Consider the following 112,899-nt stretch of genomic DNA (forward strand, 5'->3'; position numbering starts at 1 on the left):
CCGGCCGCCTTGATGTCGCGACCGGCCGTCTTGCCTGCGTCGCCTGCCTCATGGCCGCCAACGCCCTCAACAATCCAGCCTGAGGTTTCGTCCTCAAACAGGCTCTAAGGTCCGGTGTAGCTGCTCGGCCATGGCGGAGAGCACGCCGTTGAGGTCGACGGGGTGTGCTTCCAGGCGCTGCTTGAGAGAGAAGGCGAGCAGTTGCTCAGTGAGCCTGGCACCGCGCTGCGCGGCCTGCATGGCATTGTGCAGGAGACGCAACGCGCGCTCGTCCGTGACCTTGCGCTCGGCAAGCTCCAAGGAGCCCATCACCGCGGCGAGCAGGTTGTTGAAGTCGTGCGCGACGCCTCCCGTCAGTTGCTCGATGGCGTCCATCTTGCGCGTTTGCACAGCCTGTTCCTGTGCCTCGGCACGGAGGCGCGACAGCTCCAGGTTGGCCCGGACGCGCGCCTGGAGCTCCCGCGCCGAGAACGGCTTCACGAGGTAGTCGTCCGCGCCGGCCTCCAATCCCTCGACGCCGGCCTCGGCGCCCGCGCGGGCGGAGAGCATGATCACCGGCACCGTGCGTAGGGCGGGATCGGCCCGGACTGCCCGGGTCAGCGCGATGCCGTCGAGCACCGGCATCATCACATCGGTGAGCAGCAGGTCCGCCGGCGCCTTGCGCAACGCTTCCAGGGCGGCGGCGCCGTCACCGACCGCGACCACTTGGTGGTCCCGCCCGAGCAGGCGCTCGGCGTAGGCACGCATGTCGGCGTTGTCATCGGCCAGGACGATGCGGGGCCGACCATCCCCGGAGGGTGCCTCTTCGAGCGAGCCCCGAAGGGATACGACGTTGGACGGCACTTGGGGCAGCCATCGCAAGGCTTCCTCGACGTAACCGCGGGCCTGGCCTTCGTCGGGTGCCGCCCCTGCCTCGACGACCCTGTCAGCGGGCAGGTGGGAGCGCCCGAAGGGAAGGGTCACCGTGAAGGTCGTGCCCTGACCAAGCGTGCTGCGAACCTCGACGTCCCCGCCGTGGAGGGAGACGAGGTCGCGCACGAGCGCGAGGCCGATCCCCGAGCCCTTGTGCGAGCGGCTGCGGGTGCCCTCGATGCGGTGGAAGCGGTCAAAGACGTGCGGCAACGCCTCGGCGGGAATTCCGACACCGGTGTCGGCCACCGTCAGGCATACGTCTGCCGGACCCGGCCCGAGCCGGACGTCGATGCTGCCGTGGAAGGTGAATTTGAAGGCGTTGGACAACAGGTTGAGGACGACCTTCTCCCACATGTCCCGGTCGACGAAGACGGTCTCTGGAAGCGGAAGGCAGTCGACGCGTAGGGCAAGGCCGCCCCGTTCGACCGCCGAGCGGAAGGTGCTCGCCAAGTCCGCCGTCAGGGCCGCGAGGTCGGCCGGCGCGAAGGTCGCCTCGACGCGTCCGGCCTCGACGCGCGAGAAGTCGAGCAAGGTGTTGACGAGCCTGAGTAGCCGGAGGGCGTTCCGGTGGGCCACCTCAAGCTCCTTGCGGCTCCCGGGCGCGATGCCGGGGTCCCGCAAGGCCTCCTCAAGGGGGCCGAGCATCAAGGTCAACGGGGTGCGGAACTCGTGGCTGACGTTGGAGAAGAACCGCGTCTTGGCGCGGTCAAGTTCGGCCAGGGCCTCGGCGCGTCGCCGCTCCTCCTCGTAGGCGCGCGCATTGCGGAGCGCCGTCGAGACCTGCCCCGCCACGAGATCGAGGAAGCCCCTGTAGCCTTCGTCGAGCGCGCGGCTCGGGCTCACGCCGAGGATCAGCACGCCCAGCGGCTCCGAGCCGGCCTCGCCCGCGAGCGGCACGACCAGCGCGTCCTCCACGGGGTCGCCCCACAACCCTCCCGCCATGCCGAGGGTCGTGCCGAGGCCGCCCACCCCTACGGTCTCGCCTGCGAGCGCCCGCTCAAAGGGCCAGGTCGCCCCTGCCTCCGCCGAGGCCAGGGGATGGGCGGCATCGATTCCGACAGCCGCGCCCTGACGCAGGCTGCCGTCGGGCTCGCGCAGGAAGACGAGCGCGAAGGGCACGTCGAGCCTCTCGCCGGACAGCGCGCGGGCTACGTCCGCGCAGGTCGCGTCGACGTTACGGGTCTCGCCCGCGTTGGCCGCCAGGTCGCGCAGCAGGCCGAGCCGACGCTCGCCCACGACCTGGGCGGTGACCTCGCTGCACACCGCCAGCATGCCGACGATGCGGCCGTCGTCGTCCTCGGCCGGCGCATGAGAGACGCTGAAGTAGGCTTCCTCCCGGTAGCCGGCCCGCTCCATCAAGAGCGGCAGGGCCGCCGTCCAGTTGGCCTCGCCGGTCTGCATCACGCGGGCGATCATCGGGCCAAGCGTGTCCCAGGACGCCGCCAGCGTGACACGGATGTCGCCGCCGAGCGCGTTGGGGTGCCCGGCGCCGATGAGCTTGGCGTAGGCGTCGTTGTAGACCTGGGTGAACTCGGGGCCCCACGTCAGGATCATCGGGTACTGCGAGGACAGGAGCGTGCGAACGGTCGAGCGCAGGCTCTGCGGCCAGGCGGCCACGGGACCAAGAGGCGTCGCCGACCAGTCGAGGCCGCGCGCGAGCGCCCGGACCTCCCCAGTACCCCGGAACAGCGTGGCCGCGGCTTCAGCAAGGGTCATTGTCCGCTACCCTTCTCCGCGTCGCACCTATCCCTCCATGCCTCGGCCATGGCCGCCACGCGTCCCCGCTCCCTCAAACCTCGTCGCAGCCGACAGATATGGGTCACGCCTCGATCATGTCCCGGATACGCGACGCCAAGGCCTCCATCACGAACGGCTTCGTGAGCACCTGCATGCCGGGCTCCAAGTAGCCGTTACCCACCGCCGCGTTCTCGGCGTAGCCGGTGATGAAGAGCACCTTCAGGCCGGGCCGTGTCACCCGGGCCGCGTCCGCCACCTGCCGACCGTTCATGCCGCCGGGCAGGCCCACGTCGGTGATCAGCAGGTCGACGCGCGCGTCCGACTGCAGCACCCGCAAGCCGGACGGGCCGTCCGCCGCCTCGATGGCCGCGTAGCCCAGGTCCTCCAGCACCTCGGCCACCAGCATGCGCACGGACGGCTCGTCGTCGACGACGAGCACCGTCTCCCCTGGCTCGGCCCTGGGCGCGTCGGCGAGGTCCGGAAGGTCCCCGGCGGCGGAGACGTCGCCGTGGTGGCGCGGCAGGTACAGGCACACGGTCGTGCCCTGCCCGATTTCCGAGTAGATGCGCACCTGCCCGCCGGACTGCTTGGCGAAGCCGTAGATCATGCTGAGACCAAGTCCGGTACCCTGGCCGATGGGCTTGGTGGTGAAGAACGGGTCGAACGCCTTGGCGACCACATCCGCGCTCATCCCCGTGCCGGTGTCGGTGACGCAGAGCGATAGGTATTGTCACGGTGGCAGGTCGCGTTCGCGGGCGGCATGGTGGTCGAGCCACCGGTTTGCAGTCTCGACCGTGATGCGTCCGCCCTCGGGCATGGCATCGCGGGCGTTGATGCACAGGTTCAGCAGCGCGTTCTCAAGCTGGCCCGGGTCCACCAGCGCCGGCCAGAGGCCGCCTGCGCCGACCACCTCGATGTGGACGGCCGGGCCCACGGTCCGGCGGATGAGTTCCTCCATGCCATGGATGAGGCCATTCACGTCGGTCGGTCTCGGTTCGAGGGTCTGCCGCCGCGAGAAGGCGAGCAGGCGATGCGTCAGCGCGGCGGCCCGCTTGGCCGCCCCTTGCGCGGCCGTCATGTACCGGTCGATCTCGGTCAGGCGGCCCTGGCTCATGCGCGTCTGCAGCAGTTCCAGGCTGCCGGATATGCCGGTGAGCAGGTTGTTGAAGTCGTGGGCGATGCCGCCGGTGAGCTGGCCCACCGCCTCCATCTTCTGCGATTGCCGCAGCGCCTCCTCGGTCTCGGCGAGCGCCTGCGCCGCCTCCTTCTCGGCCGTGACGTCCCGCCCGACCGCGTGGATGCGGTCCTCGGCTGGTACGGCTGTCCACGAGAGCCAGCGGTAGCTGCCGTCCTTGTGCCGGTAGCGGTTCTCGAAGCGCAGGGTGGTCCGGCCCTCGGACAACTCGCCGACCTCGGCTAGCGTGGGCGCGACGTCGTCCGGGTGAACGAGATCCATGAACGCGCCGCCGACGAGGTCGCGCTCGTCCCAGCCGAGCAGCGTCGTCCAGGCCGGATTCACCGCCTCGATGGTGGCGTCGTAGCGCGCGACGAGCATGATGTCGGTGGAGAGCCGCCACATGCGGTCGCGGTCGGCGGTGCGCTCGGTGACGAGGCCTTCGAGCTCCTCACGCGAGCGTGCGAGCACGTCCCGCGCCTCGACGATGTCCTGGATGTCGGTGCAGGTCCCGAACCAGCGGGTGACCTGCCCTGTGGCGTCGCGCATCGGCAGGGCGCGGCCGAGCGTCCATCGATGCTGCCCGGTATGGTGGCGTAGGCGGTACTCGATCCGGTAGGGCTCGCCGCTCGCGAGGGACGCGCTCCACACCTCCCAGGTCCGTTCCCGGTCGTCGGGATGGACGATGCCCTCCCACGCCGCGCCGTCCGTGGTGCCAGCCGGCACGCCGGTGAAGTCGTACCAACGCTGGTTGTAGTAGTCGTGGTAGCCGTCCGCCCTCGTCGACCAAACCATCTGGTCGATGGAGTTGGCGATGGTCTGGAACCGCGCCTCGGCCTCGCGCAGCGCGTCCTCGCGCTCCCGGCGCTCGGTCACGTCGCGGTAGAACAGCGCTAGCCCCTCCGGGTGCGGGTAGGCGCGCACCTCCAGCCAGACGGCGTGCCCATCCGGCCAGACATAGCGGTGCTCCAGCGTCCGTGAGACGCGCTCCCGCATCACGCGCAGGTACATCTGCCCGATGGGCATGGCCTCGGAGCCCGGGTAGACCTCCCAGTGCGAGCGGCCGACGACCTGATCCGGCGGCCTCTCCTCCAGCCGGAGGCCCTCGGCGTTCATCTGGAGGATGCGGAAGTCTTGGTCGAGGAGCATGAAGCCCTCGCCCATGCCCTCCAGCAAGCCCGAGGCCCGTGCCTCGCTGGCGCGCAGGGCCTCCTCGGCCCTGACCCTGGCTGTGGTCTCGGTGCAGGAGCAGAACATGCCGCCCACCGTGCCGTCCTCGTTCCGGATCGGCGAATAGGAGAAGGTGAAGGTGGTCTGCTCGTCGTAGCCGTGGCGGTTCATCGTGAACGGCAGGTTCTCGGCCCAGGTCGCCTCGCCGGCCATCGCGCTGTCGACGAAGGGCGTGATGGCCTCCCAGATCTCGGGCCAGATCTCGCGGAAGCGGCGACCGAGGGCAGCCGGGTGCTTGTCGCCCAGGATCTCCGCGTAGGCGTCGTTGTAGACGAAGGCGAGGTCCGGCCCCCAGGCGGCGAACATCGGGAACCTGGAGCCGAGCATCAGGCTCGCGACCGAGCGCAGCGCCTGCGGCCAGGTTTCCGGCCAACCGAGCGGCGAGGACGACCAGTCGTTGGCCCGCATGCGCTCCCCCATCTGCCCGCCTCCCGACAGAAAGGCGGCGGTCGTGGATGGGGAGGTCTCGGACATGCTCTGCGGTGGGGCCTGGATCGGGAAAGCGGCGGGCAGGGTTGTCTTCCCCCCGGCCAAGGATTCGGTGGGGGCCATGATACGTGGTGGTGGCGAGTTTGCGGCGCTCCGTGTGGCAGGGTCGTTGAGCTCGGGTCCTGCCGTCACGGGCCGCCGCGCCCCCCAGTCACGCGCTGCAGGATGTGCGAGAGCTGCCTGGCCGAGTAGGGCTTGTGCAGGAGCTCGAAGCCGTGGCCGCCCTCCTGCGCCAGCACGTGGCTGTAGCCGGACGCCAGGACCACCGGAAGGCTCGGGAAGCGGCGCCGGATCTCGCGCGCAAGCTCAACCCCGTTCATGCCCGGCATCACCACGTCCGAGAACACCGCGTCGAACCCCGCGCCGTCCGGGCCGAGATGCGCCAGGGCCTCTCCGGCGTTCGCCGCCCAGGTCGTCTCGTAGCCGAGGTCCTCCAGGATCTGGGTTGCGAAACGCCCCACCTCCACGTTGTCCTCGACGACAAGCACGCGCTGGCCCGTGCCGCCGTCCGCGGCGTCGGGCTCCACGGTCCGCAGCTCCTCGCCCCGGGCGGCGTCGACCTGCGGCAGGTACAGGGTAAAGGTCGAGCCGCGTCCGGGTGCGCTCGCGACGTCGACGTCACCGCCGGACTGCTTGGCGAAGCCGAACACCTGGCTCAAGCCCAACCCGGTCCCCTTGCCGACCTCCTTCGTGGTGAAGAACGGCTCGAAGATGCGCCCGACCACGTCGGCCGGGATGCCGGAGCCGGTGTCCGTCATGGACACGGCGGCGAAGGGCTCGGGCGCTGGGGCATGTCCGCGGATGGCGGGCTTGCCGACCCCGCAGGCCAGGCGCAGCGTCAAAGTGCCCTCTCCGTCCATCGCGTCGCGGGCGTTGACGGACATGTTCACCAGCGCGGTCTCGAACTGGCTGCGGTCGGCGCGCACGAAGCAGGGCGCATCCGGCAATTCGGTGACGACCCGGATGCGCGCGCCCGTGACCGTGTCGAGCATCTCGGCCACGCCGCGCAGAACGGCAACGAGGTCGAACGCCTCCGCCTTCAACGCCTGCCGTCGCGCGAAGGAGAGCAGCTGCCCGGTCAGCTTGGCGGCCCGGTCGACGGTGTCCGAGACCGCGTCGAGGTAGCGGGCCTTGCGGGCCTCGGCCAAGTCGGGCCGGCGCAGGAAGTCGACCGACGAGCGGATGATGGTCAGCAGGTTGTTGAAGTCGTGCGCCACGCCACCGGTCAATTGCCCGATGGCCTCCAGCTTCTGCGACTGGCGCAGCGCCTCCTCCGCCTCGTGCAGGGCGACCGCGCGCTCCTTCTCGGCGGTGACAGCGCGTCCGTAGGCGTAGACGATGTCGCCCTCGGTGGCGGTGTGCCACGAGATCCAGCGCGGCGTCCCGTCCTCGTGCCGGTAGCGGTTCTCGAAGGCGGTGAGGTCGTCGTCCGTGGCGGCGTAGGACAGCGCCGTGCGCGTCACGACGTCGTCTTCGGGCCAGACGAATTCTTGGAAGCTGCGGCCCACCACCTCCGCTGGGTCGTGGCCCAGGATCGTCCTCCAGGCCGGGTTGACCGCGCGGAAGACGCCGTCGACGCCGACCACGACGAGCAGGTCGCGCGAGTTGCGCCAGACCCGGTCGCGCTCGGCCGTGCGCTCGGCGATGCGCCGCTCCAGCGCCTCCTCGCGGGCGTGCTCCTCGGTGACGTCCTGCGCGATGCCGCCCAGATGCCGGAGGCAGCCCTCCGCGTCGCGGATCGGGAAGCCGGTGTCGCGGATGTGGCGCACGGCCCCGTCCTCGGGCCGCACGATGCGGTACTCGACCGTGTGTGTCTCGCCGGAAAGCAGGCGCGGCATGGCCGCGAAGGCGCGCGCACGGTCGTCAGGGTGCACCAGCGAGGCCCAGCGTCCGAGGTCGCCCATCACCAGCTCGCGCCGGTCGCCCCAGACCCGCTCGTAGGCCGGGCTCAGCCACTCCAGCCGGCCGCCCGCGGGGTCGGCGATCCAGAGCACCGTCGGCCGAGTTCTCCGCGAAGGAGCGGAAGCACTCCTCGCTCTCGATCAACCCGGCCGCGGCGCGCACCCGCGCGGTCGTCTCCTGCGCCACGTTGAGGATGCCCGCGGCGCGCCCGTCCGCACCCAGGACCGGGTTGAGGCTGTATGTGAAGAAGACCTCGTCGGGCGTGCCGTCCCGGTCGAGCACCAGCCGCTGGTCCTGCACCTCCACGGCGCCCTCGCCGGCGAGCACCCGGGCGAACATGGGTTCGAGCTCCTGCCATGCCTCCGGGAACACCTCCCGCGCCGGGCGGCCCAGCGCGCCGGGATGCTTGCCTCCGACGAGCGCGCCCCAGGCGTCGTTGTAGAGGATGGCGAGGTCGGGCCCCCAGTAGAGCGCCATCGGGGCCGCGGCCTGGAGCGCGACGCCCACCAGGGTGGCGAGCGCCGCCGGCCACGCCTCGGCGGGCCCGAGGACGGTGGCGGACCAGTCGTGCGCCCGCATCCGGGCGGCCATCCCGCCGCCGCCCGGAAACAGGTTCGTTGTTTTCGCCGGCTCGCCGTCCATCCCGGGGTTGTCGTCCCATGCAGTCAGGCCCCTCTTGTGGGAGAGATGCCGCACACGGCACAAGCCCGTTCTCGAATCGTACGCGTCCCTTGCGCGCCCGGCACCAACGGATCCCCAGCTACCCGCATCGGTCTGCCGCCGGACGGGCTTATCGGATGGGTCCCGGCGATGTGCGGGGCTCCAGGCTCCAAGGGGACCGAACCTCGTACACGATGCCGTCGTCGTCCCCGTACGGCGTGCCGGACGCCGCGGTCGACGCGATGGCCCGGAGCAAGGCGTCCGCGGGGACCCGGTCGGCCAGCACGAGCACGGGGCCGACCCCGACCTCGCCGCCGTCGGCGAACGCAAGGCGTCCGGCCACCAGGGCACCGGCCATGTCCGCGAGAAGCTGGCGGTCGGCGGGCCTGAAGGCCGCCAGCGCCAGGGCATCCTGGTCGTACGCCGTGACGAGGGCGTCGTCCGCCTGGATCGCGCCGTGGAAGGCCTCGCCGTCCCGAAGGTCGCGCAACCGGATGCCCCTCTGCTTCGCCCGCCAATCGGTGGCGAAGGGGTCGTTGAGGATCAGCAGGGTCGCGAGCTTGGGGTCGTCGTGCTGGACGAGGACCCATCGGGGCTTGGCCCTTTCGGGCGGCAGAGGCCGTCCTCGACCGTCGCCGCGTCGTCGGGCACCCCAAGCCAGTCGCGCAGCCCAACGCAATCGCCGACATGCTCGGCCGCAGCGTCATGCCCGAGCGCCACGCCCCAGGGCGCCTGGTCGAGGCCCAGAAGTACCACGCGGTTGTCGTTCCCGGCCTTCATCGATGCGGCTCCGGGCATGCCGCCCCAGCGGGGCCCTGCCGAACAGTGATCGCCCAAGTAGCCTCAAAGGCAAGGCTCGCGGGCGACGGAGCGCGCCGGCTCCGCCGTCCAAGTCATCGCCCGCGCGCAGACCGGCCACGTGATCCGCAGCGGCTCGGCCAGCGCTGCCGCAGGCATCTGCGTATACCTGTGTCGCCGGCTCGTCCGCCGTGCGTGCACGTTCATGCCGTGGCGGCAAGGCCCTCAGGAGGTGCAAACGCTAGCAAGCGCGGTTGAACGCATTCGGAGCGCTCCTCGTCTCGGACCGCGGCAAAGGCACGGGCCACGCGCGAGAACTCCGGCGTGCGGAGGTAACCGTAGGACTTGTGGTGGTTCGCCTCGCCGTTGGGCCGCAGGTAGCCGTTCACGACCCGCCGGTCGACGATGCTCACGCCGGTGTCGCTCGACCCGTAATCCGCGTCGAGCGCCCCCATGATGGCGACCACGTCCTCGCCGTCGGCAAGGTTGGTCCAGGCCGAGACGTTGTTCGGCACCCTGATCGCCCCATGCTCGGCCTCGAACTTGAGCTTCACCTTGGCGAGGCCCAATGGAGAGCCGGCCGTGACGAGGTGCTCGACCTTCAGGGAGGGATCCTCGCGCTCCAGCAGCCGCAGCGCATCGTAGGCGATCACCGATCCCATCGAGTGCGCCACGAGCAGGATGCGACGGTCGCGGTACGCCCGCAGCCTCTCGATGAGCCGGGCCCGCACGTCGCGGGCGAAACCCGCTTCCGAGTGGTAGTGCCAGAGGTCGTCGAAGCGGTGTTCCAGGATGACGTCGTCCACGAGCGTGACGCCGGTCGCCTCCTCGATGAGGTCGATGCCGGCGTAGACGGGTGCCAGTACATCCTTCGCCGTGACCGACGGTGCGTCCTCGCCTCCGGGAAGCGGACCGGCTCCGGCGTAGGGACGATACGGCTCGCGATTGTCGTCCTCCGGAAGCGGCGCGTCGTAGCGCAAGTCGGCCCAGTAGACGAACTCGAAGAGGAAGTCGGGATCGACCAGCCCTTCGTTGCGGGCCAAGCCTTCCGCGATGGCTGCCTTCCACCACCGCGTCTTCTCGTCGGCCGGCGGTTTGTTCGCGAGGCCGTGGATGCCGATGACGACGCGACCCGGCTCCATGACGGCTGGTGCCTCCTCGTTGTGTCGACGCGGCCCGGAGTGTTGCGACGCGTCCCGGAGCCGTGCAGTAACGCGGATGCCCAGGAATCCGATGCACGAGGCTCGTTTCCTGGATGATCGGGTCAGGAACGCTCCTCGGCGGCGAGGCGCTCGACCTCGCGCACGTAGCCGTCTGCGTCGAACTTCTTGAGCGTCGCCGCTCCCAGCGAGCGCACGTTCCCGTACACTGGCCGCGGGCCCCAGGGGCGGTCGTGCAGGCCGAAGAGCCAGGTCACGTTCGTGAACGAGTTCGCGTCGCGACCGTCGATGAAATACTTGTTGTTCAGCCGCAGCGCCGTCTCGAACGCCTCCTCGGGCGACGCCGACCACTCCAGGATCTTCTTGCCCCAATACATGCGCATGTGGTTGTGCATGTAGCCGGTCTCGCGCATCTCCATCATGGCCGCGTTCCAGTAGCGGTCGTGCGTCTCCCCGCGCTCGAACTGCTCGGGCGTGTAGAGGTAAGGCCGCGGATCGCCGCGATGCGCATCCAGCGTCTTGCGCGCCCAGGCCGGCGCGGCCTCGTAGGAATCGTAGTTCGGCTCGTAGTAGATGTGGTTCATCGCGAGCTCGCGCCGGACGATGAGCTCCTCCAGGTACGCCGCCTTGTCGTCCTCGCCGCCCGTCGCGGCAGCCTGGACCTTGAGCGCGATAGCGACCGGCGAGATCTGGCCGTAGTGCAGGTACGGGCTCATGTGCGAGGCCGCGCCTGCCTCCGGCCGCCCCCTGATCTGGGCATAGTGGTTGAAGCGGGCGTCCAGGTAGTGGCTCAGCGTCGCCTCGGCCTGCGTGGTGCCGCCCTTGAAGCGTCGCACCGGCCGCACGCTCTGGTCGGCCTTCAGGCTGGCAACGAGCCTCGGCACGTCCGAGAGGTCGAGCGTGCTCTCGAAGCTGAGATGGTCGGCCCGATGGGCGACCGACCGTTCCTCCAGCGGCACGAGGTATTCGGGCAGGAGCCGGCGAATCTTGGGCCGCAGGGTGCGGGCAGCGACCTCGTGCTTGGGCGAGGCGGTCTCGACGGGCACCACAACCTCGCCCTCGACCTGCACCACGCGGCAGGGCGCCCGGGCGGCGAAGTCGGCGTAGAAGCGACGCACCGGCTTCAGGTAGTTGCGGTCGCAGATCACGAGCGCCGCGTCCGCCGCGTAAAGGAGCGCGGTCTCGACCGGCGGCTGCCGGCGCGCGACGTAGGCGATGCCGCGCTTGGCGAGCTCAGGCCCGACCTCGGCCATGCCCTCCAGCAGGAAGGCCCAGTGGCGGGCGTTCGCCTCGGGAATGCCCTCGGCGAGCCCGTAGCAGACCAGCACCGGCAGCCCGCGCCCGTTGGCCTCCTCGACGGCGTATTCCAGGGCCGGGTTGAAGCGGGCGCGCTGGGACAGCCCCATCCAGTACAGGACGTAGGAAGCGCCATCCCGCGCGGGCAGGTCGTTGAGCGGCTTGATGCGGGTTGGCTGGATCATGCGCGACGGATTCCGTGTCGGCGTGGGCGAATGGCCGGCGGCCTCCTCCCACATAGGGCGGCTCGACCGAGAACGCGCCGCACGCGCGGCACGCCTCGGTAATCCACAGCGAAGACGAAACAGCGCATGTTGCCCACATGTTCTCGTGCGTTGATGGGCACGGCCAGGGGTGGTCCTTGTGTGCGTAGGTGGTGGGATGCCTGAGACCGGAAGCTACGGACCTGAGGAACGCGCCGCCGTGCTGGAGCGGCAGCGTACGCTGAAGATGGCGAAGTCGGCCCACGCCTACGTCCGCGGCAACACCCTGCAGTTCTACGACTGGCTCGATGGGCTCCCGCGCGGCACCCTGCCGGAGGGCCTCCGGTCTGGATCTGCGGCGACTGCCATCTCGGCAACCTGGGCCCGCTGGCCGACGCGGAGGGGCGTGTAGACATCCAGATCCGCGACATCGACCAGACCGTCGTCGGCAACCCGACCCACGACCTCGTTCGCCTCGGCTTGTCGCTGGCGAGCGCCGCGCGCGGCTCCGACCTGCCCGGCGTGGTCACCGCCCGGATGCTGGAGGAGATGGTCCGCGGCTACGCGCAGGGCCTCGCTGGCTTCAAGGCGGACGGGGCGCCGCCCGAGCCGGACGTGGTGCGCACCGTGCGCCGGCGCGCCCTCGGACGCGAGTGGAAGCACCTCGCCCGCGAGCGTCTGAAGGACGTCGAGCCCTCCATCCCGCTCGGTCGCAAGTTCTGAGCGCTCGACGATGTAGAGCGGGGCGCCTTGCAAGGCCTGTTCGAGGAGGAGCGGGTGCGCAGCCTCGTACCTGGCGCTGAACCGACGCGGCGGCCAGTCGATGGTCCGCCTGATCGACGCGGCGTACTGGATGAAGGGCTGCTCCTCACTCGGGTTCCTGCGCTACGCCGCGCTCGTGCGCATCGAGGACCAGGGCAAGCGGAGGCTCGCGCTCGTCGACCTCAAGGAGGCCGTCGAGCCCGCCGCACCGGCAACCCCGGGCGCGGAGATGCCCGCCGACCCGGCCGAGCGCGTCGTGGCCGGGGCGCGGGCGCTCTCGCCGAACCTGGGCGAGCGCATGCTGCCGGTGAGCCTCCTCGGCAAGCCGGTGGTGATGCGCGAGCTCGCGCCCCAGGACCTCAAACTCGACATCGACCAGTTCAGCCGCGAGGAGGCCGTGCGGGCGGCGCACTACCTCGCCCACGTCGTCGGCAATGCGCACGGCTGGCAGATGGACGAGGCCACCCGTTCGGGCTGGCGTGACGAGGTCCTGCGAGGCACGGACGGCGGGTCGCAGGCGCCGAGTTGGCTCTGGTCGAGCGTAGTCGAGCTCGCGGGCCGGCACGAGGTCGGCTACCTCCAGCACTGTCTCCGCTACGCGACCGCGGAGGCCGCTTGAGGCGTAGTGGCCTTCGGCGCTACGAGGCCGTCCGGGAGGGTCAGGTAGCCGAACCGGCCGCCCGCGCGCTTCCCGGGCCCCAGCAGCCCCAGGCCGTGCTCCGCGTCGCGGCGGCCTGCGGCCCAGCGGTCGCGGATGGAAGACGGCGAGAAGTCGAAGCTCTTGGCCGCGAGCTCGTCCGCGCCGGTCTGGTAGACGAGGTGAAGCAGCGTCACCGCCGGTCCCGCGGGATCGAGCCGCTCCCGCAGCGCGTACTCTCGCCTCAGCCCCGCAATCGCCCGACGCGGGGGGCTGGCGAAGATGAGGTCGTTGGCGCGCTCCAGAACCGCGTCGAGGGAGGCGGGTCGCGGCGCTCGCAGGGAGAACAGGTCGGAGGCGATGCAGAGAAGGTCCCGCTCCGGCTCGTTCTCGAAGAGCGGGTCGAGGGGCAGGTTGTTGGTGTAGCCCGCGTCGCATAGGACCCGGCCATCCACCTCGACGGGCGGAAAGGCGGGCAGGATGGCCGTGCTGGCGAGGATGTGCTCGGGCCGGACCTCCTGGCGTGCGGTATCGAAGTAGACCTCCTCGCCGGTCTCGATATCGACGCAGCCCACCGTTAGGCGCGTGCCGCCTCGGTTCAGCCGCTCGAAGTCGATGAGGCGCTCCAGGGTCCGCAGCAGGGGCTTGTTGTCGAACAGGGCCACGTCATTCGGCACCCATGGGAGGGCCGACCATAGGCCGGGTAACCGGTGGCCGAATATGCTCGGTCGCCCCCAGGCGAGCGCCAGGAGGGCGTGCAGGCCGTTGTAGACCTGGCGCGGCTTGAGCAGCCCGGTCGGGCTCGGGCCCGTGGCCAGGGTCGCCTCGTCCCAGAACGCCCGGAGCTTGGCGACCCTGTCCTCGGGGGCGTTGCCCGCGACGATGGCGGCAGTCACCGCGCCGATGGAGGCGCCCACGACCCAATCGGGCCGGAGCCCGTGGCCGTGCAGCGCCTCGTAGGTCCCGGCATGGTAGGCGCCGACGGCGTTGCCGCCGGCGAAGACCAGGGCCAGGTCGCGTGTGTCGTCCAACATCCGTGCCTTCGTGCGTTGAGGCCGTCGCCGGCCATGACCCGGGTGGCGTCAGCCGTGCGGCTTGAACACGACCTTGGTGCAGTTGTCCTTCTTGTCCCGGAACAGGTCGTACAGCGCCGGGCCCTCCTCAAGGTTCGTCGAGCGGTGGCTGATGATGAAGGAGGGGTCGATGTCGCCGTTCTGTATGCGCTCCAGCAGCGGCTTCATGTACCTCACCATGTGGGTCTGGCCGGTCTTCAGGGTCAGGCCCTTGTTCATCAGGATGCCGAGGGCGACGGGACCGACGGGACCCGCGAACACGCCCGGCATCGAGACGTTTCCGCCGGGCCTGCAGGCGAGGATGGCCTGGTTGAGCGCATAAGGCCGCTCAAGGCTGACCGTGTGCTCCATGATGGCCGAGGTGACCTTCTGCAGCGTGGTGTCCGCCCCGTGGGATTCCATGCCGACCGCCTCGATGACCGAGTCCGGGCCGAGGCCCTTGGTCATCTCCATCAGCGTGTCCTGCACGTTCTCCTTGGACAGGTCGATGGTCTCCGCGCCGGCCTCGCGGGCGAGCGCCAGGCGCTCGGGCACGCTGTCGATGGCGATGACGCGCTTGGCACCGAGCAGGTAGCAGCACTTCACCGCCAGCACGCCAACCGGGCCGCAGCCCCAGATGGCGACGGTGTCCTCAGGACCGATGTCGCAGTGCTCGGCGGCCTGGTAGGCGGTTGGGAAGATGTCGGACAGGAACAGCACCTGCTCGTCGGTGAGGCCCTCGGGCACCACGATGGGCCCGACGTCGGCGTAGGGCACCCGCAGGTACTCGGCCTGGCCGCCCGCGTAGCCGCCGGTGATGTGGGAGAACCCGAACAGGCCGGCGAGCGGGTAGCCGTAGGTCTCGGCCTGGAGCTTGCCGTTCGGGTTGGTGCGCTCGCAGCAGCTCCAGTTGCCCCACTTGCACTGCCGGCACTCGCCGCAGCAGATGGTGAAGGGCACCACGATGCGGTCGCCGACCTTGAGCTTCGCGTTGTCCTTTCCGACCTCGATGACCTCGCCCATGGTTTCGTGGCCGAGGACGTCGCCGCATTCCATGGTGGGCATGAACCCGCCCATGAGGTGCAGGTCCGAACCGCAGATTGCGCAGGCGGTCACCTTGATGATGACGTCGCGCCCGTGCTCGATCTTGGGGTCGGGCACGGTCTCGCAGGTGATCTTGCCCCGGCTCTGCCACGTGAGTGCTTTCATGGTCGGTCGCTTCCGTTCGTTGGGGGTTCGGTTTCGGTCAGTAATCCGGGCGCGTACCCGGTCAGCGACGGCGCTGCCTGGGTCGCGTGCCGAAGATCACGGCGGCCGTCGCGGCCAGGCCGGCGGCGACCACGCTGGCGGTCGCCAGCGGGTGCAAGGTCGCCCGAGTGTAGGCGCTGGTGCGCACGACGTAGACGGGCGGGTCGCCGCGAACCTCGCCGGCATGCCGCGGCGCATGGAGGGCGCCCTGCGGGTCCCGCGGCTCCTCGGCACGCTTTTGCAAGGCGATGATGGCCGGCGCCAGCTCGTCGTAGGCGCCCGGCGCGAACTCCTTGCCCATCACGAACATCTTGCCGCCGCCGCCCACGAAGATGTCCCGCTGCGGGTGCACGGCGGCGTGCAGGATGGCGTTGGCCACCTCCTCGGGCGGGTAGATCGGCGGCGGCAGCGTCGGCTCGCGGTCCATGTAGTTGCGGGCACGCTGCGGCAGCGGCGTGTCGATGGACGCCGGCTTCACGAGGGTGACCGAGACCGGCGCCCGGTCCGCGATGAGCTCCATGCGCAAGGTGTCGGTGAAACCCTTCACCGCGTGCTTCGAGGTCGCGTAAAGGCCCTGAAACGGGAAGGCGAGGTCGGATGCGATACTGCCGACATTGATCAGCGCGCCACCGCGTTTCCGCAGGTGCTCGACGGCCATCAGAGAGCCATTCACCGTACCCCAGAGGTTGGTCTGGATCAGGCGCTCGTGATCCTTGTAGGCGATCTCGCGCAACGGCCCGTAGACGGTCAGGCCGGCGACGTTGACCCAGGTGTCGAAGCCGCCGAACGTCGCGATTGCTTTGTCGGCGATGGCCTGGACGTCCTCGCGCCGGCCTACGTCGGCGACGACATAGGTTGCGTTCGGGCCGAGCTCGTCGGCGACCCGGGCGAGCACGTCCTGGCTGCGCGCGGCGAGCACCACCCGGGCGCCGCGCTTGGCGGCCATGTGGGCGGTGGCCAAGCCGATGCCGCTCGACGCGCCTGTGACGACGATGACCTGCTCGCGCAGCGCCTTATGCGCCATGTCCGGTTCGCTCCTTGTCGACCCTGAACGGTGCCCGGCATGTCTACGCGCCAGACGCCGAAGCGTTGCAGCCCCAGCGCGTTCCGTGCCTTCGGGTCTAGGCCGTGCCGGCCATGACCGGCTCGCGGACGTCGCCATGACGCGCCCCGTCTGAGGGAGCTGGCAGGAGCAGACGGTCGCCGTCCGCCGTCCGGGCCATCTCGTGGTCCGGCGAGGGGAAGTCGAGGCTCCCGTCCGACCGGATGACGAGCAGGCACCGCGCGTCGCGGACCTCTGAGCCGGCTAGCTCGATCACGAACCGCCAGCCGGCGGCGTGTCTCCCTGCCAGGGCCTCGAAGTCGAACCCGTTCGCCAGCACCTTCCCGCGCGAGTCCCGGCTCACGCCGGTCTCCGCGTGCAGGAGGTGGTCCGCGGACGGCGCGAGTTGGTAGACCCGCTCGCGGCCGAGTTCCGGCGCGAGGCGCGTGCAGACGAGCGCGTTGTAGAGCTCGTCCCGGGTCGCCGCGAGCAGCCGGTCCGGCGGTTGGTCGGCAAGCCCTTCCTCGGCCTCGCGCGACAGGAGCTCAGCCTGCAGCGTCGGCACCCCGCCAGCCCGGGCCGCGCGTAAGGCCCCGGGATAGGTGTCGACCAGCAGCACCGGCACGCCGGCGCGGTGCAGCGCCAGGGCGAGGTCGCTTGACCAGGGCGAGGCGCCGACGACGGCAAGCCGCTCCGCATCCGCGGCGACCGAGAGCCCGAACCGGCGTGCCAGCGGCGCGAGCGAGAACCCATGGGCGAGCACGGTCGCGACGATGACGGCGAACACCGTCGGCTGGATCAGGTGCCTCCCGCATAGCCCGCCTCGCTGAGCCTGGGGCCGGCGAGGCCGGCGACCGCGGCCGCCACGATGCCGCGCGGGCCGATCCACCCGACGAACAGGCGCTCGCGCCAGGTCAGGTCGCTGCGCCACGTGGCCAGCCAAAGCGCCGCCGGCCGCACCACGAACAGCGTCGTGGCCGTCAACGCGATGACCGGCAGGGAGAGCTTGCCCAGCACCGTGAGGTCGAGGTCGGCGGTGAGGACGACGAAGAGGCAGGAGACCAGGAGGACGACCAGCGCCTCCTTGAAGCGGCGCAATTCTGCGATGCCCGGGACGTGCAGGTTTGCGAGCGCGATGCCGAACACGGTCGCGCCGATCAGCCCGGCCTCGTGCATCAGGAGGTTCGGCACCGCGTAGGCGACGAGCGCCAGCGCCAGCAGGAGCGGCGTCTTCAGGGTCTCCGGGACAAGGTCGCGCCGGAACGCCCAGGCCACGAGGAAGGCCGAGCCGACCCCGAGGACCGCGGCGGCCCCGGCGCCTTCCGCGAGGTGCAGCGCGAGGTCCGTCACGGCCTCCTCGCCCGACCGATGCGGTAGGCCGACCAGGATCTCGATGACGATGGCGGTCAGGATGGCGCCGACCGGGTCGTTGACGATGGCTTCCCACCTCAGGAATGCGGCGGAGCGCCGCTCCAGGCGGGCGTGGCGCAGCAGCGGCAGGATGACGGTCGGGCCGGTCACCACAAGGATGGCCCCGAACACAGCCGACGGCCCCCAGAGCATGCCGCCGACGAGGTGGGCGGCGACCGTGCCCAACACGAAGTTGATGGGCAGGGCGATGGCGGTGAGCCGGAGCACGCCCTCGCCGGCGGCACGCAACTCGCGGAAGTCGAGCGCGAGGCCGCCCTCGAACACCACGATGGCCACGGCCAGGCCGATCAGGGGACGGAGGTTTGGCCCGAACGCCTGGGACGGATGGAGGAGGCCGAGCACCGGCCCGACGAGGAAGCCGAGCCCGAGGAGGAGGACGATGGCCGGAATGCGGAAACGGGAAGCGATGACCTGGGCTGCGATGCCGCCCGCGACGATGCAAAGCACCGCCGTCGCCACACCCTGTTCCATTCGCGAAGCTCCCTTGAGCGCGCCCCTGCCGGCTCGGGAAACGTCTCCCGGCGCCGGAGGTCCCTGCCAACGTCGCCTCAGGCCGTACCGGAGGCGGTGGTGTCCGTCGCACGCGGGCGGAACGGGCATCGCCACTCCTCGTCCACGACCCGGCCGCTGTACTGGCGCGCCTCGGACACCTCGCCGTGCCGGGCCAACATCGGGTTCACCGATCCGGCCAGCGCCTCGTCCCGCTGCAGGATGGAGGAGCGCAGCTTCTCGTAGCGCCCGGCCTCGCGCAGCTGCTCGAACTGGGCGTGCAGGTTAAAAACCAGGGCCGGCGACGAGAACCGCCGGGCGGGCCGGCTGGCGTTCGGGTGCAGGCCGACCACGAAGAACGCCTCGCCGGCGAAGCTCAGGGAGAAGTGTGGGCTGTCCGGCTCGGGGGCGACGCGCCCGTCCCAGGGGTGGCCGAGCCAGGCGTCCTTGTCGGCGAGGGACTGCACACGGTTCCAAAGGTGCCGCTCGAATCCTTCCTCGTCCAGGTCGCTCGGCCCCTCGAAGACGACGGCGAAGCTCTGGAACAGGTCCGGTTGTCGGCGGTAGCGCGCCGCGAAGGCCATCAAGGCCGGGTAGATGCGCATGTCGTCCCAGGCCGAGGTGATGTCGCGGGCGACCAGCACCCGCATCTGGCCCTTGGTCAGGGCCGACTTGGCGCCGACGCAGGGGAAGCCGGCGTCGCGGATGAAGGCCCGGAAGGCTTCCGCCTGCGGATGGTTGGTATCGTCTCGGGGCAGTTGCATCGGAACTCGGCACGCAGGTCGCAAAGATGCCCGCGGAACCGGCACGAGGCGCCGCGGCAACAGGCAACGGTCCCCCGCAGGCCGCGTTCCGCGCGGGCTGGGAGGTGTCCTGCCTATCCACAGATGTCAGCCCTCACCGCCCGGGCCGGACGAGCGCCCCGATGAAGTTGCGCATCTCGGCCAGCCTGAGCCGCTCGTCGGTGACCTGCTCGTCCAGGCCGAGGCGCCAGGCGAGGTCGCGCCGGTTTGGCTCGCGGTGCAAGGCATCGACCTGCAGCGCGTAGGCTTCCACGTCGTCCTCGCCCCGTGCGAGCCCGGCCTCGACCAAGCTATCCGCCTGTCGGCGCAGGGCACCGGCCACTTCGTCCAGGCCGGTCTCGGGATGGTACTGCACACCCCAGAACACGCCGCCGTCGAAGCGGATCTCGGCGGCCTGCACGGCAGTGAGGCGATTGCCGGCGAGCAGAGTGGCCCCCGGTGGCAACGCGTCGACCTCGTCGGTGTGGATAGCCGGCGCGTCGAAGGCCGCCGGCCGACCCGCCAGCAGTGGATGTGACCGCTCATCCGCCGTCGGCGTGATCCGCCGTCGGCGTGATCCGCCGCGCGAACCCTGCCTCCAACCTTCTCGCGTTCGGGCGCACGCTGTCGCCGGCGGCGACCTTCGCGACCTGCAGCCCGGCGCAGGAGCCGAAGGCCGGCGTGCCCGAAGCGAACACGCTCCGCATGAAGGCGACCGTTCGCCGGGTCTCCGGCGTCTCCTCGTAGAGATGCAGTGGCGAGCCCGTGAGGAACACCGCGTCGTATTCGGCCAAGCTGTCCCCGGGTGGGAGAGCCGCATCGGCGTCGGCCGGCTGGATGCGGTCGCAGGTGGCCCCGGGAGCGAGCCTGCGCAGGATGTCGAGGTAGGTCTCGCCAGAGGAGCGGCCGACGCTCTCGCGACGCTTCTTACGCGCCTCGGGCGTCTCGCTCTCGGCCACCAGGAAGCGCGACGACGATTGGGTTGAATTCACGGCAGCCCAGTTCTCAGTGGCCGCGTGGCAAGCCGAGCCACGGCCGCAGGTCTAGGCGTGCGGCCGCGATGGCGCTCAGGACCTCCCTGGGGGCGCCGGCCGCCTTGGCTTCCACCTCGAAAGCCTGCAACCGCTGGAACAGCGCGACCTCCAGGTTGGGAATGACGGGGATCGGACGGAAGGAGGTCATCACCTTCAGCTCCCGCAGGTAACGGCAACCCTCCTCGTGACCGACCGTCATGGCACCTCCTTGGAACCAAGTCCGCCCTCGTCGCGCGAGGTCATGTCGGACAACACCCGTGGCGGCGAAGGGTTTGCGGAGGCGCGTGCGTCACGCTGTATCTCCTAGGGGCCCAGGCCGGCTTGCCCTCCGCCGCCGAAGGGACATCGAGCCACCCATCCATGCCGGCGTCTCGCCCTTACGCGGGGGGAAGCCCATGCGGCGAGCTGGGGTGGTCGGCGTCGGTGCCATCTGCCGGGCCTGCGGCGGTCCGGCTAGCGCGGCCAGGCGTGCGGTGCACCGGCGACGCAGGTTGGCAACCTGAGGCGATGAATACGGTTCTACCGACAGCCTCTTGGGACGGGGCCGTTCGGGAGGGGGCGTTGGAGGTTCGGGACATCGCGACGGCGGGCAAGCCGGACCCAAGGCTCCTGCAGGCCGCCGTCGAAGCCTCCGGCGAGGCCATCGTGATCACCTCGGCCGACCTCGACGAACCGGGACCGCGCATCGAGTACGTGAACCCCGCCTTCACGCGCATGACCGGTTACGGGGCCGAGGAGGTCGTGGGTCTCACGCCGCGTCTTCTGCAGGGGCCCGGAACGGATCGGGCCGTCCTCGACCGCATGCGCGCCGCCCTTGCCGCTGGCGAGCCGTTCCAGGGCGAAGCGGTGAACTACCGCAAGGACGGCTCGACCTACGTCGTCGAGTGGCTGATCACGCCCGTGCGCGAGGGCGACGGGGGCATCTCGCACTGGGTCTCGGCCCAACGCGACATAACCGAGCGGCGCGGCGGCGAGGACCGTCAGGCGCTGATGGTGCGCGAGCTGCACCACCGAGTGAAGAACACCCTCGCCACGGTCCAGGCGGTGGTGGACGCGACCGCCCGCTCCTCGCTCTCCGTCGCCGAGTTCACCCGCGCGTTCTCGGGGCGGATCGGCTCGTTGGCCCGGACCCACGCGCTGATCACCGAGGACCTTGCCCAGGCCGCCTCGTTCGAGGGACTGCTGAGGGCGGAGCTCGACCCCTACGACGAAAGGCGGCGCCTCACCCTGGAGGGCCCCAAGGTCGTGCTGCCGTCCGAGCTCGCCGTGCCGGTCGGCATGGCGTTGCATGAGCTGACCACGAACGCGCTGCGGCACGGCTCGCTGGCCGACCCGAACGGCCGCCTCCAAGTGAACTGGTGGGTCGAGGATGGGCATGCCGGGCGTGCCCTGCGCTGGGACTGGAGCGAGCACGACGGCCCGCCCGACCCGCACCCCACGCGCGAAGGCTTCGGCCACCGGCTCCTCAACAAGGTCCTGGCCACCCAGACGGGTGCCGAGGTGGATGTGGACTTCGCTCCGGATGGCCTGCGGGTGTCCGTGCGCATGCCCCTGCCGCCGTCACACCCTTAGGGAGCGTCGGCCTAAACCGGGAGGCTCAACCCTTCCTGCCATCCTTCCCGCTCCGGTCGATCTCCGTGCGGCAGGCCGGCGAGAGGTTCGCCATGTTCTTCCGGAAGCAGGCTTGGACCTCGTCGCCGTCCGGCGGGAGGTCGCCGCAGTACGTGGCGTAGTCGCCGCTGCAGCGCGCCTTCAAGGCCTCCCGGTCCATGGTGAATGCGGACTGCGCCACGACGAGGCTGGAGGTCGCGAGCACGAGGGTTACGAAGGTCCTGTAGGGCATGGGCTCGCGGTCCTGCTGATGCGTGTCATGCTGGGCTCCCCCGACAGCTCAGGTGCCTGGGTGCCCGGCCGCCTCGTCAGGCTGTCCGGGCAACATACGGTTTTTGGGGGCGCCGAAAGGGGTATCCGGCGCCCCCCTGCCGTCAGGCGTGCCTGAGGTCGTCGGGAACCTTGCCGCCGTTCTCGGCGAGCTTCTGGATCACCTGCTTGTGCAGCCAGACGTTCATGGAGGCCGAATCCTCCTTGTCGCCCGTGTAGTGCAGCTCGTCCGCAAGCTGCTTGCGGGCCTGCAGGCTGCTGTCGAGGTCGAGCAGCTTCATGAGGTCGACGATGGAGCGCTTGTAATCGAGCTCCTGGCCCTTCTTCGAGGCAAGGCCGGCGAGCACCTGCCCGACATCGACGTTCGCCTGCCCGGCTCCCGATGGAGCGTCGGCGACCGGGGACGGCGCCCCGCTCATCGAGGGCGCGGCCGCGCTGCTGGCCGAGCCGGTCGGACCGCCCGAACCCTGCGCCGCGGCCGACACGCTCGGCGCCTCCGAGGCGTGCGGGGCCGCCGCCTGGGCGCTCGCGCTGCCGCCGAAGATCTTCGACATGATCGACCCAAAGATGCTCATCCAGTCCTCCAAGATCCTGGCCCCGACTAGGGCCGAGCGGACGACAACGGAACGCCAGTGACCGACGTTCCGCAACTCGTCGCCCGCATCGGAGCATGGTCGACGGGCGGTGGCATATACGCTCATGGTGCCGTCCGCCTCGCCTCGGTCGTGACGGCTCAGGCCGCGACCTGCTCCAGGCTCTCGGCGAGCTGGCTTGCGATCTCGTCGCCCTCGTAGATCTCCGCGACCGCCTGCTTCAGCTTCTGCTCGTCCTCGGAGCGGCCGAGGGCCTTGGCGTAGGCCGCCGCCGAGCCGAAGCCCGCCAAGCCGTAGTGCGACATGCGCTGGTACTGGGCGATGATCTCCACGTCGCGCAGCTTGCCGTCGGTCGGCGCCTCCTGGATGCCGTGCTTCTTCGCCTCGGTCACGAGACCCTCCATACCCTTGCAGTGCTCCGGCTCGGCCTCGCCGCCGTTCTGCCGGATCAGGTCCTTGAGGATGTCGGTGTGCTTCTGGATGCCGCCAACCGAGTGCTCAAGCATCTGCTTGAGCTTGGGGTCGGAGACGTGGCCACCCAACTCCTTGACTGTCCTGATCATCTGGTCGTTGGCGGACCAAAGGTCCTTCATCTCGTCGAGATAGACTTCCTTGAGGCTGCTCGGTGCTGACATCGGTGGCTCCCGTTGGCTGCTTCCCTTGCAACACGACCTTGCTCGCGATGTTCCTGGTCGGTTTGCCGCGTCGGGCCGTGCAGATGTGCCTTTCCGGCCGACTTCCGTCGGATGCGCTTGGCCGCGCTTTCCGACCCGGATGCGTGTAGGCTGGCTGGAGACAGAGGAAACCGAACTCGAAATGGCCTGACGGTTCAGGGACGCCATGCTGTCGGCAATAGAGGAGGTGCGTCGACGATGCCCGAACAAGATGCACGGCCTACCCGGCCAAGGATGTCCGGGGATCGCGCCGCAACGTCCGATGAAGCGGACGCGTCAGTCCCGCCGGAGGAAGCCCGAAAGCGGTCGTTGCCCGAGCCCGTTAGCCAGGAGGCGGCAGACCTTCTCGACCAGGTCATGGCCAACGCTCGCGCGACGTACCCAGCGCCATTCGGCATCTAATCCGCGACACCTTCGAGGTTCTTCAGCAGCAGCACGAGGCACATCTCACCAAGGCCGAGGGGAAGGCGGGTCAGCCGGGCTAGGTGGTTGCGGCCCGGGCGCCAACGCCCCTCGTCGACACCGCCGTTAGGCGTCGCGCCTCGGCCTGAGCTCCACAACCTTGCCGGGCCCCCTCGTCTCGGCGGGAGCGCCGAGCACCTCGGCGACCTTGCGGGCGAGCTGCTCGCGCTTGAAGGGCTTGCCGATGAGCTGCACCCCGTCGTCGAGCCGGCCGTGGTGCACGATGGAGTTCTCGGTGTACCCGGACATGAAGAGCACCCGTACCTCCGGCCGGACCGCCCTCACGCGCTCCGAGAGCTCTCGGCCACGCACCTTGCCCGGCAGCACCACGTCGGTGAGCAGCAGGTCGATGGCGGTCGTGTTCTGGCCGAACACCTGCAGCGCCTCCTCGCCGTCGGCCGCCTCCAGTACCCGGTAGCCGAGGTCGGCGAGGATGGCACAGGCGATCTCGCGCACCGCCGCCTCGTCCTCCACCACCAGCACCGTACCCGTGCCGCGCGGCAGGTCGATGGGCGCGCCCGTCCGTTGCGACGGTGTGGCCGCCCCGACCGCGCGCGGCAGGTAGAGCTTCACCGTGGTGCCCTCGCCGGGCTCCGAGTAGATCTTCACGTGGCCGCCCGACTGCTTGACGAAGCCGAACACCATCGCGAGGCCGAGCCCCGTGCCCTTGCCGTCGGGCTTGGTCGTGAAGAACGGCTCGAACACGCGCGCGACCACATCCGTCGTCATGCCGTGGCCGGTGTCGGACACCGCCACCATGGCGTAGTCGCCGGGCACAACCTCCGCATGGTGCCGCGCGTACTCCTCGTCGAGCACCTTGTTACCGAGCTCGATGGTGAGACGGCCGCCGCCCGGCATCGCGTCGCGCGCGTTGAGCGCCAGGTTCAGGACGGCGCTCTCCAGCTGCGCGGGGTCGGCCATGGCCGGCCATAGGCCGGCGGTCTCGACGTAGCGCACCTCGATGTGCTCGCCCAGGGTGCGGCGCAGGAGCGGCACCAGGTCCGGCATGGTCGCGGCCAGGTCGATGGCGGCGGGTGCCAGCGGTTGCTTGCGGGCGAAGGCAAGAAGCTGCGCGGTCAGCGTCGCCCCGCGCTGGGCCGCCCAGGCCGCTCGCTCGATCCGCTGCTGCAGCTTGGCGTCGCCTTCGAGCTTGGCTCGTACGAACTCCAGGTTCCCGAGGATGACCTGCAGCAGGTTGTTGAAGTCGTGCGCGATGCCTCCGGTGAGCTGCCCGATGGCCTGCATCTTTTGGGCCTCGCGCAGCACGCCCTCGGCCTGGGCGCGCTTGGTCATGTCTGAGATGGTCAGCACGAATCCGCCGTCCGGCATCGGCGTACGGCGGATCTCAAGGTGGTGGCCGTCCGCGCGTTCGCGCTCGTAGGTGACGGCCTCACGCGGGTTCCGGATGCCGTGCCGGATCTGGTCCTCGGTCTCAAGCGCTGGGCGGCCCGGCTCAGCCGAGTGCTCGACGAAGGCGGCGTAGGTCGTGCTTGGCCGGAGCATCGCCTTCGGCAGGTCGAGCAGCACCTGGAAGCACGCGTTCCAGCTCGCGAGCTTGCGGTCCGGGCCGAACACGGCGACGCCCTGGCTGAGGCTGTCCAGCGTGGTGCGCAGGCGGAGCGCCAGGTCGCGTTGCTCGGCCTCGGTCCTGAAGGAGCGCGACCATGCCTGGTTCAGGAGCCGCGCAGCCCAGAGCAGGGTCAGGACCGCGAGCGCCGAACCGCCGATGACGAGCCAGCGCACCCACCGGGCGCGGGCGTCGTTCTGGGCGAGGCGCACGTCGAGCAGCCGCTGCTCGTCGCCGAGCATGGCGGCGAGCACGTTCTCCGCCTCGCGCATGTCGTTGCGGCCGGTGTCGGTGTTGACGATGCGCAGGGCCGTCTCCAGCCCGGAATCCCGACGGGCCTGCACGGTCTGGGCGAGCTCCTCCAACTTGTGCTGCAGGAGCGGCGCCAGCGCACGCAGGCGCTCCTGCTGGGCGCCGTTGTCGGCGGTCAGCTTCTGGAGCTCGCCCTGGAGCAGGCTGATGCGGTCGCGCGCGGCGTTGTAGGGTCCGAGGTACTCGTCCCGGCCGGTGAGAAGGTAGCCGCGCTGGCCGCGCTCGGCGTCGCGCAGGGCGATGGCGAGGTCCTTGGTGGTTCCGAGCACGCGGTAACTGTGCTGGGACCACTCGCGGGCGACGCGCGACTCGTTCAGGCGCTCCCAGGTCAGCACGCCGACCAGGGCGAGGATGACAACGAGCACACCGAAGACCAGCAGGTTGGCGCGCGCGACGAGGTAGCGTGTCATCGTATCCAGCGCAGCAAGTGAAGGTGTCTCGTGGCTCGGTCGCCGGGAACGAAGGTCCCTTGCGCGCTCGCGTCCCGCCGGACGCGGCATGGCATGCGATTGCGGGATCGTTGAGGCTGCCCCCAGCTCCGGACCATCATGCCACGGCCTCGTCCCGCCGCTCCTGCATGGAGGCGAGCGGCGCCTCAAGGCGGCAGACGATACCGGTCGGCGCGTAGGTCAAACGGACCTCGCCGCCGACCTCGGCCGCAAAGCTGCGCTCGATCAGGCGCGAACCGAAGCCGCGGCGAACCGGCGGGCTCAGGATGGGTGGGCCGCCCTGCTCGGACCACGTCAGGCAGAAGCGGGGCCCGTCGCCCGCGTGCACCACGAGCCAGCGCAGGTCGACCATGCCGCCCTCGTTCGAGAGGGCTCCGTACTTGGCGGCGTTGGTCGCGAGCTCGTGCAGCGCCAGCGCCAGCGAGAGCGCGGTCTTGGCGGAGAGGAGCACGTTGGGCCCGCTGATGCGGATGCGCGAGGCTTCGGCCTGGCGGTGCACCGAGAGCGCGCCCTCGGCCACCTCGCCGATGGGCGCCTCGGTCCAGTTCGCCTGTGTCAGGATGTCGTGAGCGCGCCCGAGGGATATCAGGCGCGCGGCGAACGCTTCCCGCATCTCGTTGACGTCGTTGGCTCCTCGCAGGGTCTGGCTTGCGATGGCCTGCACCAGAGCGAGCGTGTTCTTGACCCGGTGCTGCAGCTCGCCGGCGAGAAGGCGCTGGCGCTCCTCGGCCCGCTTCCGCTCGGTGATGTCGAACATGGCGCCGATCATGCGCACCGCCCGACCGCCTTCGCCCCGGATGACGTAGCCGCGGTCCAGGATGTCGGCGTAGGAGCCGTCGGCACGCAGGAAGCGGTACTCGTCGGTCCAGACCGTGCCGGTGCCGTCGATGACGGCATGGATGGTGGCGTGGATGCGGGCGCGGTCCTCGGGATGGATATGGCCGATCCACCAGTCGCCGGTGGGTTCCACGTCCTCGGGCCGGTGGCCGTGGGCGGTCTGGAGCGCCTCGTTCCAGAGCAAGTGGTTGGCGGCGAGGTTCCAGTCCCAGATCGCATCGTTGGTCGCGCGCGAGACAAGCCGGTAGCGCTCCTCGGTCTCGCGCAGGACCTGCTCGGCCCGCCGGCCCTCGGTAACGTCGCGCGCGAAGCCGATGAGGCGCACCGGCCGACCGTCGTCGAACAGGGTCTGGCCCTTCGCGGACACCCAGCGCTCGGTCCCGTCCTCCGGGGCTACCGTGCGGTACGTGACGTCGTAGACGCCGTCGCCGTCCGGGTCGACTGCGGCGCGCACCGCCTCGTCCGCCCTTGCCAAGTCGTCCGGGTGCACGCGGGCCAAGTGCACGTTCAGGTCGACCGGGGCGTCCGGCGGCAAGCCATAGAAGGAGAGGATGCGGGCGTCCCACTTCAACTCGTCCGCGACCAAGTCGTAGTCGAACACGCCGGTGCCGGTCGCATCGACGGCGAGCCGCAGCTGCTCGCGTGCCTGCCGCAGGTCGTCCTCGGCCTGCCGGCGGTCATGGATGTCGATGGCGATGCCGATCCAGCTCTCGACCCGACCGCCCTCGCCGCGAACGGGTTTGCCGCGCGCGAGGAACCAGCGGTACGCACCGTCGGAGGCTCGGCGAAACGGGATCTCGACCTCGTAGGGTCCCTGCGTGGCGACCGCCTGCTTCCACACGCCGAGCACCTGCTCACGGTGCTCCGGATGGATCACGCCAGCCCAGCCGTCGCCGCCGGTGTCGCCCGGGGTGAGGCCGGTGTACGCGTACCAGGTCGGGTTGCAGTAGGTGATGTCGCCGGCGGCGTTGCCGAACCAGACCACCTGTGGGCTGACCTCGACGAGCGAGCGGAAGCGCAGCTCGCTCGCGCTGCGCTCCGCCGCTTCCGCGCGCTGCCTTGTGCGGTCACGCAGGATCTTGACGAAACCTTGGACCGTGCCGTCCGCGCCCTTCAGCGGCATGAGCTCTCCGTTGGCCCAGAACCGCTCGCCGCCCTTGCGCAGGTGCCAACGCTCGTCGGGCGCGAAGCCCTCCTTCAGCGCCAGCTCCATCTCGATCTCGGGTTGACCCGCCTCGCGGTCCTCGGGGGTGAAGAACACGTGAGCCGGGTCGCCCAGCATCTCCTCCTCGCGCCAGCCGAGGACGCGCTCGGCGCCGGCGCTCCAGCGGGTGACCCGCCCGCTCCGGTTCATGGCGATGATGGCGTAGTCCGTCGCGCTGTCGAGGATACGCTCCTGCAGCTCCTTCTGGATCTGCTGGGCGCGGGCGTTCCGGCGCGCCTCCAACAGTGCCATGGTCTGGCGGGCAAGGCGCCGCAGGCCGGCCTGCTGCCGCTCCGTAAGTTCGCGCGGCCGGGTGTCGAGCACGCAGACCGTACCGACCGGATGCCCGTCTTCAGTCTTGAGCAGGGCGCCGGCGTAGAAGCGCAGGCCGGGCTCGCCTGTCACCAGGGGGTTGCAGGCGAAGCGCGGGTCCCGGGCCGCGTCCGGCACGTAGAGGAAATCGCTCTGCAGGATGGCTTGCCGGCAGAACGAGGTCTCAAGCGGTGTCTCGCGCACCCCGAGTCCCACCTCGGCCTTGAAGAACTGCCGCCCGTCGCCGATGAAGTTCACCACCGCGATGGCCGTGCCGCAGATCTCGGCCGCCAGGTCGGCGACGTCGTCGAACTCCCGTTCGCGAGGCGTGTCGAGGATGTCGTAGCCGGCGAGCGCCTGCAGGCGCGCGAACTCGTTCGTCGTTTGGCTGGGCTGCCCCATGGCGTGGTCACGTCCGGGGACCGTATTCTGTTCCATCCGCGCGGCGCCCTCTCAGACGGCCTGGCACATCGGCTTCTCACCCACTGGCGCGGGTCTCAGGGACACCAGCGTACCGGAGGCGTTGTAGACGGCACCCAGCACGGTCTCGAAGTGGCGCTTGACCGCGCCGTGGCACTCGCAGGCGGTCTCCTCGACCGCTGGGCGGCTCAGGATGATGATGCGCCCGCGCCGGGCCTGGATCAGCCCTTGCTGCTGCAGGGTCCGCAGCGTCCGCGTCAGGTAGGAGCGTTGCACGCCCAGGAGTTCGGCCAGCACCTCGTGGGTGACCGGCAGGACGTCGCTGCCGAGACGGTCCTGCAAACCCAGCAACCACCGGGCGCAGCGCGCCTCGATGGTGTGGCTGGCGTTGCAGGCCACCGACTGGAGCACCTGGGCAAGCAGGCAGTCGGAGTAGCGGGTGATCAGGTTACGCAGGCCCGGGGACGTCTGCTTGATCTGCTGCAGCACCGGCGCCTCGATGCGCAGCACCGAGCCGGGAATCTGGACGACGGCCCGGCTAAAGGCCGGCAGGGAGCCCTGGCTGACGACGCCGCCGACCGCCCCCTCGCGCCCGACCGTGGCCGTCTCGACGGCGCGTCCGTCGCTGAGCCCGATGAGGAGGGCGGCCACGCACTGACCGAGCGGGAAGGTGATGTGGCCGACGTCATCGCCTGCGTCGAACAGCGCCTCGCCGCGTCGGTACTCCCTCAGTTCCAGGTGCGGCCGAAGCAGCGCCTGGTCGGGCAAGCGCAAGGCGCCGAGGAGGAGGTTGCCGCTGAGCAGGTCGTCGACGTCTGAGGGCATGGATCAGCGGCGGAGCGTCGTACCGGGTTGGCCTGGACCTATTCTTACAGCGACGCTCGATTCGCTGTCAGTTCACAAGTGCACAAAAGGGCGGAAGACCGGCATTTCTCATCGGCTTGGCGCGGGCCGTCGGATGCGCGCGTTAACACATGCAACCATCGGCGGCTGAAGGGTTTCTAGGTTCGTATTGACCGGTCTCTCAAGCCCCGCGACGCGATGCCCCGCTACTTCCTCGATTTCCAGGACGGTGAACTGTGGCTGCGGGACGATGAAGGCCAGGACTACGAGAGCCTGCAGGCCGCGCGCGACGCAGCGATTGCGGCGTTGCCGGACATCGGCCGGGAGGCGCCGCCCCCGGACGGCAAGCGCGCGTTCGTGGCCTACGTCCGTGACGAGGCGGGCGCGCAGCTCTGCACCATTCGGCTAAACCTTGCCGCCGAGTGCGATCCCAAGGGCCAGACCCGGGACCGATAAGGCGGGAGCCACGCACGGCCGGTCCCGCTTCGCGGACACGCTGTAGGTCACCCCTAAGGCCGAGCGACGGGTACGCAGACCACAAGACCTAGGGCAGTAAGCCCATCACGCTGGCCGCCCTTTGCCTGCGGGACCATCTGGACCGTTCGGGACCTCCACTCGGGGAACTGCCACGCGCTTTCGAGGACATCGTCGGCGTTTGCCTCAGGCCTGCCCGCGATGGGCCCCGACGAGACGAAGCACTGGAGCCCTCAGGTTGCCTTTCTCGCTGCCGGGGGCACAGCGGGTTTGGTTGCGGCCCGCCGCCTTCGCCTCGTACAACGCCGCGTCGGCCGCCCGGTACAGCGCCTCCGCCCGCTCGCTCGCTGAGCCATGGCCTGTCGTGAGGCCGATGCTCACCGTCACAGCGCCCGCCGCGATGCCTGCCGAGGGCACCGAGACCGTCGCGACCGCCTCGTGCACCTTGCTGGCGATGCGCATGGCGCCGTCCTGGTCGGTGTCGGGCAACAGGATCGCGAACTCCTCCCCGCCGACGCGCGCAACGAGGTCGTCCGGCCGGTGCACGCCGGCGGAAAGGCATTGGGCGAGCCCCTTCAGTACCTCGTCGCCCACCGCGTGGCCGTAGCGGTCGTTGTAGCGCTTGAAGTGGTCCGCATCGACGACGAGCAGCGAGAGCGGCTTGCCGGTGCGTCGCGCGCGGTCCCAGGCCGCCTCGAACGCCTCCTCGAAGCGGCGCCGGTTCGGCAGTCCCGTCAGCGCGTCGGTGAGCGACAACCGGGCAAGTTCGGCCTGCATGGCGGCACGGTGGCGGAGCTCGCGTCCGAACAGGAGGGACAGCACGACGGTGAGGCCGCACAGCAGGAGCACAACGGTCCCGATCGAGACGGCCTTCGCCCGCCACCCGGCCTCGACCTCGTCGACGGCGAGCGCCACGTTCAGGATCAGGGGGAGGTCGCCAACCTGGCTGAACGTGTAGAGGCGCCGGACGCCGTCGCGGACGGAGGTCTCGACGAACTTCCCGGCGCCCTCCCGTGCGAATCGGTCGAAGGTCCGGGACCCGGCGATGTTCACGCCGACGTCGGCCTCAAGGTAGGGGTGGCGGGTGATGCGCGTGCCGTCGCGCAGGTAGAGGTTGATCGCGCCCTCTTGCCCAAGGCCGATCTGGTCGAAGAGGCGGGCGAAGTAGGTGAGTTTTAGGCTGCCCAGGACCAACCCGCCGAATGAGCCGTCGGGCTTGTCGATGCGCCGGCTGAAGTTGACCATGCGCTCGCCGGTCAGGCGCGAGACGATGGGGCGGCCGACGTACAGGCCGAGATGCCCGTTGGCCTTGTGCGCCTGGAAGTAGTCGCGGTCGGCGTAGTTGCCCTTGCGCGGTGGCGAGGCCGCCGCGTCCTCGACGACGTCGCCGTTCTCGTCAAGGACGAACATGACCCCCAGGTCGCGCGCGCCCGTGGCCCGGTCGAACAGCACGAGCTGGCGCATGTCCGGGTCGAGCTTGGCGAGACCCGGCATCCGCATGTTGTCCTGCATGGCCCGGAGAGTGAGGTCGATGACCTCGACGTTCCGGGCGATGTCGCGCTCGATGACCTGGAGCAAGTTCCTCGATGTCTGCTCGGCCTTGTCCCAGGCGTCCTGGCGCAGGTCGAGCAGCATCAGTCCCGACACCATTAGCATGCCGAGCGGCGCGAGCACGCCCAACCCGATCCAGGTATGGGTGGAGCGGAGCAGGCGCGCGAGGCGTGAAGGCAGGACCATCAGCGGCTCTCCCGAGCTTCGTCGTCGTTGCTTGGTTGATAAGACGCGAGACGCTGACGGGTGCTTTCCGTCGAATCCGTTCCTGGCCCTTTAACTCCGTCGTGGCTAACGAAGGGTACCTGCGATGCGGAGGATCCTTCCGAGCGGACCGCGGCATTCCCGAGGGCCCTGCGTAGCCGTCCGACGGCACCGCACCCGCGCTTGGTGCGTTACAGGATCCGCCGACCATACCGGAGCCCTTATGTTGAACCCCTTCTGTGCCGCGTTCCTGCTCGCCGTCGAGGCGCAGCGGGTCATCGAGCTGCGGCTGGTCCGGATCGCCTGGGGCGGGGCGGAGGCCCAGGCCGAGATGGTCTCGATGGTCGGCGAGAAGGTCGTGGCCGCGATGGAGGCCGCCAACACGTTGCTGGCGGGCGGATCGCACGACGAGGTCGTCGCCCGTTACCGGGAGTTGGTCGCCGCCAACACCCGCCGCCTGACGACCTGAGCCGAGGAGCCGCGCGTCATGGCCAAGCCGGTCGAATGCCGCATCGTCGGCATGCCTGACGGCCGGTTCGCGGTCATCGCGGTGCTCGCCTCCGGCAAGGTCTTCCGCCACGCGGGCTTGACGTCGTTGGCCGAGGCCGAGGAGAGCGTCGGCATGCTGCGCGACCTCATGGCCGCCTGCGGCGCGCCCGTCGTCGTGGAGGTCTCCAACCGGCTCGGCACACAAGTCGGGGTGAGGGTGGACCAAGCCGTCGGGAGTGGTGGGACCTAAGGGCTGGGTCCGCCTTGGCTCTCGTGGAACGGGACCCCGAACAGGATCCGTCCCGCCTCGTTGGCCACGACGAAAGCGCACCCGCGCGGCTCGTCCCCGGCGCGCAGGAGCTCGGCCGTCAGCCCCGGGATGGCGGCGCACGCCTCAAGGTAGGCAGCCTCGGCGTTCGCGAGTTCGAGCCCGGCCTCGTCGGCTTCCAGGCGCCCGCGGGCGCACACGTCGAAGAAGAAGACCGGCATGGGGCACTCGCCTTTGCGGCTCCCCGGAAGGCAAACCCCATCCGCGAGCGTCGGGTCCCACCGCAGCGGGACCAGACGCTCGCGGATGGGGAGGCCACCTGGGCGCCGGCAGGCCTTGCCTGCCGGCGCGGGGTCCCCGAACCGTACCTCGACGCGTCCGGGGGCGCCTTGTTCGTCCCGGCTGGCGCGAACGTTCCCCACGTCTCGCCCGTTCTAGGCCCTGAGGCCTAGGGGCCTCAATTCGCGGGCGGAGGAAGCCGTAGATGCCAGCACCTGCCACGGCCGGGTTCCCGACGGAGCGGACGCCCCTGCCGGCCGATGCGGGCCATGGCGCGAAGACCGGCTTCTGGGCGCTGACCCTCGGCTCCGTGGGTATGGTCTACGGCGACATCGGGACCAGCCCGCTCTACGCGCTAAAGGAATCCCTGCACGCCGCCGCGGGCGGAGGGCACGCCCCGACGCGCGACATGATCTTCGGCGTCGTCTCGCTGATCCTATGGGCGCTCATCCTCATCGTGACGCTGAAGTACGTTCTCCTGGTCATGCGGGCAGACAACAAGGGCGAGGGCGGCACCCCGTCCCTGGTGGCGCTCGCCCAGCGGGCGCTGGGCCATGCCGGCGGGCCAGTCATCGTGCTCGGCATGGTCGGCGTCGCCCTGTTCTACGGTGATGCCATCATCACCCCGGCCATCTCGGTGCTGTCCGCCGTCGAGGGTCTCAAGCTCGTCACCCCGGCCTTCGAGCCGTACGTGCTGCCGCTCAGCCTTGCCATCCTCATCGGCCTGTTCGCGGTCCAGAGCCATGGCACGGCGCGGGTGGCGACGTTCTTCGGGCCGATCACGGCGTTCTGGTTCGTCGTCATGGCACTCGGCGGCCTGGGCCATCTCGCCGACGACCTAAGTATCCTGGCGGCCTTCAACCCGGCATACGGAATGAGCTTCCTGCTCAACCATGGCACGGCCGGCCTGCTGGCGCTCGGCGCCGTGTTCCTCGCCGTGACCGGGGCCGAGGCGCTCTACGCCGACATGGGCCATTTCGGCCGCTCGCCGATCCGGGCGGCCTGGTTCGGCCTCATCCTGCCGGCGCTCGCCCTGAACTATCTCGGCCAGGGCGCTATGCTGCTCGCCCACCCCGAGCGCATCGAGAACCCTTTCTTCCTACTCTACCCGTCCTGGGCCCTGCTACCGATGGTGCTGCTAGCCACCGTGGCGACCGTCATCGCGAGCCAGGCCGTCATCACCGGCACCTTCTCGATCACGCAGCAGGCCATGCAGCTCGGCCTGCTGCCGCGCATGCGGGTCCAGCGCACCTCCGAGACGGAGAAGGGACAGATCTACATCCCGCGAGTGAACTGGTGGTTGCTCGTGGCGGTCGTGTTTCTGGTGGTGCTGTTCAAGTCGTCAAGCGCACTGGCGGCGGCCTACGGAATCGCCGTGACCGGCGACATGGTCATCACGGCGGTTCTGCTCTTCGTCGTGGCCTGGAAGGCTTGGCGCTGGTCGCCCGTGCTGGCGGTCGCGGTCATCGCTCCGTTCCTGCTGATCGAGCTGGTGTTCCTGTCCGCCAACGCGCTGAAGCTGCTCCACGGCGGCTGGGTGCCCCTGACCATCGGGGCGGCCCTTGTCACGGCGATGTGGACGTGGCGGCGCGGCTCGGCCCTCGTCGCCGCGGAGATCCACCGGCGGCGAGTGCCCTTGTCCGACTTCGAGCGGATGGCCGAGGCCGGTTCGCTGCTGCGGGCGCCGGGCACGGCCCTGTTCCTGACCGGCTCGCCGGGGGACACGCCCGGGGCCCTGATGCACAACGTGAAGCACAACCACGTGCTGCATGCCCGCAACGTCATCCTGCACGTGGTCACCGACGACATGCCACGGGTGCCTGAGGGTGAGCGCGTCGCGGTGAAGCCGCTCTCGGATGTCTTCACCTGCGTGACCGTGCGCTTCGGCTTCATGGAACTGCCCGACCTGCCCCGCGCCCTGGCCGGCGCCGGCTTCGACGCAGGCAACCTCTCCTACTTCCTGACGCGGCGGGTCCTGGTGCCCTCGCCGGAGACGGGCATGCCGGTCTGGCAGGACCGCCTCTACATCGCCATGGCGCGCGCGGCGACCGATGCCTCACGCTACTTCCGCATCCCGGTGGACCGGGCCGTCGAGATCGGAGCGCGGATCGACATCTGACGGCGTGCGCGGCTCTTCGCGGCTTGGTCGCACGGCTCGTGCACGACCGCTGGGCCTCACGTTGAGCCGCATGCCCGAGCGGCTTTGCGGCAGGTCACTTGTGAGCGGTTCAGCGCGCCCACGGGCCGTGTTAGAGCCAGCCATTCCTGCGGAAGCGCCAGTACAGGATGTCACCCTCTTCCAGGGTTACATCGACGATGCGCCCGTCGGCCCCTTTGATGTGGCGCCCGTCCCCTCACCCTGTACTTCCTCGACTCAGCGGACTGCGAGGACACCGTCCGCCCCATCCGCCGGCGCTTGAAGCCGGGCGAACGGTTCGTGGCGGCTCATGCGAGCTTCCCGCAGGAGGGCAGCCGTTCGCCGTGGCTCGCGCGGTACGAGGCATTCGCGGTCGCCTCTGGCGCCGACCGCGACCAGGCGGCGAAGGCGCGGGTCGCCGTGGAGACTCACCTGCACCTACTCGCTCCCGAGGCGGACGCCGTCGTGCTGCAGGCGTCTTCCGGGACGTCGAACTCTTCTTCGCCGCCCTCACGTGGCGCGGCTGGATCGGGCGTGCCTGACCGACAGGCGCTCGGCTAGGCCGGCATCCGGCCGTCCGGCGTGTAGCGGTCGACGGCCTGGGGAAGCTCCCGGGACAGCCGTGACAGGAGCTCCTCGCGGGACAGGCCGGTGCGCTGGGTCAGGGTCGCGAGGACGTCCGGCCCGATGGCCTGCTCAAGGTGCTGCGGCGGAAGCTCCTGGTTCGGCCCCTGGGCGACCCAGGATTGCGCGGTCGGCCCGTGGCCAGCCTGGTGGAAGCGCTCAAGCATCTCGCCGAGGCCGCTGTGCAGGAAGCCGCCGGGGGCTTGGCCCCGCTGGTTGCCGAGCAGACCGCCGAGGATGCCGCCAAGCCCCGCGCCCGGGCCGCCAGGTGCCACGCCGGTGCCAGCCGGTGCCGGCGTAGCCTGGCCGGCTCCGCCCAGCATTTCCGCGAGCTTGTCCCGGTTCTGATAGCCGGCGACAGCAAGCAGGCCCAGGAGGGCCGTCATCGAGGGGTAGCCATCGCTCATGTTTCGTCTCCGGCTAACGGCGGCCTGATCGGGGCCGGTCGCCGTGGGATAGGCACCTGCAACGCGCAAGGCCACCAAGCCGATGCAGTCCGCCATCTGTTTGCTGGACGGATGCCGCACCGAAACCGGGAGCGTTCGCGCGGACCGAACCGTCCGTTCTCCCAAATGAGGACGTTGTGGTCGCCGCGACCTGCTATTCCATGCCAATGGCAGGTTTCGAAGGCTAAGCAGCCATTCCAGCGACTCTGTTGGAAGGGCCGCTTATGGCGCATAGCCGACCAGGCGGCATGCGAACATCCGCCCCGAATGCCGCACTGTCCGCTTCCCGGCATCCCGACGAACGACGCGGCCGGCCGATGATGGCCGACCTCGGCAGGACGACGGCGCCGAAAAACGGCGGCGGCTCCTTCAGGAACCCGAGCATCATGCGCCACCCTCCATTGGCGATGTCTTTACGCCTCGCCTGGGGGCGGGAGGAACTGCTGGAGGCGCTCTAGGACGCGGCGCCGGGCTGCGTCGTAGGCTACCTGCCCCGCGGACCGGCCGCCGCAGCGGATGTATGCGGCGACGGCGATGATGTCGGCGGTGGCGACCTGAGCATGGGCGATAGAGAGCGGGCCGGCAGCGGACCGGCGCAGCCCAGCCATCTTGACGACGGCCCGCGCCAGGTCCTCGTCAATTCCTGAGACGCCACTAGCGTGCCCGAGGGCCGCCAGCAGCCGGTCGCGCTCGGCCCGTAGGGAGGCGACCTCGGCCTTCAGGGTGTTGAGCTCTGCGACACGGGCAGCCTCGGTCTCACGCTGGCGCTCGCGCCATTCACGTGAACGGTCGGCGGCGGCGACGCGACGGCGGGCGGCGGACGTCTCACGGGAACGGACGATGTCGGTCATGGCGGAAGCGTGCCAGTCCGGCCAGCAAGCCGCCAGGGGTGGTTCGAGGATCGGACGGCCTTTCCCGCGCGCAACCGGTCCACACGGTTCGCAGAGGGAAACGCGCCCATTTCACACAATTCGTAACGGACAACGCCCCCCCCGGCCCCGCAGGGGCCATAGAGGGAGGTCGCAATCGATCAGCCCCGGGTTGGTGGCAAAACCCGATATGGGCCTGAAAGGCACAGCGAAGCCCGCCTGGCCAGGGTGTTCGCTTATCCCCTGTGGGACACGGGCGCTAATCGAGGCAACGCGTAGACCCCGTTTCCGCGCCACCTACGGGCAAGTATTAAATTCCGGTCCTGGCGTTAATCATGGACGTTCGAGGGCCGTTGACCTTCTCGTAGTCGAGGTCAATCCTTGTCGTGCCCGTAGTCGGGCTGTCGCTCCTGAACATCCCCTAAACCCGGTCCTTGTCGGTGCAGAGGTGCCCCCGACGAGGTCCCCCAACCGGAGACCACCGTGACCACTCTTAACGAGATCCGGGGCCATGCCGTGCCCCCGGAGGCATGGCCCGCCCGCGCCATGCCATCCGAGACCCGCGACTTCACTGCCCTCGACTACCTCCGCTTCATCCATTCCGTCGGTAGCCACGGCGTCATCCGCATCGCTGCCCGGGTGAACATCGGCATCGGCCGGAAGGCGAAGTACGTGTTCCGCGAGCGCCGGTTCAGCGTGAAGCGCATCCGCGACGGGCACGCCTCGGTCGTGAGCGCCCTCAAGGCGCTCAGCTTCCATACCTTCTGCACGTTCCCCTACCCGAAGCCGGGCGGGGCCGTCCCAGAAGCGTCGGACGCCAACGTCACCTCGATCTGCGCCAACTGGATCGACCTCGACTACTACGGCGTCCAGGGCCTCGCGGGGCTGTCCAAGGACGACGTGCTCGACATCGTCCTACGCCGCTGCGAGGAGAAGGGCTGGCCGGCTCCGAGCTACGTCATGTCGTCCGGAAGGGGCATGCTCATCGTGTGGCTCTACGAGGTGGCGCCCCGCGAGGTCCTGCCCCGGTGGCGCGCCGTCCAGCGCACCCTGAACCGCGCGTTCGCGGACCTCGGTCACGACGCCACCGGGATGTCGCCGACGCACCTCTATCGGTACTCGGGCAGCTACAATCCCAATGCCAAGGCCCCGGCCTTTATGATGTGGCCGTACTACACCGCCGACGTCCGCCGGGGGACGTTCGACGAGCTCGCCGCCGCCGTCATGCCGATCTCGCGCCGCAAGGCGAAGTTGTTCGTCGTCGAGAAGCTCGACGGCATCGCCAAGCGGGCCGCTAAGCAGGCCGGGCGTGACCGGGCCCGGCGGGAGGAGGAGGTGGCCCCGACGACCGCCCCTGCCGCGCCGGCACGCAAGAAGCGAGAGCGGGTGGGCGGCCACCTGACCGGCCGCTCGTACTGGGGGGCCATTGCCGCCGACGTCGAGCGCCTGCGTGTCCACCGGTTCGACGGGAAGCGGATGGTCGAGGACACGGGCCGGTCCACGATGGCCTATGCGGCGACGATGGTGCAGGCCTGGGTCATGCCGGCGTGCGACCTCGACGGTTGGGTCCGCGACCAGGCGCATGCCTGGGGGCTCGACGAGGAGCAGGCCCTGGCCTGCACCAGCGGCGTCCGCAAGGCCGCCCGGGACGCTGCAAACGGCGAGCGCAAGTTCTGGCTGGGGAAGGAGATCGACCCCCGCTACCGGCCGGGGCCGAAGCGTCTGATCGAGCTCCTCAAGATCCAGCCGGCCGAGATGGGCGCCGCCGACCTGCGCATTCTGGTCACCGCCGAGCGGAAGCGGGACGTCGTCGCTGACCGCCAAGCCACCCTGCGCCGATCCCGGGGGGCCAGGTCCCGCACGGACCAGCAGGGCGCCCGGCTCGCCGTCGGGGCCGAGGCCCTACGCCTTCGCCGCGACGAGGGGCTTGACCGCCCCGCCATCGCCGCCCGGCTCGGCGTCACCACTCGCTACCTCGACACCGCCCTGCGTGACGCCAAGGCCGTCGAGGCCATCGGCACGGTCACGGCCCCAGACAAGCCGGTCAAGCCGCGCCGTTCACATGGTTCGTCACGGGGTACTTCACGCGTGAGGGGCGGAAATACCTCCGGCGAGGCGACCGTCGCGCTTGTGGCGCCCGAGGCGGAGGTCTATACTGGTGGCGTCACGGTGAAGGGCACCTACCTCCCCGACAACGCCCGCTGCGCGCCTTATGGCCCGGCGGGCGTTTCTGTTCCCGAGAAGGTGTCGGCATGACCCGCGCCCTCGTCATCAACTACGTCAGCGACGACCTCCTTCGCCATCGCGCCCTCCAGGCTGCACGCAAGCGAGCCCTTGAGGCCTGGTACGGCGGCGCCCGTCCCGTGAACCCGCACGGTCGCCGTCCGTACCGCTACGGGCGCGTGGTCTACCTGACGGAGAACCACGCGCCGCTCCCGGCCCCGCCGGCTGCGGCCGCCGGCCAGGCTGCCCTTCGCGCGATCTTGAAAGGGTGGCGCGGCGACGGCGAGTACGCCGCCCTGGGGGCCTGGGACGACGAACGGGGTGGCGCCTCGCGTCGCGCCCTCGTCTCGGCCGGGCAACTGCTCGCTGGCGAGCCGGACGACGACGCCCGGGAGCGGGCGGACAGCCTCGTGATCCTTGCGCTCGGGCCGCCCGGCAAGGACCTTGACGGGGCGCGCGAGCGGCTGCTGGCCCTGCCGGCGCCCGCGCCATGGTCGTGGGAGGCCGCGGCCCGCTACTGGGGCTGACGCGCCCCGGGGACGGGCTACCAAGGTTAGGCGGTCCCGTCCTCTCGACGTCTGCATGGTTTCGACCGCGCAAAGCGACGCGGACGTGCACGATCCTGTTGCGCTCCCCTATGCGACTCCGGATCGCGCGCGCAGCGTTACTGCATGGAACAAACCGCCGCCCTGGGCGTTAGTTTGGACCTCAGTCTGGACGACCCGCGCAAGCGCCGCTCGCCGTCGAGCCTGAGCGCGTGAGCCGCGATGGCGAATGTCATCGCCATCGTCTAGCGCATGACCACCGAGCAGATCCGCGTGACCCTCGGCGGCAGCATGGGCAATGTCGGCCACAGCTCCGCCGGGACCTCAGCGACATCAAGAGCCGCTGCCCGGACCGCCTGCGCCGGTTGGGCTTCGAGTGCCTGTTCTGGTTCTGCGACTGCCTCGGGCAGGACCCGAGCCTCGCCATGCAGGGCCTCATCCTCCCCAAGGCTGGACGGCCGGAGTCGCGCCGCCCGAACCTAGTCCGGGGCGGGGGACGCATCCCCTCCAGCCCGGAGTGGCCGCGCCGGGTGCCTGTAGGCTGCCGAGTTCGGCGGTTCCTAAACCTCAGCGGGGGCCTCGCCCCCGCTGCTGGCGGCTGGGGCTGGGGCTGGGCTTAGTGCCGGCAACGCCACCGCCGTCGGACCCGCTGGCTTGGCCGCCGCGGCGGGCGCGGCCCCACCGCCCGTCAGGACGAAATCGATCTCGAACGCGTTGCGCCCGACGGATGCCAGGTAGTTCGAGAGGATGTCGGCCGCGAAGGGCTCGCGGATGCGGCCACAGCGGATCAGGCGCCACGTGACCCGCGCGGGAACGTGCGGCGGCCGTCCCTTCGCGGCCTTGGCAGGCTCGAAGCCGCCGACGGCGACGTTCTTGAAATCGTCCGGGGACGCGACGGCAAGTAGCAGGCGCCGCGCGACGGCGCCGTGCGTGGATGCCTGGTCCTTATAGGCATCGCGAAGCCGTTCGATGGCGGCTTCCATTTCGGCGCGCAGGTCCGCCGGCGGCTCGGCGGGGGACGCCTCGACCGAAGCGGGCCCGTCAAGGGCGGACGCCGCGTCCGGCGTCGCGGGCGGCGGTTCCACCGGCGGGGCGGCGGGAGCGCCCGGAACGGCATCCCCGGCGTTCGCGGCGAGAACCGCGAAGGCGGCCTCGGGCACGGGCGCGGCGACTGGCCTGGGGCGTGCCGCAGCCTTCGCCGCGGCGACCGCGGCCGCCGCCCGGGCCGCCTTGTCCTCGCAGGCCGCGACGTAGTCCGACAGCCAGCCGGTCCGCTCCCCGTAGATGCGGACCTGCCCCGGAAGGAGCCCGGCCGGGCAGGCCTGCCCCTTGTCGAAGCGAACCGCGCCGTCGCTGCGGAAGGAGGCGAGATCCATGATCGAGAGGTCCACGGTCGCCGGGTTACGCAGGTCGACGACCGGAGTGACCCCGTCCAGGGTGCACTGCAGGACGTATTGCTTGGCGCCGGTCTTCTCCTCGCCCGGCTTGGGCGGTGCCTTCAGCGGCAGCAGGATGCCGGTGCGCGCTCCGCGCTTCCCGTTCGGACGCAGCCCGATCTCGCAGGCCTGCCCGATCAGCACGAAGCGCTTCCTGGCCATTTGCTTGTTGGAGAACTCGGAGAGATCGAGCTCGAAGACGTCGCCCGACGCGATGGGCGCGAAGGAGGCATTGATGAGATCGGCCTCCTCCCACGTCTCGGCGTTGCGGAATGCGACCAGGTCTTCGTCGGGGGGAGCCTCTACGGGAGCGAGCTTGATGCCGCGCAGCGCGCGCAGGCGTTCGCTGCTCGCGCGGACAGTCTCGTCGGTCGCGAACATGCTGCGCATCTTCTGGGCCATGTGGGCCGTGAGGGTTCTCTCAAGCACGTGAAGCTCGGAGACGCCTTCCTCGTATCCCCGCTCGACGACGTGAGCGTCGAGCCTTTCCGGAGGGATGCGGAGCAACCTGCCGCGGGCGTCCTCGAACCATCTCGGCACCTGCGGTGCGGCCTTCGTCAGGACCTCGTGGACGCCGCGACGCAGGCCCGCCCGCTTGATGGCGACCCGGAACGCCTCCTCCATGACCTCCGTGTCTGGATCCCTGCCCGCGAGCCGCTGCTTGGAGATCACGCACAGGGGGATGTCCTCGTCGGGCTCCAGCCCCATCCTCAGCTCGACCTCGGTCTTGCCCTCGTTGGCGATGACGGTCTCGTGCGTGAGGATGAACGCCGTGCCCCGGGAGCCCTCGGTGGCCAGGACCTTGAGGATGTCCATGCCGCGCGTGACGAGCGAGCGCGTGCCCCGGCTTTCCTTGAGGTCGACGATATAGCTGACGTTCCCGTCGCCTTCTCTGACGGTGTCCCGGATCTTTTGCTCGACGCCGTCGAAGGTCCACCGGTCCTTGTCGGCGATGGCTAGGAGGGAGCAGGCGCGTTCCACGGCTGCGGTCGAGAGCTCGTCGACCGGGAATCCCTCGACCGCCTTCTCGACGTCGAAGAAGATGGCCTTCACCTCGTCCCGGCGGTCTTCGCGCATGTCCGTCAGCGCCTGCACCAAGCGCCCCTCGGTCGCCTCGGGCTCAAACTCGTCCCGTTCGAGCAGGTCAGCGAATTCCGGGACGCCGGAGACCTTAACCTTCTCAAGGTTGGCGATGAACATCGTCGCGAGCTGCGCCGGCGTGTCGTTGAAATGGTCATCGATCCAGATGACGCGGGTGCCGCCGAGGCAATGGAGTGCTGCTTCAAGCTTCATCGGTCGCTACGCGGGCTCATTGCGGCTGGGCGAGTACGGCGGTCAGGTCCACCTCGAACCGGTACCGGCGTCCGAGGTGGTTGAGGTCGTCCAGCAGGTCGACGGTGCACCCGTCGAGGGCGAGGAGCTGGCGGACGATGAAAAGCCCGATGCCCTGGCCGCCGGGCGATTGCCCCTCCGGCGCGGCGGGTCGCCCGGATACGAAGATCTCGAACAGACGCTCCTCGACGGCGGGATCGACCCCCGGTCCCGTATCTGACACGATGAACCCCCCGTCGGTGACGTCGATGCGGACCTCCTTGGCGGGCAGACCCTCGCCCGTGATGCCCCCGCGCCTCAACCAGTAAACGCTGTTGCGCACGAGATTATCGAGCACCTGCAGGAGGCGGGACCGGTTGGCGCGCACAATTGCGGCCCCGGGCATCTCGTCCACGACGGCGACGATCCCGGCGTGCTCGAAGGATATCGCCCGGTTCTCCACGTACTCCCGAACGAAATCCGCGACGGCGAAGGTTTCCCGAAGCGTCCGGGAGCGGGGCAGCATGGGGTCGATCAGGGAGGCCGCATTGGCGATGGCCCCGCACGAGCCGCGGATGGACCGCAGGTGCGGGAGCATGGCGGCCTCGTTGCCGGATTTCCGGGCGGCGTCCTGGATGGCCTTGGACCGTTGCTGGATCTCCGCCAAGTGCGTCCGGAGCTCATGCGCGAGACCGCGCGCGCTCAACCCGACGGCGGCGCTCTCGTATAGAGCCGTGACCTGGGCGTCCTTGTCGGAGATCTCGCGGCGCAGGAAGTCCACGGCGTCGGCGGGTTCGACCTGCGGGTCGAGCTTGCTCCGGACCGCGTCAACCGCGTCGCGTGCGGTCTTGGCCAGTTCGACGGCCCGCCAGGCGGTCCGGCCGGCGTCACCGCTGTCGATGACCTCCCGTTCGAGCGCCTCGATGTCGCTCCGCAGGTCCGTGACCGTCTTGTCGGCCAGGGACCTAGCGTCGCGTGCGGTCTGCATGCTGCGCTCGACGATGCGCATCGGGTTGCCGGGCCGTGCGAGTTCCTCGCGCCCGGTTTCCTGGAGCTTGCGGGCGTATTCGTCGAGCGAGCGCCGCACGTTGTCCATCGCGTCGCTGGAGAACTTGCGGCATTGGCGGGCGATCTGGAGGAACCCGCGGTAGGGCGCGTCCTCGACGAAGCCCTCGCGGTCGGACTTCTCGGTCAACCCCGCGTTGAACTCGCCGCTCAGCGCGAAATAGCCGATGGTGTTGTCCGTTCTGAGCCCGTAGGTGCTGCCGGAGGTCATTTCCGCAGACAGGCCGAGCCAATCGCCCGGCGAGCGGACGCGGAACCCGTCGCGAAGCACGGCGATGCCGGTCAATCCCTTGATCAGGTCGGAGGAGATGCCGATGCCGGCCGCGGCCGACTTGTCCGCCTCGTCCTGACGCTGGAGATGGAAGTAGTAGAACGAGCCGGTGAATGGGCCAGGGTCCTCGATCTTGCCCTCGTTGTCCATCAGCATGGCGGACCAGGGGAAGCGCCGTTCGAGCTCCACATACCAGGGGCCGGTGTCCGAGACGTCCTTGCGCGTATAGCCCTTGAGCTTCTTCGGCGAGAGCAGGAGGTCGCGGAATCCTTTGCCGCCGTCGCGGCCGAAGACTAGCGCAGTCTTCTCCCGTTGCTGTTTCGAGCGCTCGCCGGCGATCAGGCGCTTGCGCATGTAGGCGGTGGCAACGAGCTCCATGTCGCCCTGCCCGTCCGCCTCCCACCGGAAGTCGAACTTCGCGATGGCCCTGTCGAGGATCTCGTTCGTCACCGAGACCAGGGAGCGGTCGCGGCCGTCGAGCTGGATCGACACCGGGAACGTCGACGTGACCTCGAACGGCGAGACGAGCTTCGCAAGGCTCGCCGTGATCTCGTCGATCCGCCGCGGACGGCGCCATTCGGGCAGGTCCTTCAGCCCGAGGACGGTGACCTTCGTCCCCTTGAAACCCTCGGCGTTCGGCCTGCTGCCGAACTGGACGGGGATCTGGTCGACCGTGACGGACCGCTCGCAATCGGCCCAGCGGAACCGGGCGACGGCGATGTCGTCGCCCGTAGACTTGGCGGTCTCCACGAGAAGGATGTCGCCGATCTTCATGGTGCCGAGGCGCCCGAGCCCCTTGTCACCGAGCGGCGTACGGTTCTGGAGGGTCGTCTTCCGCTTGGGCTGGCCCGGCAGGCCTCGCTTGACCGACCCGCTGACGACCAGCCAGGAAGACCGGAGCTGGTCCTGCGTCATGCCCTCGCCGCGGTCGGTGATGGTCATGCGCCCAGTGTAGGACAGGCGGCGCTCGCACATCGGCTCGGGCGTCTCGTCCTCGGGCTCCTCGTCCCCGTCGCGTTCGTCGGCTGGCGGCAAGGGTACGATCTCGACCTGGACGCTTTCCGCCGCCGCATCGAAGCGAGCCAGCCTGGAAACGGGCCCGACCTCGACCAGCGTACCAGTTTCCTGCGTCGCCACCTCGATGCCGCAGCCCTTCGCGTCGGCGTCGTACGCGTTCTTGACGCATTCCAGGATCGCCTGCTCGACGTCCGTTACCAGCTCGCTGCCCAATTGGATCAGCACGTGCGCGCCGACTCGGAGCTGGGCCCCGCCTACGGGGTGCGCGACCTCGCCGGAACTGCCCGGTACCATCTGGTCGCTCACGCGAACTCCACGACCAGCGTCGTCTCCGTGTTAATCAGGCTTCCCATACTGTTGCGGGTCGGCATCCGTTTCCCGGGCAGGCGACGCCGCAGGCCGGCGACGGGCTTGCCCCCGAGATAGCACATGATGTCCCGGCAGATCTCGTCCAGCGCGACGGGCATTCCGTGGGCGGTGCGGTTCCCGGTGGTGATCACCCAATGGGCGGCGCCGGGAGTGGTCGCACGAACCTGCGCGAAGGCGTCGAAGAGGTCGGCGACAAAATTCGAGACCTTGCGCAGGCCGCGGCCCTTCCCAGCGGAATGGGCGCTGGCGACGAGGCGGTCGAGGGTGGGCGAGATGCCGACGATGCGCTCGCCGTTGGCCTTGGCGGTCTTGAGGGATCCGCCGAGGCTCGCGGTGTCGAGCGCGAATGTGTTGCTCCGAAGGGTGTCGCTTCCCTTGAGGTCCTCGGCCGGTATCCAACGGACCGCGAGGTAGGAGAACTGCCCGTAGGGAATCGTCGTCTGGTTGTCGCCGTAGGGCGGCGAGGTGACAAGGATACGGTGACGGTCGTCCTTCGTGCCGATGTCGGCCCGGCGTACGTCGTCGCACAGGATACGGATATCCGGGTCGCTCTCGGGGCGGCCGGCGATGAGGGCCTGATAGTCGCGCACTCGTTGCAAGGTTTGCCGGAGCGCGCCCTCGAAGTTCGCGACGATGCGCTCCGGGTCGACCCGGTCGCCCTCGGGCCGCATGTGCAGCTTGTAGGTGCTCGTCCGGCTATTCGAGGAGACCCTGATGGTCTCCGCGAAGACCGTCCACATTACCTTGCGCGCCGGCTGGTCGGGAACCGCGAGGATCGAGCGGCGCAGGCGCGAGAGGCACCGGGCCGCCGGCTCGTCGAACCACTTCGAGAGCCATGGGAAGTCGACGTCGACGGTCTCGACGATGTCGCTGCGCAGCGCCTGGATCGTAGTGACGGCCGCGCGCTCGACGTTGGCGCCGGCGTCGATGGCTGCCTTAGCCTCGCAGGTGAGGACGGCGAGAGGGTTGATGTCGACGCCGGTGAAGTCGAGCCCGCGCAGGAGGGCCTCGGTCATGATGGTCCCGGAGCCCACGAAGGGGTCCACGACCCGGGAGCCGCCGGTGCCGACCTCGTCGAGGATGGCGTCGATGATGTCACCTTGCATGCACGGGACCATCATCGCGGGATAGCGCAACATGCCGTGAAGGTTGGGACGGGCACTGCCGCCGACCGCGGCCCACGCCGCCGGCTGATTGTCCTCCATGGTCCGGAGGCGATCCCCCAACGTTGCCGCCACGATTCGGTGTCTTTCCACGCTGCCCCAGGGCGGGAATGCCAAGCATCCGCCCTGGAGCGCATTGTACGGTCAAGGTGGAAAAACACCAGGTGGTTTCGCAGCCTTTCCCTGCTGTTCACCCACGGCGGGAACTTTTCTACGTTCACCTCGTTGGCCGCTCCCCGATGAGGGCCGCGCGTGTGGCCTTTGTCCTTCATGTGTAAGAAATTTGATGACACCGGAGATGGTCGGCATCCTTGCGGCCCGCTTGAACGGCGGCCGAGAGCGGGGCGCACCCGCCGCGCTGGCGCGTGCGATGGGAGTGCCGGTCAAGACGGCGCGGGCCTAGATGGCCGGGGTCGATGACGAGGGGAACCATCGCCGGCTGTCGAGCACGGCCCGTCGGCTGTTGACCCTGCTCACCCTTCTGGAGGCGGGGGGCATGCTGACGGAGGACTTCCCGAAGTCGGTTGAGACCTTCAAGGAAATTCTCGAAGGACCGCCCGGGCGCCTGCGGGCTTTGCTGGACCAACTCGAAACCGTGGGTGACGAAGAGGAGGAGTGACGGGCGGGCGTCGAGCCGCCTTCGACGTGGAACGACCGATTTTCCGGCAGCAGCGAAGCCTTAAATGGAGGGCACATGGCCAAGGCAGTCAAGAAAGCGAAGCCCAAGGAAGAATTCCGGGATTACGGCGCTGAGTTCAACAGGGCCGTCGGCGACAATATCCGGGGCGTCATGCGCAAGTTGGAGAAAGCCGGCCTCTCCGTCCGCAAGCCGCCTCACCTGACCACCCTGTTCATCCGGCGTCCGCTATCCATCACCTGGGACGAGTTCAAGGACATCATCCGCTCCGTTCTCCAGCCCCGGATCAGTGGTGTCTTCCTGACCAGTTCCACCGGCCGCATGTTCGTCTGCAGCAACAAGGGCAACAGGCCCGGCCGCTTCGAGCGCTGGGCGTAGGCAATGCTCGCGTGGGTCGGTCCCGTCTATCCAAATGGGCCGAGGCCGGCCGCGCGCCGAAGCTGCCGAACCCATGGCGGAAGCCGGCTTGGTGGAGTCCCTAATCTTTTGTCCAGCACGAGACCTCGCGGTCGACGCATTTGCAGACATAAACGTCCACCGACCATTGCTTCCCGTCATTGGACGCCAAGGCTCAATCCGGGGCAGCGGCCAAGGTGTGAAAGCAATCAAGGAGGTTTGCGACCTCCTCTCTTGAAAGCTGACGCCAACCCTGCTGCCTGAACTCCTCGGGAGTTTTGGGCGTCACACTGTCGTCCATGATGTGGGATTGGGATTGCCCCGGTTCGGTGGACACTGAGAACGCTTTCGCGTGAGGTGTTTTCCCGATGCCCAAGACCCGTCCCGCATACCCCGCCGAGTTCCGCCGGCAGATGGTCGATCTGGTCCGTGCCGGCCGCGATCCCACCGACCTCGCTCGCGAGTTCGAGCCCGCACGCCAGACCATTCAGAACTGGGTCGCTGAAGCTGATCGCAGTGAAGGTCGACGGGAGGCCAAGCCGCCACCCGCCGATCCTGGCCTGACAGCGACCGAGCGTGACGAGCTCGCCCGGCTCCGGCGGGAGGTCCGGCAGTTGAAGCTTGAGCGCGATATCCTCTCTCGCGCGACGGCCTGGTTTGCGCGGGAGACCGGGGTTCTGCCATCGGGGTCTTCCGGTTCATGAGCGCCAACCGGGCCGACTTCCCCATCGCCGTCATGGCCCGCACGCTCGGCGTATCGAAGGCCGGATACTATGCTTGGATCGGTCGGCCCACCTCGATGCGGAAGGTGGCCGATGCCGCGCTGCTGAAGCGGATCCGCACCGTGCACCTCGGCTCGCATGAGACCTATGGCGCGCCGCGCGTCCAAGCCGATCTTCGGATGCAAGGTGAGCGGCACTCCCGCAAACGGATCGCTCGGTTGATGCGGGAAGCCGGCCTCGTCGGGGCATGCCACCGGCGCGGCGGCCCCGTCACGACGCGGCGGGATCGGGAGGTGAGGCCCGCCCCCGATCTCGTCGACCGCATGTTCTCGGCCGAGGCGCCGAACCGGCTCTGGGTAGCTGATATCACCTATGTGCCGACGGCTTCTGGTTTCCTCTACCTCGCCGTGGTGCTCGACGCCTTCAGCCGCCGGATCGTCGGGTGGGCCATGGCCCATCACCTCCGCTCGGAGCTGGTACTGGATGCCTTGGAGATGGCCGTCACGCAGCGACGACCGCACGAGGTGATCCACCACTCGGACCAGGGGTCGCAATACACCTCGCTGGCCTTCGGCAACCGCTGCCGGGAGGCGGGGGTGCGCCCCTCGATGGGCTCGGTCGGCGACGCCTATGACAACGCCATGGCCGAGAGCTTCTTCTCGACCCTCGAATGCGAGTTGCTCGCTCGCCGCCGCTTCCGCTCTCAGGCCGAGGCCCGGATGGCGGTGTTCAGCTACATCGAAGGCTTCTACAATCCGCTGCGCCACCACTCGGCGCTCGGCTATTGCTCACCCATTGCGTTCGAGCAGGAAACCAAAAAAGCCACGTCCAGCCCGACCTTGATCAAGCAAGCCCCCTAACCGTCCACCGAACCGGGGCAATCCCAGTGCGCGGGGCGTCGGCGTGCCTAAGCCGGCATGCGCAGGATGCCTTGGCTGCCGGCGTGGATCTCGGCGCCGGCACGTCCCAAGCCGCGACCTCGACCCTTTCGGACGGCTGCCTCGAAGGTGCGGTTGTTGGCCCGTCGGGGGCGGAGCTTGGCGGCGTGGGTTTCCCCGGTCTGGTGGGCGTGGCTCATCCCGGCGAGGGAGCCGGTCGCGTGAGCCAGTCCCGCCGCATGTCGCTGGCCGAGACCGTCGCGAACACGGGCAGCGGGATGCTGATCTCGTGGCTGATCGGCCTCGTCGTCTACCCCGCCTTCGGCTTCCCCGTCGGCGCCGGCCAGGCCCTCGCCCTGACCGCGATCTTCACCGTCGTCAGCGTGGCCCGGGGCTACGCCTGGCGCCGCGCCTTCGAGCGCTTCCGGAGGTCCTGATGTTCCTGCCCCGCCTGATCGGCGTCGTCGGCCTGGCCGGCGCCGGGAAGAGCACCCTCGCCGGCATCCTGCAGCGCGAGCACGGCTACGAGCGCCAACGCCTCGCCGCGCCCCTCAAGGGCATGACGGCGGCGTTCCTGCGCTCGGCCGGCCTGCCCGAGGCGGAGGTCCTCGACCGCGTCGACGGCGGCCGGAAGGAGGAGGAGATCCCCGGCTTCGGCTGCACCACCCGGCACGTCATGCAGACCATCGGGACCGAGTGGGGCCGCAAGTGCGTCGGCGGCGACGTCTGGCTCCGGCTCGCCCGGGCCCAGGTCGAGCGGGCCTGGGGCGAGGGCAAGCGCGTGGTCGTCGACGACGTCCGGTTCCTGAACGAGGCCGACGCCATCGAGGCGATGGGCGGGTTCCTCATCCGCGTCGACCGCCCCGGGCTCGTCGCCGGGTCGCACCCGTCCGAGCAGGAACAGGCCCGGATCGTGGCCCATTGGACCGTCCGAAACGAGGGCGACCTGATCGACCTGGAGACGGCGTTGACCTCGGCCTTCGTCTTCGCCCGGCACACGGCCGGCATCGCCGCTTAGCGAACCCCCAACGGCGGACGCCATTTCAACAACGCCTTCGCCCACGCCCTGTTGGTGAAATCGTTGGGGGCTACGGCGAAGTTGTCGCAGGCCGGCCGACGACGAATGTCACTGTCGGTGCGATTTCGCTGTTGTGGGTTTCCCCCCGCACACGCGGGATGCCGCCGTGATGCTCAGCGGTGCTCACCAGGGGCCGCGGCGTGCCCACGGCGGCCCATCCCGCGACCGCCAGGCCGATGGCGCACAGGGCCCATGTCGTCGCGCACGTCCGGTCCATGGCGAGGTCCTCCGCCGGGGATGATCGCGGAACTCGGCCGGGGCGCTAGTCCAGCGGGGACGGTAGGCGGGCATCCTCGTCGGCCTGCGGAACGGTCTCGGTCGGGTTTCGGGCGAGGCGTGACATGACCGACACGACATTGAGGCCGACCGCTTCCGCCACCAGGATGGCCACGCCGACGTCGACCGGCCGCCCCGCCTCCAGGTCATCGATGACGCGCTCGGGGATGCCGGTGACGACGGCTAGGCGCCTGAGGGGCATGCGCCGCGCGAGCCGGACGCCGCGCACCGCCTCGCCGACGTCGCGCCGGCGCCGGGCGGCCTCGGCGACAGCGTGTTCCTCGGCCGACGGCTCGGGGCCGTCCGTAGTCGGGTCTTCCCAGTGCGCGCGCATCGTCGGTCTCCTTCGGTTGAGGCTACGCCCCGCGCTGGCTAGTCACCAGAACTCAGCTCGCCGACGCCCGACGGGCACGGCGGCGCCATGTGGACGTCGGGCGTCAGGCCGTTCTCGCGCAGGAGACCGCCACCGCCCGTGACGCCCCCGCCGACGGGCGTCCAGGTCCAAGCCAGGTTGCCCCAGCGGTCCCGGCCGCCCTCGCCGATGGCCTGGAGCTCGATGCGCTCCTTGCCGGTCTTCGTGTCGACGGTCCCGCACGTGATTTGGACGGCCCAGGCGTCGCCCACCGGGTCGGCGTAGACCCGGGCGAATCCCGCGCGACCGCCGGCGGCCGGCCCGCGCACGGATAGGTAGAAGCGGTCGCCCGGCTGCGGGAAGGGCGGCGGCTCCGGCACGGGCTGGGCCTGGCGGGCCGCCTCGACCGGGACGGTGGCTGCGAGCAGGACGGCGGCGAGGGCGAGGAAGCGGGCGACGGTCATTGGCAGGTCTCCAGGGAGGGGGTGGGGTTGGCCGCCCAGGCGGTGCCGTCCGGCTCGAACCAGACGCGGCTGGCGGCGGTGACGACCTCGTTCGTGTCGCGGCGGCGGAAGCCGGGCTCGGTCGGGCGGTACCCGATGCGGATGGCGTCGTCGGGCCGGGCGCCGTCGGCGATGATGCCCTCGATGGTCGCCACGACCTCGCGGCGCGCCGCGGCCTGGCACCGGAGCCTGCCTGCCTCGCTGGCGCGCATGACGCACTCGGCGAGGACTAGGGAGGGCGCGTGTCCGATGACGCGGCGCTTGCGGAGGATGCTCCACGACAATGAATGCAAGTTCCAGTGGATGCGTACGGGGGCTTGATCTGGGGTCATGGGGGGCGCTCCGCACGAAGGGGGACGGCGGCGCGGGGGGACGCGCCGGGGACGGGCATGCCGGTCTGGCCGGCTCGGGCGCCGATGGGCGCCCGCGGGGTGGGCCGCGGTATTCGCGCGGCCGGGGTGGCTATGGCGTCAGGCGGCATCGGAGCCTCCGGGCGCGTCCACGGGCTCGGACCGAGGCTTCCGGACGACGTCGAACCAGCGCACGACAGGATCGATGCTGCGGTCCTCGGCCTGCAGCGGGGCCGTGGCGAACGCCTCGAACTCGGCCCGCGCGATGACTAGCGAGGCTTCCTCTGGCGACATCTGCCCGCGGATGGCCCGCTGGGCCGCGCGATCCGCACGTTGGCAGTAGGCGTCTGCCAGGAGCTCGCAGATCTCGCCGGCCTCCGCGGCGGCCTCGATGCGGAGCACGACGCCGGAGTGGGCGGCGAAGACCGCCCGCAGGACCTCGCGGGCATCGGCCCGGTTAGACGGGTGGACGTCGGTGCTGGCTGGTTCTGACATCGTGGTCTCTCCTTCGGGTGGGACGGGGGGTCAGTGGCAGGCCGGGTCGCGGCGCGATCCGGTCCGCAGCAGGGAGCGGGCGAGGCGGCCCGCGTCGGCGGCGGCCGCCTTTGCGTCGAGCTCGCCGGAGGCCACGCGGGCCATCATGTCGGCGACGACGCGGACGCCGTCGGCGAGGAGGGCGTCTTCGCCGGCGCGGGAGAGCGCCGAGACGAGTAGCAGGCTGCTGACGCGGAGCTGGCCCGCGTCGCTGGGAGGCTGGAGGAGCGTCACGACGATGGCCCCCCTAGCGGACCAGGGCCGCGGCGGGCTCGGCGACGAGCCGGGCCACCTCGTCGCCGTCGAGCCTGCGCCGCTCGACCAGGGCGTCGGCGACGCGGCGGACCGCGCCGGCGTGCCGGCGGACCGTGGCCAGGGTCTCGCCGTAGAGCCGGTCGAGGAGCTCCTGCACGTCCCGCCGCAGGAGGGGGTCCGTCGCCAGCGCCATCGACGGCTCCTGCTCGACCGCGACGAGGCCGCGGCCGCCCATCCCCCACTCGCCGATCAGGCCGACGGCCATGCGGGTCGCCGTCAGGAGGTCCTGGCGCGCCCCGGAGCTCGCGCTGTCGAGGAGCGTCTCCTCGGCCGCCCGCCCGCCCAGCATGATCCGGACGTGCTCCTCGACGGCGGCGCGCGTCCAGATGCCCTGGTGCGGGTCCTTGGCCGCCATCCATCCGCGCTCTTCGCCGCGCGTCTGCAGGGCCAGGACCATCTCCCGTCCGGGCTCCTCCAGGTAAGCCAGCAGGGCGTGACCGGCCTCGTGGACGGCGATCCGGTCGAGGACGGCGGCCGGGGTCGCCTCGTCGCCCGTGCCCGCCACCGCGAGCAGGTCGTCGAGGGCCAGCGGGCGCCCGGCATGCCTTGCCCGGCGGCGGGCGTCCTCGACGAGGGCCTCGATCATGGCCCCGGTGTAGCGCTCGGTCCGGTACGCGACCGGCATCAGGTCGGCGCCGGGCAGGTCGTCGCCGAGGCGCACGCGCAGCATCTCGACGCGCTCCCCGGCGTCCGGCAGCCCGATCTCGATGTGGCGCCCAAGCCGTCCCGGGCGACGGATGGCCGGGTCGATGCGGTTGGCGTCGTTGGTCGTCCCGACGACGATGACGCCTTCCCGGCCGCCCACGCCGTCCAGGCATTCGAGGAACGCGTTGATGATCTCCAGGACGTAGTCGGCGTGCGCGTGCCTAACGGTACGACGGTCGACGAAAACGTCGCACTCGTCGACAAGGACCAGGCATCCGCGCTTCCCGGCCGCCAGCGCCTTGGCCTCGGCGAAGAAGCGCCTCATCGCCCGCAGCGTCGTCCCGAGATGCGCCTGGTCCTCGGACTGCCACTGCGCCAGCGACGCGGCCAGGAGGGGAATCCCCGCGCTGGCGGCGATGGCCTGGGCGCCCAGGGTCTTGCCCGTCCCGGGTGGCCCGGACAGAAGCGCGCCGCTTGCGACCGAAGACCAGGGCGCACCGTCCCTCCACGCCTGGAGGTCGCGGATGACCTCGCGGCCGTACGCCACGACCTCGCGGCAGCCGTGGAGCTCGTCCAGCGTGATGTCCCGCCCGCGGCCCGTCGGCGCCGGCGGGGCCGCCAGGCGGACGAGATGCGCGACGCAGTCCGCCGGCGCCCGCCCGGGCCGGATGGACACCGCCAGGTGCTCCGCGGAGATGCGCAGCCCGTCGAGCGCGCGCCGGTCCTGGGGGGAGCAGGCGGCGCCCGTCGTCGAGCGGATCGCGGCGGCGACGTCGGACGTGTCGATGGGGGCCAGCGTCAGGCGGTGCTCCGCCGCCAGCAGCGCCGCAGCCGGCAGATGGGACGCCGCGTCAGGCGAAAGGCACAGGATCGCGCCTGGATGCCTAAGCAGGGCCAGGAACTCGCACGCCCGCCGGTCCCGGTCGCTCCCCTTGGGCGCGTCCTTGACGAGGTGCTTCCGCAGTCCAAGCGGCAGGCCGAGCGCGATGCTCGACCTGCCGTCCAGGGCGAGGATCGACAAGGCCTCCGGGACGTCGACTGTGACGACGACGTCCCGTTCCGCGAGCGCCTGCCGCAGCCCCGGGACCGCGTCGAGCGTGCGGGCGAGCTGGCGGAGGACGGCGAGTTCGACGGGGGAGAGTGCCTCGTCGGCCGCGTCCGGAGCCTCCTCTCGGTTCACGCCCGCACGGTCGTCGTCCATCTCCTCGGCGTGCGTCGGGCGCGCCGGCAGGGCCGCCGCGTTCGTCGACCTCAGGAACGTCTTGGCGTGGACCTCGGCGATGCCCAGCGGGTCAGTCGGGTCGTAGAAGGGGACGATCTCCGGCAACGCGTCGTCGCCCCCCTCGTCGAGCAGCGCCGTTCCGGACGCGCGCAGGACGAAGGCGGGGGCGTGCTCGCTCCCGCTCCGGGCGTAGGCCCACAGCGTGTCGACGAGGACCGGCGTCGCCGCGGCGTAGCCGAGCATGTGCAGATACAGCGTCAGGGCGTCATGCAGGACGGCGCGCGCCGGGGCGTTCACGCCGGGGATCTCCGGCGTCCAGAGCCCCATCGTACGCCACGTGGCCTCGGTGCGCCGGAGCGAGCCCCAGGCGAGGGACAGGGGCTCCAACATGGCCTCGTCGCCGGTCCCGGCAGGCGAGGCAAGCGTGTCCAGGCCGGACGCGTGCAGGGACAGGCAAAGGGCGGCGATAAACGCGTCGCCGCCGCATTCGCGCAGGACGGCCGCGCGGTTGCGGCGCGCCGTCGAGGGCGCGATGGCGAGGATGCGGGCTGAGAGGTCGCTGGGGATGCGGCCGCGGTGCAGTCCGGCCTGCCCGGCCAGGACGTGCTCAAGCGGCGCCGCACCCTTCGAGGGGGGCTGCTTCATCGGAAGACACCGTGTTGGCCTTGGCGCGACAGGATCGTCACCTAGGCTGAGGAGCCCCCCTCTTAGCAGCCCATCCGTTAAAGGATTATGAGTCCGATCCTTCGTCTGCGTTGCGCTTGAACGTTTTTCCCTTCCGGACGTCGAGGAGCAGGTCGAACGCGTTGGCGACGGCGCGCTTCGTGTTGCCCAGGGTCTCGAAGGGATTGTCGCCGCCCTCCGCGTAGCGGTCGGCGTAGAGGGCCAGGGCCGACAGCAGGGCGCCCATGCCGGGCGCATCGTATTCGTTCGCCGCGAAGGCCAGGGACCGCAGCACGACCGGGTTCAGCCCCTTCTTGGCGATCTTGTCCGGCTGGGTCGTGCGCCGGTTCAGGCCGAAGGCCAGCGGCAGCGCGTTCGTCCATCCCCCCGGCCAGACCTTCATGGCCGCGGCCGCGACGGCGTCGACGAGGGCCGCGTTGACCTCGGCGGGGTCGAGCGGCTCAGGACCGCCGTCCCCGAGGAGGAACGGCTGACGCTCCGGGTCGTAGGCGAGCGCCTGGTGGCCGACGCGCCCGACGACGGTCCATCCGGCGGGGCACGGCCACAGGTCGGCCGGCATGTAGTCGAGCACGATCTCCATGTCCCTCCGGATAGCACGGCCCCGGCGGCGCGCCACCGGCCTGGCGTGTCCGTTCCTATACCCATGTCGGTATAGGAGAGCCCGCATACCGACATCGGTATGGCCCGCAGGGCGAGGCCAGGCATTTGAGCGGACGCGGTTAACGGGGTCGCTTAAATGCCCAGCCCGATTGCGTTATATACGAGTCACCGATTTTTGGGCCGCTCTGCCGCCGAAAATCGGTGACTGATATACGCGTCAATCGCCGGCCGCCCGCGGACCCCGGCGTTAACCAGTCCCGGTCCGGAAACGTCTCCTGCAGGGGACGCCCCCTGAGCGAGGGCGGGATCGAACGTCTCCCCCGTAGGACGTCCCGGCGCGGCTTTCGGAGACCTCGTTAACCGCCCGGGCGCGTCCCTGTACGAATCCGGGGATCCCCGTACCCTCCCTGATGGGAAGGGACCGGGACATGCTGACGGACACCGAACTGGACGAGCTCGCGCGCGCCGTCGCCGGGCTCGGGGACGAGGATGCCGGGCGGCTCGACGGGGCGGTCCTGGAGCTCCGGCATCGACGCCGGGCCGAGGCCGAGGTGGAGCGCATCGCCGCGCTGCGGGCGATGTCGGACTTCGACGCCTTCGAGGCGGCATTGGATGTTGGGCAGGTTCTCGCCGCCGACGTGCACCCCATCGACAAGGCCCTGCAGGTCCTCCGTGACGCGGGCTTCGTGCGCGGCGACGGTCTCAAGGCCCTGTACCGGGCCGGCTGGAACGATGCCCTCAGGCGGTACCCGGACGACGGGGAGGCCGAGTTCCAGCAAGGCAGGGACCGCGCCATCGAGCGCCTCCTCATGATGGAGCGCATCTGACCATGGACGGGCAGACCCTGCGCGACCGGTTCGACCTGCGCCTGCAGGTCTCCGCGAGCGACGATTGCCTCGGCGACCGGGGCAGCCGCTACGTGGGCGTGAAGTCGTGCAAGCCCATGATTGAGGAAGCCGCCGCTGCGCTCGACCGAGAGCGGACCCTCCGTAAGGAGGCCGACGAGGCGTTGGAGCTCGCCTGGGAGGAACTCAACCGGGCGACCGAAGATCTCGACCGCGAGCACGCCCGGAGGGAAGCGGCGATATCCGCTGCCTTCGACGCAGCGGTGTCCGCATGCGTCGGGGCGTCCTACGGGCCGCCGTCGGGCTGGGGCGACGGCCGCCCGCGGGGCTGGCACCTGACGGAGCCGTGCTCGCCCCGGGACGCGTGCATGCACGACAACGGCTGCATGGACGCCGCCCGGCGCATCCGGCTGCGGCAGAACGCGGATGCCGAGAGGCGGGAGTCCCACGTCTAGGATTACTCCCGAGGGTGGATGACGACACCTTCAGCATCGTCCAGCATCTCCTGAAGCTCCTCCCAGCCCCGCTGCTCTTTGGCGCGTTCGGCATGGAGGGGATCGAGGATCGTCGGGTCGTCGGTATGGCTGTCGATGATCGGCGCCTGGTTCTTGTGGTGGACCCTGGCGGTGGCCAGGGCGCGCTTCAGTGCCTCGATCTGGTCGTCCGTCAACGGCTTAGGTGTCGTGGCCATAGACCTTGCTCCCCTCAATCAGGGTTACGGGCAACCGATGCCCTGTTTCTGTTGAGTAAACAGCATGACCATTCCCGTCATGTTCTCGACCGCCTGCTTCACTTGGGGCTCCCCAGAGCCAAGGCAGGCATAGAGATCATCATGCATTTCACGGTAGATCGAAATCTGGTCGTTCAGGAAGGGGCACGCAGGGCCTGGGCCGTTGAGGGAGATTTCGGGAGCGTTCTTGAGCTTCTCTCCAAGCTCCATCGACCGCTTCATCCGGCCGTCGTAGTAGGCGTTCTTGGCCTGCAAGGACGGGCATGCCTTGGCCATCCGCTCGTTCGCCAGCTTGGTTTCCTCGGCCTTCTCGGCAGCAAGTCGCGCTTCGCGCTCGACCTTGAGGCGTTCGTCCTCAGCCCTCTTGGCCTCGGCTTTGTCACGCTCTTCACGACGAAGCTTAGCCTCGACCTCGGCGCGCTGTGTGGCCTCCGCCTCGGCCTTCTCCCTCATGAACCGTTGGATGCGTGCGTCATCCGCCGCGCGTCGGGCTGCGTCAGCCCTATCCGCCTCAGCCTTCGCATCTCGGTCGGACTTGCCCTTCTCCCATGCCTCGGCCTCGGCAAGGCGGGACGAGCGGATCTTGTCCTCCAGCTTGAGTAGCGCCGCGTTGACCTCGTCGATGTCCGCCTGCGCAATGGGTGTGCCCCCGGCATTGGTGCCTCGGACACCGCCGCGCTTGGCGGATGCCGTTGACGGAGGAGCAGCCGCTAGCCGGCGCAGCCCGTCGAGCTTCGCCGATAGCTCCTCGGTCGTGCCACCTGCGTCAATGGCGTTTCTCGCTCCATTAAGGATTGAAAGCTTCCAGGATCGCAGCCCGTCACGTCCTTCCGCCGCCTGCTCTGCGAGAGCACCGTTTTCCCTATACGAAGACGAGATGAGGGCGGTGATCACGCTTCCCTCGATGGCCTGCTTGTCCTTGTTGCATTCGACGGCACGGTTTTGGAACGCTCTCCAGACATCCTTCGTCCACGCATAGACTGGAACGCCGAACGGAGCGTCGGGAGAGCCGTCCGGCGTTCCCCCCTGACGCCAAGCTCGTGAATCGACCGTTCTTCTGGTGAGGGCGGAGCAGGATAGCTGCGACGCCTGCGCGACGTAGTCTGGCTCGGCCCTCGCCTCCGTAGCGGCGACCGTGGCCACCAACGCCACCAGCATCAGACGTCCCATCATATCCCCCTTGCGTGCCCGTGCGAGGCGAGCCGACGCAATCCGCACGATAGGGATGGATGCAAACCCTGGGCGTTCGGTCAATCCTACGATGCGCTGGCGTCGGGCGGCAGCCTCGTCTGGGCGGATGACCCGGCTGACGTTGTCGCGGTCAGGCTTCGGCAATCGCTTCCTGCGACATCCTGTCCTGAATGCCGATTGCCGTTTCCGGTCCCGGGGCTTCGCTTCGATTGCAGGGACAAGGAGACATGCCATGACCGAAGCCAACCGCAGCGACATCATCTTCGAGCTCCACCTCGCCGAGGGCGAGGCCGACCGGAACGCCACTTTGGTGCGCCTCGTCCAGGCCTACCCGAGCCTGCGCGAGGACCTCCTCGACCACTGGTGCGAGATCGTCCTCATGGAGCTACGGGCGGCCGCATACCCGGAGCCGCCGTGCCCTCCGGTCGACGAGGCCGAGGCCGCGCGGGCCCTGGCGCGCTTCCGGGAGATGGAGGCGGAACTGGCCGCGGCGAACCCCTGAAACGAGAGCGCCCCTTTCGGGGGCCGTCCGGCCGGGATCGGCCTCGGGGCGAAGCTCTCGGGGGATACCCTGACCCCTGAAGGGGGACCGTGCCCGTAGGCCCGATGGCGCCGGCTCTCCCACGCCCGGGGTCCGGCGGTCTGGGTGGCCTGTGTCTTATGCCGGGTGCCCTAGCCCGTGGGCGTAGGCGGTCCCGGCAAGCCTTTCGGCGTTCGCTAGGGGCCTCGGCTCTCGCCTGCGCCCGCACCTGCCGGAAGCCAGGATCGACCTCGAATCGGCGCGCCGCAAGGGGCGATGGCGCCGGCGTCCGACGCGCTATCCCCACGAATCGTGAGCGCGCAGAAGCCTGGGCTGCGCGTTGTATCGATGTTGTATCGGGGGGGGGTCGGGCCCAAGCCGAAGCTGTGCAGGGACAGTGCCTAAGCGACTGTCCAGGCTTCAGGAAACGGCGATGAGAGGAGTGGAGCGGGTACCGGGAATCGAACCCGGGTATTCAGCTTGGAAGGCTGCTGCTCTACCATTGAGCTACACCCGCACAGCCTGTCGCATAGCATGGAGCGGGTCGCTTGAGAAGCGAACCGCAGAGCTGTCCGACAGTCCGTGTGATCGTTTGGTGGGGGAAGAAGGACTCGAACCTTCGAAGCTTACGCAGCGGATTTACAGTCCGCCCCCTTTGCCGCTCGGGACATTCCCCCAAACGAGCGGCCCGTCCGGGCCGCGCCGGGGTCTTATGGTTGGGGGCAGCCGCGGAGTCAACAGCCTCGTCGCGCCCCCGTTCAATCGGTGGGAGCGAGGTCGCAGATGCGCAGCTGCGCCCGCTCCGCGCCGCGCCAGCGATCGCACGAGAGGGTCCCGGCGACGTGGCACTCGCGGCCGATCCCGTTGAGGAGCGCGAGGCCGAGCGGACTCTGCGCGCTGCGGAAGCTGATCGCCCCGATGGCCTGCCCGTCGCGGCTGCGCAGGCGTGCCCGGACATGGCTCGCGCCCACCACGCCGGCATCGACGATGCGGTGATTGGCGAGCGCGAAGACGGGTTCGGGCGCGCCCTGGCCGAAGGGGCCGGCGCGCTGGATCAGCCGAACGGTCTCGGCAGTCGCGCCGCCCGCGCTGAGCGTCCCGTCGATGTGCAGCACGTCCGCCGCCCGCGCCTCGGCGACCGCGGCCGCGAGACACTCGGTCAGGCGCGCCTCGAAGCGGGTCAGGTCCTGACCTTTCAGCGTCACGCCCGCCGCCATGGCGTGGCCGCCGCCCTTCGCGGCGAGGCCCGCCTCGACGCAGCCGCGCACCGCAGCGCCGAGATCGGCCCCCGCGACCGAGCGGCCGGAGCCCGTGCTGGTCCCGTCCGGACGCAGCGCGAAGGCGAAGGCGGGCCGGCCGAAGCGCTCCTTCAGGCGCGAGGCGATCAGCCCGACCACGCCGGGGTGCCACTCGGCGCTGCCCGCGACGAGGACGGGACGATCCGGATCGAGGCTGAGCAACCGGTCCATCGCGGCCTCGGCATCGGCCACCGCCTGCGCCTCGATGAGCTGGCGCTCGCGGTTGAGCCGGTCGAGCTCGGCCGCGATCCGCACGGCCTCCAGGCTGTCGGCGGTCAGCAACAGGCGCGCGCCGAGGCTCGCGTCGCCGATGCGCCCGCCCGCGTTGATGCGGGGTCCGAGCAGGTAGCCGAGGTGCCAGGCCTCGGGCGGCCCATCGAGCGAGGCGGCGTCGAACAGGGCGGCGAGGCCGGTGCGGCCGCGCGCGCGCATCACGGCGAGGCCCTGGACCACGAAGGCGCGGTTGAGACCGGTCAGGGGCACCACGTCGGCGACGGTGGCGAGCGCCACGAGATCGAGGGCATCCGTGAGCTTCGGCTCGGTCAGGTCCCCGCCGAAGAAGCCCTCGCGCCGCAGGGCCCGGTTGACGGCCACCAGCGTCAGGAAGACCACGCCCGCCGCGCAGAGATGGCCGAGGCCCGAGAGGTCGTCGAGACGATTCGGGTTCACCAGGGCGCGCACCGGCGGCAGCACCTCGGAGGCGGCGTGATGGTCGAGCACCACGACGTCGAGGCCGAGCTTCTCCGCCTCCTCCAGGGGTCCGTGCCCGCTGGTGCCGCAATCGACGCAGACGAGAAGGCTCGCGCCCTCGGCGGCGAGCGCGCGCACGGCCGTGACGTTCGGACCGTACCCTTCCGTGATCCGGTCCGGGATATGGATGCGGGCGGTGACGCCGAGGCCCTGCAGGTAGCCGGCGAGCAGCGCCGCGCTCGCGGCGCCGTCCACGTCGTAGTCGCCGAACACCGCCACGATCTCGCCCCGGCGCACCGCACGGGCGATGCGCCGGGCGGCGATCTCCATGTCGAGCAGGGTGTCGGGGTCCGGCATCAGCGTGCGCAGGCGCGGGCTCAGATAGGCCTCCGCGCCGTCCGGGCGGATGCCCCTCCCCGCGAGGACGCGGGCGAGCAACTCCGGCAGGCCGTAGGCCTGGACCATGGTGGCGGCGTCGGCCTGCGCGACCGGGTCGGCGCAGCGCTCGCGCCACGCCCGCCCCTGGATCGAGGCGGAGACGCCGAGGAAGGGACGGGGCGGAGGGGTCACGGCGAGCACGCCGCGATCATAGCGCGGACCCGCCGCCGACGCTGCCGCCCGAAAACGACAGCGGGGCGGCCATCGCTGGCCGCCCCACCGGGAAAGAGCCCGCCCAAGGGCCCGAGGCCCTCGGGGATCCCCTGGATCAGAGGTTCTTCAGGATCGAGTCGACGACCTTCTTAGCATCGCCGAACAGCATCATGGTGTTGTCGCGGAAGAACACTTCGTTCTCGACGCCGGCGTAGCCGGAGCCCATGCCGCGCTTGATGAAGAGCACGGTCTTGGCCCGCTCCACGTCGAGGATCGGCATGCCGTAGATCGGCGAGGCCTTGTCGGTCTTGGCGGCCGGGTTGGTCACGTCGTTGGCGCCGATCACGAAGGCCACGTCCGCCTGGGGGAACTCGCCGTTGATGTCCTCCAGCTCGAACACCTCGTCGTAGGGCACGTTGGCCTCGGCCAGCAGCACGTTCATGTGGCCCGGCATGCGGCCCGCGACCGGGTGGATCGCGTACTTCACGTCCACGCCCTCCTTCTTGAGGAGGTCGGCCATCTCGCGGAGCGAGTGCTGGGCCTGCGCCACCGCCATGCCGTAGCCCGGCACGATGATCACGCGCTCGGCGTTCTTCATGATGTAGGCCGCGTCGTCCGCCGAGCCCTGCTTCACGGGGCGCGTCTCGACCTGGCCACCGCCGGCCGCCGCGGCGGCGTCGCCGCCGAAGCCGCCGAGGATGACCGAGATGAACGAGCGGTTCATCGCGTGGCACATGATGTAGGACAGGATCGCGCCCGAGGAGCCGACCAGCGCGCCCGTGATGATGAGCGCGAGGTTGCCCAGGGTGAAGCCGATGCCGGCTGCCGCCCAGCCCGAGTAGGAGTTCAGCATCGAGACGACGACGGGCATGTCGGCGCCGCCGATCGGGATGATGATCAGGCCGCCGAGCACCAGCGACAGGATCACGATCAGCCAGAACAGGAACTTCGACTCGGTGCCGATGAACACGGCCAGGAGCACCACCAGCGCGGCGGCGAGCAGCGCGTTGATGAGGTGGCGCTGCGGCAGCATGATCGGCTTGCCCGACATGCGGCCGTCGAGCTTGGCGAAGGCGATGACCGAACCCGTGAAGGTGATCGCGCCGATGGCGACGCCCAGGCCCATCTCGAACAGCGACTGCTTGTGGAAGTGGCCGTTCTCGATGATGCCGAAGGCCTGGGGCGCGTAGAGCGCGCCGGCCGCGACCGCCACGGCCGCGAGGCCGACCAGCGAGTGGAAGGCGGCCACGAGCTGCGGCATCGCCGTCATCGGCACGCGCTTGGCGATCACCGCGCCGGCGCCGCCGCCGATGCCGAGGCCGAGCAGCACGATCACCCAGGCGGCCGCGCCCGCGGGCGGGTGGCCGACCAGCGTGGTGAGCACGGCGAGCGCCATGCCGACCATGCCGTAGAGGTTGCCCTGTCGGGAGGTCGTCGGGTGCGAGAGCCCCCGCAGCGCCATGATGAACAGGACGCCGGCGACGATGTAGAGAAGGGAGGAGACGTTCTCGGACATCGGCTCAGGCCTTCTTCTTATACATGGCGAGCATGCGCTGTGTGACGAGGAAGCCGCCGAAGATGTTCACGGAGGCCAGCACGATGCCGATGAAGCCGAAGAAGCGGGCCCAGCCGCTGCCCTTCTCGATGTAGGGCACGCCCACCGCGAGCAGCGCGCCCACGATGATCACCGACGAGATGGCGTTGGTGACCGACATGAGGGGGGTGTGGAGGGCCGGGGTCACCGACCAGACCACGTAGTAGCCGACGAAGATCGCCAGCACGAAGATCGCGAGGCGGAACACGGTCGGATCGACGGCGCCGTGCGTCGCGGCGGCGACGCCATGGCCGAGGCCGTCGGCGATCGCCTGGGCCTGGTCGGCGGCGTTGCGGGCCGCCGCGGCGGCGGCGCGGGCGGTGTCGGCCAGGAGGCGGGTCTGATCCGCGGCCTGGTCAGGGGCGATGGTTGCCATGGGTGAGATCTCCTGGGGAGCCGGTTACGCCGCGCCCGCGCCCTTGGTGGCGCCCTGGGCCGCCTCGGACTTCGACAGGCCGACGGCCGAGGCCTCGGAGGCCGCGCCGTCGCCCTTCGGCTGGAACGAGGGATGCACGACCTGCCCGTCGCGGGTCAGGTTCGTGGCCTTGACCAGCTCGTCGTCCCACTTGATCGCCAGGGTCTTCGACTCCTTGTCGATCAGCGTCTCGAGGAAGGCGTAGAGGTTGCGCGCGTAGAGCGCCGAGGCAGTCGCCGCGAGGCGGCCCGGCACGTTGAGGTGCCCCACGATCTTCGCGCCGTTCGCCGTCGTCACGATCTCGCCGGCCTTGGCGCCGGCGACGTTGCCGCCGCGCTCGACCGCGAGGTCAACCAGCACGGAGCCCGGCTTCATCGAGGCGACCATCTCCTCGGAGACGAGCTTCGGGGCGGGTCGGCCCGGGATCAGCGCCGTCGTGATGACGATGTCCTGCTTGGCGATGTGGCCCTTGACCAGCTCGGCCTGCTTGCGCTGGTACTCGGCCGACATCTCCTTGGCGTAGCCGCCAGCCGTCTCGGCCTGCTTGAACTCGTCGTCCTCGACGGCGACGAACTTCGCGCCGAGCGATTCGACCTGCTCCTTCGTGGCCGGACGCACGTCGGTGGCGGTCACGACCGCGCCGAGGCGGCGGGCGGTGGCGATGGCCTGCAGGCCGGCGACGCCGACGCCCATGATGAAGACGCGGGCGGCCGGCACGGTGCCGGCGGCGGTCATCATCATCGGCATGGAGCGGCCGTACTCGGCGGCGCCGTCGATCACGGCGCGGTAGCCCGCGAGGTTCGCCTGGCTGGAGAGCACGTCCATCACCTGCGCGCGGGTGATGCGCGGCATGAACTCCATCGCGAAGGTGTCGAGGCCGGCCTCAGCCAGCGCCTTCAGCTCGGCCTCGCGGCCGTAGGGGTCCATGATGGCGACGACGGTGGTGCCGCGCTTCAGGAGCTTGGCCTCGTCGGCGCTGGGGCGGCGAACCTTCAGCACGAGGTCGGCGTCGCGGCCTGCATCCTCAGCGGAAGCCGCCACGGTGGCGCCGGCAGCCTCGTACTCGGCGTCGGGGACGCCGGCCGAGAGGCCCGCACCCGACTGGACCACGACGTCGGCCCCCAAGGCCTTGAATTTCTTAACCGTTTCCGGCACCGCCGCGACCCGCGGCTCCGCGGCGTCGGTTTCCGAAAGCACAGCGATGCGCATTCAGCTTACCCCTCAAATGGACCGCCACCGCATGCGCGAACCATGACGGTTTTACGAGGTGAGCGGGCGCTACTCGGTTGATGGAAACGGTGCGGATGTAACCGGGCTCGCGGTTCCGTCCCGGCTACGGCGCCTCAGGCGAAGAACAGGTACAGGAGCAGGAGGACGGCGACCGCGCAGGGGGCCTTCCAACCGACCGCCGGGGCCAGTGCACCGATCGTGCCGGCCGCGGACGAGGCCACCACGCCGGCGATCGCCGTCAGCCACGCCTCCCGGATACCGCCGACGGCGAGCGCCAGGACCCAGCAGATCACGACGCCGGTCGCGATCTCGATGAAGCGGATGAAGCCCTTGTAGGTCTGTTCGTGGGTCTTGGCGTCCATCGCCGGGCTGTAGGCTGCCCCGGACACGGTCTTGGTATCAGCCATCGTGCGCTCGTCCCCTGTGACGCCTGTTTGTTCTGTCGCAGGGGATTTAGCTCAAGCCCAAACGGGCGGCAATCGCGTTGCCGCCGTCATTAAGGCCAAGATCGCGCCGAAATGCCCACCTTCGCGCCGGTCCGGCTCCTCAGAGCGGCAGGTCGAGGCCGGCGGCTTTCAGGGCCTCGCCCTGACGGTGCGTCAGGGCGTCGAGGGAGAAGCTCTCGATCTCGGCCTCGAAGAGGCGGTGGTAGTTCAGCTCCGAGCGCAGGTGCAGGAACACCGCGCCGAGGCCGACCGCGGCCCGGTCCATGAACACGAATTCCTGGGGAACGGTGACCGGCCCGCGCTCCTTCAGGGCCTGATGGACCTGGAAAGCCTGCCGGCGACCGTACTCGCCGGGTTTCACGCCGTCAGCCACGGTGCGGGTGCGGTCCTCCAGCAAGGGACCGTAGATGAAGCGCGCCCAGATGTTCAGGATGTCGATGATCTCGCGGCTGAGATTCTTGAAGCCCCAGACCTCGTAGGCGTGGACGATGCGGGCCTCGTCCTCCTCCAAGAGACCGCGGTAGAGATCGACCACGCCGCCGACGAAGCGCGGGTGGAAGATGCGCACGCAGCCGTAATCGAGCAGGTTGATGCCCCCCGGCTCGCCGTCCTCCCGGAAGACCGTGTAATTGCCCAGATGCGGGTCGCCGTGGATCACCGCCGCGCGGCTGAACGGGTGCCACCACGCCTTGAACATCGCCTGGGCGAGCCGGTTGCGCACCTCGACCGGGCTCTCTGCGAAGTTCAGGATCCGTTCGCCGTCGAGCCAGCTGAGTGTCAACAGGCGCTTGGTCGAGAGGTCCTCATGGACCGTCGGCACCCGTACGGCGTCGATGTCCTTCAGCACCGCGCCGTAGAGGGCGGCGTGCTTCGCCTCACGGGTGTAGTCCAACTCCTCGCGCACCCGGGCGCCGATCTCCTTGGCGATCTCGCGAGTGTCGAGCCAGGAATTCATGCGCCGGTGCAGGGCGAAGGCGACCTCGAGCTGCTTGAGGTCGGCCTCAACGGCCGATTGCATGTCCGGATACTGCAGCTTGCAGGCGAGAGCCGCGCCGTCCCGCGCCGTGGCGCGATGCACCTGGCCGAGCGAGGCGGCGGCTGCGGGCTTCAGGTCGAAGCTGCCGAAGCGGCCCTGCCAGTCGGCCCCGAGCTCGGCCATCATCCGGCGCTTGACGAAGGCGGCCCCCATGGGCGGGGCGTCGGCCTGGAGCTTCTGCAACTCCGCGGCGTATTCGGGCGGCAGCAGGTCCGGAATGGTGGCCAGGAGCTGCGCCACCTTCATGATCGGCCCCTTGAGGCCGCCGAGCGCCTGGGCGAGCGCCGCAGCGTTGGTGGTGCCCTCGCCCCCGAACAGGCGGGCACCCGCCATCCGCGCCGCGACGCCGCCGACATTGACGCCGACGCGGGCGTAGCGGCTGGCGCGCGCGGAGAATCGGTTGGCTTCGCGGTCGGTCTCGGCCATCGGGCGGGTGCTCACCTCAGCTGTCGGGAGCGAGATAAGTGGCCCGTGCGCGAGTGCCAGGGCCGTGGGTCCCTGCGCCGCGGGTCAGGCCGGCCAGTTGTCGCGGATCCAGCGGGTGAGGCCGGATTCGTCGATCTCGCCCGCGGCGAGGCTCCGGATCATCACGACGGCCTCGGCCTCGTCGGCGAGGAAGTCGAGGTCGTTGAGTCCGAGGAACGTGACGAGCGCCAGCAGGGCGGCCCGCTTGTTGCCGTCGATGAAGGGGTGGTTCTTGGCGATGCCGAAGGCGTAGGCCGCCGCAAGCTCGGCCAGATCGACCTCCGCCTCCTCGGCATAGGCCACCCGGTTCACCGGACGTCCGAGCGCCGATTCGAGCGCGCCCTCGTCCCGGATGCCGGGCGGCCCGCCGAAGAGCTTCAGTTGCTGCGCGTGGAAGGCCTGGACGAGGTCGCTCGTGAGCCAGACGATCTCGCGATCCGTGCTCACTTCGCCAACTCCGAGAGGGCGTTGCGATAGGTCTTCATCGCCTTCTCGGCGATCTTCATGCCCTTCTCGAATGCCGGATCGTAGGGCGATAGGCGGACGGACCCATCCGCGTTCTCGGTCACGTAGAGCCAGTCGCCCTGGGCGATGTTGAGCTGTCCCAGAAGTTCTTTCGGCAGGATCAGGCCGGTCGAGTTGCCAACGCGCTTCACTTCCAGCTTCATGACCGTACTCCGATTCGTTGTACGGTCAGTATAACACTCGCGGCAGGGCTCGTACAGAGCCCTGCGGGAGGGCCTGTACGGCATCTGTATCGGAGAGACGGGTTCAGCGCTGCCCTTCCATCGACTCCAGCTCGGCGATCATCCCCTCGATCATGCCGAGCCCGATCTGCCAGAAGCCCGGATCGCTGGCATCGAGCCCGAAGGGCTTGAGCAGCTCGCCGTAGGGTTTCGAGCCGCCGGCCGAGAGCAGCGCGAAGTAGCGCTCCACGAAGCCCGATTCCGCCTTCGCGTAGACGCCGTAGAGCGAGTTCACGAGGCAATCGCCGAAGGCGTAGGCGTAGACGTAGAAGGGCGAGTGGATGAAGTGCGGGATGTAGGCCCAGTAGGGCTCGTAGCCCGCATCGAGCTGGATCGCCGGCCCGAGCGACTCGGCCTGCACGGAGAGCCAGAGCGCGTTGATCTGCTCGGTGGTCAGCTCGCCCTTGGCGCGGGCGAGATGCACCTTCCGCTCGAAGGCGTAGAAGGCGATCTGGCGCACCACCGTGTTGATCATGTCCTCGACCTTGGCGGCGAGCATGGCCCGGCGCTGCGTCGTGTCCCGCGTCTCGGCCAGGAGCTTGCGGAAGGTCAGCATCTCGCCGAACACGCTGGCGGTCTCGGCCAGCGTCAGCGGCGTCTGCGCCATCAGGGCGCCGTTCGGGGCGGCGAGCACCTGATGCACGCCGTGCCCGAGTTCGTGGGCGAGCGTCATCACGTCCCGCGGCTTGCCCTGGTAGTTCACCAGCACGTAGGGGTGGACCGAGGGCACGGTCGGGTGCGCGAAGGCGCCGGGCGCCTTGCCGGGCCGGGTCGGCGCGTCGATCCAGCGATCGTCGAAGAACCGGCGGGCGATGTTGGCAAGATCCGGCGAGAAGGCACCGTAGGCCGACAGAACGGTGTCGCGGGCCTCGGCCCAGGGGATCGTGCGCTGCTCGACCCGCGGCAACGGCGCGTTGCGGTCCCAGTAGGGCAGCGCCTCGACGCCGAACCACTTGGCCTTGAGGCGGTAGTAGCGGTGCGACAGCCGCGGGTAGGCCGCCTGCACGGCATCGACCAGGGCTGCCACCACCTCGGGCTCGACCCGGTTCGAGAGATGGCGGGCATCCGCCACGTCCTTGAAGCCGCGCCAGCGGTCCGAGATCTCCTTGTCCTTGGCGAGCGTGTTGGTGATGAGCGTGAAGATGCGCAGGTTGCCGCGCAGCACTTCGCTCACCGCGCCGGCGGCCTCGCGGCGCACCGCCCCGTCCGGGTCCTGCAGCTTGTTCAGCGTCGGCTCCAGCGGCAGCATCTCGCCCTGGACGGGGAAGCGCAGGCCCGCGATCGTCTCGTTGAACAGCCGGTCCCAGGCTGCGTTCGCGGTGACGGACTTCTCGAGGAACAGCTTCTCGACCCGATCCTCGAGCTGGTACGGCTTCTCCCGCCGCAGGTCCGCGATCCAGGGCGCGTAGTGGGCGAGCGGCCCGGAGGCCATCGCGGCGTCCAGCACCGCATCCTCGACCCGGTTGAGTTCGAGCGCGAAGAACAAGAGTTCACCGGAGGCGTCGGTGAGGCGCTCGCGGGTGTCGCCGTAGAACTTCGCGCGCGCCTCGTCGGTGGTGTCGCCCGAGTAGACGAGGCCCGCGTAGGACATCAGCTTGCCGAGCAGGTCCTCGATGCCCTCGTAGGCGCGCAACGCCTCGGCCAGCCGTTCGGAGGCGTCGGGGCCCGCTGCGAGGTCCGCGATCCGGCCCGCGTATGACGCCGAGAACGCCCGGCAATTCGCCTCCGCGCGCGCGAGGTCGTCGCGGAAGGCCGGATCGTCGAGGCCGGCGTAGAGATCGCCGAGGTCCCATTCGGGCAGGACCCCGAGATCGACCGCCCGGGCGGTCGCGCGGGCCGCCTGCGCGCTCTCGGCGCTCCGGCAGGGCTGCGCTTCGATGGCGGGAGCACGGTTGAGCATCGGCGGTCACATTCCTCAAAGGGCCCGTCCGCCCGGGGACGGACCCGAACCGGTCGGGCGAGCCGCTGATATCGAGCGGCACGGCCCCGCCTTCAACCGATTCGCGCGAGCCGTCGGTGACAACACCCTCGGCGCGCCGCCAGGGCGCCGTGCCCGAAATCCCGGCATCGTCGTTAAGCGCGGCTTTACGCATCTCGGCCAGGCTGCATCTCGAAACGGAACACGTTGCGGACCGCGACCGTCGCCGGGGGCCATCCTCCGGCGCGGCGGGATCGGCACGCCAGCACGAGGAAAGCCCGCATGACGACCACGGTGCTGATCGTCGACGACGACCCGGTGCAGCGCCGCCTCGCCGAGGCGAGCGTGCGGCGGTTCGGGTTCGAGGCGCGCACCGCGGAGAACGGCGCGGAGGCGTTGAGCCTGCTGCGCGGGGAACCCGATATCGATGTCGTCCTGCTCGACCTCGTCATGCCGGGCGGCCTCGACGGGCTCGGGGTGCTCGCCGAGATGCGCAAGAGCGATCTCGACACGCCCGTGATCGTGCAGACGGCGAACGGCTCGATCGACGCGGTCGTCAGCGCCATGCGGGCCGGCGCGGTCGATTTCGTGGTGAAGCCCGCCGGCGCCGAGCGGCTCCAGGTCTCGATCAAGAACGCGCTGCGGGTCGATCAGCTGGAGGAGGAGGTCCGGCGCATGCGCCGCCGCGCCTCCGGCGCGCTGACGTTCCGCGATCTCGCCTCGAAAAGCCCGGACATGGACCGGGTGATGCGCCTCGCCGAGCGCGCGGCCAAATCCACGATCCCGGTGCTCATCGAGGGCGAATCGGGTGTGGGCAAGGAGGTGCTGGCCCGCGCGATCCAGGGCTCCGGCGACCGGCGCGGCAAGGCCTTCGTCACCGTCAATTGCGGGGCGATTCCCGAGAACCTCGTCGAGTCGACCCTGTTCGGCCACGAGAAGGGCGCGTTCACCGGCGCCACCGAGCGCCATACCGGGAAGTTCGTCGAGGCATCGGGCGGCACGCTCTTCCTCGACGAGATCGGCGAGCTGCCCCTCGACGCGCAGGTCAAGCTCCTGCGGGCTTTGCAGGAGGGCGAGGTCGATCCGGTCGGCGCCAAGCGCAGCGTGCGGGTCGACATCCGGCTGATCTCGGCGACGAACCGCTCGCTCCTCGACCTCGTCAAGGCGGGCAAGTTCCGCGAGGATCTCTACTACCGCCTCAACGTCTTCCCGATGACCCTGCCCCCGCTCCGGGCGCGCCGCGAGGACATCCCGGACCTCGTGCGCTCGTTCTGCGCCCGCTTCTCGGCGGAGGAGAGCAAGCGCGTGCGCGGGGTCAGCGCCGAGGCGATGGCGCTGCTCACGCGCTACAGCTGGCCCGGCAACGTGCGCCAACTCGAGAACGCTCTGTTCCGCGCCGTGGTGCTGGCGGACGGGGACGAGCTGACCGTGTCGGAATTCCCGCAGATCGCCGCACAGGTCGAGGGCTTCGACATCCGCATCCCGCCCGCCCCCGGCCAGCCCGTCGCGGCGAACGCGACCCTCGAGCCGGTGCGCGAGATCGTGCGCGTCGAGGTGCGCGATCCCCACGCCATGTCGCTCGTCGTGGAGGAGACCGGCGAGATGAAGACGATGGAGGCGATGGAGGCGGAGGTGATCCGCTACGCCCTGCAATATTACCGCGGCCGGATGTCCGAGGTCTCGCGCCGCCTCGGAATCGGCCGATCCACGCTCTATCGGAAGCTCAAGGATCTCGGCCTTGACGAGAAGGCCGAGGACGCCGCGGCCTGACCCCACGGCCTGCTCCGCGCACCGGACAAGCGCGGTTTTCCCGAGGCGCATGCATACGGCAGCGCTTGATTCGATTATAGATTCGTGAGGATCGCGCCGCGCGGTCCGCTCGAGGAGAGCCATGATGGGCGTTCCGCGCTCCGCCACCATCGCCCTGGCCGCGCTGTTCGCCGGTACGCTCTTGCCCGCGCGGGCCGAGCCGGTCCGGGGAGAACCCGGCATGCCCCTTCGCACCGCGGCGGTGGAGCCGGACGCCGTTGCGCCCTCCGCAGCTCCGGCGGCTCCCGGCGCGGCGGAATCGGCCAAGCCCACCACTCCGGACGAGGCGGTCGGTGTTCCAGCCGAGGGCGGCCCGAAGGCGGAGACGCCGCCGGCTTCCGCGCCCGACAGCGCCGCGGCGCCCGCCAGCCCGAGCGATCCGCGGGCGGCGGCGATCTTCAACCGGCTCGCCGATACGGCACCCCTGCTCGGCCGTCTCACCACGAAGGACCGGGAGGCCATCCGGGCCTTCTACGCGCTGGGCGCCTTCCAGCCGGTCTGGTTCAGCGAGGGTGCCTACAATCCGGCCGCCAAGGCCGCGGTGGCGCGCCTCGCCGCGGCGGGCGAGGACGGTCTCGACGCGCGGGCCTATCCCGTGCCGAAGCCGCCCGGCTCCGCGGACGACCTCGCGGCGATCGCCGACGCCGACCTGAAGCTCTCCGCCGCGGTCGCGCTCTACGCCCGCGACGCTCGCGGGGGACGCGTCAACCTTGCGTCGATCTCGCGGCTCATCACCCCGAGTCTCGATCTACCCACGGCCGATTCGGTGCTCACCGCTGTGGTGGCCGCCGGGCCGGAGGCGGGCAGCGTGCTCCAGCGCTACAATCCGCGCCAGCCCGGCTATCTCGCCCTGAAGGCCCGGCTCGCCGCCCTGCGCGGTCCGGCCGAGCCGAGCGCCTCCGGGCCGAGCAAGCCCCTGAAGCTGGCGCCCGGTCTGATGCTCAAGGTCGGCATGCGCGACCCCCGCGTGCCCGCCCTGCGCCAGCATCTCGACATTGAGGCGCGCACGCCCGGCACGCTCGACCACGGAACCGGCGAGCCCGACCTCTACGACGCGCATGTCGCGAAGGCGGTCTCGGCCTTCCAGCGCACCCGCGGCCTGCCCGCGACCGGCAATCTCAACGCCCAGACCGTGATGGCGCTCGCGGGCGTCGAAACGACCCGCCACGCCAGCGCGGACGAGGCCGCGCTCGTCGTCAACATGGAGCGCTGGCGCTGGCTGCCCGCCGATCTCGGGCCCGACTACGTGCTGGTCAACGTGCCGGAATACCGCCTGCGCGTCGTCCGGCAGGGGCGCGTGCGCGACGAGACGCGCGTCATCGTCGGCAAGACCGAGTCGCCGACACCGCTCTTCTCCGGGATGATGGAGTACGCGGTCGTCAACCCGTCGTGGTACGTGCCGCCCTCGATCCTCAAGACGATGCTGCCGAAGATCGCCGCCTACGGCGGCAAGACCTGGGGGGGCTACGAGGTGGTGCGCCGCGGCGGCCACGTCTCCCTGCGCCAGCCGCCGGGTGAGAAGAACGCGCTCGGCTTCGTCAAATTCATGTTCCCGAACAACCACGCGGTCTACCTGCACGACACGCCCAACCGCTCGCTGTTCGGCCGCAACGACCGCGCGCTCAGCCACGGCTGCGTACGGGTCGACGACCCGTTCCGCTTCGCCGACGCGGTCCTGTCCGAGGCCTGGACCAGCGAGCGGCTGAAGAAGCTCATCGGCAAAGGCGAGCGCACGATCCGGCTCGACGAGAAGCTGCCGGTGCACCTCGCCTATTTCACCGCCTACGTGGACGATTCCGGCAGCTACCGGACGCTGCCCGACATCTACGGCTACGACGCGCCGATGCGCGCGGCCCTCGGCCTTCCCGGCGGCGGCGGACCGGCGATCGCACGCGCCCCGAAAGCACCGAGCGAGCCGCCGCGGCGCACGGCCGAGATGCCGCGCCCGAAGCCGAAGGTCCGGCACGTCGCGCGGCCGACGGCTCGCGCGGAGGCGGCACCGATCTACGCCGACCCAGACCCTTGGGCCCCTCGCCAGGCGCCGGTCTCGCGCGGCTGGTGGTGAGGCAGCACTCGGTCTCGCGGATCCTGTCCGGGGACAAGAATCCGCGAGCGTGCGGCCGAGCACTTGCGGGCACGATTTCGCCATGGTCGCGGCTTAGCCGTTCCGCAGACAGAACGATGTCCGCGGCGAGGCCCCGATAACCGGCCATTCACGGTTTTCGGCAACCTTGCATTCACCACGACGCCCCGCAGGGGGCGCGGCAAGAGGGCAAGGGCCATCGTGCGCAGGTTCTCCCCCATCCGTCCGGCCGCGATCCGCCGCCTCGCCCTCGCGGCCGGCGTTGCCCTCGCTCTCTCCGGCACGACGAGCGGCACGCAGGACGCGGTCGCCAACGGCGATACCCGCTCGCTCTCGATCTTCCACACCCACACCAAGGAGAGCGCAACCGTCACGTTCAAGCGCGACGGGCGCTACGACCGGGCCGGGCTCGACCAGCTCAACTGGCTGCTGCGGGATTGGCGCGTGGACGAGCCGACCAAGATGGATCCGCGCCTGTTCGACACGGTCTGGGAAGCCTACCGGCAGGTCGGCTCCGGCGAGGCGATCCACATCGTGTCCGCCTACCGCTCCCCCGGCACCAACGCGATGCTGCGGCGCCGCTCCAAGATGGTGGCCGAGTACAGCCAGCACATGCTCGGCAAGGCCATGGACTTCTACCTGCCCGACGTCTCGATCGACCAGATCCGTGCGGTCGGCATGCAGATGCAGCGCGGCGGCGTGGGCTGGTACCCCCGCTCCGGCTCGCCCTTCGTGCATCTCGACGTCGGCTCGGTCCGCTCCTGGCCGCGCATGACCCACGACCAACTCGCCCGGCTTTTCCCGGACGGCCGGACGGTACACCTGCCGAGCGACGGCCACCCGCTCGCCCGCTACGAGGAGGCCCGCGCCGCGGTGCTGGCCCGCGGCGGCACGGTGGCGGGCGTGCAGACGCAGGTCGCGAGCGCCGAGGAGGACGACGGCCCGAGCGTCGGCCGCTTCCTGGCGAGCCTGTTCGGGGGCGGCTCCGCCAACACGCCCACGACAGCGCCGGTCCCGGCCGGGCGCGGGCGTCGGGCTCCCGTGGTCGTGGCGAGCGCCGATCCCGAAGCACCGGTCGGCGCCGACGCGGCCCTGGCCTACGCGGCGCCGAACGCCAGCGCGGCGCTGCGCGGTACGGCCCTCGTCCGCGACGGCAAGACCGATGCCCGCAGCCTGCTCACCGCCGAACCGGCCATCCCCGCTCCGGGCAGCGCCGAGGCCGCGATCCAGGCAACCCTCGCGCCGCTGCCACCCCGCCGTCCGGCGGAATTCGAGGCCCTGGTCGCCGCCGCGATCACCATGCCGCTTCCGCCGCCCCGCCCCGTCCAGCTCGCCGCGATGGGCGCCGTGTCGCTCCCGGCCGCGGAGCCGTTGCAGAAGGCGGCGCTCCTGCCAGCCCCGGCCCGACGCACCGCGCTGGTGGCCGCGGACGCCGATCCGAAGCAACAGTTGCGTGCCCTGTTCGAGGCGGCTTCGGCGGAGGATGCCGCTGTTCCAGTCTCGCCCGCGGCACCGATCCGCGTCGCAGCCGCGCGGCCTCGCTCGGACGCGGCGCCGGACGCCGTCGTCTCCGCCTCGCCGGAGCGGGTCGTCACCCGCTTCAGCCGAAGCAGCCCCGGCGATACCCTCGCCAGCCAGCGCTTCACTGGATCGGCGACGCGGGGCGTGGCCGGCGCCCGGTGATCGTGGCTACCGCTCGGGTCCCCGCATCTGCCCGGCGCTCGGAATCCGGTATTGCGTGGTCCGATCGCCTCCGGCCCATCGGCGGAAGCGACGCGGCGCTCATGTCCGGGAAGCACGGAATGGCGACGCGTCAGCCGAGGGATGACCGGCCGCAACGCGTCTGACGATGCGTCAGCGACGCGGCATCACGAAGCCTCGCGCCGTAGGAGCGCCATTCTGGTCAGCTTCGCTGATAATCCAGATCTTCGCTCCGACGCTGGTGATCGGCGAGCCTTCGAAGGCCGGACCGGCTCAGCGTCCGCCGCGGGCCTGCGAGACTGCCAGCGCCGAGACCAGCCCGGCCGCATAGTCGCCGGTGGCGGCGATGCGCTCTGCGTCGGCGCTGCTCTGGCTCTCCACCGCGAAGACCAGCAAACCCAGCGTGGCAAGACTGCCCAAGGCCCCGAGCGTCCAGATGCCGGCGCGCTCGAGCGTGCGTGGCAACCGGACGGCGGCCGAATGGTTGGGAATGAAGAGTGGGGAGGGGCTCGGATCGTTCATGGCCGGCATTCCCGCGCGTGGCCCGGCAGGCCTGAGCGCTCGCCGGTTCCACTAGCAGTCAACGTGCCGCCAAGGCTGGGGTTCGTCCCCGGCACCCCAAATTTTCCACAGGTGTTGCACCGGATCGCTAACGGTGCATGAACGGCCCGGACGCGTAGTCCGGGCCGCCCGGCGCCGGTCAGCCCTCGCCGCCCAGAACCTTGCCCAAAGCCGCCTGGGCCGCGGCCAGCCGCGCGATCGGCACGCGGTAGGGTGAGCAGGAGACGTAGTCGAGTCCGACCTCCTGGCAGAAGCCGACCGAGGCCGGGTCGCCGCCGTGCTCTCCGCAGATGCCGAGCTTGATGTCGGGGCGCGTCTTGCGACCGCGCTCGACGCCGATACGCACGAGCTCGCCGACGCCCTCCTGGTCGATTGTCACGAAGGGATCGGCCGCCAGGATGCCCTTCTGGGTGTACGGACCCAGGAACGTCGCCGCATCGTCGCGCGAGATGCCGAGTGCGGTCTGCGTAAGGTCGTTGGTACCGAAGGAGAAGAACTCCGCGGTCTCGGCGATCTCGCCAGCCTTGAGCGCCGCGCGCGGCAGCTCGATCATGGTGCCGACCTGATAGTCGAGCTGGGCGCCGATCTCCTCCGACACCGCCTTCGCCATGGCGTCGATACGGGCCTTGACGATGTCGAACTCGGCCCGGGTGAAGACCAGCGGCACCATCACCTCCGGCACCACTGGAGCACCCGTCTCCTTCGCGGCCTGAACGGCGGCCTCGAAGATCGCCCGCGCCTGCATCTCGGCGATCTCCGGGAAGGCGATGGCGAGGCGGCAGCCGCGGAAGCCGAGCATCGGGTTGAACTCGGAGAGTTCGCGCATCCGGTGACGGATCTTGTCCTCGGCCACGCCCGTCGCCTTCACGACCTCGGCCACCTCGGCGTCGGAGTGGGGCAGGAACTCGTGCAGCGGCGGGTCGAGCAGGCGGATCGTGACGGGCAGGCCCGACATGATCTTGAACAGCTCCGCAAAGTCCTGCCGCTGGTAGGGCAGGATCTTGGCGAGCGCCGAGCGGCGGCCCTCCGCGTCGTCCGCGAGGATCATCTCGCGCACCGCGATGATGCGGTCGCCCTCGAAGAACATGTGCTCGGTGCGGCAGAGCCCGATGCCCTCGGCGCCGAAGTTGCGTGCCGTGCGGGCGTCGTTCGGGGTGTCGGCGTTGGTGCGCACCTTCATCTTCCGGTGCGCGTCGGCCCATCCCATGAGCTGCGCGAAGTCGCCGGAGAGTTCGGGCTCCAGCATCTTGACCTCGCCCTGCAGCACCTGGCCGGTCGAGCCGTCGATCGTGATCCGGTCGCCGGCCTTCAGGGTCACGCCGCCGACCGTCAGGGTCTTGGCCTTGTAGTCGATCCGGATCGAGCCGACGCCCGAGACACAGGGCTTGCCCATGCCGCGGGCCACCACGGCCGCGTGGCTGGTCATGCCGCCGCGCGTCGTGAGGATACCCTCCGAGGCGTGCATGCCATGGATGTCCTCCGGCGACGTCTCGATGCGCACGAGGATGCACTTGCGCTCAGCCTTCTTGCAGGCCTCGGCGTCCTCGGAGTTGAACACGATCTCGCCGGTTGCCGCGCCCGGCGAGGCGGGCAGGCCCGAGGCGATGACCTTGCGCTCGGCCTTCGGGTCGATCGTCGGGTGAAGGAGTTGGTCCAGGGCGCCCGGCTCGACGCGCAGGATCGCCTCCTTCTCGGAGATCAGGCCCTCGCTCGCCAGATCGACCGCGATCTTCAGCGCGGCCTTGGCGGTGCGCTTGCCGTTGCGGGTCTGGAGCATCCAGAGCTTTCCGCTCTCGATGGTGAACTCCATGTCCTGCATGTCGCGGTAGTGCTTCTCGAGAATCCCGTAGATGCGGGTCAGCTCCTGGAAGCTCTCCGGCATCGCCTTCTCCATGGAGGGCTTGTCGGATTTCGCCTCGAGCCTCGCCTTCTCGGTGATGTCCTGAGGCGTGCGGATGCCCGCCACCACGTCCTCGCCCTGAGCGTTGATCAGGAACTCGCCGTAGAGGGCGCGCTCGCCGGTCGAGGGGTTGCGGGTGAAGGCGACGCCCGTGGCCGAGGTTTCACCCATGTTGCCGAACACCATGGCCTGCACGTTCACGGCCGTGCCCCAGCTCTCCGGGATCTGGTTCAGCTCGCGGTACTTCTTGGCCCGCGGGATCATCCAGGAATCGAACACCGCGCCGATCGCGCCCCAGAGCTGGTCCTGCGGCTCCTGGGGGAAGTCGGAACCGTGCTCCTCGCGCACGATCGTCTTGTAGGTCTGGATCAGGGTCTTCCAGTCCTCGGCCCCGAGCTCGGTGTCGAGTTCGGCGCCCTTGCGCTCCTTGTACTGCTCCAGCGCCTCCTCGAAGGCGTGGTGCTCAACGCCCAGCACCACGTTCGAGTACATGGTGATGAAGCGGCGGTAGGAATCGTAGGCGAAGCGCTCGTCGCCCGCGCTCGCGGCCAGCGCCGCCACCGTGGCATCGTTGAGGCCGAGGTTGAGCACCGTGTCCATCATGCCGGGCATGGAGGCCCGGGCGCCGGAGCGCACGGAGACGAGGAGCGGGCTCTCGGCGTCGCCGAAGGTCCGGCCGGTGAGCGCGCCGACCTTGGCCAGCGCCTCGTCGACCTGCGCCTTCAGCTCCGGCGGATACTGCCTGTCATGCGCGTAATAATATGTGCAGACCTCTGTGGTGATGGTGAAGCCGGGAGGCACGGGGAGGCCGAGATTGGACATCTCGGCGAGGTTCGCCCCCTTGCCGCCGAGCAGCTCGCGCATCTGCGACTTGCCCTCGGCCTTGCCGTCGCCGAAGGCGTAGACCCACTTCGCGGTGCCCGCGCTGCCCTGGCTCGCCATATCGTTTCCGTCCATTCAGAAGGTGACGTGACCGTGACCGGTCGTTGGATCGCGGGTTGAACCATCTCGCGCTGCAACGCAAGGTGAACGCCCCGAAGGCGGTGGATCCCGGCCCGCGGCTGTCTCACCGCGACGGCGGAGCCCCTACGGCTCACACCATCCCGCGGAAGAGGCCGAGGCCGATCAGCCCGACGACGATCAGGTACGCGGCCACGATATAGTTCAGCAACCGGGGCGCGATCAGGATCAGCACCCCGGCGACGATCGCGATCACGGGCTGCAGGTTCGGGATGGTGATGGTCATCGAGGTTCGAGCGGCACAGCTTGGCCGCAAGGAGACGCGCGGAGGGCGAGGTTGGTTCCCGCCTATCCCGAGCAGGAGGTCAGCCGCCGGCGCGCTCGACCGAGGCTCCGGCACTGTCCGAATACTGGCCAATGCGCCGCAGCCCTTTCCTTAAGCGCGGATTAACCAAGGTATTTGATATTCGCGTGGTCAGAAGGGAGCGCGATTTCGATGCTGTACGCCGACCCTCTCCGCCAGCGCCCTGCTCTGGTCCATCCGAGCATCCTGGCCCACGCGCTCGACCACCTCATCCCGACGGCCCGCTCCCGCGCCGAGGTGTGGCAGATGCTCACCGAACGCTACACGGTCGATCTCGACGCCGTCGCGGCCCTGTTGCCGGTCGAGGAGCCGGAGCCCCGCTGGCTCGCCGCCCGCGACTGACCGGCGCGGTAGCCGCGACCCATCGGGTCGCGTTCAGCCGACGACCCGCAGCCCCTCGCCCTCACCGAGAGCGCCGCCCGCGATCACCTCGGCATAGATCCCGCAATCCCGGTGGCCAAGGCGGGCGTCGAGGGTCCAGGGAATGTCGAGGTCGCGGACGCCGCTCACCGGATCGACGTTGGTGGCCGCACAGCGCTGCGTGCGCTGTGTGAGGCGCAGGCGCAGCCCGCTCGGCGCCTCGAGCACGGCCCCCGTCATCGCCAGCTCGGCCCAGGGCTCGAGACCCTCGACCAGGAGATTGCCGCGGAAGCGCAGCGGATCAACGGGCGCGCCGACGAAATCCTCGATCGCCCGCACGCTCGCGAGATTGATGAGCGAGACGAAGCCGATCTTCGAGTCGGTGAAGCGGTACCGCGGCGGCGCCTCGAGTACTCGAGGCTCGCCGCGCAGGGATTCCGGCAGGAGGCGCCGCATGAGATCCTCCAGCACCGCCCTGCCCTCGGGCGTGTCGAGCTTGGCGGCGTAGGACGCGCCCTCCGCCTCGATGTGCAGGGTGGTGGTGGTGTCGTCGTAGCGCGTGCGCAGGCGGGCCAGGGCCTCGTCGCGCATCAGCATCAGGTACTTGGTCTTCGGTTGATGCCGCGGCACCGACGCGCTGAAGCCCGAATCCCCGTTCTCGACCGCGTAGAGCCTGTCGCCGGGGAAGTAGCCGCTCGTCTCGAGCTCGGCGCGCGCGACGCGCTCGGGACTGAACCCCTTCACGGGATAGCGGTAGAGGGCGTGGATCGTGAGCGTGGCCATGCGCGGAGCGTGGCCCTGAAATGCACCCGCGCGCAAGGGGGGTAGCGCCCCTTGTGGTGCGCAAATGCAACACCACATGGCGGAGACCGGCGGCCACCAACGGCGTCGGGGCCCTCGTGCGGCGGATAGCCGGAGGGCGACGTTTCGGTGGCGCCGCGCCTCTACGCGGGCGGCGGATGCCGGTACGGGAGGGTTGTGCATGAATTTCGAGAAGTACACCGAGCGCGCCCGCGGCTTCGTGCAGGCCGCCCAGAACCTCGCGATGCGCGAGGGCCATCCCCAGTTGCAGCCGGGGCACCTCCTGAAGGTGCTGCTCGACGATCCCGAGGGGCTCTGCGCCGGGCTGATCGACCGCGCCGGCGGGCAGTCGCGCGTGGCGCTCGCGCAGGTCGAGCAGTGGCTCGGCCGGCAGCCGAAGGTCTCCGGCAATTCCGCCTCGCCCCAGGCGACGCGCGACCTCGTGCGCCTGTTCGACACCGCCGAGAAGGCCGCCGAGAAGGCCGGTGATTCCTACGTCACCGTCGAGCGGCTGCTGCTCGCGCTCGCCGTCGAGGGCAACACGGAAGCCGGTCGCGCGCTCCAGGCCGCGGGCGTGACGCCGGCCTCGATCAACGCGGCGATCAACGCGCTGCGCAAGGGCCGCACCGCCGACAACGCCTCGGCCGAGAACGCCTACGACGCGCTGAAGAAGTACGCCCGCGACCTCACCGAGGCCGCCCGCGAGGGCAAGCTCGACCCGGTGATCGGCCGCGACGAGGAGATCCGCCGCACGATCCAGGTCCTGTCCCGGCGCACCAAGAACAACCCCGTGCTGATCGGCGAGCCCGGCGTCGGCAAGACCGCCATCGTCGAGGGGCTGGCCCTGCGGATCGTCAACGGCGACGTGCCGGAATCCCTGCGCGAGAAGAGCCTGCTGGCCCTCGACATGGGCGCGCTGATCGCGGGCGCGAAGTATCGCGGCGAGTTCGAGGAGCGGCTGAAGGGCGTGCTCTCGGAGGTCCAGGCGGCCGAGGGCGGCATCATCCTGTTCATCGACGAGATGCACACGCTCGTCGGCGCCGGCAAGGCGGACGGGGCGATGGACGCCTCGAACCTCCTGAAGCCCGCGCTGGCCCGCGGCGAGCTGCACTGCGTCGGCGCCACCACGCTCGACGAGTACCGCAAGCACGTCGAGAAGGACGCGGCGCTTGCCCGGCGCTTCCAGCCGGTCTTCGTCTCGGAGCCGACCGTCGAGGACACGATCTCGATCCTGCGCGGCATCAAGGAGAAGTACGAGCAGCACCACGGCGTGCGCATCCAGGACTCGGCGCTCGTTGCCGCCGCGACCCTGTCGAACCGCTACATCACCGACCGCTTCCTGCCCGACAAGGCGATCGACCTCGTGGACGAGGCGGGATCCCGCCTGCGCATGCAGGTCGATTCGAAGCCCGAGGAGCTCGACAACATCGACCGCGAGATCGTGCGGCTGAAGATCGAGGGCGAGGCTCTGAAGAAGGAGACGGATTCCGCCTCCCGCGATCGCCTCCAGCGCCTCGAGAAGGAACTCGCCGACCTCGAGGAGCAGTCCGCCACGATCACGGCCCGCTGGAAGGCCGAGAAGGACAAGCTGGGCGCGGCCGCCGAGCTCAAGAAGAAACTCGACGAGGCCAGGAACGAGCTCGCGGCCGCCCAGCGCCAGGGCCAGTACCAGCGCGCGGGCGAGCTCGCCTACGGGGTGGTCCCGGGCCTCGAGAAGCAGCTCGCCGAGATCGAGGCGAACGCCGAATCCGCGGTCGCGCGCGATGGCATGGTCGAGGAGGCGGTGACGCCGCAGCACATCGCGGGGGTCGTCTCGCGCTGGACCGGCGTGCCCGTCGACAAGATGCTGGAGGGCGAGCGCGAGAAGCTGCTGGCGATGGAGGAGGCGCTCGGCCGACGCGTCGTCGGGCAGCGCGAGGCGGTCGAGGCGGTCGCGACCGCGGTCCGCCGCGCACGCGCCGGCCTGCAGGACCCGAACCGGCCGATCGGCTCGTTCATGTTCCTGGGGCCCACGGGCGTCGGCAAGACCGAGCTGACCAAGGCGCTGGCCGGCTTCCTGTTCGACGACGACACGGCGTTGGTGCGCATCGACATGTCCGAGTACATGGAGAAGCACGCGGTCGCCCGCCTCATCGGCGCGCCTCCGGGCTACGTCGGCTACGAGGAGGGCGGCGCGCTCACCGAGGCCGTGCGGCGTCGGCCCTATCAGGTCGTGCTGTTCGACGAGGTGGAGAAGGCGCATCCGGACGTGTTCAACGTCCTCCTGCAGGTGCTCGACGACGGGCGCCTCACGGACGGACAGGGCCGGACGGTCGATTTCCGCAACACGCTCCTCATCATGACCTCGAATCTCGGGGCCGAGTACTTGGTGAACCAGCCCGCGGGCCAGGACACCGATGCCGTCCGCGACGAGGTGATGGGTGTGGTGCGGAGCCATTTCCGGCCGGAATTCCTGAACCGGATCGACGAGATCATCCTGTTCCACCGCCTCCAGCGCGGCGAGATGGGGGCGATCGTCGATATCCAGCTCGGACGCCTGCAGAAGCTCCTCGACGAGCGCAAGATCGCGCTCGACGTGGACCAGGATGCCCGCACGTGGCTCGCCGACAAGGGCTACGACCCGGCCTACGGGGCGCGGCCGCTCAAGCGGGTGATCCAGAAGAACGTTCAGGATCCGCTGGCCGAGTTGCTGCTCTCCGGGCGCATCCACGACGGCGAGGCGGTGCCGGTCACCGCCGGGCCGATGGGGCTGATGATCGGCGACGTCACGGTCGGGGCGGAGCGCCGACCGCCCAGCGTGGTCTTGAACTGACGCGACCGAGAGGAGCCCCGGCCTGAGCGCCGGGGCTCTTCGCTTGTGGGCGGCCGCGGACGCCTTGTCGCTCGACCGTCCTGCGGCAGGTATTCGGGGGACAAACGAGGAGATCCCGATGCCCGTAAACCCGCCCGAGACCATGCGCCAGCTCCGCTACGACGGCGCGGGCGGGCCCGAGGTGATCAAGCTGGAGACCGCGCCGGTGCCGCGGCCCGGCCCAGGCCAGGTCCTGATCGAGGTGGTTGCCGCCGGCATCAACCGGCCGGACCTGATGCAGCGGCAGGGCAAGTACCCGCCACCGAAGGGCGCGACCGACGTGCCGGGCCTCGAGGTCAGCGGACGCGTGGTGGCGCTGGGCGAGGGCGTGGACGCGCCCGCGCTCGGCGACGAGGTCTGCGCCCTGGTGATCAGCGGCGGCTATGCGGAGTTCGCGGTCGCCGAGGCCGGCCAGTGCCTGCCCAAGCCGAAGGCCCTCTCGCTGACGGATGCGGGCGGCATCCCCGAGACATTCTTCACCGTCTACTCCAACGTGATCCAGCGCGGGCGCCTCGCCGCCGGCGAGAGCTTCCTGGTCCATGGCGGTTCGAGCGGCATCGGCTCGACCGCGATCCAGATCGCCAAGGCCCAGGGCGCGAAGGTCTTCGCGACGGCGGGCTCGGCCGAGAAGTGCCGCTTCTGCGAGGAGCTCGGCGCCGACCACGCGATCAACTACCGCGAGGCCGACTTCGCCGAGGAGATCGCCCGCCTCACCGAGGGACGCGGCGTCGACGTCATCCTCGACATGATCGGAGCGAGCTACCTGCAGCGCAATCTGGCATCGCTCGCGGTCGAGGGGCGCCTCGTGCTGATCGCCCTGATGGGCGGCTACAAGGTTGACGGGCTCAACATCACGCCCGTGATGCTGAAGCGCCTGACCTTCACGGGCGCGACGCTGCGTCCGCGTCCGAAGGCGGACAAGGCCGAAATCGCGCAAGGGCTCGCCCGCGACGTCTGGCCGAAGCTCGACGCGGGCGAGATCCGGCCCGTGATCCACGCGACCTTCGGCTTCGAGGAGGCGCGGAAAGCCCACGAGCTGATGGAATCGAGCGCCCATCTCGGCAAGATCCTGCTGTTGACGGGGCGCTGAAACCCGCCCGGGCAGGAACTTCGCCAAGCACAGCCGCGTTGGCCGCCCAGATCACCCACAGTGCGGCCGCCGCCGTACATCGCGGCGCGGCCCTCGAGCGAGGACATCAATGGTCGAGAACCTGAACAACACGGAAGCCCGTCAGGGCCAGCGCGGCAAGCCGGTGCTCGGCGTGCTTCTGGGAAGCCTTGCCCTCCTCGCCGTCGCCCTGGTCGGGTTGATGATGTGGAACGGCGCAAACGCGCCGAAGGACTATGCCAGCCAGAGCCAGGACGCCTCGCGGCAGGAAGTGACCGGCTCGGTCAACGGCAAGTCCAATGCGCCCACCTCGTCCAACACCAGCGGCGTGCCCACCGAGAACCCGGCCTATCCGCAGCCGGCGCAGCCCACCGCCAACCCGAACCAGCCGAAGTAAAACCGCTCGCGGTCGAGGGTTCGGCCGCGCCCTGCCCCCTCTCCCATAGGGAGAGGGTTGGGGTGAGGGGTATGACGTCTCAGAACAGCGCTCGTCATCGACGCGCGTTCAGCACAGCGTCTTCTCCGGCAGCCTCATACCCCTGTCCCTCTCCCTATGGGAGAGGGGACCCGAGCTTCGTCCTGAGACGATGCGTTGGATCGAACCGATCTGCCGGAGGACGTCGAACCCGGACGGGCCGTAGCGAGGCCCCTCCCCTCCGAACGAGAAAGGCCGGATCGCCGCGGCGGTCCGGCCTTTCTCATGCCCGCCGAGCTCAAGCCCGCCGAGCTCATGCCCGCAGAGGCGCGATGCGGCTCAGCGCGTCGGTATCGGGGTCGGCCCGCGATAGTCGTAGAAGCCCCGCTTGGTCTTGCGGCCGAGCCAGCCGGCCTCGACGTACTTCACCAACAGCGGGCACGGGCGGTACTTCGAATCCGCCAACCCGTCGTACAGGACCTGCATCACCGAGAGGCAGGTATCGAGGCCGATGAAGTCGGCGAGCTGGAGCGGGCCCATCGGGTGGTTCGCGCCGAGCCGCATCGCGGTATCGATCGATTCCACAGACCCCACGCCCTCGTAGAGCGTGTAGATCGCCTCGTTGATCATCGGCAGCAGGATGCGGTTGACGATGAAGGCCGGGAAATCCTCCGACATGGTCGAGGTCTTGCCGAGCTTGGCGATGAAGGCCTTGGCCGACTCGTAGGTCTGGTCCTCGGTTGCGATGCCGCGGATCAGCTCCACGAGCTGCATCACCGGCACCGGGTTCATGAAGTGGATGCCGATGAAGCGCTCCGGCCGGTCGGTCGCGGCGGCGAGCCGCGTGATCGAGATCGACGAGGTGTTCGTCGCCACGATCGCGTCCGGCCTCAGCGAGGCGCAGAGCGTCGAGAAGATCTCCCGCTTGACCGCCTCGTTCTCGGTGGCCGCCTCGATCACGAGGTCGCAATCGCCGAGATCGGCGAACGTGCGCGCCGACAGGATCCGCTCGCGCGCGCTGCGGCTCCCGGCTTCGTCGAGGGTCCCCTTCGACACGAGCTTGGCGAGGCTCGCATCGATGGTGCCGAGGCCGGCCTCGATCCGATCCGCCTCGCGGTCGTTGAGGCGCACCTCCAGGCCAGCGGCCGCGCAGACCTGCGCGATCCCGCTGCCCATCTGCCCGGCGCCGATGATGCCGACCCGATTGATGTCGATAGTCATGTCCCGATCCGAGTCCTCAAGCGCCAGCCGGACCGATGGCCGACCCGTGCGGAACACGGGAGCGGCGACGCTCCGCGCCGGCCGCCCCATGCTCCAGAAGTCTTCTAGCCCGCGTTCGCGGACCGACGAAACCCTCGGGGTACGCTCCCGACCGATCCCGACCCGGCCCGCCGTCCGAAGGGTGCCCTCCGCAGCGGCCCGATGAGCGGGAGCGACCCTGGGGGTCGTCGATCCGATCAGTCCTTGGCCTTGGCGATCTCGACCTGCAAGTCCGGCACCACCTGGAACAGGTCGCCGACCAGGCCGTAATCGGCCACCTGGAAGATCGGGGCGTCCTCGTCCTTGTTGATCGCGACGATCACCTTGGAGTCCTTCATGCCGGCGAGGTGCTGGATCGCGCCGGAGATGCCGACCGCCACGTAGAGGTCGGGCGCCACCACCTTGCCGGTCTGGCCCACCTGCCAGTCGTTCGGGGCGTAGCCGGCATCGACCGCGGCACGCGAGGCGCCGACCGCGGCGCCCAGCGCGTCGGCCAGCGGCTCGATCAGCTCCTTGAACTTCTCGGCCGAGCCCAGGGAGCGGCCGCCGGAGACGATGAACTTGGCCGAGGCCAGCTCCGGACGGTCGGACTTCGCGATCTCCTCGCCCTTGAAGGACGAGCCGCCAGCCTCGGGCGCCGCCGCGGCGACCGCCTCGACGGCGGCCGCGGAGCCGCCCTCACCCGCCGGCTTGAAGGCCGCGGTGCGAACCGTGATCACCCGCTTCGGGCCCGGCGCCTGCACCGTCTGGATGGCGTTGCCGGCGTAGATCGGCCGCTCGAACGTGTCGGGCGAGACCACCTTGATGATGTCGGAGACCTGGGCCACGTCGAGGAGCGCGGCGGCGCGCGGCAGCACGTTCTTGCCCGTGGTGGTGGCCGCGGCCACGATCGCCTCGTAGGGCTCGGCGATGGCGGCGAGCAGCGCACCCACCGGCTCCGCGAGGTCGTGATCGTAGACGGCGTCTTCCGCGTTCAGCACCTTCTCGACGCCGTCGAGCTTGGCCGCAGCCTCCGCGGCGGCCTTCGAGCCGGAGCCCAGCACCAGGGCGTGGACGGGCTGGCCCAGCTCCTTGGCGGCGGTGAGGGCCTTGAGCGAGCCGTCCTTGATCTGTCCGTTGGCGTGCTCGACGTACAGAAGCGTTGTCATCCTGGCGATCCTGAGCGTTTGGGCGGCGCCGTGCGGCGGCCTGCCGACAGGGGAGCCGGGCACCGGCGGTTGTCGCGCCGGGCCCGGTGATGGTCGCGGCCCGCGGGGGGCCGGCGGCGTCAGAAGACGCCGGCCTCGACCTTGAGCTTCTGCACGAGTTCGGCGGCGGAGCCGACCTTGATGCCGGCCGAGCGGCCCGGAGGCTCGGCGGTCTTCAGCACCGTCAGGCGCGGGGTCACGTCGACGCCGAGGGCGTCGGGCGCAAGCTCTTCCAGCGGCTTCTTCTTGGCCTTCATGATGTTGGGGAGCGAGGCGTAGCGCGGCTCGTTCAGGCGCAGGTCCGTGGTGACGATCGCCGGCAGCCGGAGGCCCACCGTCTGCAGGCCGCCATCGACCTCGCGGACGACGTCGATGCTACCCTCGGCGACGTCGAGCTTGAACGCGAAGGTGCCCTGCGGCCAGCCGAGCAGGGCGGCGAGCATCTGGCCGGTCTGGTTCGAATCGTCGTCGATCGCCTGCTTGCCCAGGATGACGAGCTGCGGACTCTCCTTCTCGACGACCGCCTTGAGGAGCTTGGCCACCGCCAGCGGCTCGCAGGCGACGTCGGTCTTCACGAGCACCGCGCGGTCCGCGCCCATGGCCAGCGCCGTGCGCAGCGTCTCCTGCGCCTGCTGCGGACCGATCGAGACGGCAACGATCTCCGTGACCTTGCCCTTCTCCTTCAGACGGATCGCTTCCTCGACGGCGATCTCGTCGAAGGGGTTCATCGACATCTTCACGTTGGCGAGTTCAACGCCGGATCCGTCGGCCTTCACGCGGATCTTCACGTTGTAGTCGACGACCCGCTTGACGGGCACCAGTACCTTCATGGGGGCCAACTTCCTCCGCGGGACTTCTTCGCTGCTGACGCACGGCCGCGGCGCATCCCGGGGATGCGCCGCGGCTCACACAGGGCGCGGACCGTAGCGGCCACATTTCCGCCTTGTCAACGCGGCGCGAAAACCCGGCTTTCGAAAAGACGGTCCGCTGTCCGCGCGGGGGCGTTTCGGGTCTGCGGTACGGCGGCCGTCGGTCGAATCAGCGGTTCTTGCCCGGGATCCAGAGCACGTCGTCGGCCCCGTCGCGGTTGGCCGCCCGGCTCGCCACGAAGAGGAAATCGGAGAGGCGGTTGAGGTACTGCAGCGCCTCCCCCGAGACCGTCTCGCCCGCGCTCGCGGCGAGCTGCACGGCGAGGCGCTCGGCCCGTCGGCAGACGGTCCGGGCGAGATGGAGCGCGGCGGCGGCCGGCGAGCCGCCGGGCAGCACGAAGGATTTCAGCGGCGGGATCGCGGCGTTCAGCGCGTCGATGTCGTCCTCCAGGCGCTTCACCTGGGCGGCCACGATGCGCAGGGGCTCGTAGGGCAGCGGCTCGGGGCTCGGCGGCGTGGCGAGGTCGGCGCCGAGATCGAACAGGTCGTTCTGGATGGCGGCGAGCATCGCGTCGAGGCGCGGCTCGGCGTGGAGCCGCGCGAGCCCGATGCAGGCGTTGGTCTCGTCGACCGTCCCGTAGGTCTCGACGCGCAGGTCCGCCTTGGAGCGGCGCTGCCCGTCCGCCAGCGCCGTCGTGCCCTTGTCTCCCGTGCGCGTGTAGATCCGGTTCAGCTTGACCACGGGCGCACCTCGGGCTGGGTTTCGGCGACGATCAGAACGTGTAGCCGATCTTGCCGCCGTAATTCGTCAGGCCGCGGTTGTTGTCGCACAGGCCCGCGTTCGACATGTGCTCGACCGTGGCCATGATGCTCAGCCGCTCGGTGATGCGGAAGCCGAGCGCGGCCGCCTCGCGGAAGAGCGGGTTGCAACCCAGCGTGTTGAAGCCGTAGGGCGTGCCCGCCTTCGGGCCGATGTAGCCGTTGTGGGCGGCGCCGCCGAAGAAGCCTTCGAGGAAGACCCGGCGGTTGAGGAGTTCGGGGAAGAGGTCGACCGTCCAGGTCGCGCCCAGATAGGCGTAGCTGGTGCGCCCGCCCGTGTTGTAGCTGCCGCCGACGGTCGGGCGCGGCACGAAGGCCTGCCAGAACGGGTCGAGGCTCAGCACCGGCTTGGCGAACAGGATCTCGCCGTTGACGTTCGCGGTCGAGAAGCCGCGGGCCTTGCCCTCCGCGCTGCCCGGATCCTGCACGGCGCCGCCGATGCGGATCTCGGAGACGATGCTCAGCGGCTGGACCGGCGCCGCGTAGACCGGCGCGGGCGCCCGCGGCGCACCGAGATCCGCCGCCGTGACGGGGACGGACGCGAGGGCGAGGCCGCCGGCGAGACAGGTGCGGAACGTGCGCAGCATGTGGGACAGGTCCAATTGTTCGGACCCTGCGTACCACGACCCTGCCGCCGCCCGCCGCGCGGCAATCCATTAAACAACCGCCGCGTGCGTGAAAGTCCGGCGGTGCGGCGCGCCGGTCACACCCGCGCCGGGCATCGCGGCCGGGACGGGCGGGGGCTCAGGCGGCCCGCCACCAGACCACGCCCATGATGACCACGATGGCGACGAACTGCAGGAGCACCCGCAGGCGCATCAACTTCTGCGAGAGGTTGGCGCTCCCGCCACGGAGCATGTTGACGAGGCCGAGCAGCAGCACGACGGCGACGGCGCCGCAGGCGATCAGGACCAGGGTGTTGGCGGACATGGGCGAGGATCCGGTTCGTGCGGCGCGAGCGTCCCACATAGACGCTCGCGGCGGTCCCGTCAGTTGCGGCGCAGCAGCCGCTCGAAATAGTCCAGCTCCTCGCGCGGGCGGCTCGGGTCGCCGAGCTTGCGCCGCAGCTCCTCCATGATCCGGCGCGCCCGCTGGACCGCGGATTCGTCGGCGCCCGGAACGCGCACGCGCCCGTCCGACATGTCGCGCCCCTTGGTGGGCCGGCCGAGCGGGTCGTCCTCGCGGGAACCCGCCTGCCCCTGCTGGCCGGGCTGCTGCCCCTCGGGCTGCTCGCCCTGGCCCTCGCCCTCGGCCATCTCCTGCATCTGCTGCTGCATGCCCTCGGCGCCGCGCTTGAGCCCGTCGAGGGCGCGCCCCTGCGCGTCCACGGCGTCGCCCTCGCGGCCCTGGCGGAGCGCGTTCTCGGCCTCGCGCATGGCGTCCTCGGCGTCGGCGAGGCCGTCCTCGCCCTTCATGCCGTTCTCCTTCATGCGGCGCTGCACGTCCTCCAGGCGCTGGCGAAGCGCCTGCTGCCGGTCGCCCGCGCTGCCGCCCTGCTGACCTTTTGGCTGACTGCCCGGCTGACCTTGCCCGCGCTCGCCCTGTTCGCCTCCCTGCTGGCCCCCTTGCTGGCCGGGGCTGCGCTGACCCTGTTGCTGACCCTGTTGTTGCCCTTGCTGGCCGCGATTCTGCGGGCGCTGGCCCTGCTGCCGGTCCTGGCCGTCGCGGAACGTCTCGTCGCGCAGTTGCTGCTGGTCGCGCGACATCTGGTCGAGCTCCTGCATCTGCTTGCGCATCTCGCGGCCGGCCTGGTCGGACTTGCCGCCCTGCTCGGCCGTCTGGAGGTTCTCCAGGATGTTGCGCAGCTGCTCCATCAGGCGCTGGGCCTCGGCGGTGTCGCCGCGCTTCATCGCCTCGGCCATGTCCTTGAGCATCTTGTCGAGCTCGTCGGGCGTGACGGTCTTCTGCTGGCCGTTGCGCTCGCCCTGCTGCTGCTGGCGCGGCTCGCGATTCTGGCGCTGGGCCATCTCCTTGAGGAACTTGTCGAGCGCCTGCTTCAGATCCTGGGTCAGGCGCTGGATCTCGTCGTCGGGGGCGTTGCGCTCCACCGCCTCCTTGAGGCGGTCCTGGGCTTGGCGGAGCTGCTTCTCGGCATCCGAGAGGTCGCCGTCCTCGATCTTGAGCGCCATCTCCCAGAGCAGGTCCGCCACCTCGGTGAGACCGGCATCGTCCCGGGCGGCGCGCAGGCGGCCCGCCGCGGTCTTCAGCCCCAGGAAGATCGCGGGCCGGACCGTGAAGGTGTCGGGGGCGATCAGCAGCGCGTCCAGCGCCGTCTGCACCCGCGGGCGTGCGTCGTCCGGACCGGTGACGAGGCGGCGGCGCTCCTCCGCGAGGGACCGGGCCAGCGGATCGCGGAAGGGCCGGGCCGGCAGCACCATCTCGACGGGGGCGGAGCGCGCCTCCTGGCCGGCCTCGTCCTTGACCACGAGGCTGAAGCGCACCCGGGCGCCGGACCAGGGGTTGTCGGTGAGATCGACCAGCGTCTTGGCCTCGCTCTCCCCGCTCGCGTCGGGCGGCAGGGCCAGGGCGATCCGCGGCGGCGGCACCAGGGCGCGGCCGGGTTTCAGCGGCTCGACGATCCCGTCGGCGGAGGCGAGGCCGTAATCGTCGCGCGCCCGGTAGGCGAGGTTGAAGGTGCCGCGCCCGTTCACCTCCGGGCTGCCGAGGTCGCGGATCTCCGGCGGGTTGTCGGGGATCGTCTCGACCACCAGGCGGCGCTCGCCCGCGGGCGTGGCGAGCCTGAGCGTGGCCCTCGGGCCGACGAGCTGGAAGCGGTCCTCGCGCAGGTCCGGCCGCGCCTCCTTGCCGGGCACGGGCTTCAGGCCGGCATCGGGCGTGAGGACGGTCTCGGCGGCGGCGCGGTTCTCGCCCGCGATCCGCACCACGAGCTGGGAGTTGACCGGCGCGCGCAGGTGCTGCTCGGCCTCCGCCAGCGTGACGAGGAGCGGCGGCGTGCGGGTGTAGAGCGGCGGGTCGATCCAGCCGTCGATGCGATAGTTCGGGGCGGCGGCCGGCGGGCGGCGCCAGTCGAAGGCGGAGCCCAGCCGCTCGCGCCATTCGGGGCCGGCCACGAACAGGCACGCCACCGCCGCGACGGCGAGCGCGGCGCGCAGCGCGTAGGGATCGTGCCGCGGCATCATCGGCCGGGGCCGCCCGACGCGCAGCCGGGCGACCGCCTCGGCCGCACGGCGCTGGTGCAGCGCCCAGAGGGCGCGGGCGGCGGGGTCGGCGACGCCCACCGCGAGCCGATCCTCGGCCGCCGAGGCCGGGCCGTGGCGCAGCGCCGGGTCCCGCAGGGCCGCCTCGCGGTCGAGCCGGGCCAGGGCCTCGGCCCGCCCGAGGCGGGGGAGGCGCAGCAGCGGGAACAGCGCCCCCAGCAGGGCGAGCGCGAAGAGCGCGACGCCCACCATCCGGCCTACGGGGCCGAGATCGAGCCAGAGGCCGAGCCAGGACGCGGCCGCGAAGGCCAGCAGGACGCCGATGCCGCGCCAGAGCACCGGCCAGGCCCGTTCCCAGAGGCCCGCGGCGCGGGACCGCGCCACGAGTCGGTCGAGGCGCGCGGCGATCGTCGGGCCGGCATCGTGCTGGGATCTGTGTTCCACGCCGTCGTCGTCCCGCCGCTCCAAAGGGTCAGCGCCCGCGCAACCGGATCCGGGCAGCCCGGAAGGCTAGCATGGTGGCGGGCTCGGGCCAGCGGGTCAAATCCGCTCAGGGCGCGTGCCGCATCGCGCGACCGGCCGCCCGGGGAAAGACCGCCCTCGACCGGATCGGGCGCGAGCCCGGCCCATACGGTGTCCGGTCGTCGGGTTCGGCCGGGTGAGAAGGATCGCGCCAGACCCCCTCTCCCATAGGGAGAGGGTTGGGGTGAGGGGTATGACCTCACAGACCTGAGCACGCCGTCGACGCGCGTTCAGCGCTACGCTTCCTCCGGCGACGTCATACCCCTCACCCTGTCCCTCTCCCTTTGGGAGAGGGGACCCGCGCTTCGTTCCGAGACGATGCGTTGGACCGAACCCATCAACCGGAAATGGTATGATCCGACCTCCGGTCGATCGGTTCGACCGCGGGCGGTGAACCGCGCCATGCTCCCTCTCCCATAGGGAGAGGGTTGGGGTGAGGGGTATGACGGATCAGGACAGCGCTCGGCATCGACGCGCGTTCAGGGTGAGCCTCATCCAGAAGCCTCATACCCCTCACCCGGCTTTCTGCGAAAGCAGACCTCTCCCTATGGGAGAGGGGACCCGCGCTTCCACCTGAGGCGATGCGTCAAACCGAACCCATCGACCGGAAACCCTATCACCCGTGCGCGGCGATGAAGTTGCGCACCTGCGGGTAGATCTGCTGCTCCCACTTCTTGCCGGAGAACACACCGTAATGGCCGACGCCCGCCTGGAGGTGGTGCGTCCGCATGTGCGGCGGCAGGCTGGTGCAGAGGTCGTGGGCCGCCATGGTCTGGCCGACGGAGCAGATGTCGTCGCGCTCGCCCTCGACCGTCATCAGGGCGGTGCGCCGGACCGCGCCCATGTCGATCGGCTCGCCCCGGAAGGTGAGCTGGTTCTTCGCCAGGGTGTAGTCCTGGAACACGGTGCGGACCGTCTCGAGATAGAACTCCGCCGGCAGATCGAGCACCGCGAAGTACTCATCGTAGAAGTTCTCGATCGCGGCGGCCTTGTCGGCCTCGCGGTTGACCTTGTGCCAGAACAGGTCCGTGTGCCCGTCGACGTGGCGTTTCATGTTCATCGACATGAAGGCCGAGAGCTGGATGAAGCCCGGATAGACCCGCCGGCCCGCGCCCTTGTGCCGGCGCGGCACCGTGGCGATCAGGTTCTGCTCGAACCAAGAGATCGGCTTCGAGGTGGCGAGTTCGTTGACGACCGTCGGGTTGATCCGGCAATCGACGGGACCGGCCATCACGGTCAGCGAGCGGGGCGCCGCGGGATCGCGGGTCTGGGCCATCACGGCGGCGGCGGCCAGCGCCTGCACGGCGGGCTGGCAGACCGCGAGCATGTGCGCGCCCTCGCCCAGGACACCCATGAAGCGCACGAGGTGCTCGACGTAGTCGTCGAAGCCGAAGGGCCCGGCCGAGAGCGGCACGTCGCGCGCGTTGTGCCAGTCGGTGACGTAGACGTCGTGGTCGGGCAGCAGGGCGCGGACCGTGCCGCGCAGCAGCGTCGCGAAGTGGCCCGAGAGGGGGGCGACGACGAGCACCTTCGGCTGGGGCGTTTCCACGTCCTTGCGGAAGCGCAGCAGCGTGCCGAAGGGCGTCGCGAAGGCCGCCTCCTCGACCACCGGGACATCGCGATTGCCCACCCGCACGCTGTCGAGGCCGAAGCTCGGCCGCGCGAAGCTCATCCCCGCCCGCATCATCATCTGCGCGCCGGCCGACCACCAGCTCAGCGGGCCGCCGAGCGCCGCCCAGGGCGAGACCGCGTCGTGCAGCACCTGCCCCCAGGCGCGCGTCTGCTGGGCGAGATCCGACTGAACCTGGAACGCGTCGTACAGCATGGGACGAGCACTCGGCGGGGCGCCTCCGGCAGCCAGGGCCGGCACGGCTTGGGGATTCGGCGCGAACGCCGTGGTCGGCAGCATCAGCATGGGAGAGTCAGGTTAAGGCCGAGCTGACGGACCGCAACCACAAAAAATCGGAATGTCCGCCCAATGTGGTTTTGACGCATCAGCCTTTGGTCCAATGTCGGTTTCCCCGAATGGCCGCCGCGGAGGGGGAAACCTCCCCACTGCGACCCGGGAAACGACGGGGGATCGCGCGGCGGCGGTCCGGAACGGCCGCGACCGACCGGTTCCGGAACGATACCGTGCTTTCGAAAACGCGCGGCGTGCCGGCTCAGTTTCACGCGATCGTGCGCGCCTTGCCGACACCGCCCCGACATGCTCAACCGGAGCCGATGACAGACAGGGTCGCCCCAGCGCCGCGCGTGACCAAGCGCTACGCCGCCAAGCGCCAGGCCATCCTGGATGCCGCGGTGGGCCATTTCAACGCGCGCGGGGTGCGCGGGACGGCGCTCACGGACGTCGCGGCCAGCGTCGGCCTCGTCACCAACAGCATCACCTACTACTACCGCCGCAAGGAGGACCTCGCGGCGGCCTGCTACCTGCGCAGCCTGGAGTGGCACACGGGCCTGCTCGACGCCGCCGAAGGGGCGGGCGATCCGGCCGCGCGGCTCGGCGCCTTCCTGGCCGCCTACTTCCGCGATCTGGCGGCGATCGAGGCCGGCCGGCAGCGGCCGCAGGTCCGGCTCGGCGACCTGATGGCCCTGCCGAGCCCGCAGAGCGAGGCGGTGTTCGCGGCCTACAACGACCTGTTCCGCCGCGCCCGCGCCCTGTTCGTGCCGGAACGCGCCGATCTCGGGCGCGCGGCGCGCGGCGCGCGGACCCACCTGGTGCTCTCGGTGGTGCACACGGCGCGCCTCTGGATCGACCGCTACGAGCCCCAGGATTACGGCCGCGTGGCCGAGCGGGTCGCCGACATCCTGCTCGCGGGCCTTGCCGGACCGGACAGCCGCTGGTCCGCGGCCGGCCCTCCGCTGGTGCCGGCGCCGGGCGGCCCGACCGAGCCGTTCCTGCGCGCGGCCACCGCACTGATCAACGAGGAGGGCTACCGCGGCGCCTCCGTCGAGAAGATCTCGGCCCGGCTCAGCGTGACGAAGGGCTCGTTCTACCACCACAACGACAACAAGGACGACCTCGTCGCCAGCTGCTTCGCGCGCACCTTCGCGGTGCTGCGTGCCGAGCAGGCGGCGGCGGAGGCGCGCGGCGGGCCGGGCTGGGACCGCCTCACCGACTGCGCCCGGGCGCTGATCCGCCACCAGTTCGACCCGGGCGGACCGCTCCTGCGCTGCGCGGCGGTCGGGGCGCTGCCGGAGGGGTTGCGGGCCGAGGTTCCGGCGCAGCTCCGCCGGCTCTGGGAGCGTCTGGCCTTCCCGATCGGCGACGGCGTGGCCGACGGCTCGATCCGCCCGGTCGATCCGACGATCGCCGCCCAGGTGGTGAGCAGCGCGGTCGACGCGGCCTGCGACCTGCCGCGCTGGTGCCCCTCGGTCGGCCCGGACAACGCGGCGGACCTGTTCGCGCGCCCGCTCTTCCTCGGGATCCTGACGGCGGGGTGAGGTGCGGGGAATCCCGACCGCGCCCCCCGGACCTTCGCCCCCGAGCGCCTGCTCAATAGCCCTTGGCGGCGATCGCCTCCGACCACGTGACCGCACGCTTGGCCATGCCGATGTGCTGGCGCTCGTAGAGCCGGCCCTCGAGCTTGATCGCGCCGCGGCGGGCGTTCTCCGGCGCGTTGAAGGCGTCGATCACCAAGCGGGCGCGGCGCACCTCCTCCTCGGTCGGCGCGAAGGAGGTGTTGGCGGGCTCGAGCTGGTTGGGATGGATCAGCGTCTTGCCGTCGAAGCCGAGGTCGCGCGACTGGCGGCACTCGACCCGGCAGCCCTCGACGTCCGAGATGTCGTTCCAGACGCCGTCGAGGATGGTCAGCCCCTCCGCCCGGGCCGCCGCCAGCGCGAACATGATCCAGGGCAGCATCGGGACACGGCCGGGCACGAGCTGCGCCCAGGTGTCCTTGGCGAGATCGTTGGTGCCGAGCACGAAGCAGGTCAGCCGGGTGCGCCGGTCGCGGCGGGCCTGGGCGATCTCCTTGATGTTCAGGATCGCCGCCGGGGTCTCGATCATCGCCCAGACGGCGATGTCCTCGGGGGCGTCGAGCGCCTCGAGGTGGTTGGCGATGCTCTCCAGCACGGCCGGCGAGGACACCTTCGGCATCAGGATCGCGTCCGGCCCCGCCTCGATCGCGGCGCGGAGATCCGCCTCGCCCCAGGGCGTCTGGGGCGCGTTGACGCGGATCACGAGCTCCCGGTCGCCGTAGCCGCCGCCCTTGACCGCGGCGCAGACCTGCTCGCGGGCGAGTTCCTTCTCCTCGGGCCCCACCGCGTCCTCGAGGTCGAGGATCAGGCTGTCGGCCGGCAGCGTCCTGGCCTTCTCGAGGGCCCGGGCGTTCGAGCCCGGCATGTAGAGGACGCTGCGGCGGAGGCGGAGGTCGGTCATCGGCATTCCCTGCGCGGGGCGGTTGTTCTGTGCGCTGCACCATAGTGCAATGCTCCGTCGGCGCCACCGGCCAGAGGTCGGAGGCTCGAGAATCGGCATCGATTGACACGCGGGGGCCGTGCGCGACCCCGCGGTCGCGGCCACGCTCCGGCCACCTTCGCCCCGCAAGGGCGCCCCCGACACCAGGGGGTATTGCCATGAAGACGATCCTGTGCGGCCTCGCGCGAACCGCGTTCCTCGCCGCCCTGCTGGCCGCGCCGCTCGCACGGCCCGCGGCCGCCGCCAGCAACACCACGGTCGGCGTCGGCTCGGGCGCGGTGGCGGGCGCCCTCGTGGGCGGGCCGATCGGCGCCGTGGCGGGGGCGATCGTCGGCGGCGTGGTCGGCGCCTCGACGGAGCGGCCGCGCCGCTATCGCCGGGCCCGCGCGCGCCGCAGCGCCCTCCCCGTCCGGCCCGTGGCGCAGCGGACGGCGCCGCAGCGGGCCCTCAGTCCCACCCTCTCGCCGACCGTCTCCGCCGAGCCCGCGCCGGCGAGCGCCCGCCCGGCGAGCACGGGATCGGCCGGACGGCGCTGGACCGACCCGCGCTGAGGCGCGGCTTCAGGCGGGCGCCCCGTCGAAGGTCCGGCGCGCGAGGCCCGGATAGGCCAACGCCTGGCCGATCCCGCGGGCGGCGAGGAAGCTCAGGAAGGCGAGCCAGAGCCCGGCATTGCCGAGGCCGAGGCCCTGTACCAGCGCCAGCGTCGCGCAGTAGGCGACGAGCGCGCCGAGCATCAGGTCGCGCATCGCCCGGGTCCAGGTCGCGCCGATATAGATGCCGTCATACGCGAAGGGCAGCGCCGCCACGCAGGGGGCGAGCGCCGCCAGCGGCAGGTAGCGGTAGGCCACCGCGCGCACATCGGCGCTCGTCGTCACGAAATCGACGAAGGCGTGGCCGAGCCCGAGCGCGATCAGGCTCACCCCGGCGCCGAAGCCGAGGCACCAGCGCAGGCTCAGGCGGGCGGCCTTGCGGAAATCGGCCTCGTCCCGCGCGCCGATCGCCTGCCCGCACAGGGCCTCCGCCGCGGTGGCGAAGCCGTCGAGGAAGAAGCCGCCGATCAGGAAGAGATTCCAGAGCACCGCGTTGGCGGCCAGCACCGCGTCGCCCTGGCGGGCGCCCAGCGCCGAGAACAGGACGATGCCGGCCACCAGCGCCAGCGTGCGGATCACCACGTCGCGGTTGACGGCGATCGTGCGGCGCAGCGCGGCCGGATCGCGGATGTCGGCGAGCGGCACCCGGAAGGGTCGCGCACCGAGGCGCCGCAGCACGGCGAGGCCGAGGACGAGCCCGGCGGCCTCCGCGCAGAGCGTGGCCAGCGCCGCCCCGGCGATGCCGAGGTTCAGCCCGAGCACGAGAGCGAGCGTGAGCGCGATGTTCACCGCGTTGATCGCGACCTGAAGCAGCAGCCCGAGGTCGGTGCGCCCCCGCCCGAGCACCGAGCCCAGCACCGCGAAGTTCGCCAGCACGAAGGGCGCCGAGAAGATCCGGATGTGGAAATAGGTGGCGAGCCCCGCCTGTACCGCCGCGCTCGCCCCGCTGATCGCGACGGCGAGCGCGGCCAGCGGCACCTGCAGGACCACGAGGGCGAGGCCGGCGAGCAGGCCGGCGGCAAGCGAGCGGGCGAGTGCGCGGTCGACCTCCGCCGCGTCCCGCGCGCCCACGGCCTGCGCGGTGAGCCCGGCGGTGGCCATGCGCAGCGCGCCGAAGGACCAGAAGATCGCGTCGAAGATCACGGCACCCAGCGCGATGGCGCCGAGCGCCGCCGCGTCGCCGAGCCGTCCGATCACGGCGGCTCCGACGAAGCCCAGCATCGGCGTGGTGATGTTGGCGAGCGTCATCGGCAGCGCGAGCGCGAGAACGCGCCGCCCGTTCACGGGCGAGGGAGCCGACGAGGGAGCCGACGAGGGAGCGGACAAGGATGGGGACACGGGTCGGTTCCCGGCGGACGACACCCGAGGTTAGCGGAACGGCCGCGATTCGGGCGTGCGCGGATCGGACGGCAGCCTTGCGCCTCCCGGGGCCCGCTGCCACAAGCCGGCCCCAGCACCCAGTCCGAGCCACCGACCACCGGAGCGCCGCGCGATGACCTCTGCCCCGACCTCCGCCGAGACCGCGGGCGCCCTCACGCCCGAGGCCGTCCTCGCCGAGTTCCGCGACGCCGGCGCGCTGCTCGAAGGCCACTTCATCCTGAGTTCGGGCCTGCGCTCGCCGGTCTTCCTCCAGAAGATGGCGATCTTCTCCGAGCCGCCGCGCACCGAACGGCTCTGCCGGGCGCTCGCCGCGGCGATCCAGGCCCGGTTCGGGCGGATCGACATCGTGGTCTCGCCCGCCATCGGCGGCATCGTGCCGGGCTACGAGACGGCCCGCCATCTCGGCGCCCGGGCGATCTTCGTCGAGCGCGAGCCCGGCGCCCCCTTCACCCTGCGGCGCGGCTTCCAGATCCCGGCGGGCCAGCGCGCGGTGATCGTCGAGGACATCGTCACCACGGGGCTCTCCGCGCGGGAATGCCTCGCGGCCATCCAGGGCGAGCCCGGCGAGATCGTCGGCGCCGCCTGCCTGATCGACCGCTCGGGCGGCCGCGGCGAGATCGGCGTGCCGCTCGTGTCGCTCGTCGCCCTCGACATCCCGGCCTATCCGGCCGACGCCCTGCCCCCGGACCTTGCCGCGATTCCGGCCGTGAAGCCCGGCAGCCGGGCGATGCCGCAGCCCTGACACGGTTTCCGGTCGATGGGTTCGGCCCTGTGAGGTGAACCGCGCCGTGCCCCCTCTCCCCATAGGGAGAGGGTTGGGGCGAGGGGTATGACGCCCCAGAACTGCGCACACCATCGACGCGCGTTCAGCACCGTGCCTTCTCCGGCAGCCTCATACCCCTCACCCGGCTTTCTGCGAAAGCAGACCTCTCCCTATGGGCAGGGCGATCGCATATGGCGCTTTGGTTCTCTCCGCCGTCATTCCGGGGCGCCGCGGGCGAACCCGGAATCCAGGAACATCGTAGAATCTCGTTCTGGCGCTTCGGTGTTCATGGATCCCGGGTTCCGCTTCGCGGCCCCGGGATGACGGCAGGAAAGCGGCCGTCGCCATATGCGATCGCCCTGCCCTACAGGAGAGGGGACCCGCGCTTCGTCCTGAGACGATGCGTCAGACCGAACAAATCAATCGTAAATGGTATGAGATCTGCAAGGACGCGAACGTTCGACGGTGGATATTAATTATCCGAGTCGAAACGGCCTATTCACCGGAGATGCGGGCACGATCCATTATCGAATCCCCCGCCAGAATTCGCCTCGCAAGCGGTTCGAGCGGCCGAATGCCCGGCGCGACCCAGCGTCGGCATGGGGTTGGAACGGTGGAGGTGAATGTGTTCGTGGCGCAGCAACGCGGTCGATCGCTGATGTCCCTGGCACTCGACGAGGCGCTGTACCGCCTCGTCAGCGCCCTGCAGCGCCGCTCCCTGCGCAAGGGCATGTTCGGCACGCCGATGATCGTCTCATCCTCGGACCTCATCGGCCACCGCATCATCTCCACCGGCCATTTCGAGTCGCGCGAGATCGAGGGGTTCGACTTCATCCTCGCCGATCCGCGGGGCGCCATCGGCGAGGACATTGACTGGACCGGAAGCTTCGTCGATGTCGGAGCGAATATCGGCATCTACAGTATCCGCTACGGCGCGCGGTTCGAGCGGACATTCGCCGTCGAGGCGAACCCGCTGACGTTCGATATCCTCAAGGCCAATCTCAGCTTGGCCGACGTCGGCACGGTGACGCCGATCTGCTCGGGTGCGTCCGACCGGCAGGGTACGGCCTCCCTTCAGGTCCCGACCGCGGGCTTGCTCGGCTGGGCCCGGCTCGGCGAGGACATCGACTGGCAGGCGCGCTCCGTGACCATCCCGGTCGCCCCGCTCGACGATCTCCTCGACGCGCAGGGCCCGCGCAGCCGCGTCAGCCTGATGAAGATCGACGTCGAGGGCCACGAGCGCCAGGTTCTCCTCGGCGCGCGACGGATCCTGGAACGGGACGCGCCGGTCGTGTTCTACGAGGCCCTGTCCGGCGCCGACGGACAGGCCTGCAGCCGCATCCTCCTCGACGCGGGCTACGACGGCTTCTTCACGCTGAAGCGCCCCCTGAACGTCCTCGCGCCCTGGCGCGCGCAACCCGTCCGCTTCGAGGCCGTCGATCCCGCGCGCATCGATGCCGCGCCGCTGATCTGCGCGATCAAGCGCGGCGCCGCGAAGGCGGTCGCCTGAGACGTCCGCGGCGGGACGGACCGTACTTGACTTGCCGCGTCGGCGGGCGCCATGCTCGATGCGGCAAGTCGATCAGCGATGCCGCGCGGAAGCCCAACTATCCGAACAAGATTCGATGCGGCGGATCGCCCGATCCGAACGCATGGGCGCCACATCAATCAATTATGACTTGAGGTTGTTCGACATTGCCGAACTAGAATTTTATGTCACGCGATAAGATATTATTCCGAGAAGGCTCAACATTTTATGTCGCTCCTCCAACGCAGCGCGCTCTTCATCGACGGCGCCAATCTCTACGCCACCACCAAGGCGCTGGGCTTCGACATCGACTACAAGCGCCTGCTGAAGGAGTTCCAGAGCCGCGACAATCTCATCCGGGCGTTCTACTACACGGCCATGGTCGAGGATCAGGAATACTCCTCGATCCGCCCGTTGATCGACTGGCTTGACTACAACGGCTACCGCGTCGTCACGAAGCCCGCGCGCGAGTTCACGGATTCGATGGGCCGGCGCCGGTTCAAGGGCAACATGGATATCGAGCTTGCGATCGACGCGCTCGAACTCAGCCCCCACATCGACCACATGGTTCTGTTCTCGGGCGACGGCGACTTCCGCTCGCTGGTCGAGGCGATGCAGCGGCGCGGCGTGCGGGTCACCGTGATCTCGACCATCCAGACCCAGCCGGCGATGATCGCCGACGAGCTGCGCCGGCAGGCCGACGAGTTCGTCGACCTCGCCTCGCTGATGCCGAAGATCGGCCGGGACCCCGGCGAGCGCCCGGCCCGCGCCCCGGTCGATCGCGGGCCGCGCGGCAATCCCGGCCTGGAGAGCCGCTACGGCATCCGTCAGGCCGGCGATCAGGCGGACGGGGAGTAAGTAGGCTCCCTCACACAACCTCCGGTTGCTGGGTTCGGCGGCGTGCGGTGAACCGCGCCCTGCCCCCTCTCCCATAGGGAGAGGGTTGGGGTGAGGGGTATGACGGATCAGGACAGCGCTCGGCATCGACGCGCGTTCAGGGCGCCGCCTACTCTGGGAGTGTCATACCCCTCACCCGGCTTTCTGCGAAAGCAGACCTCTCCCTACAGGAGAGGGGACCCGCGCCTCACGCTGCAGCGGAGTGCACGCTGCCATCATGCGATCGCCCTGCCGCTCGCGGAGGCGCGCGCGTCCGGGCCGGTCAGCCCTTGTCGCGCATCAGCCGCGCCTTGTCGCGCTGCCAGTCGCGCTCCTTGACGGCCTCGCGCTTGTCGTGGGCCTGCTTGCCCTTGCCGAGCCCCAGCTCGACCTTCGCCCGACCGCTCTCGTTGAAGTAGATCTTCAACGGGACCACCGTGTAGCCCTGGCGCTGCGTGGCGCCGATGAGCTTGTCGATCTGGCGGCGGTGGAGCAGCAGGCGGCGCGGGCGCTTGGTGTCGTGGTTGAAGCGGTTCGCCTCGAGATATTCGGGGATGTAGGCGTTGAACAGCATCAGGTCGCTGCCCGACGGGCCCGCATAGGCCTCGCCGATCGTCGCCTTGCCGTTGCGCAGCGACTTCACCTCGGTGCCGGTCAACGAGATACCGGCCTCGAGCGTGTCCTCGATCGCGTAATGGTAGCGCGCGGCGCGGTTGTCCGCGACCACGCGCCGGTTCGGTTCGGGCTTCGGGGCCATCGGCGTCCTTGTCTCAGCCCTCGATCAGACCGGCGTGACGGAGCGCCGCGTCGACGATCCGGCGCGTCCCATCCGAGACCGGGACGAGGGGCAGCCGCACATCCTCGCCCATCAGGCCGAGGCGCGCCAGCGCGTACTTCACGGGCGACGGGTTCGACTCGGCGAACAGGCCGGTCTGGAGCGGGAACAGCCGGTCCTGCAGGTGCAGCGCGCGGGCGTAGTCGCCCGACAGCGAGGCCTCCTGCAGGTCGGCGCAGAGGCGCGGCGCGACGTTGGCCACCACCGAGATGCAGCCGTGGCCGCCCTGCGCATTGTAGCCGAGCGCCGTCGCATCTTCGCCCGAAAGCTGGATGAAGCTCTCGCCCATCGCCTGGCGCTGGGCGCTGACGCGGTCGATCTTGGCCGTGGCGTCCTTCACGCCGGCGATGTTCTTGAGCTCGGAGAGGCGCGCCATGGTCTCGACGCTCATGTCCACCACCGAGCGCGGCGGGATGTTGTAGATGATGATCGGGATGCCGACCGCGTCGTTCACCGCCTTGAAGTGGGCGTAGAGGCCGTCTTGGGTCGGCTTGTTGTAATAGGGCGTGACGACGAGCACCGCGTCGGCGCCGGCCCGCTCCGCGTGCCGGGCGCGCGCGACCGCCTCGGACGTCGAGTTCGAGCCCGCACCCGCGATCACCGGCACGCGGCCGCGCGCCTCGTCGATGCAGGCCTCGACCACCCGGTCGTGCTCGGCATGCGTCAGGGTCGGGCTCTCGCCGGTGGTGCCGGTCGGCACCAGCGCGTGCGTGCCCTGCTCGATCTGCCAGGCCACGAACTTTCGGAAGGCGGCCTCGTCGAAGGCACCCTCGCGGAAGGGGGTGACCAGGGCGGTCATCGAGCCCCGGAGGCGGCGCGCTGTCTCGGTCATCGTCTCGTGTCCCGGACGGCCCTGCCGTCCCTCCCGTGCGGCGCCGCGGCAGCGGCGCCGGCGGGCAGACATAGGGCTTCCGCAATCGCCGCGCAAACAGCCTCCGGGCCACGGTTAAGCACGTGTTAACGAGCTTGGCCGGAACCTGTGGCATGACGACTCCCGCAAGCTTGAGTGGAGGGGAGTGATCCGATCCATGAGCCGCCCCCTGGCGTCCCCGGTGTCCATCGCGCGCACGACCGCCGCGCTCCTCGGCCTCGCCCTCACGGGCGGCGTGACGCTCGGGGCGCCGCCCGACCTGCGCGGCACCGACACGCCGGCCGCCTCGCAGCCGACGCCGCCCGCGAGCGACGCGGCGGCACCCTCCGGCCTGCTGACGGATGCAAAACCCCTCGACCCGGCCGCCGCGGACGCGCTGAAGATCGAGCCGAGGAGCGCAGAGGACGAGAGCGCCAAGCCCGCCCAGCGGCTGCCGGCAGGCACCGCGGCCTACGCCTCGGCCGATCCGGACGCGCCGGTCGTCTTCCCGCTGCCCGATGCGGGCGTGTCGCCGGCTGCCCCCCTGCCCGAGGTGCCGGACCCCGCGGCCGCCGCGAAGGCGGGCGGCGTCGACGTCACCCTGCTCAGGCAGGCGATCGAGCTCTACCGCAAGGGCAAGGTCGCGGACGGCGACCGCCTGCGGGACCAATTCGAGGATCCGGCCGCGCGGGCGCTGCTCGAGTGGATGGCGATCCGCGCGGGCGCGGGGATCGGGTTCGAGCGCACCGTCGCCTTCACGCGGCAGAACCCGGACTGGCCGGCGGGACCGCTGCTGCGCCGCCGGGCCGAGGAGGCACTGCTCTCCGAGCGCAAGAGCCCGGCGACCGTTCGGGCCTTCTTCGGCGCGGCGCGGCCGGCGAGCGCCCCCGGCAAGTTCGCCCTGGCGCTCGCCTTCCGGGCGGACGGGCTTGAGGCGGACGCCGCCGACCTCGTGCGCGACCTCTGGCGCTCCGAGACCTTCGGCAAGAGCCTGGAGGCGAAGGTGATGGACGCCTTCCCGGGCGTGCTCACCCGGATCGACCACCGCTACCGCATGGAGCGGGCGTTGCTGAAGGAGGACTGGGACAGCGCGGGCCGCGCCGCCGCCTACGCGGGCGGCAGCTACGCCAGCCTCGTGCGGGCGCGCCGGGCGGTCGAGGACAAGAGCTCGGGCGCCGCCGCGGCGCTCGCCGCCGTGCCCCCCTCGCTCCGCAACGACGCCTCCTACATCCTGTCGCGGGCCCAGTGGTTCCGCCGCGCCGACAAGGCGGCCGAGGCCGCCGCGGTGCTCGCCACCGCGCCCGCCAACCCCGACGTGCTGGTGGACGGCGACGAGTGGTGGGTCGAGCGCCGCATCGTCGCCCGCAAGCTCCTCGATCTCGGCGACGCGCGGACCGCCTACGCGGTGGCGGGCGGCCACGCGGCGCGGACCCCCGAGAAGCGCATCGAGGCCGAGTTCCACGCGGGCTGGATCGCGCTGCGCTTCGCGGGCGACCCGGCCTCGGCCGCGACGCACTTCGCGGAGGCCGCCCGCGCCGCCGAGACGCCGATCTCGCTCGCGCGCGCCGCCTACTGGCAGGGCCGGGCCGCGGACGCGCTTGGCCAGCCGGAGCCCGCCAGGGACTTCTACGCGCGGGCCGCCCAGCAGCCGATCGCCTATTACGGGCAACTGGCCCGGGCGAAGCTCGGCCAGACCCGCTTGGCGCTGCGCGCACCTGCCGACCTCGACGGCACCGCCCGCGCCGCCTTCGACGACCGGCTCTGCGTGCGGGCGCTGCGGCTGCTCGGTGCCGCCTCGCTGAAGGAGCTGGCGCTGCCGCTCTACATCGACACGGCCCAGCGCCTGACGGATCCGGCCGAGCTGCAGGCGCTCGGCGACCTCGCGGTGGAGATGAAGGACGCCCGCGCCCTCGTCGCCATCGGCAAGCTCGCGGTGCAGCGCGGCCTGCCGCTCGACGCCCACGCCTACCCGGTGATCGGCATCCCCACCTACGAGACCTACACGGCGGTGCCGCAGGTGGAGCGCGCCATGGTCTTCGCCATCGCCCGGCAGGAGAGCCAGTTCGACCCGCGCGCCCAGTCGGGCGTGGGCGCGCGCGGCCTGATGCAGATGATGCCGGCCACCGCCCAGCGCACGGCGCGCCGCGTGGCGGCGGCCTACGATCAGGATCGCCTGACGAGCGACCCGGCCTACAACGCGCGCCTCGGCCAGGCCCATCTCGGCGAGCTGATGGAGGATTGGCGCGGCTCCTACGTGCTGGCCTTCGCGGCCTACAACGCGGGCGGCGGCAACGTGAAGAAGTGGGTCGACGCCTACGGCGACCCGCGGAAGAGCGAGGTCGACGTGGTCGACTGGGTGGAGCGCATCCCCTTCACCGAGACGCGCAACTACGTGCAGCGGGTGATGGAGAACCTGCAGGTCTACCGCACCCGCCTCGACGGCAAGAGCGCGCTCCTGATCGACGGCGACCTGAAGCGCGGGGCGCGGTAGGGTCTGTCGCCCGGCGCGTTCCGCCGGCCGCCGCGGCAACGACGAATCGGGAGAGGCCGCGGGGCGTGCGGGTTCGCCGTAGCCGCGTGCCTCACACCCCCACCAACCCCCGCGCGGCCTCCATCCGCTGCCCGGCGAGCGCGACGTCGATGTCCGGCGCCCGTCGGCCGATGGCGAGCGCCCCGTCGAGGATGGTGCAGGCCTCGGCCCAGGTTGAGGCGACGAAAGGCGCGGCCCCCTCCGCCACCTCCGCGGCGCAGCGCGGGTCGGCCCCCGATCGCACGGCCGCCATGGCGGTCCGGGCCACCGCCGCGGCGCGCGCGCCCTCGACCCAGCGCCGCGCTTCCGCCGCGCCCTGCGCCCGCAGGCCCCCGGCCCATTCGGCCGCCCGCGCGGCGTCGAGCGCCGAGCCGAGATCGGAGGCCGCGACGCATCGCGCCGCGACGGCGTCGAGGCCGGCGAGCGCGCAGAGCGGTGCGAGGATCAGCCGAATGCTCGCCTCGGCGAGATACGCAGTCCGCGCCGCCTCCACCTCCGGACGGTCGGCCGAGCCCGAGAGCCGCAGCACGAAGGCCATCAGGCGCGGGCGCTCGGAATCGGGCATCGCGTCGTTGAGGCCGAGCGCGTAGGCGGCAAGCGGCGGGGAGAAGCAGGGCGGGCAGTCGGCGCTGGAGCGGATCGCCCGGTAGGGCAGGCCCGCGGCGACGATCGCCGCCTCGTTGATGCAGGTGCCGCCGTCCGGACCCGGGAAAGGGTGGGAACCCGCGAGCAGGCGCCAGTTTAGGATGTGATCGAAGCCGCGCAGATCGAATCCGGCCATGCTCGCCCCGGCATTGCGGCCCGCCGCTGCGGGACAGGCGCGGAGCGTGCCATGCCGGGACGGGTTTGGCGAGTGCGGCTCAGGCGCCGCCCGCGCCGAGGGCGAGGCCCGTGAGCATCGCGAGGCCGAGCACCAGCACGAAGGCGGCGGCCAGGAGTTCGAGGAGGCCGACCGCGACCGTGCCGGCCTGCCCCCGGCCTCCGGCCAGACGCAGCGCCGCGCCCTTGGCGAAGACCGCGAGGCTCGCGAGCGCGCTCGTGGTGAGCGCGGTGCCGAGCGCCATGGCGAGCACCGCCAGCACGCCCGCGCCGAGCATGCCCTGGGACAGGGCGAAGACGAGGAGCAGCACCGCGCCCGCGCAGGGGCGCGAGCCCGCCGCCAGCACGACGCCGGCCAGCGCCCGCCAGGACTCGCCGCCCCGCGGCGGCGCGATGTCGTGCGCACAGCCCGGCCCGCACGCGGCCGGACCGACGCCCCCGAGCTGCCCGGCGAGACGTCCGGCCTTGCGCCAGGTGAGCGCGAGCCCGACGAGCGCGACCATCGCGAAGCTCGCCGTCTCGATCAGGGTGCCGGCCCGCGACATCGCGGCGGCGGTGGCGCCGAGGATCAGGCTGCCGACGCCGACGATCGCGATCGCCACGAGGGCTTGCAGGAAGGCCGCCGCGAAGCTCAGCGCGCAGCCGCGCCGCAGCGCCCGCTCGCCCGCCACGATGTAGCCCGCGATGACCGCCTTGCCGTGGCCGGGCCCGGCCGCGTGGAAGACGCCGTAGGCGAAGCCGATGCCGACGAGCGGGCCCCAGCCGCCCCCCGCCTTCAGGGCGGACAGGGCCGCCTGCAGGCTGCGGGAGAAGCTCGACTGGACGGCCAGCAGCCAGCCGCCGAGGCCGGCCGCGTCCGGGGCCACTTCCCGGAAACCGATGCCGAAGGGCGAGCGCGGCGGCGGGGCGGCGATGGTCGGCGCCACGAGCCAGGCCAGCGCGGCAACGAGGAGACCCGCTGCCGCCACGGCACCCGCGACGAGGGCGAGCCGCAGGACCGGGCGCCCCCGCGGCGGCTCGGAGACCGCGACGCCTACGGACACGCGACGAGGACCCGCTGGGCGAACTGCACCCCGTAGGTGGAGGCGGCGGTGAGCGCCTCGAAGAAGGCCTCGGTCATGCCCGGCTTGCCGGCCTCGGCGGTCTTGGTCTCCGGCGCCTTGGGCCGGGTGATCGTCGCCGCGCAGCCGGCGGGCGCACCCGCGAGCTTGGCGGCGTCGGCGCCCTCCGCGAGACCGAAGGAGACGAAGTAGGTCGGATCGTAGACCTCGAGCGCGAGGACGCCGCGGCCCTGCGTGACCGGCGCCTTGAGGGGCAGCAGGAAGCTCATGGTGAGGGCGTCGCCCTCCATCGCCATGCGGGGCTCGGCCGGATCGGCGAAGGCCTGCTCCTTGCCGCCGACCTTCAGCTTGGTGAAGTAGCCGAACTCGGCGAGCCCCTTGGTGTTCTCGGCCGCGAGGTCCGCGAGTTCGTCCGGGGTGAGCTTGCCGTCGCCGTTCTTGTCGAGTCCCTGGGTCACGAAGGCCGAGTAGGCCGGGTCGAAGCTCCAGCTGTGGCGGATGCCCGTGACCTGGCCCGAGGCGTAGGCGACCTCGGCCCTGGCCGTCACCCAGACATGCGGGTGCGCCGCGGCCGGGGTGATCGCGAGGGCGAGGAGCGCGGCGAGCGCGAGGAGGGCGGGCGCGGCATTCGGCATCGGGTCGGACGCTCGCGGGCTCTGGTGAAGGATCGGTTAACGCCGATGCGCGCGCTCTGGGGCGAAAGCGAGGCGTTCCGATCCGTCAGCCCGGGATCCCGAAGGGCCGGAGGTCCGTCGGCGGGGTCCTGGAGCAGCGCTCCGGGATCGGCTCTGCCGAACCGCCAGGGCCGGAACCAGACCCCTTGCCTGGACCCGCGAGAGGCCTCGGGCCTCTCGGCACCGGGACCGCGCCTCTCAGTGCTGGAGGATCTTCGACAGGAAGGTCTGGGCGCGCTCGGAGCGCGGCTTCCCGAAGAAGTCGTCCTTGTGGGCGTCCTCGACGATCTCGCCGCGGTCCATGAAGATCACCCGGTCGGCGACCTTCCGGGCGAACCCCATCTCGTGGGTCACGACCATCATGGTCATGCCCTCCTTGGCGAGTTCCACCATCACGTCGAGCACCTCGCCGACCATCTCGGGGTCGAGCGCCGAGGTCGGCTCGTCGAACAGCATCACCACCGGGTTCATGGCGAGTGCCCGGGCGATCGCCACGCGCTGCTGCTGGCCGCCCGAGAGCTGGCCCGGGAACTTGTGGGCGTGGGCCGAGAGGCCGACGCGGGCCAGGAGATCGAGGCCGCGCTTCTTCGCGTCCTCGCCGCCGCGGCCCAGCACCTTGCGCTGGGCGATGGTCAGGTTGTCGGTGATCGAGAGGTGCGGGAACAGCTCGAAGTGCTGGAACACCATGCCGACGCGGGAGCGGAGCTTCGGCAGGTTGGTGGACTTGTCCATCACCTTTGTGCCCGCGACCGTGATCTGGCCCTTCTGGAAGGGTTCCAGCGCGTTCACGGTCTTGATCAGCGTCGACTTGCCCGAGCCGGAGGGGCCGCAGACGACGACCACCTCGCCCTTGGCGACGCTGGTGGTGCAGTTCGTCAGCACCTGGAAGTCGCCGTACCATTTGCTGACGTTGTCGATGGCGATCATCGTCTCGCCCGTGCGGGCGACGGGCGCGACGAGGTTGCCCTGCTGCAGGCCGGCATCCTGCGGTGCCTGGCCGGCGGGGGCGGCGGGGGTTCCGGCGGTCGGGGCCGGCATCGGCGTGGAGGTCATGGGCGATCCCCTGAGACGGCGCTGACGGTCAGCGGATGATGGCGACGCGGGCCTGCAGGCGCCGCACCAGGAACGAGGCTGCGAGGCAGACCGCGAAGTAGACCACGGCCGCGAAGACGTACATCTCGACGAGACGCCCGTCGCGCTGGGCGACCTTCGAGGCGGCGCCGAGGAAGTCGGTGAGCGAGAGCACGTAGACGAGCGAGGTGTCCTGGAAGAGCACGATCGTCTGCGTGAGAAGGAGCGGCAGCATGTTGCGGAAGGCTTGCGGCAGCACGACGTTCTGCATCGACTGCCAGTAGTTCATCCCCAGCGCCGAGGCCGCGGCCGTCTGCCCCTTGGGGATCGACTGGATGCCCGCGCGCATGATCTCGGAGAAGTAGGCCGCCTCGAACAGCGTGAAGGTGATCAGCGCCGACGGGAAGGCACCGACCTGGATCGGCGTCGAGGCGCCGGTCACGTAGGCGCCGATATAGGGCACCAGGAAGTAGAACCAGAAGATGACGAGCACGAGCGGCAGCGAGCGCATCAGCTCGACATAGACCTTGGCCACGTGCTTCAGCCCCGGCACGCCGGAGAGGCGGGCCATGGCGATCAGCGTGCCGAGCACGATGCCCATGCCGGCCGCCATGGCGGTCAGCGAGAGCGTGAAGACCATGCCCTGCCCGAACAGGTAGGGCAGCGACGAGGTGATGACGCTGAAGTCGAAGTTCGAGAGCATCAGCGCTGTCCCGGGATCGCCACGGAGCGCTCGATGAACGAGGCCGCCGTGATCACGACGAGATTGATGAGGACGTAGAGGATCGTCGCGGCCGTGAAGGCCTCGAACACTTGGAAGGAGAATTCCTGCATCGAGCGCGCCCGGGCGGTGAGCTCCAGGAGGCCGATGGTGAGCGCGACCGAGGTGTTCTTGAGGTTGTTCAGGAACTCGGAGGTCAGCGGCGGCAGGATGATGCGGTAGGCGTTGGGCAGGAGCACGTAGCGGTAGGTCTGCGCCACGGTGAAGCCCATCGCGGTGCCGGCCATGCGCTGGCCGCGGGGAAGCGCCTGGATGCCGGCGCGAACCTGCTCGGCCACGCGCGAGGCGGTGAAGAAGCCCAGGCACACCACGCCGGTGTAGAAGGGCGCGTTGGGCAGCTGCTTGAGCCAGGTGCCCCAGGCCTGCGGCAGAACCTCCGGCAGGACGAAGTACCAGAGGAACATCTGCACCAGCAGCGGGATATTCCGGAAGAGCTCGACATAGGCCGTGCCCACCGCGTTGGCGGCCTTGTTCGGCAGCGTGCGCAGGACGCCGATGATGGAGCCGAGGCAGAAGGCGATCACCCAGGAACAGAGCGCGGTCGCGATCGTCCAGAGGAGGCCCGAGAGCAGCATGTCGGCGTAGGTGCCGGCACCTTCGGGTGAGGGCTCGAGGAAGATGCCCCAGTTCCAGTTGTAATTCATCGCTCTACAGACTTCGCCGCATCGGGGCCGGGAGATCGAGGCTCAGTCGAGCAGGTCCGAGGCGTATCCGCCCGCGAAAACCTCGGCCCGACCCGCGTTCTGCACAGGAACCTCGCGCGGGTGAAGACCCGCGCGAGGGTTTTCAGGCCGGTCGCCTCAGTAGGCGGCCGGATCCGGGCTGTCGCTCGGGGTCTTGAACTGCTTCTCCATCGCCTCGGTCATCGGAAGCTTGAGGTTGATGTCGCGCGGCGGGATCGGCTTGGTGAACCACTTGTCGTAGAGCGCCTTGCCCTCGGGGCTGGTGTAGAGCGCCTTGGTGGCGGCGTCGGCGACGGCCTTGAAGGGCGCGTCGTCCTTGCGCAGCATGATGCCGTAGGGCTCGGGCTTCGAGAGCGCCTCGGTCGAGATCGCGTAGGCGTCGGGCGTCTTCGAGGAGGCGGCGAGCGAGGCGAGCAGCACGTCGTCCATCACGAAGGCGACGGCGCGGCCGGTCTCGACCATCAGGAAGGCCTCGGCGTGGTCCTTGGCCGGCAGGATGGTCAGGCCGAGCTTGCGCTCGGTGTTGGCCTCGTTGATCTGCCGGATGTTGGTGGTGCCCGAGGTCGAGACCACGGTCTTGCCCTTCAGGTCCTCGATCGTCTTGAGGTTCGCGTCCTTCTTGGCGACGTAGCGGGTCGCGGTGAGGAAGTGCGAGTTGGTGAAGGTCGCCTGCTTCTGGCGGTCGGCGTTGTTCGTCGTCGAGCCGCACTCGAGGTCGATCGTGCCGTTGGCGATGAGCGGGATGCGCGTCGCGGAGGTGACGGGATTGAGCTTCACCTCCATCTTGTCGAGCTTGAGGTGCGCCTTCACCGCGTCGGCGATCTTGTAGCAGATGTCCATGGCGTAGCCGACGGGCTTCTGGTCGGCACCGAGATAGGAGAACGGCACGGAGGAATCGCGGTAGCCGATCGTGATGGCGCCGGTGTCCTTCACCTTCTTGAGGGTTCCGGTCAGATCCTCGGCGCCGGCCGGCGCCGCGAGGAGGGAGGCGCCGAGGGCGAGGCCGAGCGCCACTCCGCGACGGTCGAAACGAACCTGCATTGAAACGAAACTCCTGATCATGCCGAGCGGGCGTCGGCCCACATCGCGGGTGCGCTCGGCCTGCCGATGCGCCTTCGCAATGATGGTGCCGATTTGTGGAACGGGAAACACGCCGGTGAGCCCGGCGCGGCGGTGGCACACGGGAAAGCTCGGCCCCGTCAGCGGCCCGGCGAGAGCGCGGCCGCTCTGGCCGGCGTCGGATCTGCCCAAGATTTCCACCCTGATCGTCCGCTCGCAGCGTCCAGACCGGACTTTTCGCCCGTGCCCCGTGCATCTTGCACATTCCATGGGCGGACGCATCGGGCTTTCCGCGCCGCCTGGGCGACGTTCCAGAGCCATTGTAGGGGGTTGCGCGCCGTGGGCAGAGAAAAGGCCGCCCCGGTTGCCCGGGGCGGCCCTTTGGCTCGCGGCCGGCGACCGGCCTACTGCGTCACCTCGTTGCCCGCGTAGTCGACCACGCCCTTGTCGTTCTTCTTCCAGGTGTACATGACGTAGTCGGGCTTCGTGATGTCGCCCTTCTTGTCGAAGCTGATCGGGCCGAGCACCGTCTGGAAGGGCTTGCCCTCGCGCATGAAGGCCGCGACCTTCTTGGCGTCGGGGCTGCCCGCGCCCTCGACGGCCTGCTTGTAGATCTGCACGGCGGCGTAGGCGTAGAGGGTGTAGGCCTCCGGATCGATGCCCTTGGCCTTGAAGCCCGCGACCACGTCCTTTGCGTTCGGGTTCTTGCGGGCGTCCGGCGGGAAGGTGGTGAGCGTGCCCTCGGCGCCCGGGCCCGCGATGGCCACGAGCTCCTTGTCGACCATGCCGTCGCCGCCCATGAGCGGCGCCTTCAGGCCCTGGTCGCGCATCTGGCGGATGATCAGGCCGGCCTCGGTGTAGTAGCCGCCGAAATAGACGACATCGATGCCGTTCTGCTTCAATTTCGAGACGAGGGCCGAGTAGTCCTTCTCGCCCGGGTTGATGCCCTCGTAGAGCGCTTCCTTGCCGCCCTTGGCCTTGAAGGCCTTCAGCGTCTCGTCGGCGAGCCCC

Annotated in this window: 101 protein-coding genes, 2 tRNA genes and 2 pseudogenes (1 of these 105 only partly in view); 31 read left to right on the forward strand and 74 right to left on the reverse strand. The window is 70.3% G+C overall.

Going from position 1 to position 112,899, the window contains the following annotated elements:
• Positions 1-93 precede the first annotated feature (93 nt).
• From MFF56_RS22445 to MFF56_RS22480, 8 genes and pseudogenes are all read right to left on the reverse strand, one after another.
• Entirely contained in the window at positions 94-2,628 is a 2,535-nt protein-coding gene (locus tag MFF56_RS22445; RefSeq protein WP_238231185.1) for an ATP-binding protein, read from the reverse strand.
• Positions 2,629-2,731: 103 nt separating this feature from the next.
• A pseudogene (locus MFF56_RS22450) lies at positions 2,732-5,527 on the reverse strand (hybrid sensor histidine kinase/response regulator).
• Between the two features lie 143 nt (positions 5,528-5,670).
• Complete coding sequence (locus MFF56_RS22455) at positions 5,671-7,536, reverse strand: hybrid sensor histidine kinase/response regulator (protein WP_423452050.1); 1,866 nt, start codon at positions 7,534-7,536, stop codon at positions 5,671-5,673.
• A gap of 124 nt (positions 7,537-7,660) precedes the next feature.
• A pseudogene (locus tag MFF56_RS32405) lies at positions 7,661-8,086 on the reverse strand (PAS domain-containing protein); the annotation flags it as partial.
• Between the two features lie 148 nt (positions 8,087-8,234).
• Entirely contained in the window at positions 8,235-8,594 is a 360-nt protein-coding gene (locus MFF56_RS22465) for a hypothetical protein (RefSeq protein ID WP_012452109.1), read from the reverse strand.
• A 53-nt stretch (positions 8,595-8,647) separates the two neighbouring features.
• Positions 8,648-8,884, reverse strand: a complete 237-nt coding sequence (locus MFF56_RS22470; protein WP_012452110.1) for a hypothetical protein — start codon at positions 8,882-8,884, stop codon at positions 8,648-8,650.
• Between the two features lie 221 nt (positions 8,885-9,105).
• Positions 9,106-10,044 (reverse strand): lipase family protein, encoded by a 939-nt coding sequence (locus MFF56_RS22475; protein WP_012452111.1) that lies wholly within the window; start codon positions 10,042-10,044, stop codon positions 9,106-9,108.
• A gap of 122 nt (positions 10,045-10,166) precedes the next feature.
• The gene (locus tag MFF56_RS22480) at positions 10,167-11,543 is read right to left on the reverse strand and encodes a deoxyribodipyrimidine photo-lyase (RefSeq protein WP_041371810.1); all 1,377 of its coding nucleotides are present in this window, start codon (positions 11,541-11,543) and stop codon (positions 10,167-10,169) included.
• 196 nt (positions 11,544-11,739) lie between these two features.
• Here MFF56_RS22480 and MFF56_RS32320 point away from each other — a divergent pair, with 196 nt between their 5' ends.
• From MFF56_RS32320 to MFF56_RS32330, 3 genes are all read left to right on the forward strand, one after another.
• Positions 11,740-11,973 carry a DUF2252 family protein gene (locus tag MFF56_RS32320; protein ID WP_338101732.1) on the forward strand — a complete coding sequence of 78 codons (234 nt, stop codon included), beginning with the start codon at positions 11,740-11,742 and terminating at the stop codon, positions 11,971-11,973.
• On the forward strand, positions 11,862-12,284 hold the full coding sequence (locus MFF56_RS32325; RefSeq protein ID WP_338101734.1) for a DUF2252 family protein: 423 nt from the start codon (positions 11,862-11,864) through the stop codon (positions 12,282-12,284). The genes MFF56_RS32320 and MFF56_RS32325 overlap by 112 nt, the downstream gene beginning before the upstream one ends.
• 76 nt (positions 12,285-12,360) lie before the next feature.
• The gene (locus tag MFF56_RS32330) at positions 12,361-12,942 is read left to right on the forward strand and encodes a DUF2252 family protein (protein WP_373324154.1); all 582 of its coding nucleotides are present in this window, start codon (positions 12,361-12,363) and stop codon (positions 12,940-12,942) included.
• On the opposite strand, the gene MFF56_RS22490 is transcribed toward MFF56_RS32330, so the two are convergent.
• The 9 genes from MFF56_RS22490 to MFF56_RS22530 all read right to left on the reverse strand — a co-directional run bounded on the left by MFF56_RS22490 (position 12,918) and on the right by MFF56_RS22530 (position 20,237).
• A complete protein-coding gene (locus MFF56_RS22490; protein WP_012452114.1) occupies positions 12,918-13,994 on the reverse strand; it encodes a patatin-like phospholipase family protein in 1,077 nt (358 codons plus the stop codon). The two genes, MFF56_RS32330 and MFF56_RS22490, sit on opposite strands and share 25 nt — an antisense overlap.
• Before the next feature lie 48 nt (positions 13,995-14,042).
• Positions 14,043-15,221, reverse strand: a complete 1,179-nt coding sequence (locus MFF56_RS22495) for a zinc-dependent alcohol dehydrogenase (protein ID WP_012452115.1) — start codon at positions 15,219-15,221, stop codon at positions 14,043-14,045.
• A gap of 61 nt (positions 15,222-15,282) precedes the next feature.
• Complete coding sequence (locus MFF56_RS22500; protein WP_012452116.1) at positions 15,283-16,284, reverse strand: SDR family oxidoreductase; 1,002 nt, start codon at positions 16,282-16,284, stop codon at positions 15,283-15,285.
• Positions 16,285-16,381: 97 nt separating this feature from the next.
• Positions 16,382-17,089: a cation:proton antiporter gene (locus tag MFF56_RS22505; RefSeq protein WP_238231190.1), complete on the reverse strand. Its 708-nt coding sequence runs from the start codon at positions 17,087-17,089 to the stop codon at positions 16,382-16,384.
• 11 nt (positions 17,090-17,100) lie between these two features.
• Positions 17,101-18,204, reverse strand: coding sequence for a cation:proton antiporter (locus MFF56_RS22510; RefSeq protein ID WP_158022264.1), 1,104 nt, complete (start codon positions 18,202-18,204; stop codon positions 17,101-17,103).
• 77 nt (positions 18,205-18,281) lie between these two features.
• Positions 18,282-18,986 (reverse strand): guanitoxin biosynthesis heme-dependent pre-guanitoxin N-hydroxylase GntA, encoded by a 705-nt coding sequence (gene gntA / locus MFF56_RS22515; protein WP_238231192.1) that lies wholly within the window; start codon positions 18,984-18,986, stop codon positions 18,282-18,284.
• Between the two features lie 133 nt (positions 18,987-19,119).
• Entirely contained in the window at positions 19,120-19,470 is a 351-nt protein-coding gene (locus tag MFF56_RS22520) for a type 1 glutamine amidotransferase family protein (RefSeq protein WP_238231194.1), read from the reverse strand.
• 76 nt (positions 19,471-19,546) lie between these two features.
• Positions 19,547-19,996, reverse strand: coding sequence for a glutamine amidotransferase-related protein (locus MFF56_RS22525; protein ID WP_238231196.1), 450 nt, complete (start codon positions 19,994-19,996; stop codon positions 19,547-19,549).
• Between the two features lie 13 nt (positions 19,997-20,009).
• A complete protein-coding gene (locus MFF56_RS22530; protein WP_163190483.1) occupies positions 20,010-20,237 on the reverse strand; it encodes a hypothetical protein in 228 nt (75 codons plus the stop codon).
• A gap of 362 nt (positions 20,238-20,599) precedes the next feature.
• On the opposite strand from MFF56_RS22530, the gene MFF56_RS22535 reads away from it, so the two are divergent.
• Entirely contained in the window at positions 20,600-21,610 is a 1,011-nt protein-coding gene (locus tag MFF56_RS22535) for an HWE histidine kinase domain-containing protein (protein ID WP_238231198.1), read from the forward strand.
• Between the two features lie 25 nt (positions 21,611-21,635).
• On the opposite strand, the gene MFF56_RS22540 is transcribed toward MFF56_RS22535, so the two are convergent.
• The 6 genes from MFF56_RS22540 to MFF56_RS22565 all read right to left on the reverse strand — a co-directional run bounded on the left by MFF56_RS22540 (position 21,636) and on the right by MFF56_RS22565 (position 29,574).
• Positions 21,636-21,881 carry a hypothetical protein gene (locus tag MFF56_RS22540; RefSeq protein WP_012452121.1) on the reverse strand — a complete coding sequence of 82 codons (246 nt, stop codon included), beginning with the start codon at positions 21,879-21,881 and terminating at the stop codon, positions 21,636-21,638.
• A 142-nt stretch (positions 21,882-22,023) separates the two neighbouring features.
• Positions 22,024-22,494 (reverse strand): DUF3597 domain-containing protein, encoded by a 471-nt coding sequence (locus tag MFF56_RS22545; RefSeq protein ID WP_041370935.1) that lies wholly within the window; start codon positions 22,492-22,494, stop codon positions 22,024-22,026.
• 158 nt (positions 22,495-22,652) lie between these two features.
• Positions 22,653-23,147, reverse strand: a complete 495-nt coding sequence (locus MFF56_RS22550; RefSeq protein WP_012452123.1) for a YciE/YciF ferroxidase family protein — start codon at positions 23,145-23,147, stop codon at positions 22,653-22,655.
• Positions 23,148-23,714: 567 nt separating this feature from the next.
• The gene (locus tag MFF56_RS22555; protein WP_012452124.1) at positions 23,715-25,937 is read right to left on the reverse strand and encodes a CHASE3 domain-containing protein; all 2,223 of its coding nucleotides are present in this window, start codon (positions 25,935-25,937) and stop codon (positions 23,715-23,717) included.
• Positions 25,938-26,073: 136 nt separating this feature from the next.
• A complete protein-coding gene (locus MFF56_RS22560) occupies positions 26,074-28,731 on the reverse strand; it encodes a PAS domain-containing protein (protein WP_238231199.1) in 2,658 nt (885 codons plus the stop codon).
• A 51-nt stretch (positions 28,732-28,782) separates the two neighbouring features.
• A complete protein-coding gene (locus tag MFF56_RS22565) occupies positions 28,783-29,574 on the reverse strand; it encodes a Crp/Fnr family transcriptional regulator (protein ID WP_238231201.1) in 792 nt (263 codons plus the stop codon).
• A gap of 216 nt (positions 29,575-29,790) precedes the next feature.
• Here MFF56_RS22565 and MFF56_RS22570 point away from each other — a divergent pair, with 216 nt between their 5' ends.
• Positions 29,791-30,048, forward strand: a complete 258-nt coding sequence (locus tag MFF56_RS22570) for a DUF6894 family protein (protein ID WP_012452127.1) — start codon at positions 29,791-29,793, stop codon at positions 30,046-30,048.
• 204 nt (positions 30,049-30,252) lie between these two features.
• Here MFF56_RS22570 and MFF56_RS22575 read toward each other — a convergent pair whose 3' ends face one another.
• Positions 30,253-31,803: a sensor domain-containing diguanylate cyclase gene (locus tag MFF56_RS22575; protein ID WP_012452128.1), complete on the reverse strand. Its 1,551-nt coding sequence runs from the start codon at positions 31,801-31,803 to the stop codon at positions 30,253-30,255.
• Positions 31,804-32,044: 241 nt separating this feature from the next.
• Between MFF56_RS22575 and MFF56_RS22580 the strand changes: the two genes are divergently transcribed.
• Both MFF56_RS22580 and MFF56_RS22585 read left to right on the forward strand, forming a co-directional pair.
• Entirely contained in the window at positions 32,045-32,290 is a 246-nt protein-coding gene (locus tag MFF56_RS22580; protein ID WP_012452129.1) for a hypothetical protein, read from the forward strand.
• An 18-nt stretch (positions 32,291-32,308) separates the two neighbouring features.
• Positions 32,309-32,560: a hypothetical protein gene (locus MFF56_RS22585; RefSeq protein WP_012452130.1), complete on the forward strand. Its 252-nt coding sequence runs from the start codon at positions 32,309-32,311 to the stop codon at positions 32,558-32,560.
• Here the strand turns inward: MFF56_RS22585 and MFF56_RS22590 are convergent.
• On the reverse strand, positions 32,557-32,799 hold the full coding sequence (locus MFF56_RS22590; RefSeq protein ID WP_012452131.1) for a DUF6894 family protein: 243 nt from the start codon (positions 32,797-32,799) through the stop codon (positions 32,557-32,559). The genes MFF56_RS22585 and MFF56_RS22590 overlap by 4 nt on opposite strands.
• A 263-nt stretch (positions 32,800-33,062) precedes the next feature.
• Between MFF56_RS22590 and MFF56_RS22595 the strand changes: the two genes are divergently transcribed.
• A complete protein-coding gene (locus MFF56_RS22595; RefSeq protein ID WP_012452132.1) occupies positions 33,063-34,976 on the forward strand; it encodes a potassium transporter Kup in 1,914 nt (637 codons plus the stop codon).
• Positions 34,977-35,551: 575 nt separating this feature from the next.
• Here the strand turns inward: MFF56_RS22595 and MFF56_RS22600 are convergent.
• Entirely contained in the window at positions 35,552-36,025 is a 474-nt protein-coding gene (locus tag MFF56_RS22600) for a YidB family protein (RefSeq protein ID WP_238231203.1), read from the reverse strand.
• A gap of 452 nt (positions 36,026-36,477) precedes the next feature.
• Positions 36,478-36,915 carry a hypothetical protein gene (locus MFF56_RS22605; protein ID WP_238231205.1) on the reverse strand — a complete coding sequence of 146 codons (438 nt, stop codon included), beginning with the start codon at positions 36,913-36,915 and terminating at the stop codon, positions 36,478-36,480.
• Positions 36,916-37,416: 501 nt separating this feature from the next.
• On the opposite strand from MFF56_RS22605, the gene MFF56_RS22610 reads away from it, so the two are divergent.
• Both MFF56_RS22610 and MFF56_RS22615 read left to right on the forward strand, forming a co-directional pair.
• Positions 37,417-39,189: a hypothetical protein gene (locus MFF56_RS22610; RefSeq protein WP_238231208.1), complete on the forward strand. Its 1,773-nt coding sequence runs from the start codon at positions 37,417-37,419 to the stop codon at positions 39,187-39,189.
• A complete protein-coding gene (locus tag MFF56_RS22615) occupies positions 39,186-39,683 on the forward strand; it encodes a hypothetical protein (RefSeq protein ID WP_238231209.1) in 498 nt (165 codons plus the stop codon). The genes MFF56_RS22610 and MFF56_RS22615 overlap by 4 nt, the downstream gene beginning before the upstream one ends.
• A gap of 578 nt (positions 39,684-40,261) precedes the next feature.
• Here the strand turns inward: MFF56_RS22615 and MFF56_RS22620 are convergent.
• The 3 genes from MFF56_RS22620 to MFF56_RS22630 are packed head-to-tail and all read right to left on the reverse strand — an operon-like array spanning position 40,262 to position 46,276.
• Positions 40,262-42,430 carry a hypothetical protein gene (locus MFF56_RS22620; protein ID WP_238231211.1) on the reverse strand — a complete coding sequence of 723 codons (2,169 nt, stop codon included), beginning with the start codon at positions 42,428-42,430 and terminating at the stop codon, positions 40,262-40,264.
• Between the two features lie 16 nt (positions 42,431-42,446).
• Positions 42,447-45,107: a sensor histidine kinase gene (locus tag MFF56_RS22625; RefSeq protein ID WP_238231214.1), complete on the reverse strand. Its 2,661-nt coding sequence runs from the start codon at positions 45,105-45,107 to the stop codon at positions 42,447-42,449.
• Positions 45,104-46,276, reverse strand: coding sequence for a TRM11 family methyltransferase (locus MFF56_RS22630; RefSeq protein ID WP_238231215.1), 1,173 nt, complete (start codon positions 46,274-46,276; stop codon positions 45,104-45,106). The genes MFF56_RS22625 and MFF56_RS22630 overlap by 4 nt, the downstream gene beginning before the upstream one ends.
• A 460-nt stretch (positions 46,277-46,736) precedes the next feature.
• On the opposite strand from MFF56_RS22630, the gene MFF56_RS22635 reads away from it, so the two are divergent.
• The 5 genes from MFF56_RS22635 (at position 46,737) to MFF56_RS22655 (ending at position 49,984) form a co-directional block, all read left to right on the forward strand.
• Positions 46,737-46,952, forward strand: coding sequence for a hypothetical protein (locus MFF56_RS22635; RefSeq protein WP_238231217.1), 216 nt, complete (start codon positions 46,737-46,739; stop codon positions 46,950-46,952).
• A 75-nt stretch (positions 46,953-47,027) separates the two neighbouring features.
• Positions 47,028-47,348: a hypothetical protein gene (locus MFF56_RS22640; RefSeq protein WP_238231218.1), complete on the forward strand. Its 321-nt coding sequence runs from the start codon at positions 47,028-47,030 to the stop codon at positions 47,346-47,348.
• 386 nt (positions 47,349-47,734) lie between these two features.
• A protein-coding gene (locus MFF56_RS22645; RefSeq protein WP_238231220.1) for an IS3 family transposase occupies positions 47,735-48,948 on the forward strand; the annotation gives its coding sequence in 2 pieces (ribosomal slippage) (positions 47,735-48,014 and positions 48,014-48,948; 1,215 coding nt in all).
• 239 nt (positions 48,949-49,187) lie between these two features.
• Complete coding sequence (locus MFF56_RS22650; RefSeq protein WP_238231222.1) at positions 49,188-49,403, forward strand: DUF7220 family protein; 216 nt, start codon at positions 49,188-49,190, stop codon at positions 49,401-49,403.
• Complete coding sequence (locus MFF56_RS22655; protein ID WP_238231224.1) at positions 49,403-49,984, forward strand: deoxynucleotide monophosphate kinase family protein; 582 nt, start codon at positions 49,403-49,405, stop codon at positions 49,982-49,984. Before MFF56_RS22650 ends, MFF56_RS22655 begins: the two co-directional genes overlap by 1 nt.
• Before the next feature lie 322 nt (positions 49,985-50,306).
• Here the strand turns inward: MFF56_RS22655 and MFF56_RS22660 are convergent, their stop codons facing one another.
• The 7 genes from MFF56_RS22660 to MFF56_RS22690 form a co-directional block, all read right to left on the reverse strand.
• Complete coding sequence (locus MFF56_RS22660; protein WP_238231225.1) at positions 50,307-50,654, reverse strand: helix-turn-helix domain-containing protein; 348 nt, start codon at positions 50,652-50,654, stop codon at positions 50,307-50,309.
• Positions 50,655-50,692: 38 nt separating this feature from the next.
• Positions 50,693-51,136: a hypothetical protein gene (locus MFF56_RS22665; protein WP_238231227.1), complete on the reverse strand. Its 444-nt coding sequence runs from the start codon at positions 51,134-51,136 to the stop codon at positions 50,693-50,695.
• Complete coding sequence (locus MFF56_RS22670) at positions 51,133-51,507, reverse strand: L5-gp82 domain-containing phage-derived protein (RefSeq protein ID WP_441338609.1); 375 nt, start codon at positions 51,505-51,507, stop codon at positions 51,133-51,135. The genes MFF56_RS22665 and MFF56_RS22670 overlap by 4 nt, the downstream gene beginning before the upstream one ends.
• Before the next feature lie 138 nt (positions 51,508-51,645).
• Positions 51,646-52,020: a hypothetical protein gene (locus MFF56_RS22675; RefSeq protein ID WP_238231230.1), complete on the reverse strand. Its 375-nt coding sequence runs from the start codon at positions 52,018-52,020 to the stop codon at positions 51,646-51,648.
• Positions 52,021-52,050: 30 nt separating this feature from the next.
• A complete protein-coding gene (locus MFF56_RS22680) occupies positions 52,051-52,293 on the reverse strand; it encodes a hypothetical protein (RefSeq protein WP_238231232.1) in 243 nt (80 codons plus the stop codon).
• Positions 52,294-52,306: 13 nt separating this feature from the next.
• Entirely contained in the window at positions 52,307-54,886 is a 2,580-nt protein-coding gene (locus tag MFF56_RS22685) for an AAA family ATPase (RefSeq protein ID WP_238231234.1), read from the reverse strand.
• Positions 54,887-54,971: 85 nt separating this feature from the next.
• Positions 54,972-55,505 carry a hypothetical protein gene (locus MFF56_RS22690; protein WP_238231236.1) on the reverse strand — a complete coding sequence of 178 codons (534 nt, stop codon included), beginning with the start codon at positions 55,503-55,505 and terminating at the stop codon, positions 54,972-54,974.
• A 448-nt stretch (positions 55,506-55,953) separates the two neighbouring features.
• Between MFF56_RS22690 and MFF56_RS22695 the strand changes: the two genes are divergently transcribed.
• Positions 55,954-56,352: a hypothetical protein gene (locus tag MFF56_RS22695; RefSeq protein ID WP_238231237.1), complete on the forward strand. Its 399-nt coding sequence runs from the start codon at positions 55,954-55,956 to the stop codon at positions 56,350-56,352.
• A gap of 2 nt (positions 56,353-56,354) precedes the next feature.
• The gene (locus tag MFF56_RS22700; protein ID WP_238231239.1) at positions 56,355-56,825 is read left to right on the forward strand and encodes a hypothetical protein; all 471 of its coding nucleotides are present in this window, start codon (positions 56,355-56,357) and stop codon (positions 56,823-56,825) included.
• A gap of 2 nt (positions 56,826-56,827) precedes the next feature.
• Here MFF56_RS22700 and MFF56_RS22705 read toward each other — a convergent pair whose 3' ends face one another.
• Together MFF56_RS22705 and MFF56_RS22710 are read right to left on the reverse strand one after the other, a co-directional pair.
• Positions 56,828-57,061, reverse strand: a complete 234-nt coding sequence (locus tag MFF56_RS22705) for a primosomal replication protein (RefSeq protein ID WP_238231241.1) — start codon at positions 57,059-57,061, stop codon at positions 56,828-56,830.
• A 24-nt stretch (positions 57,062-57,085) separates the two neighbouring features.
• Positions 57,086-58,435 carry a hypothetical protein gene (locus tag MFF56_RS22710; RefSeq protein ID WP_238231242.1) on the reverse strand — a complete coding sequence of 450 codons (1,350 nt, stop codon included), beginning with the start codon at positions 58,433-58,435 and terminating at the stop codon, positions 57,086-57,088.
• Between the two features lie 88 nt (positions 58,436-58,523).
• On the opposite strand from MFF56_RS22710, the gene MFF56_RS22715 reads away from it, so the two are divergent.
• On the forward strand, positions 58,524-58,793 hold the full coding sequence (locus MFF56_RS22715; RefSeq protein WP_238231244.1) for a hypothetical protein: 270 nt from the start codon (positions 58,524-58,526) through the stop codon (positions 58,791-58,793).
• 461 nt (positions 58,794-59,254) lie between these two features.
• Here the strand turns inward: MFF56_RS22715 and MFF56_RS22720 are convergent.
• From MFF56_RS22720 to MFF56_RS22770, 11 genes are all read right to left on the reverse strand, one after another.
• Positions 59,255-59,328 (reverse strand) — tRNA-Gly (locus MFF56_RS22720).
• Positions 59,329-59,404: 76 nt separating this feature from the next.
• Positions 59,405-59,488, reverse strand: a tRNA-Tyr gene (locus MFF56_RS22725).
• Between the two features lie 81 nt (positions 59,489-59,569).
• Positions 59,570-61,264, reverse strand: a complete 1,695-nt coding sequence (recJ, locus tag MFF56_RS22730) for a single-stranded-DNA-specific exonuclease RecJ (RefSeq protein WP_238231262.1) — start codon at positions 61,262-61,264, stop codon at positions 59,570-59,572.
• Between the two features lie 241 nt (positions 61,265-61,505).
• Complete coding sequence (locus tag MFF56_RS22735; protein WP_066918321.1) at positions 61,506-62,906, reverse strand: NAD(P)(+) transhydrogenase (Re/Si-specific) subunit beta; 1,401 nt, start codon at positions 62,904-62,906, stop codon at positions 61,506-61,508.
• Between the two features lie 4 nt (positions 62,907-62,910).
• Positions 62,911-63,360, reverse strand: a complete 450-nt coding sequence (locus MFF56_RS22740) for a proton-translocating transhydrogenase family protein (RefSeq protein ID WP_066918323.1) — start codon at positions 63,358-63,360, stop codon at positions 62,911-62,913.
• 24 nt (positions 63,361-63,384) lie between these two features.
• A complete protein-coding gene (locus tag MFF56_RS22745; RefSeq protein ID WP_238231247.1) occupies positions 63,385-64,608 on the reverse strand; it encodes a Re/Si-specific NAD(P)(+) transhydrogenase subunit alpha in 1,224 nt (407 codons plus the stop codon).
• 134 nt (positions 64,609-64,742) lie between these two features.
• Complete coding sequence (locus MFF56_RS22750) at positions 64,743-65,036, reverse strand: aa3-type cytochrome c oxidase subunit IV (protein WP_066918327.1); 294 nt, start codon at positions 65,034-65,036, stop codon at positions 64,743-64,745.
• Between the two features lie 139 nt (positions 65,037-65,175).
• On the reverse strand, positions 65,176-66,537 hold the full coding sequence (locus MFF56_RS22755) for an ABC1 kinase family protein (protein WP_238231264.1): 1,362 nt from the start codon (positions 66,535-66,537) through the stop codon (positions 65,176-65,178).
• Between the two features lie 84 nt (positions 66,538-66,621).
• Complete coding sequence (locus tag MFF56_RS22760) at positions 66,622-67,023, reverse strand: type II toxin-antitoxin system death-on-curing family toxin (RefSeq protein ID WP_066926745.1); 402 nt, start codon at positions 67,021-67,023, stop codon at positions 66,622-66,624.
• Positions 67,020-67,244, reverse strand: coding sequence for an AbrB/MazE/SpoVT family DNA-binding domain-containing protein (locus tag MFF56_RS22765; protein ID WP_066926744.1), 225 nt, complete (start codon positions 67,242-67,244; stop codon positions 67,020-67,022). Before MFF56_RS22765 ends, MFF56_RS22760 begins: the two co-directional genes overlap by 4 nt.
• Before the next feature lie 103 nt (positions 67,245-67,347).
• Positions 67,348-69,222 carry a M3 family oligoendopeptidase gene (locus MFF56_RS22770; RefSeq protein WP_066926742.1) on the reverse strand — a complete coding sequence of 625 codons (1,875 nt, stop codon included), beginning with the start codon at positions 69,220-69,222 and terminating at the stop codon, positions 67,348-67,350.
• A 300-nt stretch (positions 69,223-69,522) separates the two neighbouring features.
• Between MFF56_RS22770 and MFF56_RS22775 the strand changes: the two genes are divergently transcribed.
• The 3 genes from MFF56_RS22775 (at position 69,523) to MFF56_RS22785 (ending at position 74,815) form a co-directional block, all read left to right on the forward strand.
• Complete coding sequence (locus MFF56_RS22775) at positions 69,523-71,010, forward strand: sigma-54-dependent transcriptional regulator (protein ID WP_066926740.1); 1,488 nt, start codon at positions 69,523-69,525, stop codon at positions 71,008-71,010.
• A 124-nt stretch (positions 71,011-71,134) separates the two neighbouring features.
• Complete coding sequence (locus MFF56_RS22780; RefSeq protein WP_066926738.1) at positions 71,135-73,114, forward strand: L,D-transpeptidase family protein; 1,980 nt, start codon at positions 71,135-71,137, stop codon at positions 73,112-73,114.
• A gap of 219 nt (positions 73,115-73,333) precedes the next feature.
• The gene (locus MFF56_RS22785; protein ID WP_238231249.1) at positions 73,334-74,815 is read left to right on the forward strand and encodes a peptidoglycan L,D-endopeptidase MepK; all 1,482 of its coding nucleotides are present in this window, start codon (positions 73,334-73,336) and stop codon (positions 74,813-74,815) included.
• 291 nt (positions 74,816-75,106) lie between these two features.
• Here MFF56_RS22785 and MFF56_RS22790 read toward each other — a convergent pair whose 3' ends face one another.
• The 3 genes from MFF56_RS22790 to MFF56_RS22800 form a co-directional block, all read right to left on the reverse strand.
• Positions 75,107-75,355, reverse strand: a complete 249-nt coding sequence (locus tag MFF56_RS22790; protein ID WP_156453981.1) for a hypothetical protein — start codon at positions 75,353-75,355, stop codon at positions 75,107-75,109.
• Positions 75,356-75,533: 178 nt separating this feature from the next.
• The gene (gene ppdK, locus MFF56_RS22795; RefSeq protein WP_238231251.1) at positions 75,534-78,251 is read right to left on the reverse strand and encodes a pyruvate, phosphate dikinase; all 2,718 of its coding nucleotides are present in this window, start codon (positions 78,249-78,251) and stop codon (positions 75,534-75,536) included.
• Positions 78,252-78,387: 136 nt separating this feature from the next.
• Positions 78,388-78,540, reverse strand: a complete 153-nt coding sequence (locus MFF56_RS22800; protein ID WP_082773318.1) for a DUF3096 domain-containing protein — start codon at positions 78,538-78,540, stop codon at positions 78,388-78,390.
• Between the two features lie 210 nt (positions 78,541-78,750).
• Here MFF56_RS22800 and MFF56_RS22805 point away from each other — a divergent pair, with 210 nt between their 5' ends.
• Positions 78,751-78,960 carry a hypothetical protein gene (locus MFF56_RS22805; protein WP_066926732.1) on the forward strand — a complete coding sequence of 70 codons (210 nt, stop codon included), beginning with the start codon at positions 78,751-78,753 and terminating at the stop codon, positions 78,958-78,960.
• A 33-nt stretch (positions 78,961-78,993) separates the two neighbouring features.
• Here the strand turns inward: MFF56_RS22805 and MFF56_RS22810 are convergent, their stop codons facing one another.
• A complete protein-coding gene (locus tag MFF56_RS22810; protein ID WP_066926730.1) occupies positions 78,994-79,761 on the reverse strand; it encodes an MOSC domain-containing protein in 768 nt (255 codons plus the stop codon).
• A 199-nt stretch (positions 79,762-79,960) separates the two neighbouring features.
• On the opposite strand from MFF56_RS22810, the gene clpB reads away from it, so the two are divergent.
• The 3 genes from clpB to MFF56_RS22825 all read left to right on the forward strand — a co-directional run bounded on the left by clpB (position 79,961) and on the right by MFF56_RS22825 (position 84,135).
• Complete coding sequence (clpB, locus tag MFF56_RS22815) at positions 79,961-82,591, forward strand: ATP-dependent chaperone ClpB (protein WP_066926728.1); 2,631 nt, start codon at positions 79,961-79,963, stop codon at positions 82,589-82,591.
• A 118-nt stretch (positions 82,592-82,709) separates the two neighbouring features.
• The gene (locus tag MFF56_RS22820; RefSeq protein ID WP_066926726.1) at positions 82,710-83,720 is read left to right on the forward strand and encodes an NAD(P)H-quinone oxidoreductase; all 1,011 of its coding nucleotides are present in this window, start codon (positions 82,710-82,712) and stop codon (positions 83,718-83,720) included.
• Between the two features lie 109 nt (positions 83,721-83,829).
• Positions 83,830-84,135: a hypothetical protein gene (locus MFF56_RS22825; RefSeq protein WP_066926724.1), complete on the forward strand. Its 306-nt coding sequence runs from the start codon at positions 83,830-83,832 to the stop codon at positions 84,133-84,135.
• 357 nt (positions 84,136-84,492) lie between these two features.
• On the opposite strand, the gene MFF56_RS22830 is transcribed toward MFF56_RS22825, so the two are convergent.
• The 8 genes from MFF56_RS22830 to MFF56_RS22865 form a co-directional block, all read right to left on the reverse strand.
• A complete protein-coding gene (locus tag MFF56_RS22830; protein WP_066926722.1) occupies positions 84,493-85,374 on the reverse strand; it encodes a 3-hydroxybutyryl-CoA dehydrogenase in 882 nt (293 codons plus the stop codon).
• Between the two features lie 236 nt (positions 85,375-85,610).
• Complete coding sequence (locus MFF56_RS22835; RefSeq protein WP_066926720.1) at positions 85,611-86,561, reverse strand: electron transfer flavoprotein subunit alpha/FixB family protein; 951 nt, start codon at positions 86,559-86,561, stop codon at positions 85,611-85,613.
• Between the two features lie 119 nt (positions 86,562-86,680).
• A complete protein-coding gene (locus MFF56_RS22840; protein WP_066926718.1) occupies positions 86,681-87,430 on the reverse strand; it encodes an electron transfer flavoprotein subunit beta/FixA family protein in 750 nt (249 codons plus the stop codon).
• A 208-nt stretch (positions 87,431-87,638) separates the two neighbouring features.
• Positions 87,639-88,211 carry a cob(I)yrinic acid a,c-diamide adenosyltransferase gene (locus MFF56_RS22845; protein ID WP_238231254.1) on the reverse strand — a complete coding sequence of 191 codons (573 nt, stop codon included), beginning with the start codon at positions 88,209-88,211 and terminating at the stop codon, positions 87,639-87,641.
• 31 nt (positions 88,212-88,242) lie between these two features.
• Entirely contained in the window at positions 88,243-88,875 is a 633-nt protein-coding gene (locus MFF56_RS22850; RefSeq protein WP_238231256.1) for an acyloxyacyl hydrolase, read from the reverse strand.
• A gap of 157 nt (positions 88,876-89,032) precedes the next feature.
• On the reverse strand, positions 89,033-89,218 hold the full coding sequence (locus tag MFF56_RS22855) for a twin transmembrane helix small protein (RefSeq protein WP_066919902.1): 186 nt from the start codon (positions 89,216-89,218) through the stop codon (positions 89,033-89,035).
• A 59-nt stretch (positions 89,219-89,277) separates the two neighbouring features.
• Positions 89,278-91,890, reverse strand: coding sequence for a TIGR02302 family protein (locus tag MFF56_RS22860; protein WP_066919904.1), 2,613 nt, complete (start codon positions 91,888-91,890; stop codon positions 89,278-89,280).
• A 694-nt stretch (positions 91,891-92,584) separates the two neighbouring features.
• Complete coding sequence (locus MFF56_RS22865; protein WP_066918084.1) at positions 92,585-93,793, reverse strand: polyhydroxyalkanoate depolymerase; 1,209 nt, start codon at positions 93,791-93,793, stop codon at positions 92,585-92,587.
• 398 nt (positions 93,794-94,191) lie between these two features.
• Here MFF56_RS22865 and MFF56_RS22870 point away from each other — a divergent pair, with 398 nt between their 5' ends.
• Positions 94,192-95,412 carry a TetR/AcrR family transcriptional regulator gene (locus MFF56_RS22870; protein WP_066918082.1) on the forward strand — a complete coding sequence of 407 codons (1,221 nt, stop codon included), beginning with the start codon at positions 94,192-94,194 and terminating at the stop codon, positions 95,410-95,412.
• A 52-nt stretch (positions 95,413-95,464) separates the two neighbouring features.
• On the opposite strand, the gene MFF56_RS22875 is transcribed toward MFF56_RS22870, so the two are convergent.
• On the reverse strand, positions 95,465-96,349 hold the full coding sequence (locus MFF56_RS22875; protein WP_066918086.1) for an HpcH/HpaI aldolase/citrate lyase family protein: 885 nt from the start codon (positions 96,347-96,349) through the stop codon (positions 95,465-95,467).
• Between the two features lie 197 nt (positions 96,350-96,546).
• Here MFF56_RS22875 and MFF56_RS22880 point away from each other — a divergent pair, with 197 nt between their 5' ends.
• Positions 96,547-96,939 carry a hypothetical protein gene (locus MFF56_RS22880; protein ID WP_066918080.1) on the forward strand — a complete coding sequence of 131 codons (393 nt, stop codon included), beginning with the start codon at positions 96,547-96,549 and terminating at the stop codon, positions 96,937-96,939.
• A 9-nt stretch (positions 96,940-96,948) separates the two neighbouring features.
• Here the strand turns inward: MFF56_RS22880 and MFF56_RS22885 are convergent, their stop codons facing one another.
• Complete coding sequence (locus tag MFF56_RS22885) at positions 96,949-98,226, reverse strand: MATE family efflux transporter (protein ID WP_082772793.1); 1,278 nt, start codon at positions 98,224-98,226, stop codon at positions 96,949-96,951.
• A 244-nt stretch (positions 98,227-98,470) separates the two neighbouring features.
• Here MFF56_RS22885 and pyrE point away from each other — a divergent pair, with 244 nt between their 5' ends.
• The 3 genes from pyrE (at position 98,471) to MFF56_RS22900 (ending at position 101,507) form a co-directional block, all read left to right on the forward strand.
• Positions 98,471-99,100, forward strand: a complete 630-nt coding sequence (gene pyrE / locus MFF56_RS22890) for an orotate phosphoribosyltransferase (RefSeq protein WP_066918078.1) — start codon at positions 98,471-98,473, stop codon at positions 99,098-99,100.
• A gap of 679 nt (positions 99,101-99,779) precedes the next feature.
• The gene (locus MFF56_RS22895; protein ID WP_066918077.1) at positions 99,780-100,631 is read left to right on the forward strand and encodes an FkbM family methyltransferase; all 852 of its coding nucleotides are present in this window, start codon (positions 99,780-99,782) and stop codon (positions 100,629-100,631) included.
• A 246-nt stretch (positions 100,632-100,877) separates the two neighbouring features.
• A complete protein-coding gene (locus tag MFF56_RS22900; RefSeq protein WP_066918076.1) occupies positions 100,878-101,507 on the forward strand; it encodes a LabA-like NYN domain-containing protein in 630 nt (209 codons plus the stop codon).
• A gap of 301 nt (positions 101,508-101,808) precedes the next feature.
• Here the strand turns inward: MFF56_RS22900 and smpB are convergent, their stop codons facing one another.
• Positions 101,809-102,282 (reverse strand): SsrA-binding protein SmpB, encoded by a 474-nt coding sequence (smpB, locus tag MFF56_RS22905; protein ID WP_066920157.1) that lies wholly within the window; start codon positions 102,280-102,282, stop codon positions 101,809-101,811.
• A gap of 13 nt (positions 102,283-102,295) precedes the next feature.
• Positions 102,296-103,192 carry a 4-hydroxy-tetrahydrodipicolinate synthase gene (gene dapA, locus MFF56_RS22910; RefSeq protein WP_066920159.1) on the reverse strand — a complete coding sequence of 299 codons (897 nt, stop codon included), beginning with the start codon at positions 103,190-103,192 and terminating at the stop codon, positions 102,296-102,298.
• A gap of 196 nt (positions 103,193-103,388) precedes the next feature.
• On the opposite strand from dapA, the gene MFF56_RS22915 reads away from it, so the two are divergent.
• On the forward strand, positions 103,389-105,701 hold the full coding sequence (locus MFF56_RS22915) for a lytic transglycosylase domain-containing protein (protein WP_066920161.1): 2,313 nt from the start codon (positions 103,389-103,391) through the stop codon (positions 105,699-105,701).
• A 91-nt stretch (positions 105,702-105,792) separates the two neighbouring features.
• Here the strand turns inward: MFF56_RS22915 and MFF56_RS22920 are convergent, their stop codons facing one another.
• The 8 genes from MFF56_RS22920 to MFF56_RS22955 form a co-directional block, all read right to left on the reverse strand.
• Positions 105,793-106,521 carry a hypothetical protein gene (locus MFF56_RS22920; protein WP_066920162.1) on the reverse strand — a complete coding sequence of 243 codons (729 nt, stop codon included), beginning with the start codon at positions 106,519-106,521 and terminating at the stop codon, positions 105,793-105,795.
• A gap of 79 nt (positions 106,522-106,600) precedes the next feature.
• Positions 106,601-107,602: a nickel/cobalt transporter gene (locus tag MFF56_RS22925; protein WP_238231258.1), complete on the reverse strand. Its 1,002-nt coding sequence runs from the start codon at positions 107,600-107,602 to the stop codon at positions 106,601-106,603.
• Positions 107,593-108,255 (reverse strand): DUF1007 family protein, encoded by a 663-nt coding sequence (locus MFF56_RS22930; protein ID WP_066919922.1) that lies wholly within the window; start codon positions 108,253-108,255, stop codon positions 107,593-107,595. The genes MFF56_RS22925 and MFF56_RS22930 overlap by 10 nt, the downstream gene beginning before the upstream one ends.
• A 237-nt stretch (positions 108,256-108,492) precedes the next feature.
• Positions 108,493-109,221: an amino acid ABC transporter ATP-binding protein gene (locus MFF56_RS22935; RefSeq protein ID WP_082772918.1), complete on the reverse strand. Its 729-nt coding sequence runs from the start codon at positions 109,219-109,221 to the stop codon at positions 108,493-108,495.
• 154 nt (positions 109,222-109,375) lie between these two features.
• The gene (locus MFF56_RS22940; protein WP_066923845.1) at positions 109,376-110,068 is read right to left on the reverse strand and encodes an amino acid ABC transporter permease; all 693 of its coding nucleotides are present in this window, start codon (positions 110,066-110,068) and stop codon (positions 109,376-109,378) included.
• Positions 110,068-110,790 carry an amino acid ABC transporter permease gene (locus MFF56_RS22945; protein WP_066923843.1) on the reverse strand — a complete coding sequence of 241 codons (723 nt, stop codon included), beginning with the start codon at positions 110,788-110,790 and terminating at the stop codon, positions 110,068-110,070. The genes MFF56_RS22940 and MFF56_RS22945 overlap by 1 nt, the downstream gene beginning before the upstream one ends.
• Before the next feature lie 156 nt (positions 110,791-110,946).
• A complete protein-coding gene (locus tag MFF56_RS22950) occupies positions 110,947-111,870 on the reverse strand; it encodes an amino acid ABC transporter substrate-binding protein (protein ID WP_066923841.1) in 924 nt (307 codons plus the stop codon).
• Between the two features lie 422 nt (positions 111,871-112,292).
• Positions 112,293-112,899, reverse strand: the 3' portion of a protein-coding gene (locus MFF56_RS22955) for a branched-chain amino acid ABC transporter substrate-binding protein (protein WP_066923839.1). The gene runs 515 nt beyond the window's last position; only the last 607 of its 1,122 coding nucleotides appear in the window; the start codon falls outside the window, past its right edge — the gene reads right to left on this strand; its stop codon occupies positions 112,293-112,295.

Origin of the sequence: Methylobacterium hispanicum (genome assembly GCF_022179285.1) — a bacterium.
In the GTDB taxonomy this organism is placed as follows: domain Bacteria; phylum Pseudomonadota; class Alphaproteobacteria; order Rhizobiales; family Beijerinckiaceae; genus Methylobacterium; species Methylobacterium hispanicum.

Coding starts and splice junctions, on each gene's coding strand:
- MFF56_RS22930 (WP_066919922.1), bottom strand. CDS start 108,255: ATGCCGAATGCCGCGCCCGCCCTCCTCGCGCTCGCCGCGCTCCTCGCC.
- MFF56_RS22780 (WP_066926738.1), top strand. CDS start 71,135: ATGGGCGTTCCGCGCTCCGCCACCATCGCCCTGGCCGCGCTGTTCGCC.
- MFF56_RS22770 (WP_066926742.1), bottom strand. CDS start 69,222: ATGCTCAACCGTGCTCCCGCCATCGAAGCGCAGCCCTGCCGGAGCGCC.
- MFF56_RS22655 (WP_238231224.1), top strand. CDS start 49,403: ATGTTCCTGCCCCGCCTGATCGGCGTCGTCGGCCTGGCCGGCGCCGGG.
- MFF56_RS22670 (WP_441338609.1), bottom strand. CDS start 51,507: ATGACCCCAGATCAAGCCCCCGTACGCATCCACTGGAACTTGCATTCA.
- MFF56_RS22865 (WP_066918084.1), bottom strand. CDS start 93,793: ATGCTGTACGACGCGTTCCAGGTTCAGTCGGATCTCGCCCAGCAGACG.
- MFF56_RS22530 (WP_163190483.1), bottom strand. CDS start 20,237: ATGACGGTCGGTCACGAGGAGGGTTGCCGTTACCTGCGGGAGCTGAAG.
- MFF56_RS22635 (WP_238231217.1), top strand. CDS start 46,737: ATGGCCGGGGTCGATGACGAGGGGAACCATCGCCGGCTGTCGAGCACG.
- MFF56_RS22715 (WP_238231244.1), top strand. CDS start 58,524: ATGACCGAAGCCAACCGCAGCGACATCATCTTCGAGCTCCACCTCGCC.
- pyrE (WP_066918078.1), top strand. CDS start 98,471: ATGACCTCTGCCCCGACCTCCGCCGAGACCGCGGGCGCCCTCACGCCC.
- MFF56_RS22750 (WP_066918327.1), bottom strand. CDS start 65,036: ATGGCTGATACCAAGACCGTGTCCGGGGCAGCCTACAGCCCGGCGATG.
- MFF56_RS22695 (WP_238231237.1), top strand. CDS start 55,954: ATGCTGACGGACACCGAACTGGACGAGCTCGCGCGCGCCGTCGCCGGG.
- MFF56_RS22825 (WP_066926724.1), top strand. CDS start 83,830: ATGGTCGAGAACCTGAACAACACGGAAGCCCGTCAGGGCCAGCGCGGC.
- recJ (WP_238231262.1), bottom strand. CDS start 61,264: ATGGTCCAGGCCTACGGCCTGCCGGAGTTGCTCGCCCGCGTCCTCGCG.
- MFF56_RS22565 (WP_238231201.1), bottom strand. CDS start 29,574: ATGCCCTCAGACGTCGACGACCTGCTCAGCGGCAACCTCCTCCTCGGC.
- MFF56_RS22665 (WP_238231227.1), bottom strand. CDS start 51,136: ATGACCGTCGCCCGCTTCCTCGCCCTCGCCGCCGTCCTGCTCGCAGCC.
- MFF56_RS22900 (WP_066918076.1), top strand. CDS start 100,878: ATGTCGCTCCTCCAACGCAGCGCGCTCTTCATCGACGGCGCCAATCTC.
- MFF56_RS22605 (WP_238231205.1), bottom strand. CDS start 36,915: ATGACCGACATCGTCCGTTCCCGTGAGACGTCCGCCGCCCGCCGTCGC.
- MFF56_RS22500 (WP_012452116.1), bottom strand. CDS start 16,284: ATGGCGCATAAGGCGCTGCGCGAGCAGGTCATCGTCGTCACAGGCGCG.
- MFF56_RS22805 (WP_066926732.1), top strand. CDS start 78,751: ATGCTGTACGCCGACCCTCTCCGCCAGCGCCCTGCTCTGGTCCATCCG.
- MFF56_RS22935 (WP_082772918.1), bottom strand. CDS start 109,221: ATGATCGCCATCGACAACGTCAGCAAATGGTACGGCGACTTCCAGGTG.
- MFF56_RS22705 (WP_238231241.1), bottom strand. CDS start 57,061: ATGGCCACGACACCTAAGCCGTTGACGGACGACCAGATCGAGGCACTG.
- MFF56_RS22855 (WP_066919902.1), bottom strand. CDS start 89,218: ATGTCCGCCAACACCCTGGTCCTGATCGCCTGCGGCGCCGTCGCCGTC.
- MFF56_RS22875 (WP_066918086.1), bottom strand. CDS start 96,349: ATGACCGACCTCCGCCTCCGCCGCAGCGTCCTCTACATGCCGGGCTCG.
- MFF56_RS22640 (WP_238231218.1), top strand. CDS start 47,028: ATGGCCAAGGCAGTCAAGAAAGCGAAGCCCAAGGAAGAATTCCGGGAT.
- MFF56_RS22580 (WP_012452129.1), top strand. CDS start 32,045: ATGTTGAACCCCTTCTGTGCCGCGTTCCTGCTCGCCGTCGAGGCGCAG.
- MFF56_RS22480 (WP_041371810.1), bottom strand. CDS start 11,543: ATGATCCAGCCAACCCGCATCAAGCCGCTCAACGACCTGCCCGCGCGG.
- clpB (WP_066926728.1), top strand. CDS start 79,961: ATGAATTTCGAGAAGTACACCGAGCGCGCCCGCGGCTTCGTGCAGGCC.
- MFF56_RS22745 (WP_238231247.1), bottom strand. CDS start 64,608: ATGCGCATCGCTGTGCTTTCGGAAACCGACGCCGCGGAGCCGCGGGTC.
- MFF56_RS22595 (WP_012452132.1), top strand. CDS start 33,063: ATGCCAGCACCTGCCACGGCCGGGTTCCCGACGGAGCGGACGCCCCTG.
- smpB (WP_066920157.1), bottom strand. CDS start 102,282: ATGGCCCCGAAGCCCGAACCGAACCGGCGCGTGGTCGCGGACAACCGC.
- MFF56_RS32320 (WP_338101732.1), top strand. CDS start 11,740: ATGCCTGAGACCGGAAGCTACGGACCTGAGGAACGCGCCGCCGTGCTG.
- MFF56_RS22555 (WP_012452124.1), bottom strand. CDS start 25,937: ATGACACGCTACCTCGTCGCGCGCGCCAACCTGCTGGTCTTCGGTGTG.
- MFF56_RS22830 (WP_066926722.1), bottom strand. CDS start 85,374: ATGACTATCGACATCAATCGGGTCGGCATCATCGGCGCCGGGCAGATG.
- MFF56_RS22575 (WP_012452128.1), bottom strand. CDS start 31,803: ATGGTCCTGCCTTCACGCCTCGCGCGCCTGCTCCGCTCCACCCATACC.
- MFF56_RS22495 (WP_012452115.1), bottom strand. CDS start 15,221: ATGAAAGCACTCACGTGGCAGAGCCGGGGCAAGATCACCTGCGAGACC.
- MFF56_RS22445 (WP_238231185.1), bottom strand. CDS start 2,628: ATGACCCTTGCTGAAGCCGCGGCCACGCTGTTCCGGGGTACTGGGGAG.
- MFF56_RS22895 (WP_066918077.1), top strand. CDS start 99,780: ATGTCCCTGGCACTCGACGAGGCGCTGTACCGCCTCGTCAGCGCCCTG.
- MFF56_RS22940 (WP_066923845.1), bottom strand. CDS start 110,068: ATGCTCTCGAACTTCGACTTCAGCGTCATCACCTCGTCGCTGCCCTAC.
- MFF56_RS22570 (WP_012452127.1), top strand. CDS start 29,791: ATGCCCCGCTACTTCCTCGATTTCCAGGACGGTGAACTGTGGCTGCGG.
- MFF56_RS22630 (WP_238231215.1), bottom strand. CDS start 46,276: ATGCAAGGTGACATCATCGACGCCATCCTCGACGAGGTCGGCACCGGC.
- MFF56_RS22755 (WP_238231264.1), bottom strand. CDS start 66,537: ATGGCCGAGACCGACCGCGAAGCCAACCGATTCTCCGCGCGCGCCAGC.
- MFF56_RS22540 (WP_012452121.1), bottom strand. CDS start 21,881: ATGCCCTACAGGACCTTCGTAACCCTCGTGCTCGCGACCTCCAGCCTC.
- MFF56_RS22545 (WP_041370935.1), bottom strand. CDS start 22,494: ATGAGCATCTTTGGGTCGATCATGTCGAAGATCTTCGGCGGCAGCGCG.
- MFF56_RS22590 (WP_012452131.1), bottom strand. CDS start 32,799: ATGCCGGTCTTCTTCTTCGACGTGTGCGCCCGCGGGCGCCTGGAAGCC.
- MFF56_RS22700 (WP_238231239.1), top strand. CDS start 56,355: ATGGACGGGCAGACCCTGCGCGACCGGTTCGACCTGCGCCTGCAGGTC.
- MFF56_RS22775 (WP_066926740.1), top strand. CDS start 69,523: ATGACGACCACGGTGCTGATCGTCGACGACGACCCGGTGCAGCGCCGC.
- MFF56_RS22870 (WP_066918082.1), top strand. CDS start 94,192: ATGACAGACAGGGTCGCCCCAGCGCCGCGCGTGACCAAGCGCTACGCC.
- MFF56_RS22475 (WP_012452111.1), bottom strand. CDS start 10,044: ATGGAGCCGGGTCGCGTCGTCATCGGCATCCACGGCCTCGCGAACAAA.
- MFF56_RS22800 (WP_082773318.1), bottom strand. CDS start 78,540: ATGACCATCACCATCCCGAACCTGCAGCCCGTGATCGCGATCGTCGCC.
- MFF56_RS22490 (WP_012452114.1), bottom strand. CDS start 13,994: ATGTTGGACGACACACGCGACCTGGCCCTGGTCTTCGCCGGCGGCAAC.
- MFF56_RS22615 (WP_238231209.1), top strand. CDS start 39,186: ATGACCCGCGCCCTCGTCATCAACTACGTCAGCGACGACCTCCTTCGC.
- MFF56_RS22660 (WP_238231225.1), bottom strand. CDS start 50,654: ATGCGCGCGCACTGGGAAGACCCGACTACGGACGGCCCCGAGCCGTCG.
- MFF56_RS22810 (WP_066926730.1), bottom strand. CDS start 79,761: ATGGCCACGCTCACGATCCACGCCCTCTACCGCTATCCCGTGAAGGGG.
- MFF56_RS22950 (WP_066923841.1), bottom strand. CDS start 111,870: ATGCAGGTTCGTTTCGACCGTCGCGGAGTGGCGCTCGGCCTCGCCCTC.
- MFF56_RS22820 (WP_066926726.1), top strand. CDS start 82,710: ATGCCCGTAAACCCGCCCGAGACCATGCGCCAGCTCCGCTACGACGGC.
- MFF56_RS22550 (WP_012452123.1), bottom strand. CDS start 23,147: ATGTCAGCACCGAGCAGCCTCAAGGAAGTCTATCTCGACGAGATGAAG.
- MFF56_RS22510 (WP_158022264.1), bottom strand. CDS start 18,204: ATGGAACAGGGTGTGGCGACGGCGGTGCTTTGCATCGTCGCGGGCGGC.
- MFF56_RS22880 (WP_066918080.1), top strand. CDS start 96,547: ATGAAGACGATCCTGTGCGGCCTCGCGCGAACCGCGTTCCTCGCCGCC.
- MFF56_RS22685 (WP_238231234.1), bottom strand. CDS start 54,886: ATGAAGCAGCCCCCCTCGAAGGGTGCGGCGCCGCTTGAGCACGTCCTG.
- gntA (WP_238231192.1), bottom strand. CDS start 18,986: ATGCAACTGCCCCGAGACGATACCAACCATCCGCAGGCGGAAGCCTTC.
- ppdK (WP_238231251.1), bottom strand. CDS start 78,251: ATGGACGGAAACGATATGGCGAGCCAGGGCAGCGCGGGCACCGCGAAG.
- MFF56_RS22790 (WP_156453981.1), bottom strand. CDS start 75,355: ATGAACGATCCGAGCCCCTCCCCACTCTTCATTCCCAACCATTCGGCC.
- MFF56_RS22945 (WP_066923843.1), bottom strand. CDS start 110,790: ATGAATTACAACTGGAACTGGGGCATCTTCCTCGAGCCCTCACCCGAA.
- MFF56_RS22885 (WP_082772793.1), bottom strand. CDS start 98,226: ATGACGCTCGCCAACATCACCACGCCGATGCTGGGCTTCGTCGGAGCC.
- MFF56_RS22840 (WP_066926718.1), bottom strand. CDS start 87,430: ATGAAGGTACTGGTGCCCGTCAAGCGGGTCGTCGACTACAACGTGAAG.
- dapA (WP_066920159.1), bottom strand. CDS start 103,192: ATGACCGAGACAGCGCGCCGCCTCCGGGGCTCGATGACCGCCCTGGTC.
- MFF56_RS22835 (WP_066926720.1), bottom strand. CDS start 86,561: ATGACAACGCTTCTGTACGTCGAGCACGCCAACGGACAGATCAAGGAC.
- MFF56_RS22470 (WP_012452110.1), bottom strand. CDS start 8,884: ATGAAGGCCGGGAACGACAACCGCGTGGTACTTCTGGGCCTCGACCAG.
- MFF56_RS22620 (WP_238231211.1), bottom strand. CDS start 42,430: ATGAAGCTTGAAGCAGCACTCCATTGCCTCGGCGGCACCCGCGTCATC.
- MFF56_RS22915 (WP_066920161.1), top strand. CDS start 103,389: ATGAGCCGCCCCCTGGCGTCCCCGGTGTCCATCGCGCGCACGACCGCC.
- MFF56_RS22740 (WP_066918323.1), bottom strand. CDS start 63,360: ATGGCAACCATCGCCCCTGACCAGGCCGCGGATCAGACCCGCCTCCTG.
- MFF56_RS22560 (WP_238231199.1), bottom strand. CDS start 28,731: ATGGGGCAGCCCAGCCAAACGACGAACGAGTTCGCGCGCCTGCAGGCG.
- MFF56_RS22600 (WP_238231203.1), bottom strand. CDS start 36,025: ATGAGCGATGGCTACCCCTCGATGACGGCCCTCCTGGGCCTGCTTGCT.
- MFF56_RS22690 (WP_238231236.1), bottom strand. CDS start 55,505: ATGGAGATCGTGCTCGACTACATGCCGGCCGACCTGTGGCCGTGCCCC.
- MFF56_RS22675 (WP_238231230.1), bottom strand. CDS start 52,020: ATGTCAGAACCAGCCAGCACCGACGTCCACCCGTCTAACCGGGCCGAT.
- MFF56_RS22765 (WP_066926744.1), bottom strand. CDS start 67,244: ATGAAGCTGGAAGTGAAGCGCGTTGGCAACTCGACCGGCCTGATCCTG.
- MFF56_RS22920 (WP_066920162.1), bottom strand. CDS start 106,521: ATGGCCGGATTCGATCTGCGCGGCTTCGATCACATCCTAAACTGGCGC.
- MFF56_RS22735 (WP_066918321.1), bottom strand. CDS start 62,906: ATGTCCGAGAACGTCTCCTCCCTTCTCTACATCGTCGCCGGCGTCCTG.
- MFF56_RS22850 (WP_238231256.1), bottom strand. CDS start 88,875: ATGCTGCGCACGTTCCGCACCTGTCTCGCCGGCGGCCTCGCCCTCGCG.
- MFF56_RS22585 (WP_012452130.1), top strand. CDS start 32,309: ATGGCCAAGCCGGTCGAATGCCGCATCGTCGGCATGCCTGACGGCCGG.